92 protein-coding genes, 4 tRNA genes and 1 pseudogene are annotated in these 91,620 nt (G+C 67.1%); 73 read left to right on the top strand and 24 right to left on the bottom strand.

Features of this window, described 5'->3' with window-relative positions:
• Positions 1 to 19 precede the first annotated feature (19 nt).
• Positions 20 to 1,252, bottom strand: coding sequence for an isochorismate synthase (locus SK803_RS39785; protein WP_319971367.1), 1,233 nt, complete (start codon positions 1,250 to 1,252; stop codon positions 20 to 22).
• A 63-nt stretch (positions 1,253 to 1,315) separates the two neighbouring features.
• On the opposite strand from SK803_RS39785, the gene SK803_RS39780 reads away from it, so the two are divergent.
• From SK803_RS39780 to SK803_RS39745, 8 genes are all read left to right on the top strand, one after another.
• Positions 1,316 to 1,762 (top strand): DUF3592 domain-containing protein, encoded by a 447-nt coding sequence (locus SK803_RS39780; RefSeq protein ID WP_319971366.1) that lies wholly within the window; start codon positions 1,316 to 1,318, stop codon positions 1,760 to 1,762.
• Positions 1,763 to 1,771: 9 nt separating this feature from the next.
• Positions 1,772 to 2,713 carry a 1,2-phenylacetyl-CoA epoxidase subunit PaaA gene (gene paaA / locus SK803_RS39775; protein WP_319971365.1) on the top strand — a complete coding sequence of 314 codons (942 nt, stop codon included), beginning with the start codon at positions 1,772 to 1,774 and terminating at the stop codon, positions 2,711 to 2,713.
• Complete coding sequence (gene paaB, locus SK803_RS39770) at positions 2,710 to 2,994, top strand: 1,2-phenylacetyl-CoA epoxidase subunit PaaB (RefSeq protein WP_090065945.1); 285 nt, start codon at positions 2,710 to 2,712, stop codon at positions 2,992 to 2,994. Before paaA ends, paaB begins: the two co-directional genes overlap by 4 nt.
• Positions 2,991 to 3,875, top strand: a complete 885-nt coding sequence (gene paaC / locus SK803_RS39765; protein WP_319971364.1) for a 1,2-phenylacetyl-CoA epoxidase subunit PaaC — start codon at positions 2,991 to 2,993, stop codon at positions 3,873 to 3,875. The genes paaB and paaC overlap by 4 nt, the downstream gene beginning before the upstream one ends.
• A complete protein-coding gene (paaD, locus tag SK803_RS39760; RefSeq protein ID WP_319971363.1) occupies positions 3,872 to 4,363 on the top strand; it encodes a 1,2-phenylacetyl-CoA epoxidase subunit PaaD in 492 nt (163 codons plus the stop codon). Before paaC ends, paaD begins: the two co-directional genes overlap by 4 nt.
• Positions 4,364 to 5,404 (top strand): 1,2-phenylacetyl-CoA epoxidase subunit PaaE, encoded by a 1,041-nt coding sequence (gene paaE, locus SK803_RS39755; RefSeq protein ID WP_319971362.1) that lies wholly within the window; start codon positions 4,364 to 4,366, stop codon positions 5,402 to 5,404.
• A 38-nt stretch (positions 5,405 to 5,442) separates the two neighbouring features.
• A complete protein-coding gene (locus SK803_RS39750; RefSeq protein WP_319971361.1) occupies positions 5,443 to 6,009 on the top strand; it encodes a hypothetical protein in 567 nt (188 codons plus the stop codon).
• Between the two features lie 120 nt (positions 6,010 to 6,129).
• Positions 6,130 to 6,747: a hypothetical protein gene (locus SK803_RS39745; protein WP_319971360.1), complete on the top strand. Its 618-nt coding sequence runs from the start codon at positions 6,130 to 6,132 to the stop codon at positions 6,745 to 6,747.
• Here SK803_RS39745 and SK803_RS39740 read toward each other — a convergent pair.
• On the bottom strand, positions 6,732 to 7,565 hold the full coding sequence (locus tag SK803_RS39740) for an inositol monophosphatase family protein (RefSeq protein ID WP_319971359.1): 834 nt from the start codon (positions 7,563 to 7,565) through the stop codon (positions 6,732 to 6,734). The two genes, SK803_RS39745 and SK803_RS39740, sit on opposite strands and share 16 nt — an antisense overlap.
• A gap of 144 nt (positions 7,566 to 7,709) precedes the next feature.
• On the opposite strand from SK803_RS39740, the gene SK803_RS39735 reads away from it, so the two are divergent.
• The 3 genes from SK803_RS39735 to SK803_RS39725 are packed head-to-tail and all read left to right on the top strand — an operon-like array spanning position 7,710 to position 10,633.
• The gene (locus SK803_RS39735) at positions 7,710 to 8,783 is read left to right on the top strand and encodes a glycosyltransferase family 4 protein (protein ID WP_319971358.1); all 1,074 of its coding nucleotides are present in this window, start codon (positions 7,710 to 7,712) and stop codon (positions 8,781 to 8,783) included.
• Positions 8,780 to 9,877 (top strand): glycosyltransferase, encoded by a 1,098-nt coding sequence (locus SK803_RS39730; RefSeq protein WP_319971357.1) that lies wholly within the window; start codon positions 8,780 to 8,782, stop codon positions 9,875 to 9,877. Before SK803_RS39735 ends, SK803_RS39730 begins: the two co-directional genes overlap by 4 nt.
• A 36-nt stretch (positions 9,878 to 9,913) precedes the next feature.
• Positions 9,914 to 10,633, top strand: a complete 720-nt coding sequence (locus tag SK803_RS39725; RefSeq protein WP_319971356.1) for a demethylmenaquinone methyltransferase — start codon at positions 9,914 to 9,916, stop codon at positions 10,631 to 10,633.
• Between the two features lie 74 nt (positions 10,634 to 10,707).
• On the opposite strand, the gene SK803_RS39720 is transcribed toward SK803_RS39725, so the two are convergent.
• The gene (locus SK803_RS39720; protein WP_319971355.1) at positions 10,708 to 11,751 is read right to left on the bottom strand and encodes a hypothetical protein; all 1,044 of its coding nucleotides are present in this window, start codon (positions 11,749 to 11,751) and stop codon (positions 10,708 to 10,710) included.
• A gap of 151 nt (positions 11,752 to 11,902) precedes the next feature.
• Between SK803_RS39720 and SK803_RS39715 the strand changes: the two genes are divergently transcribed.
• The 16 genes from SK803_RS39715 (at position 11,903) to SK803_RS39640 (ending at position 30,038) form a co-directional block, all read left to right on the top strand.
• On the top strand, positions 11,903 to 13,168 hold the full coding sequence (locus SK803_RS39715) for a geranylgeranyl reductase family protein (RefSeq protein ID WP_319971354.1): 1,266 nt from the start codon (positions 11,903 to 11,905) through the stop codon (positions 13,166 to 13,168).
• Positions 13,169 to 13,434: 266 nt separating this feature from the next.
• Positions 13,435 to 13,800, top strand: a complete 366-nt coding sequence (locus SK803_RS39710; RefSeq protein ID WP_319971353.1) for an NADH-quinone oxidoreductase subunit A — start codon at positions 13,435 to 13,437, stop codon at positions 13,798 to 13,800.
• Between the two features lie 7 nt (positions 13,801 to 13,807).
• A complete protein-coding gene (locus SK803_RS39705; RefSeq protein WP_065915907.1) occupies positions 13,808 to 14,359 on the top strand; it encodes a NuoB/complex I 20 kDa subunit family protein in 552 nt (183 codons plus the stop codon).
• Positions 14,356 to 15,099, top strand: a complete 744-nt coding sequence (locus tag SK803_RS39700; protein WP_319971352.1) for an NADH-quinone oxidoreductase subunit C — start codon at positions 14,356 to 14,358, stop codon at positions 15,097 to 15,099. The genes SK803_RS39705 and SK803_RS39700 overlap by 4 nt, the downstream gene beginning before the upstream one ends.
• Positions 15,096 to 16,481, top strand: a complete 1,386-nt coding sequence (locus SK803_RS39695) for an NADH-quinone oxidoreductase subunit D (RefSeq protein ID WP_319971351.1) — start codon at positions 15,096 to 15,098, stop codon at positions 16,479 to 16,481. Before SK803_RS39700 ends, SK803_RS39695 begins: the two co-directional genes overlap by 4 nt.
• Positions 16,478 to 17,194, top strand: coding sequence for an NADH-quinone oxidoreductase subunit NuoE (gene nuoE, locus SK803_RS39690; protein ID WP_319971350.1), 717 nt, complete (start codon positions 16,478 to 16,480; stop codon positions 17,192 to 17,194). The genes SK803_RS39695 and nuoE overlap by 4 nt, the downstream gene beginning before the upstream one ends.
• 12 nt (positions 17,195 to 17,206) lie before the next feature.
• Complete coding sequence (gene nuoF / locus SK803_RS39685; RefSeq protein WP_319971349.1) at positions 17,207 to 18,487, top strand: NADH-quinone oxidoreductase subunit NuoF; 1,281 nt, start codon at positions 17,207 to 17,209, stop codon at positions 18,485 to 18,487.
• The gene (locus SK803_RS39680) at positions 18,484 to 20,949 is read left to right on the top strand and encodes an NADH-quinone oxidoreductase subunit G (RefSeq protein WP_319971348.1); all 2,466 of its coding nucleotides are present in this window, start codon (positions 18,484 to 18,486) and stop codon (positions 20,947 to 20,949) included. The genes nuoF and SK803_RS39680 overlap by 4 nt, the downstream gene beginning before the upstream one ends.
• On the top strand, positions 20,946 to 22,265 hold the full coding sequence (gene nuoH / locus SK803_RS39675; RefSeq protein ID WP_319971347.1) for an NADH-quinone oxidoreductase subunit NuoH: 1,320 nt from the start codon (positions 20,946 to 20,948) through the stop codon (positions 22,263 to 22,265). The genes SK803_RS39680 and nuoH overlap by 4 nt, the downstream gene beginning before the upstream one ends.
• A 2-nt stretch (positions 22,266 to 22,267) precedes the next feature.
• Complete coding sequence (gene nuoI / locus SK803_RS39670; RefSeq protein ID WP_093605905.1) at positions 22,268 to 22,783, top strand: NADH-quinone oxidoreductase subunit NuoI; 516 nt, start codon at positions 22,268 to 22,270, stop codon at positions 22,781 to 22,783.
• Complete coding sequence (locus SK803_RS39665; protein ID WP_406601651.1) at positions 22,780 to 23,628, top strand: NADH-quinone oxidoreductase subunit J; 849 nt, start codon at positions 22,780 to 22,782, stop codon at positions 23,626 to 23,628. The genes nuoI and SK803_RS39665 overlap by 4 nt, the downstream gene beginning before the upstream one ends.
• The gene (nuoK, locus tag SK803_RS39660) at positions 23,625 to 23,924 is read left to right on the top strand and encodes an NADH-quinone oxidoreductase subunit NuoK (RefSeq protein ID WP_109628915.1); all 300 of its coding nucleotides are present in this window, start codon (positions 23,625 to 23,627) and stop codon (positions 23,922 to 23,924) included. Before SK803_RS39665 ends, nuoK begins: the two co-directional genes overlap by 4 nt.
• Positions 23,925 to 23,934: 10 nt before the next feature.
• Positions 23,935 to 25,872 (top strand): NADH-quinone oxidoreductase subunit L, encoded by a 1,938-nt coding sequence (gene nuoL, locus SK803_RS39655; protein ID WP_406601650.1) that lies wholly within the window; start codon positions 23,935 to 23,937, stop codon positions 25,870 to 25,872.
• Entirely contained in the window at positions 25,869 to 27,437 is a 1,569-nt protein-coding gene (locus SK803_RS39650; protein ID WP_319971346.1) for an NADH-quinone oxidoreductase subunit M, read from the top strand. The genes nuoL and SK803_RS39650 overlap by 4 nt, the downstream gene beginning before the upstream one ends.
• 1 nt (position 27,438) lies before the next feature.
• Positions 27,439 to 29,016, top strand: coding sequence for an NADH-quinone oxidoreductase subunit NuoN (gene nuoN / locus SK803_RS39645; RefSeq protein WP_319971345.1), 1,578 nt, complete (start codon positions 27,439 to 27,441; stop codon positions 29,014 to 29,016).
• Between the two features lie 56 nt (positions 29,017 to 29,072).
• On the top strand, positions 29,073 to 30,038 hold the full coding sequence (locus SK803_RS39640) for a polyprenyl synthetase family protein (protein ID WP_319971369.1): 966 nt from the start codon (positions 29,073 to 29,075) through the stop codon (positions 30,036 to 30,038).
• 3 nt (positions 30,039 to 30,041) lie between these two features.
• On the opposite strand, the gene rarD is transcribed toward SK803_RS39640, so the two are convergent.
• Positions 30,042 to 30,965 carry an EamA family transporter RarD gene (gene rarD / locus SK803_RS39635; RefSeq protein WP_319971344.1) on the bottom strand — a complete coding sequence of 308 codons (924 nt, stop codon included), beginning with the start codon at positions 30,963 to 30,965 and terminating at the stop codon, positions 30,042 to 30,044.
• Positions 30,966 to 31,110: 145 nt separating this feature from the next.
• Between rarD and SK803_RS39630 the strand changes: the two genes are divergently transcribed.
• Complete coding sequence (locus tag SK803_RS39630) at positions 31,111 to 33,135, top strand: sunset domain-containing protein (RefSeq protein WP_319971343.1); 2,025 nt, start codon at positions 31,111 to 31,113, stop codon at positions 33,133 to 33,135.
• 80 nt (positions 33,136 to 33,215) lie between these two features.
• Here SK803_RS39630 and SK803_RS39625 read toward each other — a convergent pair whose 3' ends face one another.
• The 4 genes from SK803_RS39625 to SK803_RS39610 all read right to left on the bottom strand — a co-directional run bounded on the left by SK803_RS39625 (position 33,216) and on the right by SK803_RS39610 (position 37,503).
• Positions 33,216 to 34,265 (bottom strand): 2-oxoacid:ferredoxin oxidoreductase subunit beta, encoded by a 1,050-nt coding sequence (locus SK803_RS39625; RefSeq protein WP_319971342.1) that lies wholly within the window; start codon positions 34,263 to 34,265, stop codon positions 33,216 to 33,218.
• Complete coding sequence (locus SK803_RS39620; protein ID WP_319971341.1) at positions 34,262 to 36,100, bottom strand: 2-oxoacid:acceptor oxidoreductase subunit alpha; 1,839 nt, start codon at positions 36,098 to 36,100, stop codon at positions 34,262 to 34,264. Before SK803_RS39620 ends, SK803_RS39625 begins: the two co-directional genes overlap by 4 nt.
• A gap of 211 nt (positions 36,101 to 36,311) precedes the next feature.
• Complete coding sequence (locus SK803_RS39615; RefSeq protein ID WP_319971340.1) at positions 36,312 to 37,052, bottom strand: enoyl-CoA hydratase; 741 nt, start codon at positions 37,050 to 37,052, stop codon at positions 36,312 to 36,314.
• 10 nt (positions 37,053 to 37,062) lie between these two features.
• Complete coding sequence (locus SK803_RS39610) at positions 37,063 to 37,503, bottom strand: Lrp/AsnC family transcriptional regulator (RefSeq protein WP_109628898.1); 441 nt, start codon at positions 37,501 to 37,503, stop codon at positions 37,063 to 37,065.
• A gap of 147 nt (positions 37,504 to 37,650) precedes the next feature.
• Here SK803_RS39610 and ddaH point away from each other — a divergent pair, with 147 nt between their 5' ends.
• On the top strand, positions 37,651 to 38,463 hold the full coding sequence (gene ddaH / locus SK803_RS39605; RefSeq protein WP_406601652.1) for a dimethylargininase: 813 nt from the start codon (positions 37,651 to 37,653) through the stop codon (positions 38,461 to 38,463).
• Between the two features lie 372 nt (positions 38,464 to 38,835).
• Here ddaH and SK803_RS39600 read toward each other — a convergent pair whose 3' ends face one another.
• Complete coding sequence (locus tag SK803_RS39600; protein WP_319971339.1) at positions 38,836 to 39,213, bottom strand: helix-turn-helix domain-containing protein; 378 nt, start codon at positions 39,211 to 39,213, stop codon at positions 38,836 to 38,838.
• Between the two features lie 580 nt (positions 39,214 to 39,793).
• Here SK803_RS39600 and SK803_RS39595 point away from each other — a divergent pair.
• Positions 39,794 to 40,171 (top strand): hypothetical protein, encoded by a 378-nt coding sequence (locus tag SK803_RS39595; RefSeq protein ID WP_319971338.1) that lies wholly within the window; start codon positions 39,794 to 39,796, stop codon positions 40,169 to 40,171.
• Here SK803_RS39595 and SK803_RS39590 read toward each other — a convergent pair.
• Complete coding sequence (locus tag SK803_RS39590; RefSeq protein ID WP_319971337.1) at positions 40,168 to 40,407, bottom strand: hypothetical protein; 240 nt, start codon at positions 40,405 to 40,407, stop codon at positions 40,168 to 40,170. The genes SK803_RS39595 and SK803_RS39590 overlap by 4 nt on opposite strands.
• 934 nt (positions 40,408 to 41,341) lie before the next feature.
• On the opposite strand from SK803_RS39590, the pseudogene SK803_RS39585 reads away from it, so the two are divergent.
• Positions 41,342 to 41,692, top strand: a pseudogene (locus tag SK803_RS39585) (transglycosylase SLT domain-containing protein); the annotation flags it as partial.
• 147 nt (positions 41,693 to 41,839) lie between these two features.
• Entirely contained in the window at positions 41,840 to 41,989 is a 150-nt protein-coding gene (locus SK803_RS39580; protein WP_319971336.1) for a hypothetical protein, read from the top strand.
• 24 nt (positions 41,990 to 42,013) lie between these two features.
• Here SK803_RS39580 and SK803_RS39575 read toward each other — a convergent pair whose 3' ends face one another.
• Positions 42,014 to 43,045: a LysR family transcriptional regulator gene (locus tag SK803_RS39575; protein WP_319971335.1), complete on the bottom strand. Its 1,032-nt coding sequence runs from the start codon at positions 43,043 to 43,045 to the stop codon at positions 42,014 to 42,016.
• Positions 43,046 to 43,270: 225 nt separating this feature from the next.
• Here SK803_RS39575 and SK803_RS39570 point away from each other — a divergent pair, with 225 nt between their 5' ends.
• From SK803_RS39570 to htpX, 4 genes are read left to right on the top strand one after another with little or no spacing between them, the layout of a single operon-like run.
• A complete protein-coding gene (locus tag SK803_RS39570; protein ID WP_319971334.1) occupies positions 43,271 to 43,681 on the top strand; it encodes an NADH-quinone oxidoreductase subunit B in 411 nt (136 codons plus the stop codon).
• Positions 43,678 to 44,217, top strand: coding sequence for an NADH-quinone oxidoreductase subunit C (locus SK803_RS39565; protein WP_319971333.1), 540 nt, complete (start codon positions 43,678 to 43,680; stop codon positions 44,215 to 44,217). The genes SK803_RS39570 and SK803_RS39565 overlap by 4 nt, the downstream gene beginning before the upstream one ends.
• Positions 44,214 to 44,678, top strand: a complete 465-nt coding sequence (locus SK803_RS39560) for a 4Fe-4S binding protein (RefSeq protein WP_319971332.1) — start codon at positions 44,214 to 44,216, stop codon at positions 44,676 to 44,678. The genes SK803_RS39565 and SK803_RS39560 overlap by 4 nt, the downstream gene beginning before the upstream one ends.
• Before the next feature lie 19 nt (positions 44,679 to 44,697).
• Positions 44,698 to 45,564: a zinc metalloprotease HtpX gene (htpX, locus tag SK803_RS39555; protein ID WP_319971331.1), complete on the top strand. Its 867-nt coding sequence runs from the start codon at positions 44,698 to 44,700 to the stop codon at positions 45,562 to 45,564.
• On the opposite strand, the gene rfbA is transcribed toward htpX, so the two are convergent.
• Together rfbA and SK803_RS39545 are read right to left on the bottom strand one after the other, a co-directional pair.
• Positions 45,561 to 46,433, bottom strand: a complete 873-nt coding sequence (rfbA, locus tag SK803_RS39550; RefSeq protein ID WP_319971330.1) for a glucose-1-phosphate thymidylyltransferase RfbA — start codon at positions 46,431 to 46,433, stop codon at positions 45,561 to 45,563. The genes htpX and rfbA overlap by 4 nt on opposite strands.
• Entirely contained in the window at positions 46,430 to 46,921 is a 492-nt protein-coding gene (locus SK803_RS39545) for a YajQ family cyclic di-GMP-binding protein (RefSeq protein WP_319971329.1), read from the bottom strand. Before SK803_RS39545 ends, rfbA begins: the two co-directional genes overlap by 4 nt.
• Before the next feature lie 119 nt (positions 46,922 to 47,040).
• Between SK803_RS39545 and SK803_RS39540 the strand changes: the two genes are divergently transcribed.
• Together SK803_RS39540 and SK803_RS39535 are read left to right on the top strand one after the other, a co-directional pair.
• Positions 47,041 to 47,121: transfer RNA gene (locus SK803_RS39540), tRNA-Tyr, on the top strand.
• 293 nt (positions 47,122 to 47,414) lie between these two features.
• The gene (locus SK803_RS39535) at positions 47,415 to 47,774 is read left to right on the top strand and encodes a formylglycine-generating enzyme family protein (protein WP_319971328.1); all 360 of its coding nucleotides are present in this window, start codon (positions 47,415 to 47,417) and stop codon (positions 47,772 to 47,774) included.
• 19 nt (positions 47,775 to 47,793) lie between these two features.
• On the opposite strand, the gene SK803_RS39530 is transcribed toward SK803_RS39535, so the two are convergent.
• From SK803_RS39530 to SK803_RS39510, 5 genes are all read right to left on the bottom strand, one after another.
• Positions 47,794 to 48,009: a hypothetical protein gene (locus SK803_RS39530; protein ID WP_319971327.1), complete on the bottom strand. Its 216-nt coding sequence runs from the start codon at positions 48,007 to 48,009 to the stop codon at positions 47,794 to 47,796.
• 6 nt (positions 48,010 to 48,015) lie between these two features.
• The gene (locus SK803_RS39525) at positions 48,016 to 48,663 is read right to left on the bottom strand and encodes a hypothetical protein (RefSeq protein WP_319971326.1); all 648 of its coding nucleotides are present in this window, start codon (positions 48,661 to 48,663) and stop codon (positions 48,016 to 48,018) included.
• Positions 48,660 to 49,019 carry a hypothetical protein gene (locus tag SK803_RS39520; RefSeq protein WP_319971325.1) on the bottom strand — a complete coding sequence of 120 codons (360 nt, stop codon included), beginning with the start codon at positions 49,017 to 49,019 and terminating at the stop codon, positions 48,660 to 48,662. Before SK803_RS39520 ends, SK803_RS39525 begins: the two co-directional genes overlap by 4 nt.
• 107 nt (positions 49,020 to 49,126) lie before the next feature.
• Positions 49,127 to 50,359 carry a helix-turn-helix domain-containing protein gene (locus SK803_RS39515; protein ID WP_319971324.1) on the bottom strand — a complete coding sequence of 411 codons (1,233 nt, stop codon included), beginning with the start codon at positions 50,357 to 50,359 and terminating at the stop codon, positions 49,127 to 49,129.
• 161 nt (positions 50,360 to 50,520) lie between these two features.
• On the bottom strand, positions 50,521 to 52,092 hold the full coding sequence (locus tag SK803_RS39510) for a pentapeptide repeat-containing protein (RefSeq protein ID WP_319971323.1): 1,572 nt from the start codon (positions 52,090 to 52,092) through the stop codon (positions 50,521 to 50,523).
• A gap of 612 nt (positions 52,093 to 52,704) precedes the next feature.
• Here SK803_RS39510 and SK803_RS39505 point away from each other — a divergent pair.
• From SK803_RS39505 to SK803_RS39490, 4 genes are all read left to right on the top strand, one after another.
• Positions 52,705 to 53,169, top strand: coding sequence for a Panacea domain-containing protein (locus SK803_RS39505; protein ID WP_319971322.1), 465 nt, complete (start codon positions 52,705 to 52,707; stop codon positions 53,167 to 53,169).
• Position 53,170: 1 nt separating this feature from the next.
• Complete coding sequence (locus SK803_RS39500) at positions 53,171 to 53,662, top strand: hypothetical protein (RefSeq protein ID WP_319971321.1); 492 nt, start codon at positions 53,171 to 53,173, stop codon at positions 53,660 to 53,662.
• Between the two features lie 377 nt (positions 53,663 to 54,039).
• Positions 54,040 to 54,735 carry a toll/interleukin-1 receptor domain-containing protein gene (locus SK803_RS39495; protein WP_319971319.1) on the top strand — a complete coding sequence of 232 codons (696 nt, stop codon included), beginning with the start codon at positions 54,040 to 54,042 and terminating at the stop codon, positions 54,733 to 54,735.
• 12 nt (positions 54,736 to 54,747) lie between these two features.
• Positions 54,748 to 55,425, top strand: a complete 678-nt coding sequence (locus SK803_RS39490; protein ID WP_319971318.1) for a protein phosphatase 2C domain-containing protein — start codon at positions 54,748 to 54,750, stop codon at positions 55,423 to 55,425.
• Between the two features lie 18 nt (positions 55,426 to 55,443).
• Here the strand turns inward: SK803_RS39490 and SK803_RS39485 are convergent, their stop codons facing one another.
• Positions 55,444 to 55,797: a winged helix-turn-helix transcriptional regulator gene (locus SK803_RS39485; RefSeq protein WP_319971317.1), complete on the bottom strand. Its 354-nt coding sequence runs from the start codon at positions 55,795 to 55,797 to the stop codon at positions 55,444 to 55,446.
• Positions 55,798 to 55,880: 83 nt separating this feature from the next.
• Between SK803_RS39485 and SK803_RS39480 the strand changes: the two genes are divergently transcribed.
• From SK803_RS39480 to SK803_RS39470, 3 genes are all read left to right on the top strand, one after another.
• Positions 55,881 to 56,699, top strand: a complete 819-nt coding sequence (locus tag SK803_RS39480) for an NAD(P)-dependent oxidoreductase (RefSeq protein WP_319971316.1) — start codon at positions 55,881 to 55,883, stop codon at positions 56,697 to 56,699.
• Complete coding sequence (locus SK803_RS39475; protein ID WP_319971315.1) at positions 56,696 to 57,430, top strand: SDR family NAD(P)-dependent oxidoreductase; 735 nt, start codon at positions 56,696 to 56,698, stop codon at positions 57,428 to 57,430. Before SK803_RS39480 ends, SK803_RS39475 begins: the two co-directional genes overlap by 4 nt.
• An 83-nt stretch (positions 57,431 to 57,513) precedes the next feature.
• On the top strand, positions 57,514 to 57,939 hold the full coding sequence (locus SK803_RS39470) for a carboxymuconolactone decarboxylase family protein (protein WP_319971314.1): 426 nt from the start codon (positions 57,514 to 57,516) through the stop codon (positions 57,937 to 57,939).
• Positions 57,940 to 58,050: 111 nt separating this feature from the next.
• Here SK803_RS39470 and SK803_RS39465 read toward each other — a convergent pair whose 3' ends face one another.
• Together SK803_RS39465 and SK803_RS39460 are read right to left on the bottom strand one after the other, a co-directional pair.
• Positions 58,051 to 58,287: a hypothetical protein gene (locus SK803_RS39465; protein ID WP_319971313.1), complete on the bottom strand. Its 237-nt coding sequence runs from the start codon at positions 58,285 to 58,287 to the stop codon at positions 58,051 to 58,053.
• Between the two features lie 113 nt (positions 58,288 to 58,400).
• Positions 58,401 to 59,219, bottom strand: a complete 819-nt coding sequence (locus SK803_RS39460) for a GNAT family N-acetyltransferase (protein WP_319971312.1) — start codon at positions 59,217 to 59,219, stop codon at positions 58,401 to 58,403.
• Positions 59,220 to 59,248: 29 nt separating this feature from the next.
• Here SK803_RS39460 and SK803_RS39455 point away from each other — a divergent pair, with 29 nt between their 5' ends.
• The 12 genes from SK803_RS39455 (at position 59,249) to rplA (ending at position 67,204) form a co-directional block, all read left to right on the top strand.
• Positions 59,249 to 60,001, top strand: a complete 753-nt coding sequence (locus SK803_RS39455) for a PhzF family phenazine biosynthesis protein (RefSeq protein WP_319971311.1) — start codon at positions 59,249 to 59,251, stop codon at positions 59,999 to 60,001.
• 159 nt (positions 60,002 to 60,160) lie between these two features.
• Positions 60,161 to 62,767, top strand: a complete 2,607-nt coding sequence (locus SK803_RS39450) for an EAL domain-containing protein (RefSeq protein WP_319971310.1) — start codon at positions 60,161 to 60,163, stop codon at positions 62,765 to 62,767.
• A 74-nt stretch (positions 62,768 to 62,841) separates the two neighbouring features.
• Positions 62,842 to 62,917 (top strand) — tRNA-Thr (locus SK803_RS39445).
• Between the two features lie 44 nt (positions 62,918 to 62,961).
• Positions 62,962 to 63,034 (top strand) — tRNA-Met (locus SK803_RS39440).
• Positions 63,035 to 63,203: 169 nt separating this feature from the next.
• Complete coding sequence (gene rpmG / locus SK803_RS39435; RefSeq protein WP_015105301.1) at positions 63,204 to 63,368, top strand: 50S ribosomal protein L33; 165 nt, start codon at positions 63,204 to 63,206, stop codon at positions 63,366 to 63,368.
• Positions 63,369 to 63,439: 71 nt separating this feature from the next.
• A complete protein-coding gene (locus SK803_RS39430; protein WP_319971309.1) occupies positions 63,440 to 63,889 on the top strand; it encodes a MaoC family dehydratase N-terminal domain-containing protein in 450 nt (149 codons plus the stop codon).
• A complete protein-coding gene (locus SK803_RS39425) occupies positions 63,886 to 64,293 on the top strand; it encodes a MaoC/PaaZ C-terminal domain-containing protein (RefSeq protein ID WP_319971308.1) in 408 nt (135 codons plus the stop codon). The genes SK803_RS39430 and SK803_RS39425 overlap by 4 nt, the downstream gene beginning before the upstream one ends.
• 236 nt (positions 64,294 to 64,529) lie before the next feature.
• Positions 64,530 to 64,602: transfer RNA gene (locus SK803_RS39420), tRNA-Trp, on the top strand.
• Between the two features lie 37 nt (positions 64,603 to 64,639).
• Positions 64,640 to 65,053, top strand: a complete 414-nt coding sequence (gene secE, locus SK803_RS39415; protein WP_166044687.1) for a preprotein translocase subunit SecE — start codon at positions 64,640 to 64,642, stop codon at positions 65,051 to 65,053.
• A gap of 40 nt (positions 65,054 to 65,093) precedes the next feature.
• Complete coding sequence (nusG, locus tag SK803_RS39410) at positions 65,094 to 65,894, top strand: transcription termination/antitermination protein NusG (protein WP_319971307.1); 801 nt, start codon at positions 65,094 to 65,096, stop codon at positions 65,892 to 65,894.
• 87 nt (positions 65,895 to 65,981) lie between these two features.
• The gene (rplK, locus tag SK803_RS39405; RefSeq protein WP_065915943.1) at positions 65,982 to 66,416 is read left to right on the top strand and encodes a 50S ribosomal protein L11; all 435 of its coding nucleotides are present in this window, start codon (positions 65,982 to 65,984) and stop codon (positions 66,414 to 66,416) included.
• 77 nt (positions 66,417 to 66,493) lie between these two features.
• Positions 66,494 to 67,204 (top strand): 50S ribosomal protein L1, encoded by a 711-nt coding sequence (rplA, locus tag SK803_RS39400; RefSeq protein WP_319971306.1) that lies wholly within the window; start codon positions 66,494 to 66,496, stop codon positions 67,202 to 67,204.
• Positions 67,205 to 67,265: 61 nt separating this feature from the next.
• On the opposite strand, the gene SK803_RS39395 is transcribed toward rplA, so the two are convergent.
• A complete protein-coding gene (locus SK803_RS39395) occupies positions 67,266 to 68,246 on the bottom strand; it encodes a GlxA family transcriptional regulator (RefSeq protein ID WP_319971305.1) in 981 nt (326 codons plus the stop codon).
• Positions 68,247 to 68,330: 84 nt separating this feature from the next.
• Between SK803_RS39395 and SK803_RS39390 the strand changes: the two genes are divergently transcribed.
• Positions 68,331 to 69,212 (top strand): NAD(P)-dependent oxidoreductase, encoded by an 882-nt coding sequence (locus tag SK803_RS39390; RefSeq protein ID WP_319971304.1) that lies wholly within the window; start codon positions 68,331 to 68,333, stop codon positions 69,210 to 69,212.
• Here SK803_RS39390 and SK803_RS39385 read toward each other — a convergent pair.
• Together SK803_RS39385 and SK803_RS39380 are read right to left on the bottom strand one after the other, a co-directional pair.
• Entirely contained in the window at positions 69,189 to 69,386 is a 198-nt protein-coding gene (locus SK803_RS39385) for a class I SAM-dependent methyltransferase (protein WP_319971303.1), read from the bottom strand. The two genes, SK803_RS39390 and SK803_RS39385, sit on opposite strands and share 24 nt — an antisense overlap.
• Before the next feature lie 144 nt (positions 69,387 to 69,530).
• A complete protein-coding gene (locus SK803_RS39380) occupies positions 69,531 to 70,241 on the bottom strand; it encodes a hypothetical protein (protein ID WP_319971302.1) in 711 nt (236 codons plus the stop codon).
• Between the two features lie 240 nt (positions 70,242 to 70,481).
• Between SK803_RS39380 and rplJ the strand changes: the two genes are divergently transcribed.
• From rplJ to SK803_RS39305, 15 genes are all read left to right on the top strand, one after another.
• A complete protein-coding gene (gene rplJ, locus SK803_RS39375; protein WP_045309760.1) occupies positions 70,482 to 71,036 on the top strand; it encodes a 50S ribosomal protein L10 in 555 nt (184 codons plus the stop codon).
• A 56-nt stretch (positions 71,037 to 71,092) separates the two neighbouring features.
• Complete coding sequence (rplL, locus tag SK803_RS39370) at positions 71,093 to 71,479, top strand: 50S ribosomal protein L7/L12 (RefSeq protein WP_319971300.1); 387 nt, start codon at positions 71,093 to 71,095, stop codon at positions 71,477 to 71,479.
• A 723-nt stretch (positions 71,480 to 72,202) separates the two neighbouring features.
• Positions 72,203 to 73,270 carry an ABC transporter ATP-binding protein gene (locus SK803_RS39365; RefSeq protein WP_319971299.1) on the top strand — a complete coding sequence of 356 codons (1,068 nt, stop codon included), beginning with the start codon at positions 72,203 to 72,205 and terminating at the stop codon, positions 73,268 to 73,270.
• Complete coding sequence (locus tag SK803_RS39360; protein ID WP_093606337.1) at positions 73,267 to 74,052, top strand: MlaE family ABC transporter permease; 786 nt, start codon at positions 73,267 to 73,269, stop codon at positions 74,050 to 74,052. Before SK803_RS39365 ends, SK803_RS39360 begins: the two co-directional genes overlap by 4 nt.
• Entirely contained in the window at positions 74,052 to 74,861 is an 810-nt protein-coding gene (locus SK803_RS39355) for an MlaE family ABC transporter permease (protein ID WP_086666435.1), read from the top strand. The genes SK803_RS39360 and SK803_RS39355 overlap by 1 nt, the downstream gene beginning before the upstream one ends.
• A complete protein-coding gene (locus tag SK803_RS39350; RefSeq protein ID WP_319971298.1) occupies positions 74,858 to 76,174 on the top strand; it encodes an MCE family protein in 1,317 nt (438 codons plus the stop codon). The genes SK803_RS39355 and SK803_RS39350 overlap by 4 nt, the downstream gene beginning before the upstream one ends.
• Entirely contained in the window at positions 76,171 to 77,202 is a 1,032-nt protein-coding gene (locus SK803_RS39345) for an MCE family protein (RefSeq protein WP_319971297.1), read from the top strand. Before SK803_RS39350 ends, SK803_RS39345 begins: the two co-directional genes overlap by 4 nt.
• Entirely contained in the window at positions 77,199 to 78,200 is a 1,002-nt protein-coding gene (locus SK803_RS39340; RefSeq protein ID WP_319971296.1) for an MCE family protein, read from the top strand. Before SK803_RS39345 ends, SK803_RS39340 begins: the two co-directional genes overlap by 4 nt.
• Positions 78,197 to 79,363 carry an MCE family protein gene (locus SK803_RS39335; RefSeq protein WP_319971295.1) on the top strand — a complete coding sequence of 389 codons (1,167 nt, stop codon included), beginning with the start codon at positions 78,197 to 78,199 and terminating at the stop codon, positions 79,361 to 79,363. The genes SK803_RS39340 and SK803_RS39335 overlap by 4 nt, the downstream gene beginning before the upstream one ends.
• On the top strand, positions 79,360 to 80,499 hold the full coding sequence (locus SK803_RS39330) for an MCE family protein (protein WP_319971294.1): 1,140 nt from the start codon (positions 79,360 to 79,362) through the stop codon (positions 80,497 to 80,499). Before SK803_RS39335 ends, SK803_RS39330 begins: the two co-directional genes overlap by 4 nt.
• Positions 80,496 to 81,725 (top strand): MlaD family protein, encoded by a 1,230-nt coding sequence (locus SK803_RS39325; RefSeq protein WP_319971293.1) that lies wholly within the window; start codon positions 80,496 to 80,498, stop codon positions 81,723 to 81,725. The genes SK803_RS39330 and SK803_RS39325 overlap by 4 nt, the downstream gene beginning before the upstream one ends.
• Positions 81,725 to 82,225, top strand: a complete 501-nt coding sequence (locus SK803_RS39320) for a hypothetical protein (RefSeq protein ID WP_319971292.1) — start codon at positions 81,725 to 81,727, stop codon at positions 82,223 to 82,225. Before SK803_RS39325 ends, SK803_RS39320 begins: the two co-directional genes overlap by 1 nt.
• A 30-nt stretch (positions 82,226 to 82,255) precedes the next feature.
• Positions 82,256 to 83,122: a hypothetical protein gene (locus SK803_RS39315; RefSeq protein ID WP_319971291.1), complete on the top strand. Its 867-nt coding sequence runs from the start codon at positions 82,256 to 82,258 to the stop codon at positions 83,120 to 83,122.
• Between the two features lie 758 nt (positions 83,123 to 83,880).
• On the top strand, positions 83,881 to 87,366 hold the full coding sequence (gene rpoB / locus SK803_RS39310) for a DNA-directed RNA polymerase subunit beta (RefSeq protein ID WP_319971290.1): 3,486 nt from the start codon (positions 83,881 to 83,883) through the stop codon (positions 87,364 to 87,366).
• A gap of 96 nt (positions 87,367 to 87,462) precedes the next feature.
• Positions 87,463 to 91,359: a DNA-directed RNA polymerase subunit beta' gene (locus SK803_RS39305; RefSeq protein ID WP_319971289.1), complete on the top strand. Its 3,897-nt coding sequence runs from the start codon at positions 87,463 to 87,465 to the stop codon at positions 91,357 to 91,359.
• Positions 91,360 to 91,620 lie beyond the last annotated feature (261 nt).

Below are 91,620 nucleotides of genomic sequence, written 5' to 3'. Positions count from 1 at the left end.
AAGGCCTAACAAAGCACTACTAAAGGCCTTCGAGGGCCTCACGCATCGGCCGCATCTTGGCGTGCGCCTCCTGCACCTCGATGTCCGGATCCGAGTCCGCCACGAGCCCACAGCCGGCGAACAACCGTGCGGTGGACCCGGAGATCTGCGCACAGCGCAAAGCGATGCCGAGTTCACCGTCGCCGTTGCCGTCGATCCACCCGACCGGCCCGGCATACCGCCCGCGGTCCATGCCCTCGAGCTGCGAGATCAACGTCGTGGCGTCCAGCCGGGGCGTGCCACCCACCGCCGCGGTCGGGTGCACGGCCTCGCCGAGGTGCAGCAACGACGTGGACGAAGACAGTTCCCCGATCACGTCGCTGGACAGGTGCGACACGTTCGGCAGTCGCAGCACCGAAGGCCCCTCCACCGACATCGTGGTGCAGTACGGCCGGAGCGTCTCCGCGAGAGAGGTGATCGCGTAGTCGTGCTCTTCGAGGTTCTTCTCCGACGACATCAACGCCGCCGCGAGCTCCTCGTCTGACACACCGTCGTGCGGCCACGTCGTGCCGGCCAGCACCCGCGAGTCCACGACCGAACCGGTCCGGCGCAGCAGCAGCTCAGGCGTGGCACCGACCAGTCCGTCGACGGCGTAGGCCCAGCACTCCGGATACCGCCGTGCGAGACCTTGAAGCACAAACCGCTGGTCAAGCCGTCGATCGGTCACAGCCACCAGGTCGTGGGCCAGCACGACCTTGTCCAGTTCGCCCGCGCGCATCCGGGCGACGGCCGAGCGCACGGCCTCGCGGTACTGCGTGACCGGAAGCTGCCCGTTCGCGTACCGGACCGTTGAGGGGCGCGACAGTGGCGCGACGTTGGGGGCCGGGTCCGAGGCGCCGATCGTGGTGATCCACTGCTCGCCGTTGCGGCGGCCGACCACGACTTCGGGGACGATCAGCACCGAGTCGCCCGGCTCGTCGGCGAAGGCCATCGAGACGAACGCGACGGGGCCGCTGCCCGGCACGCCCAGTTCGTCGTCGACGTCGAGGTGCGAGACGAACTCGCGCCACCACTTGTCGGCCTGCGCGAACCTGTCCGGGCCGCTGACCTCCAGCCTTGCCGCTTCGCCCCACCCCACGAGACCTGAACCGTCGCGCACCCAGGCGAGCGCGTGCTCCGGGTCTGGCAGCAGTCCGAGCAGGTCACCGGCGGTGTCCCGCTTCGACCGAACGCGAATTCGCTGCCGTGTGCGCGATGTCGGTGCAGAGGTCACGTCTCGACTGTATGGACCTCAACCTGAAAGCGCGGCACCCGCCCGGCTCTAGACTTCTCAGTTGTGGTGGAGGACGCAGTGACCAAGCCGCCGCTCGGTGTTCGCGTCCGCCGTGCGGTCAGTAGAACGTTGCTCGTGGTCGGCGGGTTGGTCACGCTCGTGTGCGTGCTGCTGCCGATCGCCTGCTGGCGGGACGACATGGCCATCGAACGCAATGTGGGGCAGGCGGTCGCGCAGGTCGACTCCGTGGCCTTCAACAGGACGGTTGTGCGCTACGCCACACCGGACGGGCGCGTGATCATCCCGTCCCAGGGCGTGCTGTACCCGGCCGGGTTGAAGGTCGGGGACAACGTGCGGGTCGAGTACGACCAGACGAACCCGGAACTGACGCGCGTCGCGGGCCGGAGCGCGGTGCTCAGCCTGCTTCCCGTCGGGACCTTCCTGCTGGCCGTCTGGATCGTCATCGCAGCGGTTGTGACAGTTCTACGCAGATTCGGGACTCGGGTGTAACATCGGTGCATGGCGGATGACCTGGAGCAGCGTTTTGAGCGCACGGTGCAGGCCGAATCGCGCATCGAGCCGCGCGACTGGATGCCCGACGGCTACCGCAAGACCCTGATCAGGCAGATCGCCCAGCACGCGCACTCCGAGATCATCGGGATGCAGCCGGAGGGCAACTGGATCTCGCGCGCGCCCTCGCTGCGGCGCAAGGCGATCCTGCTGGCGAAGGTGCAGGACGAGGCAGGCCACGGCCTGTACCTGTACTCGGCGACCGAGACGCTCGGCGCCGACCGCGAGGACCTGACGACCAAGCTCATCGAGGGCCGCCAGAAGTACTCCTCGATCTTCAACTACCCGACGCTGACGTTCGCCGATGTCGGCGTGATCGGCTGGCTTGTCGACGGCGCCGCGATCTGCAACCAGGTGCCGTTGTGCCGCACGTCCTACGGGCCGTACGCGCGCGCCATGATTCGCATCTGCAAGGAAGAGTCGTTCCACCAGCGTCAGGGCTACGAGCTGCTCATGACGATGATGCGCGGCACCCAGCAGCAGCGCGACATGGTGCAGGACTCGGTGAACCGGTGGTGGTGGCCGGCGCTGATGATGTTCGGCCCGCCGGACGCGGAGTCCACGAACACCGAGCAGTCGATGGCGTGGCGGATCAAGCGCGACACCAACGACGAGCTGCGGCAGAAGTTCGTGAACATGAGCATGCCGCAGGCCGAGGCGCTCGGCGTGACGTTCCCGGACCCCGAGCTCAAGTGGAACGAAGAACGCGGCCAGTACGACTTCGGCTCGCCGGACTGGGACGAGTTCTGGCAGGTCGTCAAGGGTGGTGGCGTCTGCAACGAGCAGCGCATCGCCCACCGCCGCAAGGCGCACGAGGACGGCGCCTGGGTCCGTGAGGCCGCCGCCGCACATGCCGCGAAGCACGCCGTTGCGAAGGAAGGTGCCGCGTGAGCACGTCTTGGCCGTTGTGGGAAGTGTTCGTGCGGGGCAAGCGCGGCCTGAACCACGTGCACGTCGGTTCGCTGCACGCGCCGGACGCGGAGATGGCGCTGCGCAACGCCCGTGACGTCTACACGCGCCGCAACGAGGGCGTCTCGATCTGGGTCGTGCCCGCCACGGAGATCACGGCCTCCTCGCCCGACGAGAAGGACCCGTTCTTCGCGCCGGCGGGGGACAAGGTCTACCGGCACCCGACGTTCTACGCGATTCCCGAGGACGTGCCGCACCTATGAGCTTCGACAACGCATACGAGTCCTTGCTGGGCCACGAGGACGCGCACTGGGCGTTCGGGACGGGCTTCTCAGAGGCCCTGTCCGGCGTGAACCGCGAGTTCCCGGCCGGTGTGGACCGCGACGCTCTTGCCGCCTACTGCCTGATGCTCGGCGACGACGCGTTGATCTTCTCGCAGCGTTTGTCCGAGTGGTGCTCGCGCGCTCCGGAGCTCGAAGAGGACATCGCTCTCGCCAACATCGCGCTGGACCTGCTGGGCCAGGCCCGCATGCTGCTGACGCGCGCCGGCGAGGTGCTGGACCGCGACGAGGACGCCCTGGCCTACCTGCGCGACGAACGCGAGTTCCGCAACGTGCACCTGGCCGAGATCGACTGCGGACCGGGCCCCGGCGGCGACTTCGCAACGACCATCGCGCGCCTGCTGGTGTTCTCGTCGTGGCGCCTGGCCCTGTTCTCCCGCCTGCGCGGCTCGGCGGACCCGGTGCTCGCCGCCATCGCCGAGAAGGGCCTCAAAGAGCTGGCCTATCACCGCGACCACGCCGCCCAGTGGACCGTCCGGCTCGGCGACGGCACCGACGAGTCGCACCGCCGCATGCAGGCCGGCCTGGACCGCGTGTGGCCGTTCGTGGACGAGCTGTTCGCGACACACGCCGTGGAAGTTGCTCTCGCCGGCGTCGCGGTCGACCCGGCCTCGCTGCGGTCCGAAGTGGACGGTGTGCTGGAGGCGGTTCTGTCCGCCGCTGGTCTCACCCGCCCGGCGGACACGCGCGCGGCGCGGGTGGCGGGCATGGCCGGTCGCGACGGCGTGCACACCGAGGCCATGGGCTACCTGCTCGCCGAGATGCAGCACCTGCACCGCTCGCTGCCAGGAGCGGTCTGGTGACCACCGCACTCGAGATCGCCTCGGCCGTGCGGGACCCGGAACTCCCGGTCCTCACGCTCGCGGACCTCGGCGTGCTGCGCGAAGTGTCCGAAGAGGACGGTCGCGTCGTCGTCACCATCACCCCGACCTACTCGGGCTGCCCCGCGATCGACGAGATGGGCGCTGACCTGCGCCGTTCGTTGATCTCCGCGGGCTACGAGCAGGTCGAGGTGCGCCTGTCCCTGTCGCCGGCCTGGACGACGGACTGGATCAGCTCCGAAGGCCGCTCGAAGCTGGCGGCCGCGGGCATCGCGCCGCCGTCCCGTGTTGGTCCTGCTGCTGTCGGCCCGGTGCCGCTGAACCTCGTGCCGCCGTCCCGGCAGGTCGCGTGCCCGCAGTGCGGCTCGCTGAACACCTCGGAGATTTCTCGGTTCGGCTCGACCGCGTGCAAGGCCCTGCGCCGCTGCCACGCCTGCGCCGAACCGTTCGAGCACGTCAAGGAGATCTGAGTGGCCCGCCGCGCTGCCTTCCACAAGCTGACGGTCGCCCACGTCGACCGCCTCTGCGACGACGCCGTGGCCGTCACCTTCGACGTGCCGGCGGACCTGTCCGAGGACTTCGCCTTCGCCGCGGGCCAGTACCTGACCCTGCGCCAGGGCGACGAACGCCGCTCGTACTCGATCTGCGCACCCCACGGCGCCGCACCCCGAATCGGCGTGCGCCGCGTCGACGGCGGCCAGTTCTCCACGTGGCTGGTGGATCGCGTCGCTCCCGGTGACGTGCTCGAAGTCCTCCCACCGCTCGGCAAGTTCTCCCCGACCGGTGTCGGCACGCACCACGGCTTCGTGGTCGCCGGCTCCGGCATCACCCCGGCCCTGTCGATCGCCGCGACCGTGCTGGCCACCGGCGCCCGCGTGACCCTGCTGTACGGCAACCGCAGCACCAACACGGTGATGTTCGCCGACGAACTGGCCGACCTGAAGGACCGCTACCCGGCCACGTTCCAGCTGATCCACGTCCTGTCCCGCGAACCCCGCGACGTGGAACTGTTCACCGGCCGCCTGAACGCCGAGAAGCTGACCGCGCTGTTCGGCAGCGTCGTCCCGTTCGAGGCCATCGACGAATGGTGGCTGTGCGGCCCCTACGAGATGGTCCAGGACGCCACCGCCGTGCTGCGCGACCGCGGCGTCCCTGCGGATCGCGTGCACCACGAGCTCTTCTACGTCGACGAGCCGCCGCCCCCGCCACGCCGGGCCGAGGCCGTGATCGACGCCGCCGCGTCCGTGACCGTGGTGCTGGACGGCAAGTCGACGACCCTGCCGTTGCCCGCCGACGAGCCGATCTTGGACGCTGCCCAGCGCGTTCGCGCGGATCTGCCGTTCGCCTGCAAGGGCGGGGTGTGCGGCACGTGCCGGGCGCTGGTCACCGAGGGGTCCGTCGAGATGCGGCGCAACTACGCGCTGGACGAGTCCGAGGTGGCGGCGGGGTTCGTGCTGACCTGTCAGGCGTTGCCGACCAGCGAATGCGTGACGGTCGACTTCGACGCCTGAACGGAGTAGCTCGTTACTCCTTTGAGACCATATGGTCCATGTGGCACGGTTTTCTGGATGAGTCGCGACGAGGTACGACCTACCTGGTCGTCGCGGTTGTTGTTCGTCCGCGTGAGCTGGACAAGATTCGCTCTGCCCTGCGTCGGTTGGTGAAGCCCGGCCAGCGTCGGGTGCATTTCAAGAAGGAGGGCGATTCACGGCGGCGGGAGGTTGTCTCCCGGCTGCGTGAACTGGAGCTGCGGGCTGCGGTCTGGACGGTTCGCGACTCGGACGACGTCCACGCCCGGCAGCTTTGCTTGTCCGCTGCGGCGGCCTGGCTCCAGGAACGCGGTGTCACGCGGCTGGCAATCGAGAGTTGTGCGCACCAAGATGTGCGCGATCGGCAAACCCTGGCATTGGCGCTGGAGAAGGTCGACGAGCCGTTCACCTACGAGCACCTGCGTCCAGCCGAAGACCCAGTCCTGTGGGCGAGCGATGCACTCGCGTGGTGTTTCGGCGCGGGAGGCGACTGGCGGCAACGCGTCCAGCCGATGCTTGATGCGGTGGTGCGGCTCGACCAGTGCCCAGAAAGCGCGAAACCCGGCAACCGACCGTCCGGACGGTGAACCGGGTCCACTTCCGGCTCCTACTGGAACCGGCAACAAGAACTATAGCAGAGATGATTCGCAGCTGATTGATTCCCGATGGACCGCAAACGCGCGGTGAACATGGCACGATCACGAGCCATGGGGGTTGTCGTCCGTTCAGCGCTCTGGGGTGCCGCAGCCGGCACCCTGCTCATGGGCGCCCTCACGGTTCTCGTCGAGGTGAGCGTTCCCAGCGAGCGTCCCTCCTCGCTCTTCGTGACGATCATCGCGATGATGGTCATCTCGCTGACCTTCGGCGGCATCCCCGGCCTCGCGATCGGCACGGGCATCGGCTTCGTCCGCCGGTCGATCCAGCGCCCCAGCCAGCCCAGGCCCGCATATCTGCCGACGCCGCAGCAGCCTTACGACATGTGGTCCGAGATGGTCGAACGTTGTGCGGAGTCCACGAGACGAGTCGCGGCGGCTGTTCAGACGGTGCCCAAGTCTGCGGCCAACGACTGGTTGCAGAGGATCAGCGAGCAGCTGACGAAGGAGCTCGACGACGTCCGCGGCATCGCGCAGCTGGGCAGGGCGCTCGGTGCGGTCGACCGGCAGCATCCGGTGTACCAGCGGCTGCTCAAGGCCGCGCACGACTTCCACCAGTTCGAGAACGAGGTCGGCCGGGTCGCGTTGCAGATGTTCGACCACCCGGAGTTGGACGAGGCGCGCACGCACCTCGAGGTGCTGGAGAAGCAGCTTCCTCAGTTGTCGACCTGAAGCGCGGACTGCCACCAGCCCAGGACCTCGTCGGCTGCGTCTGGCGCGGCCACCAGTAGGCCGTCCACGGGCAGTTGAGCGCCCTCGCCGCGTCTGTCGAGCACGACCGCACCGGACTCCACTGCCAGTGACACGGCACCGGCTACGTCCCACTCGTGATAGCCGTGCAGCACTGCGGCGGCGACGTGGCCCAACGCCACTTGTGCCACGGCTAGGCATTTCGAGCCCAGAACGCGCACGCCGGTGCCTGCTATCGCGGCCGTGGAGATGAATTCACCCATTCCGGGCCACGGGCCCGTTCGGGTCATCTCGGTGCACACCACCAGGGAATCGCCCTGACGCTCGGTCAGGCGGACCGGTGTGCCGTTGGCGCGCATGCCGCGGCCGCGGGCGGCGGCGTAGATCTGGGAGCGGTACGGGTCGGCCACCACGCCGACCACGGGGCCCCAGCGGTCCACAAGGGCAAGGCTGTAGGCGCACCAGGGCATGCCCGCGGTGTAGTTCGCGGTGCCGTCGACCGGGTCCACCACCCAGCGGAACTCGGAGTCGCCGGGGACGTCGGCGTCAGAATTCTCACAGAACACGGGAATCGCGGGGAACTCGGCGGTGAGCACGCGGCGGGTGTGGCGTTCCAGGGTGCGGTCGGTGTCGGTGACCCAGTCGAACGGCGACTCGTCGGAGTCGGGACGTACGCCGCGGCCGGCGGTGGCCATGATGACGTCGGAGGCGTCGTTCGCCAGGCGGCCAGCCACTTCCAGCGCGATGGACACCAGTCCGGGATCGACTGGGTGCGCGGGGCGAGACGACAAGACGGTCATGCTGGCCTAGTTTCACCGCGTCGGGTGACCGGCAACCTAATCGAAGATGACGAATCGACGATCACCTGGCCACGACGTGAGGTGTTCTGACCGCGTCAAATTTCGCGTCACGCGGACTTCACACCAGCACTACAAGGTGTCCTTGTGCGCGTAGCGATCGTGACCGAGAGCTTCCTGCCCCAGGTGAACGGGGTCTCCAACTCCGTGCTCCGTGTCCTGGAGCACCTGCGCCGCAACGGCCACCAGGCGATCGTCGTCGCCCCCGGCGCCGGAGCGGACGAACACCACGGCACGCCCGTCGTCAGAGTTTCCGCGGTCGACGTGCCCATGGTGACGAGTCTGCCCATCGGGGTGCCGAGCCCGAGAGTGCTGCACGAGCTGGCTGACTTCCAGCCGGACGTCGTGCACCTCGCGTCGCCGTTCGTGCTGGGTGCGTACGGTCTCAGGGCCGCGCGCAAGCTCGACGTGCCGACCGTCGCGGTCTACCAGACCGACGTCGCGGGGTTCGCCGGCAACTACGGTCTCGGGCTCACCAAGCGCGCCGCGTGGCGGTGGACCAAGCGCCTGCACACGCTGGCCGATCGCACGCTGGCGCCGTCCAGTTCCGCGGTCGAGGCGTTGGAGGTGCACGGTGTGCCGCGCGTGCACCGGTGGGGCCGCGGCGTCGACATCGACCTCTTCCACCCGCGCCCCAAGCACAACGACGAGCTCACCGTGGGCTACGTCGGACGCCTCGCGCCGGAGAAGCAGGTGCACCGGCTGCGCGAACTCCACGACCTGCCGGGCGTGAAGTTGCGGATCGTCGGCGACGGCCCGGACCGCGAGCAACTGGAACGCGACCTGCCCAACGCGGAGTTCCTCGGCTTCCGCACCGGCCAGGCGCTCGCCGAGGCCTACGCCTCGCTCGACGTCTTCATCCACACCGGACCGCACGAGACGTTCTGCCAGGCCGTGCAGGAGGCGCTCGCGTCCGGCCTGCCGGTGCTCGCGCCGAACGCCGGCGGCCCGCGTGACCTGGTCCACCACGGCCGGACCGGGTACCTCTTCGAGGACGACATCGCGCAGTACGCGGAACTCCTGCGCGACCCGCTGCGGCGCAAGCGGTTCGGTCTCGCCGCCCGCAAGTCGGTGCTCTCCCGCACCTGGCCTGCGATCTGTGACGAGCTGATGGGTCACTACGCTGCGGTGATCGGACTAACTCACCAGGCGGCCGCTTGAGGATCGTTCAGCTAGCCAACTTCTACGGACCCAAGTCGGGCGGACTCCGCACGGCACTGCACCACCTGGGCACCGGCTACGTGCAGTCGGGTCACGAGGTGGTGCTGGTGGTGCCGGGCGACCGGCGCGCGGACGAGGTGCTGCCCGGCGGGGTCCGCCGCATCACGCTGCCGGCCGTCAAGATCCCGTACACCGGCGGCTACCGCGTGGTGGATCCGTGGCGCGTCAAGTCCCTGATGGAGCACCTGAAGCCGGACCGGCTGGAGGTCTCCGACCGGCTGACGTTGCGCGGCATGGGCGCGTGGGCGAGCGAGCGCGGCATTCCGAACATCGTGATCTCCCACGAACGCCTGGATCGCCTGCTGCAGTTCGTGCTGCCGGAGAGCCCTGCCGTGCGCGGCGCCGACTGGGCCAACCGCCGCATGGCCGCCTCCTACGACACCGTCGTCTGCACGACCGCTTTCGCGCGCGAGGAGTTCGACCGCATCGGCGCCGCGAACGTCACCCAGGTACCGCTGGGCGTCGACCTCACCACCTTCACCCCGCTTCGGCACTCGGTGGACCTGCGACGGGATCTCTTGCAGGGCAAGGAGAACCTTCTGATCCACTGTGGACGGCTCTCGCCGGAGAAGGCCGTCGAACGCTCCGTCGACACCCTCGCCGAACTGCACGAGCAGGGTCACTCCGCCCGCCTGGTGATCGCCGGCGACGGCCCTCGCCGCGCTTCACTGGAGAAGCGCGCGGCGGGCCTGCCGGTGACGTTCCTCGGCTTCGTGAAGTCGCGTTTGGACGTTGCCTCACTGCTGGCGAGTGCCGACCTCTCGCTGGCACCCGGCCCGCACGAGACGTTCGGCCTGGCCGCCCTGGAAGCACTGGCGAGCGGCACCCCGGTCGTCGTCAGCCAGAGCAGCGCGCTGAAGGAGATCGTCCAACCGTCGTGCGGCGCCGCCGTCGACGACCACGCGGTCGCCTTCGCTGCGGCCGCTCAGCGGCTCCTGGCCTCCGGCTCGCGGGAGGCCGCCAGAGCCCGCGCCGAGGAGTACCCGTGGCACGCGGCGGTGGACGGCATGCTCACGGCTCTGAAGGTGCCCTGAAGATGATCTCAGGCGCCCTGACTTAGTCTCTAGAACATGTCGCGAGCCGGCTTGGACAAGAACCCGCGCGAGGTCGCCGAGATGTTCGACGGCGTGGCCAAGGGCTACGACCGCACGAACTCGGTCATGACGCTGGGCTTCGACCGCCGCTGGCGGGAGTGGAGCCGCCGGGTGCTCGACGCCCGCCCCGGCGAGAAGGTCCTCGACCTGGCCGCCGGCACCGCGGTGTCCACCGTCGAATACGCCGCGTCCGGCGCCTGGTGCGTGGCCGCGGACTTCTCCGTGGGCATGCTCGCGTCCGGCGCCCACCGCCGCGTCCCCAAGGTGGCGGCAGACGCCCTGCGCCTGCCCTTCAAGGACAACTCGTTCGACGCCGTCACGGTGTCCTTCGGCATCCGCAACTTCAACGACACCGTCGTGGCGTTGCAGGAGATGGCCCGCGTCACCAAGCCGGGCGGCCGCATGGTGATCTGCGAGGTCTCCACCCCGGTGTGGAAGCCGTTCCGCTTCGTCTACATGCGCTACCTGCTCAAACTGCTGCCGCTCATCGCGAAGTTCGTGTCGAGCAACCCCGTGGCCTACTCCTACCTGGCCGAGTCCATGGCGACCTGGCCGAACCAGCGCGCTCTGGGCGAACTGATCGAGAAGGCGGGCTGGGAGGACGTCGCGTGGTTCAACCTGACCGGCGGCATGGTGGCCCTGCACCGCGCGACGAAGCCCAAGGCGGACGAGGCCGCGGCCGAGCCGGCGCCCTGACCCGCCTCCGCTTACCTTGCTGCACGCAGGGCCCTCTCGTGCGCTCCTGCGGTACGGAAGCTCCCCGCGTGCACCTAAATCGGGCGCCACAGCGTTGCCGACACGCGCGGCTTGGGCCGTTCGGCCGCAGCGCGGTACGCGCCTCTCAACTCGTCGATGACGCCTCCTGGATCCTTCTTCAGCCGCGACGGGACCGTGTGGACCGTCATCACTCCATTGGCCAGAAGAGCGGAATGCTGAGCCATGGTCCGTGCGTAGTCCTCCGGAGCCAGATGGAACTCCAGCGAGTCGATCTGCCACGCGAGCCCAACCTCATTCCACCAGCCGTCGACGACGGCAAGTTGCACTCCCGACGCTGAGCGGATCAGCACGTTCCATTGGGGTCGTGGCAGCGAAGACCGGTGGACCAAAGAGCGAGACCAGGCCTCGGCCGCCGAACGAACACCGTCGCCGACCTCTTCCAACACCCGCCTAGGCAGTGAAGTGCCGCCAAGCCGCTGGTACTTCAGTTCGTCGGCGAGCGACTCAAGCGAGCAGAGCTGCCGCTGGACTGCGTCCGCGATGAACGCTCGGATCACGTCAATGCGGCCCTCCTTCCGGGCTGCGTCGATGAGCGAACGGGCGAGCGTCACGACAGGCAGTCCGTCGATCAGGGTTCCGTTCCATGGCCGGTTGGTACGTTCGACGAGCATCGGACCTTGGCTGGTGACACGGCGGCCATGCGGGACCAGGACATGGATGCGTTGATCAGCCGGTAGCCTGCGGACCCCGTATCTGCGGGCGGCCTCGATACCTGTGATGAAAGTCAGCGGGCCGGCCCGGAGCAGCGCGCCACGTACGAGTTGCTGCCTGCTCGGCATCCCGCCGGTGAGCAGGTAGACACCGAGGAACAACCGTGTCCAGCCACCTCCGGGACGGCACTTCCTGGCGAGCGTGTTGCTGCTGAACCCAAGCCCGAGCAGGTGCCTGCGGGAGGCCACCGCGTCCTCGAAGGCGTCAGCGAGCAGGCCGTAGTCGATCGATCGGGTCTTTGTCACTCGGCCAATCATCGGCACATCGACGTCAAGTTCAACCAGCCCTTGATCGACATGTGGACAACTCGCCATCTTGAAGCGCACGCGGGGAGCTTTCGTACCTTTGGGGAGCACGCGAGGACCCCGCGTGCGAGAAGGCAAGGGTGGGTGCGGTGGGCAGGTGGGGTCTCAGGATGGGGCGGTTAGAGTCGCGAGCAGAGCTGTGAGCTGTGACGGGTACACGTAGGGAGTCTGGATGAGCAGGCGCGGGATCAACGAGGACGCCGACGTCATCGTGGTGGGGGCGGGACCGGCGGGCTCTACCGCGGCGACCTACCTGGCCAGGGCGGGCCTCGACGTTCTCCTCCTGGAGAAGAGCACCTTCCCCAGGGAGAAGGTCTGCGGCGACGGCCTGACCCCCCGAGGCGTCAAGCAACTCATCGACCTCGGCATCGACACCCGCGAAGAGAACGGCTGGCTCCACAACAAGGGCCTCCGCGTGGTGGGCGGCGGCGTCACGATGGAGCTGGACTGGCCTGATCTGGCCACGTTCCCCAACTACGGCCTCGTGCGCCCGCGGATGGACTTCGACGAGATGCTCGCGAACGCGGCGAAGGCGGCCGGCGCGCGCATGCACGAGAACACCACGGTCACCAAGGCCATCATCGAGAACGGCCGGGTCGTCGGCGTCGAGGCCAAGCAGGGGCCGGAGAAGAACCCGGTCACCTACCGCGCGCCGATCGTCGTCGGGTGTGACGGTGTGTCAGCGCGGCTGGCGCTGTCCGTCGGGTTGCAGAAGGACGACGCGAAGCCCATGGGTGTCGCGGTTCGCCGGTACTACGCGAGCCCGCGCACCAAGGACGACTACCTCGAGTCGCACCTCGAGCTGTGGGCGCCGGACGGGAAGCTGCTGCCCGGTTACGGCTGGATCTTCGGCATGGGCGACGGCAGCGTGAACGTCGGCCTCGGCATTCTCAGCACGTCCAAGGCTTACGGCACCACGGACTACCGGCAGCTGCTGCGCTCCTGGCTGGACGGCACGCCGGAGGAGTGGGGCTTCCGCGAGGAGAACGCGACGAGCCGCATCGGTGGCGCCGCGCTGCCCATGGGCCTCAACCGCAAGCCGCACTACCGCGCGGGCCTCGTCCTGGTGGGCGACGCCGGCGGCATGGTCAACCCCTTCAACGGCGAGGGCATCGGCTACGCCATGGAGTCGGCCAGGATCGCGTCCGAAAGTGTCGTCCAGGCCCTCGCACGGACGGGCGTCAACCGTGAACGGGCGCTGCACGGCTACCCGGTCCGGATCGAAGAGGCCCTCGGCAGCTACTACCGGCTCGGGAACGTCTTCTCGAAGCTCATCGGTAATCCGGCGATCATGCGGACCGCAACGAAGTACGGAATGCCGCGCAAACGCCTGATGAAACTGGTGCTCAAGCTACTTGCGGGCCTCTACGACCCGAAGGACGGCGACTCAATGGACCGCCTCATCGTGGCCGCCACGAAGCTCGCTCCCAGCGCGTAAATTACTCCGAATAGGTGACGGCACCGGCTCAATACGAGCCGGTGCCGTTTCGCATGTGTCGGGCAAGTTAAAGCCCCAGGTCAGACCCTGTGATCTAGGTCATTTACAGGCGTTCTACACTGGCCATCGACCTTGTGAATCACTTCACAACGGTCTGAACAAGCTTGTGAACTGTTTCACAAGCGTTTGTTAGGTTCGCCTAACAAACGAGTCGAAGAACAACACCCTTAGGGTGCGCCTCGACCGCGAGGAAAGGACGACGGAGCGTGCTTGACCCTTACCTCCCCCTCGTATTGATGTTCGCGCTCGCCGGGGCGTTCGCCCTGTTCTCGGTGACCGCAGCGCCCTACATCGGACCCCGCCGCTACAACAAGGCGAAGCTCGACGCCTACGAGTGCGGCATCGAGCCGAGCCCGCAGCCGGTCGTGGGTGGTGGGCGCATGCCCGTCGCCTACTACCTGACGGCGATGCTCTTCATCTTGTTCGACATCGAAATGGTCTTCCTCTACCCGTTCGCCGTGACCGCCGACAAGCTCGGCCTGTTCGGGCTGGTGGAGATCGTTCTGTTCATCGCCACGGTCGGCTTCGCGTACGTCTACGTGTGGCGTCGCGGCGGCCTCGACTGGAACTGAGGAAGTCATGGGTCTCGAGGAGAAGCTCCCGAACGGCATCCTGCTGGTCAGCGTCGAGAAGCTGGTCAACTGGACCCGCAAGTCCTCGCTGTGGCCTGCCACCTTCGGCCTGGCCTGCTGCGCCATCGAGATGATGACGACGGGTGGACCGCGGTACGACCTGGCCCGCTTCGGCATGGAGGTCTTCAGGGCCTCACCGCGCCAGGCGGACCTGATGATCGTCGCGGGCCGCGTCACCAACAAGATGGCGCCGGTGCTGCGGCAGATCTACGACCAGATGCCCGAGCCGCGCTGGGTGCTGGCCATGGGCGTGTGCGCCAGCAGTGGCGGCATGTTCAACAACTACGCGGTGGTGCAGGGCGTCGACCACGTCGTGCCCGTCGACATGTACCTGCCGGGCTGCCCGCCGCGGCCGGAGATGTTGATGGACGCGATCCTCAAGATCCACGCCAAGATCATGGACGAGCCGCTCAACGCCGTGCGCGCCAAGGCACTCGCCGACTCGGGCTACCGCACCGATCTCATCCCGTCCTCCGAGCGTTTTGCGAGGAAGAAGTGACCGAGCCAGGGGGAGAGCACTCCAGCGCCGACCGCGCTGTCGAGGGCCTCGAGAAGACCAACGGGGCTGAGGCCAAAGCGCCGCTGTTCGCCGGCCATGAGCGCAAGGGCCTCTTCGGCGTCACCGGCTCCGGTGACACGTCGGGCTTCGGCGGTCTGCGCCTGCCGGCTCACGTCGCCGCGCCCGCCGAGCGCCCGTTCGGGGGCTGGTTCGACGAGGTCGCAGACGAGCTGTTCGCCGCGATCAGCGACAAGGGCCTGCCCGCCGACACGGTGCAGCAGGTGACGGTCGACCGCGGCGAGATCACCTTCTACCTCCTGCCGGAGACGTTGCTGGAGGTCGCGCGGATCCTGCGCGACACCCCGTCGCTGCGCTTCGAGCTCTGCAGCTCGGTGTCCGGTGTGGACTACGGCGCCGACGTGCCGCAGCGCCTGCACTCGGTCACGCACCTGACGTCGATGACGTACCGCCGCCGCATCCGGCTGGAGGTCGCGGTCGACGTCGAGAACCCGCACGTGCCGAGCCTCGTCGAGGTCTACCCGACGGCGGACTGGCAGGAGCGCGAGACCTGGGACATGTTCGGGATCATCTACGACGGTCACCCCGGACTGACCCGCATCCTCATGCCGGACGACTGGGACGGACACCCCCAGCGCAAGGACTACCCGCTGGGCGGCATCCCGGTGGAGTACAAGGGCGCGGAGATTCCTCCGCCGGACCAGAGGCGGTCCTACTCATGACCGAGCGGCTTTCCGACGTCACCACGGGCACCGACACGAGTGGTCCTGGGCGCGACAGCGTCGAGACCACCGAGACCCCGGAGATCGCCGACTCCAGGAAGACCACCGAGGGCACCGTCTACACGGTGACCGGCGGCGACTGGGACGAGGTGCTCGCGGACGCGGTCCACGACGAGCGCATCGTCATGAACCTCGGCCCGCAGCACCCGTCGACGCACGGCGTGCTCCGCCTGGTGCTGGAGCTCGAGGGTGAGACGGTCACCCACGCCCGCAGCGTCATCGGCTACCTGCACACGGGTATCGAGAAGAACGTCGAGTACCGCAACTGGGTCCAGGGCGTCACGTTCGTGACGCGCACCGACTACCTGGCGCCGCTGCACCACGAGGCCGCGTACTGCATGGCGGTCGAGAAGCTGCTCGGCGTCACGGTCCCGGACAAGGCGCAGGCCATCCGCGTGCTGCTGATGGAGATCAACCGCATCAGCTCGCACCTGGTCGCGCTGGCCACCGGCGGCATGGAGCTCGGCGCCCTCACCGGCATGACCTCCGGCTTCCGCGAGCGCGAAGAGGCTCTGCACCTGCTGGAGCACCTCACCGGCCTGCGGATGAACCACGCGTTCATCCGTCCCGGCGGCCTCGCGCAGGACCTGCCGGACGACGCGGTCGAGAAGATCACCGCGTTCGTCAAGATCATGGAAAAGCGGCTGCCGGACTACGACAAGCTGCTCACCGGTCAGCCGATCTGGCGCAACCGCATGGCGGGCGTGGGTTACCTGCCCGTCGACGCGTGCCTCGCGCTCGGCATCACCGGTCCGATCCTGCGCTCCGCCGGCCTCGCCTGGGACCTGCGCAAGATCGAGCCGTACTGCGGCTACGAGAACTACTCGTTCGACGTCCCGACCTCGAACGCGGCGGACTGCTTCGCGCGGTACCTGCTGCGGCTCGAGGAGATGCACCAGTCGCTGAAGATCATCAAGCAGGTCGTGAAGAGCCTGCCGACCGGTCCGGTGATGGTCGAGGACGCCAAGATCGCGTGGCCCGCGCAGCTCACGATCGGCAGCGACGGCATGGGCAACTCGCTCGAGCACGTCCGCAAGATCATGGGTCAGTCCATGGAGTCCCTCATCCACCACTTCAAGCTGGTGACCGAGGGCTTCAAGGTGCCGGCCGGCCAGGTCTACGTGCCGGTCGAGTCGCCGCGTGGCGAGCTGGGCTACCACGTCGTCTCCGACGGCGGCACCCGCCCGATGCGCGTGCACCTGCGCGAACCCAGTTTCGTGAACCTCCAGTCGATGCCCGCGATGTGCGAGGGCGGCATGGTCGCCGACGTCATCGCGTCCGTCGCCTCGATCGACCCGGTGATGGGTGGTTGCGACCGATGACTCAGGCTCCAGAACAGACCTTTGACCAGTCCACCGCGGACCGCGCGCAGGCGATCATCGCCCGCTACCCGCAGGCCCGCAGTGCGCTGCTGCCGATGCTGCACCTGGTGCAGTCGGTCGAGGGCTACGTCTCACAGGAGGGCATCCGGTTCTGCGCCGGGCAGCTCGACCTGAGCGAGGCCGAGGTCAGCGCGGTCGCGACGTTCTACACCATGTACAAGCGCCGTCCGTGCGGTGAGCACCTGGTCAGCGTGTGCACGAACACGCTGTGCGCGGCGCTCGGCGGCGACGACATCTACGCGACCCTCAAGAGCCACCTCGGGGTGGGTCACGAGGAGACCGCGGGCGAGCCGGGCACGCCGGGCTCGATCACCCTGGAGCACGCCGAGTGCCTCGCCGCGTGCGACCTCGGCCCGGTGCTCCAGGTGAACTACGAGTTCTACGACAACCAGACGCCGGACAAGGCGCTGGGACTCGTGAAGGCGTTGCAGTCAGGGGAAAAGCCCGCCCCGACGCGCGGCGCCCCGCTCACCGATTTCAAGCAGGCGGAACTGCAGCTCGCCGGCTTCTTCGAGGGTCGCGACGCGGACCTCGACGGACCGTCGGCGGCACCGGAAACGCTTCGAGGCGCCCAGATCGCGAAGGACCGCGGCTGGGACGCACCGAAGATGCCGGCCAACGCCGAGTTCCCCGCCCTGCCGGAAAAGAAGTAGGGGGAACACCACATGGTCAACCCGCTGACTCCCGTTCTCACCACGCGCTGGACCGAGCCCAGGTCCTGGACCATCGACACCTACGAGCGCACCGGTGGCTACACCGCGCTGCCCAAGGCGTTGAAGGCCCACCCGGACCAGCTCATCCAGCAGTGCAAGGACTCCGGGCTGCGCGGCCGCGGCGGCGCGGGCTTCCCCACCGGCATGAAGTGGGGCTTCATCCCGCAGGGTGACGGCAAGCCGCACTACCTCGTCATCAACGCCGACGAGGGCGAGCCCGGCACCTGCAAGGACATCCCGCTGATGATGGCGGACCCGCACTCGCTGATCGAGGGCGTGATCATCACGTCGTACGCGATCCGCGCGAACTTCGCGGCGATCTACGTCCGCGGCGAGGTCCTGCACTGCATCCGCCGCCTCAACGCGGCCGTGCGCGAGGCGTACGCCAAGGGCTACCTGGGCAAGGACATCCTGGGCACGGGCTTCGACCTGGACCTGGTGATCCACGCCGGCGCCGGCGCGTACATCTGCGGCGAGGAGACCGCGCTGCTCGACTCGCTGGAGGGCCGTCGTGGCCAGCCGCGACTCAAGCCGCCGTTCCCCGCGACCTCGGGCCTCTACGCGTCGCCCACTGTGGTGAACAACGTCGAGACCATCGCGTCGGTTCCCTTCATCGTCAACGGTGGCGCCGACTGGTTCCGCGAGATGGGCCGCGACCGCTCACCCGGTCCGAAGATCTACTCGCTGTCCGGTCACGTCACGAACCCCGGCCAGTACGAGGCCCCGATGGGCACCACGCTCCGGCAGCTGCTGGACATGGCCGGTGGCATGAAGGACGGCATCCCGCTGAAGTTCTGGACGCCGGGTGGCTCGTCCACCCCGCTGTTCACCGCGGAGCACCTCGACGTGCCGCTGGACTTCGAGGGTGCGGCCGAGGCCGGTTCGATGCTCGGCACGACGGCGCTGCAGATCTTCAACGAGACCGTGTCCGTGCCGTGGGCCGTCATGAAGTGGACGGAGTTCTACAAGCACGAGTCGTGCGGCAAGTGCACGCCGTGCCGCGAGGGCACGTACTGGCTGGTGCAGATCCTGCAGCGGATGGTGCGCGGCGAGGGCAACGCGAGCGACATCGACACGTTGCTCGACGTCTGCGACAACATCCTCGGCCGCTCGTTCTGCGCGCTCGGTGACGGTGCCGTCAGCCCGATCACCAGTGGCATCAAGTACTTCAAGGACGAGTTCCTCGCCCTGTGCGAGAAGAACTCCAAGGTCCTGGCTGGAGCGAACGCATGACCATCGCCCCTGACAAGCCCACCACGGCCGAGGTCGTCGTGCCCGAGGGTCACGTCAAGCTCATCATCGACGGCGTCGAGGTCATCGCGCCCAAGGGTGAGCTGCTGATCCGCACGGCCGAGCGCCTCGGCACGGTCATCCCGCGCTTCTGCGACCACCCGCTGCTGGAGCCCGCGGGCGCCTGCCGCCAGTGCCTCGTCGAGGTCGAGATGGGCGGCCGGCCGATGCCGAAGCCGCAGGCCTCCTGCACGATGACGGTCGCGGACGGCATGGTCGTGAAGACCCAGCTGACCTCGCCGGTCGCGGACAAGGCCCAGCAGGGTGTGATGGAGCTGCTGCTCATCAACCACCCGCTGGACTGCCCGATCTGCGACAAGGGCGGTGAGTGCCCGCTGCAGAACCAGGCGATCGCCCACGGCCGCAGCGACTCCCGCTTCCACGAGCACAAGCGGACGTTCCCGAAGCCGATCAACATCTCCACGCAGGTGTTGCTCGACCGCGAACGCTGCGTGCTCTGCCAGCGCTGCACCCGGTTCTCCGCGCAGATCGCCGGCGACCCGTTCATCGAACTGCTCGAGCGCGGCTCGCAGCAGCAGATCGGTGTGGCGCAGGACAAGCCGTTCCAGTCGTACTTCTCCGGCAACACCATCCAGATCTGCCCGGTCGGCGCTCTCACCAGTGCCGCCTACCGGTTCCGCGCCCGCCCGTTCGACCTGGTGTCGGCGCCCGGCGTGTGCGAGCACTGCTCCTCCGGCTGCGCCGAGCGCACCGACTACCGGCGGGGCAAGGTGCAGCGCAAGCTCGCCGGCGACGACCCGCAGGTCAACGAGGAGTGGATCTGCGACAAGGGCCGGTTCGCCTTCCGCTACGCCACGACCGGCGACCGCATCAAGCGGCCGCTGGTCCGCGACGCCGAGTCCGGTGAGCTGCGCGAGTCGTCCTGGACCGAGGCGCTGCAGGTCGCGGCGGCCGGTCTGGCGGCGGCACGGGACGCGAACGGCGTCGGCGTGCTGACCGGTGGCCGGCTGACCGTCGAGGACGCCTACGCGTACTCGAAGTTCGCCCGGATCGCGTTGCGCACCAACGACATCGACTTCCGCGCCCGGCCGCACTCCGCCGAGGAGCTGGAGTTCCTGTCCGGCACGACGGTGTTCACCAACCCGGACAACGGGGTCACCTTCCAGGGCATCGAGAAGGCGCCGGCCGCGTTGCTGGTCGCGTTCGAGCCGGAGGAAGAGGCGCCGATCGTCTTCCTGCGCCTGCGCAAGTCCGCTCGCAAGGGCACCACGAAGGTCTTCCACCTCGGCCAGTTCACGACCCCGGCCGTCGAGAAGACCTACGGCACGCTGCTCGCCTGCGTGCCCGGTGCCGAGGCGAACGCCATCAACGCGTTGGCTGAGCACGCTTCCGACGTGGTCGAGCTGCTGGGCAAGCCCGGCGCGGTGATCCTGGTCGGCGAGCGCGCCGCCGAGATCCCCGGTGCGTTCACCGCGGTCGCGAGGCTGGCGGAGCGCACCGGCGCCAAGGTCGCGTGGATTCCGCGCCGTGCCGGTGAGCGCGGTGCGCTCGCGGTCGGTGCCACGCCGAACCTGCTGCCCGGCGGGCGCCACGTCGCGAACGCGGCCGCGCGCACCGAGGTCGAGCGCACCTGGGGCGTCGAGGAGGGCACGATCCCCGCGACGCCGGGCCGTGACACCACCGCGATTCTCGAGGCCGCCGCGAACGGCGAACTGTCCGGCCTGGTGGTCGGCGGTGTCGACCCGTTCGACCTGCCGGATCCCGCGCTCGCCGAGAAGGCGTTGGCGGGAGCCGGTTTCATCGTGAGCCTGGAGCTGCGGCCGAGCGCGGTCACCGCGCACGCCGACGTCGTGCTCCCGATCGCCCCTGCGGTCGAGAAGTCCGGCAGCTACCTCAACTGGGAGGGCCGCCGCCGCGAGTTCGGCGCGACGCTCGAAGGCACCGGTTCCCTGGCTGACTGCCGCGTGCTCGACACCCTCGCGGTGGAGATGGACGCGGACCTGTTCACGCAGACGCCGGCCGCCTCCGCCGCCGACCTGGCTCGCCTGGGCGAGGGCGCCCCGAGCGGTTCCTCGCTCAACGTCGCCGCACCGCTGCAGAGCCCGGCCGGTTCCGGCAAGGCGGTCCTCGCGACGTGGCACCGGCTGATCGGCAACGGCTCGCTGCAGGTGGACGAGCCGCACCTGGCCGGCACCGCACGCCCGGTCGTCGCCAAGGTCGCGGAGGCCACGGCGCAGCAGTTCGGCCTGACCTCCGGCGGCCACGTCACGGTCTCCACCGACCGCGGCGCGATCACGCTCCCGGTCGAGACCGACGACCTGCCAGAGGGCGTCATCTGGCTGCCGACCAACTCGGGTGACGTCACCGTGCGCCGCACGCTCGGTGCGGGCCACGGCTCGATCGTCTCCGTCAGCGGAGATTCTTCCTTTGGGGTGAAGTCATGATCCAGCACGTCCTCGCGGAGAACGGCGACACCGCCAAGCTGCTCGCGGACGACCCGGTCTGGCTCATCCTGATCAAGGTCGTCGCGATCTTCGCGTTCCTCGTGGTCATGACTCTGTTCATGATCAACTGGGAGCGCAAGGTCGTCGCGCGGATGCAGCACCGCCCTGGCCCCAACCGCGTGGGCCCCAACGGCTGGCTGCAGTCGCTGGCGGACGGTCTGAAGCTCGCGTTCAAGGAGGACATCCGCCCGGTCCTCGCGGACAAGTGGGTGTTCTTCCTCGCCCCGGTGATCTCCTGCATCCCCGCGTTCCTCGCGTTCTCGGTGATCCCGCTCGCGGGTGAGGTCAACCTGTTCGGCCAGCAGACCGCGCTGCAGCTCGTCGACCTCCCGGTCGGCGTGCTGGTGGTGCTGGCCTGCTCCTCGATCGGCGTCTACGGCATCGTGCTGTCCGGCTGGGCCTCCGGCTCGCCGTACCCGCTGCTCGGCGCGCTGCGGTCGGCCGCGCAGGTGATCTCCTACGAGATCGCGATGGGCCTGTCGATCGTCGCGGTGATCATGTTCACCGGCTCGATGTCGACCGGTGACATCGTGGGAGCCCAGGCGAGCACCGTGCTCGGGTTCGCGCCCGGCTGGTTCGGCCTCCTGCTGTTCCCCAGCTTCGCGATCTACGTGGTGTCCATGGTCGGTGAGACCAACCGCGCGCCGTTCGACCTCCCCGAGGCCGAGTCCGAGCTCGTCGGTGGTTTCCACACGGAGTACAGCTCGCTGAAGTTCGCGCTGTTCTTCCTCGCCGAGTACGTCAACATGGTCACGGTCTCGGCGCTCGCGACCACGCTCTTCCTCGGCGGCTACCACGCCCCGTGGAGCGGCGAGTTCATGAACACCGGCTGGTGGGGCCTGCTCTGGTTCATCATCAAGACGCTGGGCTTCCTGTTCATCTTCATCTGGCTGCGCGGCACCCTGCCCCGCATGCGCTACGACCAGTTCATGCGCCTGGGCTGGAAGGTGCTGGTCCCGACCAGCCTCGTCTGGATCATGGCCGTCGCGGTCATCCGCACCGGTGCGATCCAGCAGCTCTCCACGGCGCAGCGGCTCATCGCGCTCGGCGTGATCGTCGGCCTCGTGCTGCTGGTCTCGTTCCTGCTGCCGGACAAGAAGGTCCAGGACACCAAGGGCGTTCCGCTCGCGGGTTCCGGCTTCCCGGTGCCGCCGCTCGATCTGGTCGTTCCCAAGGCCGCGCCGAAACGCAAGGTCAAGGTCGCCACTCTCCCCAAGGAGACGGCAGCCGTCACCACCGGTAAGGAGGCTGAGTAGGGATGTTCGAGTCCCTGAAAGGCTTCGGCGTCACCTTCGGCACCATGTTCAAGAAGGTGGTGACGGAGGAGTACCCCGAGGTCAAGAAGGTGACCGCGCCGCGGTTCCACGGCCGTCACCAGCTGAACCGGCATCCGGACGGCCTGGAGAAGTGCGTCGGCTGCGAGCTGTGCGCGTGGGCCTGCCCTGCGGACGCGATCTTCGTCGAAGGTGGCGACAACACCGAGGAAGCACGCTTCTCGCCCGGTGAGCGCTTCGGTGCCGACTACCAGATCAACTACCTGCGCTGCATCGGCTGCGGCCTGTGCATCGAGGCGTGCCCGACCCGTTCGCTCACGATGACGAACGAGTACGAGCTCGCCGACGACAACCGCCAGGACCTGATCTTCACCAAGGAGGACCTGCTCGCCCCGCTGCTGCCCGGCATGGAGCAGCCGCCGCACCCGATGCGGCTCGGCGACAACGAGCAGGACTACTACGTGAACGGGCCGCGGCTGGCGAAGGAGGCTCAGCAGTGAGCGTCCTGACGTTCCTGGCCCAGCAGCCGGAACCGGTGCAGCGCGCGGTCGACACCGTGACCACCGGCGAGGCGATCTCGTTCTGGATCCTCGGTCCGCTGGCCCTGGCCGGCGCGCTCGGCATGCTCTTCGCGCGCAACGCGGTGCACTCCGCGCTGTGGCTCGTGGTGACGATGCTCAGCCTCGGTGTGCTGTACATGATCCAGCAGGCGCCGTTCCTCGGCTTCGTGCAGATCATCGTCTACACCGGCGCGATCATGATGCTCTTCCTGTTCGTGCTGATGATGGTCGGCCGCGACAGTTCGGACTCCGTGGTCGAAGTGATCCGCGGCCAACGACTCGCGGCCGCGTTGCTCGGCATCGGGTTCGCCGTCCTGATGGTGGGCTCCATCGCCCGTGCGCTCACCTCGGTGCAGCCGGTGGGTCTCGCCGAGGCGAACACCACGAACGGCGGGAACGTCGGCAACATCGGCCAGAAGCTCTTCACGGACTACCTGTTCGCGTTCGAGCTCACGTCGGCGCTGCTGATCACCGCCGCTCTCGGCGCGATGATCCTGGCCTTCGTCGGCAGGGACGGGAAGCCGTCCAAGAAGACGCAGAAGGAACTCGTCGAGGAGCGCTTCCAGTCGGGCAAGCGGGTCGGGTCCATCCCCGGTCCGGGTGTCTTCGCCACCGCGAACTCCGTGGCCACCCCCGCGCTGCTGCCCGACGGCAGCGTCTCGGAGGAGTCGCTGTTCGAGGTCATCGAGGCGACCGACAAGGCCACGCTCTCGGACGACGTCGCCGACGTGGCCGGCACCGGGCACGAGGCAGACGCGCACGCGCTCAAGGGAAGTGAGTCGTGACTCCCACCTACTACCTGCTGCTGTCGGCACTGCTGTTCAGCATCGGCGCCGTCGGCGTCCTGGTGCGCCGCAACGCCATCGTGGTCTTCATGTGCGTCGAGCTCATGCTCAACGCGGTCAACCTGACCCTGGTGACGTTCGCGCGGATCAACGGCTCGCTCGACGGTCAGGTGATGGCGTTCTTCGTGATGGTCGTCGCCGCGGCCGAGGTCGTCGTCGGCCTCGCGATCATCATGTCCATCTTCCGGACGCGTCGCTCGGCCTCGGTCGACGACTCGAACCTGCTGAAGTACTGAGGGGTCACCGGTGACGGAACCTGTTGCCGCCAGCGGGATCGCGAGTCTCGCCTGGTTGTTGCTCGCGCTGCCCGCGTTCGGTGCGGCGGTGTTGTTGGTCGGTGGCAAGCGCACGGACAAGTGGGGTCACCTGCTCGGCTGTGCCACGCTCCTCGGCTCGTTCGGCTACGCGATCGCGCTGTTCTTCTCCACCCTCGGCATCTCGAACGCCGAGGAGCGGGTGCAGAACGTGCACCTGTTCAACTGGATCGACGTCAACGCGCTGACCGTCGAGTTCGGACTGCGGATCGACCCGCTGTCGCTCACGTTCGTGCTGCTGATCACCGGTGTGGGTTCGCTGATCCACATCTACTCGATCGGCTACATGGCGCACGAGGAAGGCAGGCGGAAGTTCTTCGCCTACCTGAACCTCTTCGTGTCCGCGATGCTCCTGCTGGTGCTGGGCAACGGTTTCGTGACCCTGTACTTCGGCTGGGAGGGCGTCGGTCTCGCCTCGTACCTGCTGATCGGCTGGTACCAGCACAAGCCGGAAGCGGCATCGGCGGCCAAGAAGGCCTTCCTGATGAACCGCGTCGGTGACCTGGGCCTCGCCATCGCGATCTTCCTGATGTTCAACAAGCTCGGGACCACGCAGTACACCGAGGTCTTCAGCCGCGTCGGCGAGTTCTCGTCCGCCGAGGTCCTCGCGATCACGTTGCTGCTGCTGCTCGGCGCCTGCGGCAAGTCGGGTCAGTTCCCGCTGCAGGCCTGGCTGCCCGACGCCATGGCCGGTCCGACCCCGGTGTCCGCACTGATCCACGCGGCAACGATGGTCACCGCGGGCGTGTACCTGATCGCCCGCTCGAACCCGCTCTACAACCTGAGCGAGGACGGCCGCCTGGTCGTGATGATCATCGGTGCCGTCACGCTGCTGATCGGTTGCATCATCGGCTGCGCGTACGACGACTTCAAGAAAGTCCTGGCGTACTCGACCGTTTCGCAGATCGGTTACATGATCCTCGCGGTGGGCCTCGGCCCGATCGGTTACGCGCTGGGCATCATGCACCTGCTGACGCACGGCTTCTTCAAGGCCGGGCTCTTCCTCGGTGCCGGTTCGGTCATGCACGGCATGAACGACGAGGGCAACATCCGCCGGATGGGCGGGCTCTACAAGTTCCTGCCGATCACCTTCGTCACCTGGACGCTCGGCTACCTCGCGCTGATCGGCATTCCGCCGTTCGCGGGTTACTTCTCGAAGGACGCCATCATCGCGGCGGCGTTCACCGGGGAGGGCTGGCGCCCGTACGTCTTCGGCGGCGTCGCACTGCTCGGTGCCGCGCTGACCGCGTTCTACATGACGCGCCTGCTGATCCTCGTCTTCCTGGGCCAGCCCCGCTGGAAGGAACTGAAGGCGGAGAACGGCGAGGACTACCACCCGCACGAGTCCCCGCTGTCGATGACCATCCCGATGATCATCCTCGCGGTCGGCTCGGTCGGCGGTGGCTGGTTCCTCTCGTCCGGTGGACGTCTGGCCGGCTGGCTGGAGCCCTCGCTGGGCGAGCTGAAGGAAGAGCACGGCGTGATCTCGCACGGCATGGTCGGGATCCTGACCGTCGTGCTCGCGGTGCTGGGCGCCGGTCTCGCGTTCCTGCTCTTCGGCCGCCGCAAGCAGCCGGTCGAGCGGCCGGCGCGGGTGGCGTGGCCGGTGCGCGCGGCTCGTGCGGACCTCTACGGCAACGCACTGAACGAGGCCCTCTTCGCGCGGCCGGGCACCTGGCTCACCCGCGCGCTGGTGTTCCTCGACCTGAAGGGCGTCGACGGTCTGGTCAACGGCACGGCGGCGCTGCTCGGCGGTAGTTCCGGCCGGTTGCGCAGGCTGCAGACCGGGTTCGTCCGCTCCTACGCACTGTCCATGCTGCTGGGCTCGATCTTCGTGCTCGGAGCGCTCCTGGTGGTGAGGTTCTCGTGACCTGGGTTCTGATCGCACTCCTGGTCGTGCCGCTGGTCGGCGCGCTGGTGGTGGCGTTCCTGCGCAAGGACGACACGAAGGCCAAGCTCGTCGCACTGGCGTTCTCGCTCGTCGAGCTGGTCCTCGCCGTGCTGCTGTGGGCCGCCTACGACCCGGACGGCGACCGCATCCAGCTCGCCGCGGGCGTGGACTGGATCCCGGCGTTCGGCGTGCGGCTGTCGTTCGGCATCGACGGCATCGCACTGGTGATGATCGCGGTGATCGCACTGCTGATCCCGCTGGTGATCGGGGCCGGCTGGACGGAGAAGCTGCCCGCCGGCCGTTCGCAGGGCGGGTACCTCTCGCTGATCCTGATCCAGGAGGCCGTGACGGTCGCGGTGTTCGCCGCCACCGACGTCTTCCTGTTCTACGTGCTCTTCGAAGTCATGCTGATCCCGATGTACTTCCTGATCGGCGGCTACGGCGGCGCGCGCAGGCAGTACGCGGCGGTCAAGTTCTTCCTGTACTCGTTCCTCGGCGGCCTGATCATGCTGGCCTCCGCGATCGGCGCCTACGCGATGGCGTCGGACGAGCTGGGCAAGGGCACGTTCGACTGGGCGACGCTGGTGAAGGTGGTCAGCGACGCCGACTCGACGACGCAGACCTGGCTGTTCCTCGGCTTCTTCCTGGCGTTCGCGATCAAGGCGCCGCTCGTGCCGTTCCACACCTGGCTGCCCGACGCGGCCGCCGAGGCGCCCATCGGCGTCACGGTGATCGTCGTCGGCATCCTGGACAAGGTCGGCACCTTCGGCATGCTGCGCTACCTGCTGCCGATGTTCCCGACGGCGTCGAAGAACCTGGCGCCGCTGGTGCTGGTGCTCGCGGTGGCCGGTGTCCTTTACGGATCGCTGCTCGCCACGGGCCAGCGGGACATGAAGCGGTTCCTGGCCTACGTCTCGATCGCCCACTTCGGCTTCATCGCGCTCGGCATCTTCGCGTTCACGTCGCAGGCGGGCGTGGGCTCGGTGTCGTACATGCTCAACCACTCGATCTCGACCGGCATGCTGATCCTGGTGATCGGCATGGTGATCGCGCGCGGTGGCTCGTCGCTGATCTCCGACTACGGCGGCATGTCGAAGGTGGCGCCGCTGCTCGCGGGCATGCTGCTGCTGTCGGGTCTGACCACGCTGTCGCTGCCGGGCACGAACTCGTTCGTCTCCGAGTTCCTGGTGCTGATCGGCTCGTTCCCGACGCAGCCGGTCTACACGATCATCGCGACGGTCGGCATGGTGCTCGCGGCGCTCTACGTGCTGTGGCTCTACCAGCGGATCATGACCGGCCCGCTGCGCGGCGACGCGCTCGTGGGTGCGGCAGCCGGTCCGGGTGCCGTTGGCGACCCGGAGAAGAAGACTGCCATCGGCGACCTCAGCAAGCGCGAGATCGCGGTGCTCGCACCGCTCGTTGTCATCGTGCTGGCCCTCGGGTTCTACCCGCAGCCGGTGCTCGACGTCATCACCCCGACTGTCGGGGCGACGCTGACCGAGGTCGGCGTCACCGACCCGGTCTCCGTGCAGGAAGGCAAGTGACGTGAACCTTCTCGTCGCTCAGGCGCAGACGATCGAGGCGCCGGAGATCGATTACGGTGCCCTCGCGCCGATGCTGATCGTGCTCGGCGCGGCGTGCATCAGCGTGCTGCTGGAAGCGTTGCTGCCCAAGCATCAGCGGTGGGCCGTGCAGCTCGTGCTGACGCTCGTCACGCTGGTGGGTGCCACCGGCGCGTTGATCCTCTACGCGACCTCGGAGCGTCCTGAGCAGGGCGTGGCGACGCTGGCGGGTGCGATCGCGGTCGACTCGCCGTCGCTGTTCCTGTGGGCCACGTTGCTCGTGCTGGGGTTCGGATCGGTCCTGCTGATCGCGGACCGGTCGGTGGAGCCGGGTGGCGCGTTCGTGGCTCAGGCCGCGATCCGTCCCGGCACCGTCCAGGACCGCGCGCAGGCGACGAAGACCGGCATGCAGACCGAGGTCTTCCCGCTCACGCTGTTCGCGCTCGGCGGCATGATGACGTTCGTCGCGTCGAACGACCTGCTGACGATGTTCATCGCGCTGGAAGTCCTGTCGCTGCCGCTGTACCTGCTGTGCGGCCTGGCTCGCCGCCGTCGCCTGCTCTCGCAGGAAGCGGCTGTGAAGTACTTCCTGCTCGGTGCGTTCGCCTCCGCGTTCTTCCTGTACGGCGTGGCTCTGCTGTACGGCTACGCGGGTTCGGTGAAGCTCTCGGCCATCGCGACCGCCGCGGCCGGCACGGACCGCTCGGACACGCTGCTGTTCGCGGGCTTCGGCCTGCTGGTGGTGGGCCTGCTGTTCAAGGCAGCCGTCGGCCCGTTCCACGCCTGGACCCCGGACGTGTACCAGGGTGCTCCGACGCCGGTGACGGCGTTCATGGCCGCGTGCACCAAGGTCGCCGCGTTCGGCGGCATCCTGCGCGTGCTCACGGTCGCGTTCGAGAACACGCAGTGGGAGTGGCGTGGCGTGCTCTACGGCGTCGCCGTCGTCTCGATGGTGATCGGCGCGATCCTGGGTCTCACCCAGACCGACGTGAAGCGCATGATCGCGTACTCCTCGGTGGCGCACGCGGGCTTCCTGCTGATCGGCACGATCGCGCTGACCCCCGAGGGCACCAACCCCGGCGTGAGCGCGACCATGTTCTACCTGCTGGCGTACGGCTTCACCACGATCGCCGCGTTCGGCATCGTGTCGCTGGTCCGCAACTCGGACGGCGAGGCGACGCACCTGTCGCAGTGGGCGGGTCTCGCGAAGCGGTCGCCGATCGTGGCGGGCACCTTCACGTTCCTGTTGCTGGCACTGGCCGGAATTCCGCTGACGTCCGGCTTCATCGGCAAGTTCGTCGTGTTCAGCGCGGCGATCGACGCCGGCCTGACCCCGCTCGTGGTGATCGCCCTGGTGGCCTCGGCCGTCGCGGCGTTCTTCTACCTGCGGGTGATCGTGCTGATGTACTTCAGCGACCCGGCACCGGACGGCCCGACCGTCACCGTGCCCGGTGCGTTCACCACGATCGCCATCACGTTGGGTGCCGTCGTGACCTTGGTGCTCGGTTTGTGGCCCACGTTCGTGCTCGATTGGGCGGGTACCGGCACCTTCCTCAGCTAGGTGTACGTAGGCTGGCTGCTGTGACCAGTAGCGAGCATGAGGGACCGGGGTTCGCGTTGGTGGACCCCGTGCTCACTCAGGTAGTCCAGGACGGCCTGGCCGAGGTGGAGCGCAACCTGCACGACGTCGTGCAGAGCGAGTTCTACCCGGTCACGGAAACCTCGCTTCACCTCGTGGAGGCGGGCGGAAAGCGGATCCGCCCGCTCTTCACACTGCTCGCATCGCAGTTCGGCGCTGATTGGGACCGGGACAAGGTCATCAAGGCGGCCACTGTGGTCGAGCTCACCCACCTCGCCACGCTCTACCACGACGACGTCATGGACGAGGCGACCATGCGGCGGGGCGCGGTGTCCGCGAACGCCAAGTGGGACAACAGCATCGCGATCCTGACGGGCGACTTCCTGTTCGCCCACGCGTCGCGGCTGACCGCGGACCTGGGGACCGACGCGGCACGGATCATCGCGGAGACCTTCTCGGTCCTGGTGACCGGTCAGATGCGCGAGACCGTCGGCCCGCAGCCGGGCGAGGACCCGATCTCCCACTACCTCACGGTGATCGAGGAGAAGACCGGCGTCCTGATCGCGACGGCGGCGAGGTTCGGCGGGATGTTCTCCGACGCCACCGACGAGCAGATCGACGCACTGCGCCGGTACGCCGACGTGATCGGTGCCGCGTTCCAGATCTCCGACGACGTCATCGACATCGCGTCCCCGTCGGTCGAGTCCGGCAAGACGCCGGGCACCGACCTGCGCGAGGGCGTGAAGACGTTGCCGATGCTCTACGCGCTGCAGGACCCGTCCGAGACGCGGCTCGCCGAACTGCTGGCGGGGCCGATCACCGAGGACGAGCTCGTGGACGAGGCGCTTTCGTTGCTGCGCAAGTCCTCCGGCATGGACAAGGCGCGCGAGACGCTCGACGAGTACGCGGACCGCGCCCGCACGGAGTTGGGCAAGCTGCCGCCGTGTGCCGCGCGTGACGCACTCGACGAGCTCGCGACCTACGTGGTGGCGCGTTCCCGATAGCGGCTAGCTGACCGGCGCGAGCACCTGCTTGCGCCGGTTCCGCAGCGCGTCGAACGTGAAGATCGCCAGCGCCAGCCAGACGAGGGCGAACCCGATCCACCTGCTGGGCGGCATGGGTTCGTGCACCACGAACACGCCCCAGGCGAACTGCAGGATCGGCGCGAGGTACTGCAGCATGCCCATGGTGATCAGCGGAATCCGTTGCGCACCAGCACCGAACAGCACCAGCGGGACCGCCGTGACGATGCCGGTGCTGAGGATCATCAACGTGTGGCCGGCGCCCTCGGTGGTGAAGGTGTTCGCGCTGCCGAGCACGATCAGGTAGACCAGTGCGAGCGGGGCGATCACCGCGCTCTCCGCGGTGAGGCTGGAGATGGCGTCCAGCGGCACCTTCTTCTTCAACAGGCCATAGACGCCGAACGAGCACGCCAGGATCAGCGAGATCACCGGCAAACGGCCGTAGTCGACGGTGAGCACGATCACAGCGAGGACGACGACGGCGATCGCGGCGGTCTGAGCGAGACGCAATCGTTCTTTGAGGAAGATCATGCCGAGTCCCACGCTCACCAACGGCGTGATGAAGTAGCCCAGCGCCGCTTCGACGACGTGGTGGCTGTTCACGGCGTAGATGTAGGTGCCCCAGTTCACCGTGATCAACACGGCGGCGGCGGTAACGATGAGCCAGCCTTTTCCGGATAATTCCAGAAGAGGACGCCATCTCCGGAGGAACGCGACGGCGATGGCGAGCGTGACGAACGACCAGACGATCCGGTGTGCGAGCACCTCGATCGGCTGGGCGGGCACGAGGAGTGGCCAGTAGGCGGGGAACAGGCCCCAAAGGACGTAGGCGAGTGCGCCGTACGTGACGCCTCGCCCGTGGGTGTGAACTTCTGGCGAACTAGTGGAAGAGGTCGTCAGAGGCGGCACAAAATCCCACTCTACGCTGGCGTTTCCACGGCTTGTTTGCGCTGAACGGCGTAGTGACGGAGCATCAACAAAGGCACTGTAGTTTGGCCGTGCTCACCCTTCCGAGTGAGTGGGGTCGGAGTGTGGTCGTAGAAGGGGCTTACCCGTGAATGTCTTCGGGCAGGTCTGGCTGTGGAGTCTGCTGTCGTTCGTCGCGGGAGCCTTGCTCACGTGGCTGGTGATGGTTCGGCCCGCACGCCAGCGAGTGGCCGAGCTCGAAGATCAACTTCTCGATGCGCGCCGGTCGGCACCCCCGATCGCGACGCAGCTTCGCGACGACGACTTCGAGGTCGACGAGTGGGACGACGCGCCGCCGCGGTCGCTGAGCGACGAGATGCTGGCGCCGCCCGCGCCGGCTCCGACGCCTGCACCCGCGCCCGCGCCGTACGTGGAGCCGCCCGCCTACTTCGGTGAGCCCGTGCCGACGCCGTCGCTGGCGCCGCTGCCGGTCATCGAGCAGCCGGCGCCCGAGCCCGAACCTGAGCCCGTCGCCGCTCCCGCCGAGGCCGAGTACGACGAAGAGCCGGCCGCCCAGGTCCGCCAGTACATGGAGCCCGACGAGTCCCAGCGCCGCTTCGAGGAGCAGCTGGCCGAGCAGAGGGCGCTGGCGGACGCCGAGGACGACCGCCCGCGTTCCCTGTTCGAGCGCCTCGCTCCGGGTGACGTTCCCCCGGAGTCTCCGGCCGAGCAGACCACGGTGCTGCCGCTGTCCGGTCTCGAGGCCGCCGACTTCGACGACGAGCCGGAGCTCCCCGCCGAGCAGACGTCGTACGTGCCCACCGTCGTGGAGCCGACCGCCGAGGTCGCCCCGCCCACCCCGGAACCGACCGCGGGCCCGGAGATCGACGAGCAGGCCGACGACTTCATCTACCAGCCGCGCGAGGTCTGGGCGAACGAGGAACAGGAAGCGTTCCTCGACGAGGCCGGCGAGCAGGAGGACGAGCCCGCCGGCACCCGGTCCGAGCAGACGACGTTCATCGCGGTCGAGGAGAGCAGCTGGCCCGCCGGCGACCTCACCGGTGAGTTCCCCGGCATGCGCGACGAGCTCTCCGGCCACCTGGACGGATTCGTCGAACCGGAGACGCCAGCCGAGCAGACCGGCCTGATCGAGCCGATCGACCTGGACGCGCCGCACGTGCGCAACGGCGTCTTCGAGACGACGCTGGCCGAGGAGCAGGCGTTCACCGAGCCTGAGCCCGAGCAGGAAGCCGCGCACGCCTACCGCGAGCCGGTCGAGGCCGAGCCGGTCGAGCACCAGGAGGCCGAGCCGGTCTTCGAGGAGTTCGTCGAGCCCGAGGTCGGCTACGCCGAGGAGTTCACCAACGGCGGTGCGCCCGCGCCGTTCATGGACGCCGGTGCCCCCGCGCCCGCGCCGTTCTCGGCGTTCGGTGCGCCCGCCGAGGTCGAGGAGATCCCGGAGCGCCGCCCGAACGGCGTCGGTGCCGCCTTCTCCCAGGCCGTGGAAGCACCCGCGGAGGTCGCTCCCGCACCGGTCGCGGACCACCCGCGTTCCCTGTTCGAACCGCTGCTGGACGCCGACGAGCCGCTGCCCGCACTCGGTCAGACCCGCACACTGCCGGAGCCGACCAACGACCAGCCGTTCGTGCCGACGTTCGTGCCGAGCGACGAGCCGCTGCTCGCCGCCCCGCCGGAGCCCGAGCCAGAACCGGAAACCGACCTGCCGCAGCGGATCACCGAAGCCGGTCTGCCGGTCCGCGAGGCCCGCCGCACCACTCAGCAACGGCAGCAGACCTTCTCGGCGTTCGCGGCCTTTGATTCGCCCAAGCAGGAAGCCCCGCCCGCACCCGCACCTGCCGCGGCATTGCCGTCACGTCCGCGTCCGGTCGGCTTCTCGCCGTCCACGGGCGGCCGTCCCAACGGCACGCCCGCCGGTCCGTCGTCGCGGTTCCAGCAGCCGGAAGGCTTCAATCCGCGCTCCCCGTTCGGTCCCGGCTCGGTGCTGCCCAAGTCGGACGGCCTCGCGCCGGCCGCGGACTTCTCGGTGAAGGCGACCTTGACCGGTCGTCGCTACTACACCGAGGGCTCGGCGAACTTCGGCGAGACGCGGGCCGACGTGTGGTTCCGCACCGAGTCCGACGCGGAGAAGGCAGGATTCCGACCGGCGCCCTGACCGGCGTTCGCAAGCGCTGAGCCCGCATGCGAAAGGCCCGCCAGCAGTGCGCCGGCGGGCCTTTCGGATGTTCTGGGTACCTAGCCGACCACGGTCCACGTGTCCTTGCCGTGCAGCAGCTTGCCGAGGTCCGCGGGCTTGGCGGCCTTGGCCTCGGCGACCTGCGCCCGCACGCCGTCGTCGTACGTCACGCGGTCCGCACGCCGGAACACACCGGTGACGGTGTGCGTGAGGTCCTGCGTCGAGAGCCGCGAGAGCGCGAACGACAGGTTCAGGTCCGACGCGTCGTGGATGACGACGTCGCTCGCGTCCACGTCCGCGGACTTGGCGACCGCGAGCCCGAAGCCCTCGCGCACCACGCAGTACTCGCCCTCACGACCGAACCGGATCGGCTCGCCGTCGACGACGTTGATGATCCGCCGCTGTGCCTCGTCCGCGTCCTTCAGCACGTCGAACGCGCCGTCGTTGAAGATCGGGCAGTTCTGGTAGATCTCGACGAGCGCCGACCCGCGGTGTTCGGCGGCCTGGCGCAGCACCGAGGTGAGGCCCGCCTTGTCCGAGTCCATCGCCCGGCCCACGAAGGAGGCTTCCGCGCCCAGTGCCAGCGACACCGGGTTGAACGGGTGGTCCACCGAGCCGAGCGGGGTCGACTTGGTGACCTTGCCTTCCTCGGAGGTCGGCGAGTACTGGCCCTTGGTCAGGCCGTAGATCCGGTTGTTGAACAGCAGGATCTTGAGGTTCACGTTGCGCCGCAACGTGTGGATCAGGTGGTTGCCACCGATGGACAGCGCGTCGCCGTCACCGGTCACCACCCACACGCTCAGGTCCGGCCGCGCCACGGCGAGACCCGACGCGATGGCCGGCGCACGCCCGTGGATGGAGTGCATGCCGTAGGTGTTCATGTAGTACGGGAACCGGGACGAGCACCCGATGCCCGAGACGAACACGATGTTCTCGCGCTTGAGACCCAGTGACGGCAGGAACGACTGCATGGTGTTGAGCACGATGTAGTCACCACAGCCGGGGCACCAGCGAACTTCCTGGTCGGACTTGTAGTCCCTGGCCGTCTGCTTCTCGTCGGTGGTGGGAACCCCGGTCAGGCCGGGGAGCCCGATGTCGATGGCGGTCACGCCGACACCCCCTTGATCACGTCAGCGAGCACGTCCTGCAGCTCTTCCGCCTTGAACGGCAGGCCCTGCACCTTGGTGTACGACATGGCGTCCACCAGATACTTGCCCCTCAACAGCAACGCCAGCTGCCCCAGGTTCATTTCCGGCACGATGACCTTTTCGTACGACTTCAGCACGTCACCCAGGTTCTTGGGGAACGGGTTGAGGTGCCGCAGGTGCACGTGCGCGACCGGCAGGCCCAGCTTGCGGACTCGCCGTGCCGCCGCGCCGATCGGGCCGTACGACGAACCCCAGCCCACGACGAGGACCTTCGCCTCGCCGCTCGGGTCGTCGACCACGACGTCCGGCACCTCGATGCCGTCGATCTTGGCCTGGCGCAGGCGCACCATCCGGTCGTGGTTCTCCGGGTCGTACGAGATGTTGCCGGTGACGTCCTGCTTTTCCAGACCGCCGATGCGGTGCTGGAGACCAGGAGTGCCGGGCACCGCCCACGGACGGGCCAGCGTCTCCGGGTCACGGGAGTACGGCTGGAAGTTCTCCGGGTCCGTCGCGAACTCGACCGTCAGGTCGGGCAGCGTGTCGACTTCCGGGATCAGCCACGGTTCGGAGCCGTTCGCGATCGCGCCGTCGGACAGGAACAGCACCGGCGTGCGGTACTTCAGCGCGATCCTGGTGGCGTCGACCACGGCGTCGAAGCAGTCCGAGGGGGACTGCGGCGCCACGATCGGCACCGGCGACTCGCCGTTGCGGCCGAACATCGCCTGCAGCAGGTCCGCCTGCTCGGTCTTCGTCGGCAGACCGGTGGACGGGCCACCGCGCTGCACGTCGATCACCAGCAGCGGCAGCTCGGTCATCACCGCGAGGCCGATGGTCTCGGACTTCAGGGCGATGCCGGGACCGGACGTCGACGTGACGCCGATCGCGCCGCCGTAGGACGCGCCGAGGGCGATGCCGATGCCCGCGATCTCGTCCTCGGCCTGCACGGTCGTGATGTCGAAGTTCTTGTGCTTGCTCAGTTCGTGCAGGATGTCCGACGCCGGCGTGATCGGGTACGTGCCGAGCACGACGGGCAGCTTCGAGAGCTGGGCCGCCGCGACGATGCCGTACGCCGTCGCCGTGTTGCCGGTGATCTGGCGGTACGTGCCGACGTTCAGCTTCGCGGGCGCCACCTCGTACGTGACCGCGAAGGCTTCCGTGGTCTCGCCGTAGTAGTAGCCGGCGCGGAACGCCAGGACGTTGGCCTCGGCGATGTCCGGTTTCTTCGCGAACTTCTCGCGCAGGAACCGTTCCGTGCCTTCGGTGGGCCGGTGGTACATCCACGACAGAAGGCCGAGCGCGAACATGTTCTTCGCGCGTTCCGCGTCCTTCTTGCCGAGCCCGGTCTCCTCCAGCGCGCCGATGGTCATGGTCGCCATGGCGACCTTGTGCACCTGGAACCTCTCGAGCGAGTCGTCCTCGAGCGGGTTCGAGTCGTACCCGACCTTCGTCAGGTTCCGCTTGGTGAACTCGTCGGTGTTGACGATGAGGATGCCGCCGTCCGGCAGGTCGACGACGTTCGCCTTGAGCGCGGCGGGGTTCATCGCGACGAGAACGTCGGGACGGTCGCCGGGCGTCAGGATGTCGTAGTCGGCGAAGTGCAGCTGGAACGACGACACACCGGGCAGCGTGCCCTGTGGTGCGCGGATCTCGGCGGGAAAGTTGGGCTGCGTGGCGAGGTCGTTGCCGAACGCCGCCGCTTCCGACGTGAACCGGTCTCCGGTGAGCTGCATGCCGTCACCGGAGTCGCCGGCGAAGCGGATCACAACGCGATCCAGCTTGCGAGTCTCAGTGCTCATTCCTACGCCGATACCTCTCTCCAAGGGTGGCCGTGCCCCACCACGAGGGTAGTCGCCGGGACCGCCTGCGAGACGGGCCGTGTACCACCAGGCGAGACGAACTGTCCCATCTGCCGCACCGGGTCCTTAACTAGACGGTAAGCACAGCACTACCAGCGGATACCCGAATGCGGCAGACGTCACCCTCGATACCTGTTACCAAAGGTAACACTTAACGTCCGCTGATCCGAGCCTTCATCGCGGCAAGCCTGGCAGCGAATTCTGGAGTGTCGATCGAAGCCACCTGTGGCCGCAGCTCGGTTTCCACCGCTTCCGCGTGGTCGTCGAGAACATCGGTCACCCGCATCGTGGCCTTGATGGTCCGCACGAGTTCGCCTGGAGCTTCGGCGGAGTGCTTTGCCAGCTCTTTCGCCACTGCGAGTGGGTCTTCGGCCTTCGCGTAGGCCAGCCCTTTCGCCACGGCCTCGTCGGCGTCGAGGATCTGCCCGAACAAGGTCATCGCCGTGGCGGTCTGCATGTTGGTGATCCGCTGCAACATCCACGTCATGCCACCGCCGGGGTGGATGCCGAGCTGCAGGAACCGCGCGTCGAACCGCGCCTTGGGCCCCGCGATCCGGACGTCCGCCGCCAGCGCGAGGTTGAGCCCGGCGCCGACGGCCGCGCCGTTGACCGCGGCGATCGTCGGGATGGTGGCGTTGGCCACGGCGAGGAAGCCCCGGTAGATCTGCTTGAGGCCCTCGTCCTTGGAGTTGCCGAGCTGCGTGAGGTCCGCGCCGGCGCAGAACGCGGGCGGCGCACCCGTGATGATCAGCGCGTTGGCTGTCCGCTCTGCTTCCTCGACCTTGTCCGCGAGCTGTCGGGACAGGTCGATCGTCAGGGCGTTGCGCCGGTCCGGATCGCTGATCGTGATCACGGCGACGGAATCGTTGTGCTCCAGCAGAACCTCAGCCATGCCCCGGACTCTAGGGCGCGAGCGGCCGGTCCAGGAGCCGGGACAGCACGACCGTCGACACGGTGCGATCGATGATCTCCACGGCCCGCAACCGCTCCAGCGCCGTCTCCAGGTGGTGGATGTCGGCAGCCCTGAGATGCACGATCGCGTCAGCCGCCCCGGACACCGTGTAGGCAGCACTGACCTCGGCCATCGGCTCCAGCCGGTGCTGGATGTCGTGCGGCGCGACGTTGCCCTTGCAGTGCACCTCGACGAACGCCTCGGTGCCCCACCCGAGCGCCTCCGGGTCCACCACCGCCGTGAACCCCCGCAACACCCCGTTGTCCAGCAGTTTGTCCACCCGCCGCTTCACCGCGGGGGCGCTCAGCCCCACCTCTTTCCCGATCTCCGCGTAGCTGGACCGTGCGTTGGCCATGAGGCACGAAATGATTCGCTGGTCGATGCTGTCCACACGCAACATTCTGCCCTAGTTAACGCAATGTCGCGGCGTTGTTCGATGGTCCAGCGGCCCTTTACATTTCGATCCATGACGGTATCCATCTCCGGGCCCGGCGAGCCGATCACGCTCGACATCGCCACGCCCCTCGCGCCGACGCGCATGCCGACGACCCGTCGGTACCTCATGTGCCCGCCGACGTACTTCACGGTGGAGTACGCCATCAACCCGTGGATGGATCCGACCCGGCCCACCAGCACCTCGCTGGCTGTGGAGCAGTGGACGGCCCTGAAGGAGACCTACGAGCGCCTGGGCCACGAGGTCAACGTCATCGACCCGGTGGCCGGCCTGCCCGACATGGTCTTCTCGGCCAACAGCGGCACCGTGATCGACGGCCGGGTCCTGGGCTCCCGCTTCCGCGCCCCCCAACGCTCAGCAGAAGCCGACTACTTCCGCCGCTGGTTCCTGGCCTCCGGCTACAAGTCCGTGGTGATGCCCACCGCCGTGAACGAGGCCGAGGGCGACTTCACCTGGACCGGTTCCCTGCTGCTGGCCGGCACGGGCTTCCGCACCGACCCCGGCGCACACTCCGAGGCGCAGGAAGTCCTCGGCGTGCCCGTGGTGTCGCTGCAACTCGTCGACCCGCGCTTCTACCACCTCGACGTGGCGCTGTTCATGCTCGACGACCAGTCCCCGTCGCCTCTGGTCGCCTACTACCCCGAGGCGTTCTCGCCGGGCTCGCAGGCCGTGCTGAAGCGCCTGTTCCCGGACGCCGTGATCGCCAACGACGACGACGCGGTGTGCCTCGGCCTCAACGCCGTGTCCGACGGCAAGCACGTGGTCATGCCGGTCGAGGCCACGCACCTGGCCGAGCAGGTGGCGCGACGCGGGTTCGAGCCCGTGTTCGTGGACATCTCGGAACTGCGCAAGTCGGGCGGCGGCCCGAAGTGCTGCACCAACGAGCTGCGCGGCTGACCTCGCCCACGCAGTCTGCGATCTGCGCTGGCTGGAGGCCCGAACCGGGCCTTCACCAGCGCGGATCTGTTTCCGCCACTCGATCTGGTCGCTACCGCTGGGCGGTCGCCACGACGGCGGTCGACGAGATATGCGCCAGCGCGGGACTGGTCAGGACGAAGAGCGTTTCGAGGCCGCTCAGGTGCCGGTTCATCTGCGCCATCGGCAACTCGCGCTCCAGGGCGGCTATCGATCGGCGGCGGCCGGTGACAGACGAGTTCGCGGGTTTGATCTGCGCCAGGTGAAAACCGAACCAGGGGTTCGCCAGCGCAGATCAGTCGCGTGAAAACGTTCCGCTGAACTCTCGCGCCGACGTCCCGAACCTCGAACGAGTCACACGCTTTGCAGCGGTGGATACGGCTCGTCGGGCGTTGACGGGGGCGTGAGCTTGGCGTTCAGCTCCTGAGCTTCCTGAAGCTGGTCTTCCAGGGTGACGATGCGGCACGCCGCATCCAGTCCCGTGCCCTGGTCGACCAACGCACGCACACGGGCGGCCAGACGCAGCTGGTGGCGGCTGTACCGCCGGTGGCCGCCGGCCGAGCGCTGCGGCTCGATGAGTTTCGCCTCGTCCAGGCTGCGCAGGAAGTTCGCCGAGGTGTCGAGCAGTTCCGCGGCCCGGCCCATCGAGTAGGCGGGGTAGTGCTCGTCGTCGAACTTCTCGGCTGTGGTCTGCGGTTCGTTGTTCGCAGATTCGTTGGTGTCTGGGGTCATCGCGCCTCCGCATCACGAGGGGCCCCGGTGCAGTAGCACCGGGGCCCCAGGGTTGTTGGGTTTCACTTCCACCTAGCCGACCGTGAGATCGGCATCCTCTGTCCACATGCCCAGAAGCGGGCGCTGCGGGGATCGCGTGTGCGTAACCGAAGACCACCTTCCAATCTGATGGAACCGCGGTACCCGTCCGGCGGAGTTCAGCCGAAGGCGGGCGATCCGATGGTGTGCAACCCGTCCCTTCTCCTCTGAGTACTGACTTTCCTTCTCTCACGTGACTGCCGGCACCGGACCTCGTGCACATGCCGGACTCACCTCACCGACAGCCCTTGGTCACCTGCCGGAACCCCTTCCACTGATCGGCTCCGGCACATCTGACCGTCTCGCACTTACCTCACGGGTAGTTCGTCATCTCCCGTGTCATGTTCTCTCTTGTTCGACGAGGAGAAGACTACACACGCCCGCCGGACAATGTCTACCCCCGCCACCATAGATTTGCTCGGTCGGGTGACACAGCTGCGCTGACCTGGTCGGATCCGATCAGCGGCGGCATGCGCCGGGCCCGCGCAGTAGCGTCGGACGGGTGCCCAACATCCTTGCGATCGGTTTCGACCCGTACACCATCCCCGGCTTCGACCCGGCTCCCGTGGCCGCCGGCATCGAGCAAGGCAGCAAGGCGTTCGCCGAGCTGGGTATGACCCAGGACCTGGTTCTCATCGACTTCGCCGAGCTGGACGGCCGCGCCCAGGCCAAGATCGTCGAGCGGCTGAAGCAGAAGCAGTACGACGCCGTGCTGGTCGGCGGTGGCATCCGCAAGGGCACAGGGCTGCTCGAGCTCTTCCAGACCGTGGTCAATCTCGTGCACTGGCACCAGCCGGACGCCGCGATCGCGTTCAACGACAGCCCCGCCGACAGCCCGGACTGGGCGCTCAAGGCGCTGGAGCAGCGGCGCCGTCGTTAGAACACCGTCCGCCAGGCCCACCAGGCGAGCAGGCCGACGGCGAACAGCAGCCCCAGCACGGCCCACCACAGCAGCACCTCGCCCATTTCGGTGCCCCACCACTTGAGTCCTCGCCAGAAACGCCGCGGAACCGCGGTCAGCCAGGCGAAGAAGCGCTTCTGCCACCAGGGCCGCGCTGCCTCGAGCCGTGCCTCGCGCACGGCTCGGCGCGCTGCCTCACGATCGTGGTCCCCCATGAGATTCATAGTGCCGTGAACCGCTGAAGCGCCCTCTCCGTACCCCTCTTCAGAACGGCAGAAAACGCTGTCCAGCGATCAAGTCCGCGCAGGTCAGCCCCACACACCCCAACAGCACTACGAAGCGTGACCGCATCACTCGATCGCGTGGTCGTGGAACTAACCCATAACGAGAGCCGGGCTCGCGCCGAACTAACAGACAGCTCCGTCAGTTCGTCAGGAGGCAACGATGAACTTAAACAGGATGCAAATGGCTCGCTGACTGTCTGTCAGCAACGGATAGCCCGACTCATCGGAAACGTGACGAGAGTCACCCAACGGGCGCTCAAGCTTGCCTGCGCTCGTGACGCGAGGTTACGTTCTCGCCCGCCGATAACGGTTTGGTCACCGGCAGGACACAGGAACCACAGCACCAAGGGTCCAAAGTCCCCCAGGAATCCCCCGCCCGGGTTTGCCGGAGACCAAGCTCCCCGACGCAGGAGGCTCCCCCTTGGCCCGGCACAGCAAGGCCGCCGGCCGAACCGTGTACACGGTCGTGCCCACAGCTGAAGTGAAACCCGGCGCACATCGCGTCGAGGACGACAAGGTTCCGCTCGCCCACCGCGTGAGCGCCATCGTCGTCGCAGCAGGTGTCGCCGCCGGCACCGCCGCCATCGCCAACGCCGCGACCAGCGGGTCTTCGACGGACCTGGCCGCAGGTGCGGCCGAGCTGGGTGCCATTCCCGACCAGCAGGTGAAGTCGATCCAGACCATCCACGACGTCAACCCCGGTGGTGAGGTCGGCCGTCTGCTGCAGTTCCAGCAGATGTACGCCATGCAGACCTTCGAGCAGGCGACGAAGGTCGCCGCGGACGCACACGCTCAGCGCGAGGCGGCCGCCAAGGCCGAGGCCGAGCGTCAGATCGAGATGCGCAAGCCGGCCAAGCAGCGCGAGGTCGAGGGCTGGATCAAGGAAGCCATCAAGGTCCTGCAGGCCAACGGCACGAACATCGACAACGGCAGCGTCGATGAGATCTACACGATCATCATGAAGGAGTCGAACGGCAACCCCAACGCCGTCAACAACTGGGACTCCAACGCGATGCGCGGCACGCCGTCCAAGGGCCTGATGCAGTGCATCGACCCGACGTTCCGTGCCTACAAGCTGGCCGGCTACGACAACATCCTCGCGCCGGTCGACAACATCATCGCGGGCGTTCGCTACACGTACGCGCGCTACGGCGGCTTCCACAACCACCCGGGGTTGGTCTCCATGAACCTGGGCGGCGGGTACCGGGGGTACTAAAGGGGCCAAACACACCGTGTCGGGGTGCGTGAAACGTATCGACGAGCGATGCTGTCAATCAGGTTCACCCACAAGCATGGCGGCCCTAGCGGGCACACGCCCGGTAGTGCTCCCATCGAAGCGATCCCCGAACGCAGGGAGTGGCCGATGAACGAGCAACAGGCACGCGACGACGAGCTGGCGAAGGTCCGCTCGGAGGCGACGAACTGGCTGGCCAAGATGGCCAAAGCCCAGCAGCGTCCCAAAGTCGAACAGCGGAGGCCTGAGCACGACGCCATGACACCCGCGAAGAAGTAGCAGGAAACAGCACAAGCGCCTCGGCTACGGCCGGGGCGCTTCTGCTTTGAAGGCCGACCACAGCAGGTTCAGCGGGTGATCCGCCGGATGCTTCGACAGCTCGTCCGTTCGGGCGAAAACGCCCACAAGCCGCTCCATTGAGTCATCTGCGAGCTCGACGACCCGGAGGCCGCCTCCCTCCCGGAGCTCGTTGTTCGACGCCACCACGCCCAAACCAGACGTCACGATCATGGCTCCCTGGACGAGGTTCGAGCGCAGCAACGAGATGCCGTACTGGATCTCGTCGATCTCGGCCGCGATGTCGAGCCCCTGGCGGTAGTCCGGCCCGAACCAGCCCCGCAGGAACTCGGCGATCAGCCCCGCCGCCGGCACGACCAACGGGACCGACCTCAGCTGAGGTACCCGCACGCGCTCGCCGACAACCGTCTCCGGCAGGTTCGTCAGCAACGCCAGCCCGCCGCGCCGCCACTCGATCACGTCGAACTCGGGACGCTCCCAGTCCGCGCCGGCCCGCGTCACGACGCTGCCGCACACGATGTCGACCTCCTGCGTCTCGAGCTTCGTCCAGATGTCCTTGGTGCGGATGTGCACGACCTTGAGGTCCACGTCGCGCTCGCGGAACTCGTCCGCGACGTGGTGCCACGCCTTCGCGAGCGTGTCGAGCATGTATCGCGTGGTGCCGACGGTGACGGTCGTGCCGAGCTTGCGGCGGCACTCGTGAATTCCGTCGAGCCACTCCGCGAGGGTGTCCCGCGCCAATTCGACCAGCGACTCACCAGTCGGCGTGAACAGCACGTCTCTTCCGCGTCCTTGCTTCACCACAAGCTGTTCGCCGCACAGTTGCTGGAAGTTCCTGTTCAACGTGTCCAGCTGCTTCTGCACGCTCGACTGCTCGCGTCCCAACGCCCGTGCCGCTCGCAGCGCCGACCGGGTCTCGTGCACCGTCAGCAACGTCCTGAGCTGGTCCATCGTGGTGTCCAGCAAGGCAGGAGGCATGTTCAGCAGGCGGTGCAGGGTGGTGCTGGTGGGGAGCACCAACTGGGACGAGCCGGACATCGAGACCCTCTCTGATGTTCTACCGATCAGTTGAACTGAACTTGACCGCATTTCGCAGGGAAATTATCTGCAGATCCTGTTGGTAAATCTCTGGACTCTTATCGGGCGGTGTACAAAGCTATCTGCGGCGACCACGCGTGGGAGCCGATTCCGGGGGGAATCATTGGGGGGTGGGGGTCTGCCAGGCGCAAGCCGGCAGGCCCCCAAGTATTACCCTCGCCAGTTGTGACGGCTTCCGCTCGCCTGGAATGGGGCACCACCTACCAGGTCACCGTGCTCGAACTCGGACTCGCCTGCTGCGGAGTCGAAGTGATGGCAGCTCTCGACCGCCTTCCCGACCTCGGCGTCACGCCGGTCGACGGCGCGGGTGAGGCACACGTTCTCGTCGTCTCCGGCACCGTCACCGACGTCATGTTGCCTGCTGTGATCCGCAGTTACGAGGCCATGCCCGAACCCCGCTACGTGATCTCCGTGGGCGCCTGCAGCAACACCGGCGGCCCGTACTGGGATTCCTACAGCGTCACCAAGGGGATCGACCAGGCCCTGCCGGTCCACGTCGCCGTTCCCGGCTGCCCGCCGCGGCCGGAAGCCCTGCTCGAAGGCCTCAAGGCGCTGCACAGGCTGGTGAACGCATGACCGCCCCGAAAACGACGCCCAAGACCGCCTTCGGTCAGACCGTCCACCACGTCGAACTCGCCGACTGGCTCGCCACGGCGACGTCCTACCACCACGACGGCTGCGTGATGTTCGACTGGCTCGGCGTCGAGGACGCGGGCAGGCCGGGGTCCGCTGGCCAACGCCACGCCGTGTTCCTGCACGTCATCAACCCGCAGACGCGCGAAGGCGTGATGCTGCGGACCGAGATCGCCGAGACCGACGCGCTGCCGAGCATCGCCCACCTCTGGAAGGGCGCACACTGGCACGAGCGCGAGGCCGCGGAGATGTTCGGGATCACCGTGGACAGCGAACCGGAACACCTGCTGCTGCCGGAGAGCTTCCAAGGCCACCCGCTGCGCAAGGACTTCGTGCTGGCCGCACGCGTCGTGCGTCCATGGCCAGGGGCGCTGGAGCCGGGCGAGGACAACACGAGCGCCCCGAGCCGCCGCCGCACCGCACCACCCGGAGTGCCGGACCCGTCCTGGGGTCCGCGCCGTGAAGAGGAGCAGTCGTGACCGGGCCAGAAAACAGCCTTCCGCCGCGCACGAGGGGTGTCATCGCGCTGTTGGAGGCCAACTGCACGGTCTGCATGATCTGCGCGCGCGAGTGTCCTGACTGGTGCATCCACATCACGAGCCACACCGAGGTGGAGCAGCAGCCCGGCTCGGCGAGGCCGCGCAGCCGCAACGTGCTCGACCGGTTCGCGATCGACTACGGCCAATGTCTGTACTGCGGCATCTGCGTCGAGGTCTGCCCGTTCGACGCCCTGCACTGGGCACCGGACTTCGGCTATCCGGGAACGGGCTCGATCGAGGGCGACGGCGCCGTCGCGGAGCTGGTCCACGAACGGGACGTGCTGGCCACGTGGGTGGAGAAGGTGCCGCCGCCGCCACCGCTCGACCCGGCAGCAGAGGCCGCGCCGGAAACGGCCAGCGGAACTGGCAGGCGGCCCGGTTCGTTGAGAGGTAGGACGTAAAAGACCCGGAGGCAAAACCGTGCACAAGCACATCAACGGGTTGAAGACGGCCGTGCTGCTCGGCGGGATGAGCGCGCTGATCGTGGTGATCAGCGGCCTGTTCGGACGGACGGCACTGGTCATCGGCCTGCTGCTGGCCTTGGGCGTGAACGCCTACGCGTACTTCAACTCCGACAAGCTCGCGCTGCGGGCGATGCGGGCCCAGCAGGTGTCGCAGGTGGAGCAGCCCGTGCTCTTCGCGATCGTGCGGGAGCTGTCGTTCAAGGCACGCCAGCCCATGCCGAGGCTGTACCTGAGCCCGACCGTCGCACCGAACGCCTTCGCGACGGGCCGCAACCCGCGCAACGCGGCCGTGTGCTGCACCACGGGCATCCTGGACCTGCTCGACGAACGCGAACTGCGCGCCGTGCTCGGCCACGAACTCGCGCACGTCTACAACCGCGACATCCTGATCAGCTGCGTGGCCGGTGCGCTGGCCGGCGTGATCACGATGCTCGCGAACCTGGCCCTGTTCGCCGGGATCTTCGGCGGCGGCGATGACGACGACGGCCCCGGCCCGGTAGGCCTGCTGCTGATCGCCTTGCTCGGCCCGATCGCCGCGACCGTGGTGCGCCTGGCCGTGAGCCGCTCGCGCGAGTTCCAGGCCGACGCGTCCGGCGCCGAGCTCACCGGCGACCCGCTGGCACTGGCGAGCGCCTTGCACAAGATCGACCTGGGGACGCGGGCGGCGCCGCTCGCACCGGAGCCGGAGGTGGTGTCGCAGAGCCACCTGATGATCGCGAACCCGTTCCGCTCGGGGGAGCAGTTCGCGAAGTGGTTCTCGACCCACCCGCCGATCGCCGACCGCATCCGCAGGCTGGAAGAGATGGCACGCCGGGCCAGCTAGCGCCCGACCTTCGCCACCGCCATGAGGTACTCGCCGTAGCCGGACTTGCCGAGCTTCTCGCCGAGCGCGTAGCACTCCTCGGCCGAGATGAAGCCCATCCGCAGCGCGATCTCCTCAGGACACGCGATGCGCACACCGGTCCGGTGCTCCAGCACCTGCACGAACTGCCCGGCTTCGAGCAGCGAGTCGTGCGTGCCGGTGTCGAGCCACGCGAACCCGCGGCTCAGGTCCACCAGCTGCGCCCGCCCCTCGCGCAGGTAGTGCAGGTTGACGTCGGTGATCTCCAGCTCGCCCCGCGGCGACGGCTTGAGGTTGCGCGAGATGTCCACCACGCCGTTGTCGTAGAAGTAGAGCCCGGTGATAGCCCGGTTCGACTTCGGCTGCGCGGGCTTCTCCTCGATGGACAGCAACTTGCCCGTCGCGTCGACCTCGCCCACGCCGTACCGCTCAGGGTCCTTCACCTGGTACCCGAACAGCACGCAGCCGTCCAAAGAGGACACCTGCTGCTGCAGCGTGGTGGAGAAACCCTGGCCGTAGAAGATGTTGTCGCCCAGCACCAGCGCCACGTCGTCACCACCGACGAAGTTCGCACCGATGATGAACGCCTCCGCGAGCCCGTTCGGCGCGGCCTGCTCGGCGTACGAGAAGCTCATGCCCCACTGCGACCCGTCACCCAGCAGCCGGCGGAACTGCGGCAGGTCCGTGGGCGTCGAGATGATCAGCACCTCGCGAATGCCGGCCAGCATGAGCACCGACAGCGGGTAGTAGATCATCGGCTTGTCGTACACCGGCAGCAGCTGCTTGGAGACGGCCTGCGTGATCGGGTGCAGGCGCGTGCCACTGCCACCGGCGAGGACGATGCCCTTCACCGGTAGTTGGTGAACTGGAGGGCGATGCCGAAGTCAGAGCCCTTGAGCAGGGCGATGACGTCCTGCAGGTGATCCTTCTTCTTCCCGGACACCCGCAACTGGTCACCCTGGATCTGCGCCTGCACGCCCTTGGGCGCCTCGTCACGGATCTTCTTGGCGATCTCCTTGGCCTTCTCCGAAGTGATGCCCTGCACGAGGTTTCCCGTGACCTTGAACACCTTTCCGGACACCGCGGGCTCGCCGATCTCGAACGCCTTCATCGAGATGTTGCGCTTGACCAGCTTCTCCTGGAAGACGTCGATCGCCGCCTTGCACCGCTCCTCGGTCTCGGAGGAGAAAGCGATCGCCTCCTCACCGGCCCAGGCCACGGTGGTGTTGGTCCCGCGGAAGTCGAAGCGCGTGCTCAGCTCCTTGGCCGCCTGGTTGAGCGCGTTGTCGACCTCCTGCCGGTCCACCTTGCTCACCACGTCGAACGACGGGTCCGCCACGACTTCACTCCTCAACGATCTCGGGGTCACAGCCAGCGTCGATGCTACTGGGGTACCCCGATTTGGGGACTCCCGAAGGGGTTATGTATTGTTCTGCCCGCACCGTTACGACGGTGTGGGGCGGGTTGCCCGAGCGGCCAATGGGAGCGGACTGTAAATCCGTCGCGAAAGCTACAGAGGTTCGAATCCTCTACCCGCCACATCAGCACGAATGGGCCTGTGACCAGCGAGAACTGGTCACAGGCCCATCGTCGTGTTGTACGGCTGTGTACGACTCGATCCGGCCTTTAACTGGTGTCTGTGCCGAATACGTGCCGAAGTTCGGCACGTCCCTAGCTCCGCGCCCCACGATGTTGAGTCGGCAAGCCGGACGGCGTCAGCGACGCTCCACAACTGCCGACGGATGAACTGTCCGATGCCGTGATGACTGGTGATGGCGTGGGCTCAAACGACTTGGGCAGAACGCCGGAGCAGCCGTGATTAACATGTGAACATGAGTCGATGCACTGCCCCGGTGCAGGGACATCGGTCCTCCGCCGCAGCGGCAAGGTGCCCAGCATGTGGCGGCAACGTGCGCGAGAACGGCGTCGGTCAGACCACCGTCCGCGACTGCTACCAGAGTGGCGTGAGCCCGTACGGCGTGTACGACATGTGCGGGAACGTCTGGGAGTGGTGCTCGTCCGAGACGAAGCCCGGTCGTCACGAACTCAAGGGCGGCGCATGGACAAGCCCGTTCAACCGGGCCACCCCGTCTTCCTTCAACGACGCGAACGCGACCATGAAGGACGACGACACGGGCTTCAGGTGCGTGGTCGCTGCGGACACGATGGATGAACTGCTCCGCCGTCGCTGACAATTCGTATGCACAACCCCTACAGCTCAGCGGCGGTCTCGGCGATGAGTTCCAGCGATTCGTCGGCGTCGACCGCCACTGAGGGGCTGCACCGCGTTCTCGTGGTCAACTTGGCGCTGCTGAAGCCCACGCGCTGACCGGCCTCGGTGAGGCTTAGTTCGCGCTTGTTGCGCCACCCAGCCAACTGCCGCCCGATGGCGCGTTCGAGCGTCGTGGCCCGGAAATCTCTCGGCATGACGCTCTATCTCGTTTCTGTCGTGTCGCGCAGCTCGTCAAACGGGACGAAGCTGCAACCACTCAGTTCACGTATCAACGCCACGGCGACCATCCAGCGAGTTTGCGGGTCCCCGTAGGCAACATGGGCGGCCTTGATGGGAACGGGCGCGAACGCGCCTGCCCGATAGAGCGTTCCCCGCACTCCTGCGACCGCGAACGATCGAACCCGGATCGCGACGGCGCCGCGCTGAAGTGCCGGGCACCGTCGCAACGAGATCGCGACACACCGAGCGCAGATCGGCGGCTCCACCGAAGCCATGCCTTCAGGCCAGCGTGGCCAATCCTCGCGATGGTCCCGCAACAACCACAGGACACCATCCGGCGTTCGGTCGGCCGGCCCGGCGCACACCTGACACAGAAGCTCGCTCATCGCCCGCCGTTGCCGCGTCGGGTGAACTCTGCCGAACTCCGGCTTGCCCTTCTTGGGGCGTTCCGCGACTTTCTGCCACAGGACGCCCTGGCCGTCCCGGTCACCTGGAAGTTCGTGGGTGTAGCCGACGCCGAGACCGTCAGGGAGCATGACCAGGCTGCACCTCAGGTCCTGCTCGGCGTTGGTCGCGGTGACGTAAGGCGCAACGATGCGGTCGGCACGGGCCAGGTCTGTCGCGGTCACGGCGTCCACAGCTTCGGTGCCGTCCCGATGACCAGCGTCGGTGCAAGCCGCGAACCAGGCGTGGGGAGAGCCAGCAGATCGAGGACGACTTCGGAGAGAGTGCCGCTTCGCTCCCACACGATCTCGGCAGGCTCGTCGGGTAGTACGCGGATGCGTAGGCCTAGCGAGTCGGTCTCGTCGCGGATGCGGATGCAGTCGCGCCATCCTTCCGGCCAGATCCGCGCAGCGTCGAGTTCAGCGTTAGGGTCGCCGGGATCGTCGATCGGCAGGAACTTCCAGCCCGCCTCACGGATGAGGACCACGTGTTGGAGGCTGGGAAAGAGCTTCACTGCCTCGGCGTCGGTGAGTGGGCTCATGACCCACCCACCGCAACGTCATCCGCACTGTTGATCTGCCGCATGGCTGGAACGTAAGACGGTGGAGTCCTGCCAAGGGGTACAAGCTGTACCCCCACCTGATCAGGTCAAGCCGCGATGCCCACCCGCTCGCAGAGATCCAGAACGTCCTGCCGCAGCCCGGTTGGTGGGCTCTTGCGCAGGTTGATCAACATCTCGCGCGCGAATCCGTTGTACTTGATCGTCTCGGGCGCCGTGCGTTCCGAGTGGTGGAGCAGCGCCCACGTCGCGTGCTTCTCGCCGCGCTGGTCGTGGGCTCGTGCCACCTCGATCAAGTGTCGCGCGCGACGCGGCACAGAGGCGATGGCCTCCGGATCGAACTGGTCTGCTGCACGCAATGCCTCAGCAGGACGCCGCAGCTCAACGCCGAGCGTGGTGGCGTGCGCGAACATCACGGGACGGCTGAACGACGACTGTGTGTGCCGGTAGCCAACCGGGAGCTCCTGGGCGACGCGGTCCGCGAGTTCCCAGGCCTCCCAAGCTTCTCCATGTCGGCCTCGGCGCGCGTGCACGTAGGCGACCTCAACGTGCAGCGCACCCCACATGCCTCGCCAGTCGTCCCCGCTGTCGAGGTAGGGCTCGATCCCGCGGGCACCGAACGCCGCGACGTCCAGCGCCTCATCCCAACGGCCGACGTCGCGCAACGCCTGGACCTTCGCCCACGAGCCTCCAGCGATTGCGAGCGGATCGTCAGCTTCCAGCGCCTCGTTCATCGCCCGGTCGGCAACGAGCCACACCAGCTCCGCAGCGGGCTGGTACGCGCAGTAGAAGTCGGCGAGCCGGTACACGCCGGCGAGCACCCGACGTGCGTCACGACGCTCGTCACCGCGGATCACACGCACCGCGCGCTGAGCGTCCCGGATGAGGTCGGGGAGGAGCAGGCCGAGTTGGGTGCGGTGATCGGGGCTTGCGTGCCGAACCTGCCACGCCTGCTCAAGGCGCACCGCGAGATGTGCCACGTTCGGCGGACGGCCGTCGCTGGTCAGGTGGTACTCAGTCAACGCAGCCTGAACCGCGGTGAGTGCCACGTGCCTTTCTCCCGCGAACACCGAGACCGGGACGGCGAGGCCATTGCCGGTGAGGTCGGCGAGATCCTGCACTCCAAGGGCGTGCGCGATGCGAAGCAGCATCGGCAGGCGTGGCGCTTGCAGTCGGCCGTTCTCGACTGACTTCACCCAGTCCGGGCCCCTACCCACCAGGCCGCCAAGAACGCGGCGCGACATCCCGATGCGTTCGCGCGCCCACTTGATGCGCTGCCCGATCGTGGTGTGCGCAGGGTCGGGAAAACCCGAGGTCACCATAGGTCCACCTCATCGCCGGTTGTGTCCCCGCCGATGCCTCCGGCAGTCAAACCGGGGGCGGGACCCTGCGGGGAGGTCGAGTACACCATAGCGGTGAGATATGTCCTCAAGAAGAGAAAACGGTTCATGGCTAGTCGCGTTGTTTGTCACCGTTTGTAGTCCTACATGGGTTCGCTGTTTAGGAGGTAATGCCAGGACCCTTCTCGGCCTTCAATGGGTGCATGATCAGGAGAGGGCTGCCAGTCAGCAGGCCATGACGAACAATTGATCGATGGCTCAATCGGAGAGTGTAAGAAAGTTGCTCCATTAAACCGCGCGCTCTTAGTGAACGTTGCTTCGTCGAACCTTACTCCCTGCGTAAATTGCAGTCGCTCGGATGTAGCTGCGTCTGCGATATTTGCTTCGTCGGGCAAGATGTTTTCAACAAACGTTGCGTCGCCGAAGATAGAGCCGAGTGCTGCACCGAGTTCAGCGGCCGCAGTCGAGCGTAGTTCACCGAACGGAGCACCTTCGCTGAATCTTGCATTGTGAAACTCGGCGTCGCCGTGGAACTTCGCTCTGTTGAACCAGGCGTGCATAGCGAACGTTGCGTTGTTAAATCCGACACCGGTGGCGAAAGCTGCGTCTTCGAATCGGGCGCCCTCGGTAAAAAGTGCATTCTCGAAGGTGGCGTATTCGGTAAACGTCGCATAGTTGAACCATGTTTGTTTGCCAAATGAAGTCTGAGGGAATAGGGCGTAGTCGGAGAACGAGGCTCGTTCGAAGAATGATCCTTCGGTGAATGTGGCTCTACCAAAACAGGCCATCTTGGCAAACGCAACATCGTCGAACCGGGCTATCCAGGTGAACTTCGAATTGTCGAACCGTGCCGTTTCCGCAAACTTCGCATTTTCGAATCGGGCGCCTGCGGCAAATGTAGCATCAACGAACGAGGCTCGTCCTGTAATGCTCGCGTTGGTGAACCGGGTATCTCCAATAAATACAGCATCTCGGAATATCGCGTTGTGTGGCCTTCCTCTATTCATATCCCAGTCGATCAGGACAGCGGCAGTAAGATCGAGATCGGCGTCGGACCAAAAGGTCGTTGATGGATGGTCCGCATCGTCGCCGGGATCCAAGTGGGTGGTGAGGATGCGTTGAGCAGTTAGTCGGACTTCCCGTTCCTGGACTCGTCCGCGGTACTCATCGCGGATTTCTGCGAGTGCGTTGGCGTCTGGTTGGTCGCCGGGAAGATCGAACGGAGCGCGTAGGTAGGCGCAAAGTACGTTGACTACAGTCTGGCGCAGGGCGCGATTGTCGGGGTGGTCTTGTGCGAGGCGCTCTAGGGCGTACAGGCCTCCGTGACGTACCGGGGCCTTATCTGATCCGAGTTGTTCCACCGACTTCGCGTACAGGTCTGTGATCCGGCGAGCTTCCGCGTCGCGTTCCGTGGTAGCAGCGACGCGTTCGACGTGTTGGCGGGTGTGCTCGGCAGTCTCGCGCTGCAGCTCGTATGCGAGGGCGACGTCGGCTTGGTCACGTTCCTTTTGTACCAGTCCGATTTCGGTAGCGTGTTGGCGTCGCCAGGCCAAGTACAGCGCGAAGATCCCACCGCCGCCAATGCCAATGCTCAGCCCGGTGCGTAGCGCGTCGAATCGCGCAGTCACCAAAGCTGCCCCCGATAGACCTGCAGTGCCGGCCCACCACAGCACCACCACAAGAACAATTGTGACTACGGCGATGAAAGCTGCCACGGTTGCGATGACCCTGCGCGGCATGGGCTCAAGCGGTATGCGCGACGTGGCCGACGTTGGAAGCGGTACGGGTGGGCGGGAGGAGGACTGCTCTCCCGGCGCAGGATGGGGGAGTGGCACTGGGGTGGGGCGATCCTCAGGCATGTCCAGATAGTCGTTGATCGACGTAGATATGTTTCCGATGGGGCCGCCGCTCCCAAAAAGTGCCCCACCGGCAAGTGGGCTTGCTGAAATAGCTGCATAGTTGCAGTTCGGGTGGGCCCGGCGTCGTCGTCTGGCATGTTCCTTATTGGATCACTCGATCTGGTGCTCTTGCTCTGTCTTGGAGCAAGTCTGCGAGTCGTAGCTGGGGGTCTAGCGGCCCGGCTCCTCGACTGATCTTGGTCTAGACCCTGGAGATGGTGCACCCAAGCGGAGCAATGATAAGCGCAGCTCAGAGGGTATAGTCGAACATGTGTTTGCATCGCGTGGTTGATCTGATCAAGTGACGTTAGCGTCACGACGGGCGAGGTGCGTAACACAGAAGGATGGATCTGAGATGCTGGGGATAGCGACCCGTGAACTGTGGATCGCCTGTGGATAACTGCCGAAGCCGGAGGGGAGTTGGCAGCTATGGCGAGCGCGCTGGATGTGGCCGCCTACATCCTTGCCCGTAAGGGTCCGATGACGGCCATGAAGCTTCAGAAGTTGGTGTACTACAGCCAGGCGTGGCACCTCGTGTGGGATGAAGAACCGCTGTTCCACGAGCAGATCGAGGCGTGGGCGAATGGCCCTGTGGTGCGCGAGCTTTACCGCGAACATCGCCTGCGTTGGCGTCTAGAAGCCAGTGAGCGTCTTGGGGGCGACCCTGAAGTCCTTCAGCAGCAAGAGAAGGACACTGTCGACATCGTCCTGGACTCGTATGGCGACAAGCCCGCCAACTGGCTGAGCGAGCTTACTCACCGCGAGGCTCCCTGGAAGCTGGCTCGCGAGCGCGCCGGCCTCGCCGAGGGGCAGCGCGGGAGCGCGCCGATTCTGCAGAGCGACATGTTCGAGTACTACGACGGTCTCACCAGTGGCGAGGCTGAGGAGGTCTGACTTGGGCAGGGACAAGGGGCGTCCCAAGGTCAAGAACAGACCCGACGCGGTTCGCAACCCTCGGGCAGCTGAGGTTGGCAACATCCCCGTCGGCAAGAGGCCTCGCCGTGAGTTCACTCCCCAGGATCCCAACGACAAGCTGGTTATCCTGTTCAGCCGGGTTGATGTCCAGGGACCCTGGTGTCTTACGAAGATCACCACTGAAGACCATCTAACACTCTTGAATCGCATCCGCAGCATCGAGAGCATGACAGTCCATCAAGTCTTCAGTGGTGACGGCAGGACCGGCAAGGACTACGACATCGAGTCGCTTCCGACTAAGGCCGCCCAGGAGCGGTTGGTTGAACTGGAGCTGGATGACCGGGACCGGATCAGTCGGCTGCAGATCGGCGGAAAGCAGCGCTTATACGGGTTCCGGGAAGATTCGCGCTTCTATGCGGTGTGGTGGGATCCGGAGCATGAGGTCTACCCGAGCCCCAAGAAGCACACTTAGTAGCCTGTGTCGAACGTGTGCCGAAGTGGCACGTCAAGAGGCAATCGTGGCAGGTAGAGGAGCTTCACAGCGGAGGTCTGTAAATCCGTCGCGAAAGCTACAGAGGTTCGAATCCTCTACCCGCCACATCAGCACGAATGGGCCTGTGACCAGCGAGAACTGGTCACAGGCCCATTGTTGTGTTGTCCGGTTGTGTACGGCTCGAACTGGACCTATACGGCGGTTCGCGCCGAGGGCACGCCAAAGTTTGAGCGAGCCTGGAGAGGCCTGCACAAGGCGGCGCGCCAGCTCCTCACCGCCGTCAATGCACTTCGCGTGGACCCTCATGAGCGCCGCGAGGCTGTGGCCCTGCCCACTTGGCCACGCGGGTGCGAGCCATGGCGACACGCGGCCGTAGGTCGAGCTGGCCAGTCGGCCGCCACGCGCCCACTGGCAGCACGAGGTCGTGCCGGCATGCGGAACTGGATCGGGTTCGCCACACAGCGGTAGTCGGCCATTTCGGGCTTGAATCGTCGCGTCGCGCCTCACTGCTGCCGAGGCAGACCTGGAAGTGGATGATCAGGGAGAAGATTGAGAAATGCGGCAGATTTGTCTGCATCGTGACGCCGGAGATGCTCCCGTCTCAGTGGTGTCTGTGGGAGTTGTCCGTGGCGACTCGAATGGGCAAGCCGGTCGTTCCGGTGCTCGTTCGTGCCGGAGGGCAGGAGCACTCGGTGTTGCGGGCCATCCAGTTCGCCGACTTCACCGGTGGTCCCACGGAGGCGGCGATGTCGTCGCTGCTCAAGGGCATGCTGGTGGCTGCTCCTGCCGTTCCTGATCCGGGACTGCCGATGGAAGCTCCGGAGAGCGAGCTGCTTCAGCCGTACTATCGCCGCCACTTCAGTGACGCCATAATCAGGCAGCAGTTCGACTCTCGAAAAGAGGAGCGCTTCTCGGCTCGTGTTCGGATTTGGCGTGTGGAAATCAGGCTCGCGGATGTGCAGCGCGTCGAAACGTTCACGGGCGGTGTTCTTTCGCCGGGATTGACCGGAAGAGACAGATATGTGGAGTTGATCGAGCAATATCGCCCGTGACAGGATCGGCGCGTGCGCACGCAGATGGCTACCGAGGCAGGCCGGACGACGGCGCCCAGCGAGGATCGCGCGTTGGTCGGGCCCAACCTGCTCGCCGTGCTGGACGGTGTGACCGCGAAGCCGGAGAACGGGTGTGAGCACGGTGTCGGCTGGTTCGCCGACCAGCTCTCCGCCGAAATCCTCCGGGTTGCGCACCTCGATCCCGCTGCGGCGCTGGCAGAGGCCGTCAAGCAGACCGCGGAGCTGCACGGCGGCGGCTGCGATCTCGATCATCCGGACAGCCCTAGCGCGGCCGTTGGGCTGGTTCAGATCAAGGGCGACGTGCTGCGCTACCTGGTGCTCGGCGATGCCACCGTTGTGGTCGACACCAAGCGTGAGTTGCTCGTCGTGAGCGACACGCAGACCAACCGCACGGCCGGCGCTGACCCCGCTGACGTCGAGCAGGCGCTCACGGGTGAGGTGCCGTTGCAGGACGTGCGGCGCGTTGCGATCCTCTCCGACGGTGCCGCGCGGGCGGTGGACCTGTTCAACCTCTTCGATTGGCCCAAGGCGTTGGAACTGATGGCCGCGAACGGGCCGGACGACCTGATCCGCAAAATGCGTCAGGTCGAGAAGGAAGACGCCAAGGCTGTTGATTGGCCGCGCAAGAAGGTTTCCGACGACGCGACTGTCGTTTATCTCGACCGGTGACGGCCGAGCGCCTGCTGCTCAGTGCCTGGGTGCTGGTTCGACGCCGCGGCGGCGCGCGATCGCCTTCATGTTGTTCTCGCCCCAGTCGCCCAACGGCAGCAGCGCCTCGTTCAGGCGAACTCCCAGCGGTGTCAACGAGTACTCGACGCGTGGCGGCACCTCGTGGAACACCTCGCGGTGCACGATCTCGTCCGACTCCATCTCGCGCAGCACCTGGATGAGCATCTTCTCGCTGATGCCTGACACGGACCGGCGCAGCTCGCCGGTGCGCACCGGGCCGTGGTGCAGTGCCCAGAGGATCAGTGCTTTCCAGCGTCCGCCGATCACGTCGATCGCCGCGTCGAGGCCGCATGCGTACTGTCGTGGCTTCATCCAGGATCCTTACTAAAAGGTGGGTACCTGACAAAATAGTAGGTACTTGTCGTAACGACAGTGCCAGAACCAGCATTGCCGGCATGGGGATCAAGAAAACCGTGAGCGTGCTCGGCCTCGGCCGGATGGGCAGCGCGCTCGCCAACGCCCTCGTGAACGAGGGCTACGAAGTGACCGTGTGGAACCGGACGCCCAAGACGTTGCAGGGCGCCAGAAGTGTTGCCACGGCGGAAGAAGCGTTCAAGAGCGACGTCGTCGTCACCTGCCTGTCCACGTATGAAGTTCAGCAGCCGTTGCTCACCAACGAGATCAAGATTCTGGTCAACCTGACGTCCGGTACGCCGGAACAGGCCCGTGCCACCGCGCGGTGGGCGAAGGAGAACGGCGTCGAGTACGTCGACGGCGTGATCATGGCCGTGCCTCAGCAGGTCGGCACCCCGAAGGCGCGGATCCTGTTCAGCGGCAACGAGAACCACCACGTGCTCGACGTGTTCGGCGAGCCCGTCCACGTGGGTGCGGACGCGGGACTGGCCGCGCTCTACGACCTGGCCCTGCTCGGCATCATGTGGGCGGCCTTCGGCGGCTACCTGCAGGCGGTCGCGTTGATGGGCACCGAGGGCATCGCGCCGGAGCGGTTCACGCCGATGGTCGCCGACTGGCTGAACGAGCTCGGCGCCATGTTGCCCGAGATGGGCGAGGTGACCCAGCACAGGAACTACGAGACCGACGTGTCCGCTTTGGACATCAACGTGTCGGGACTGCGCCTGCTCACCGAGGCCAACCGGGAACAAGGCCTCGACACCACGATTCCGCAGGCCCTGCACGACCTGTTCGAACGAGCCCAGCGCGACGGCCACGGCGCGCACAGCATCGCGAGTGTCATCGAGGTGATCCGGAAGTGAAGTACCTGGGGAAGAAGGTCGTCGTCACGGGCGGCACCCACGGCATGGGCCGCGCGGTGGTCGACAAGCTGATCGAGGGCGGTGCCGAAGTGCTGCTCACCGGTCGCACCACGGACAAGGCGGAGGGCATCAAGGCGCACGCCATCGCCTCGGACGCGGCGAACCTCGAGGACATCGCCAAGCTCAGGCAGGAGGTCGAGGAGCGGCTGGGCGGCATCGACCTGCTCTTCATCAACGTCGGCTACGCGACGCTGTACGGATTCGCGGACGTCACGCCCGACGACTACGACCGCACGTTCGACGTGAACACCAAAGGTGCGTTCTTCACCGTGCAGCAGCTTGCGCCGCTTATCAGGGAAGGCGGGTCGATCGTCTTCACCACGTCGATCGCGCAGACCGGTGGGGCGAAGGGGCTGAGTGCCTACTCCGGGGCCAAGGCGGCGGTGCGGTCGTTCGGCCGGTCGTTCGCGGCGGAGCTGGCACCGCGGAACATCCGGGTCAACGTGGTCAGCCCCGGCTTCATCGACACGCCGTCGATGGGCGTCAGCGGTGTGCCGCAGGACGTCCTCGAGGCTTTCAAACAGGAAGGCGACGAGATCACGCCGCTCAAACGGCACGGCGACGCGAACGAGGTGGCCGACGCCGTGCTCTTCCTGGCGTTCGAGGCCACCTTCACCACGGGCGCGGACCTGCCGGTCGACGGAGGGCTCGGCCAGGGGATCCACGCGTAGAAAAAATCTTCGAACGACCTGTCACACCCGCGTCGCCTGCCGGGTCGACCAAGCAGAAGACGACGAAGACAGGGAGAACGAAGATGAGGATCGCCAACCCGATCATGTCCGTGCCCGGCGCGATGCAGGCGCTGCTGGACCTGTCCGCGGCCGCCGGGAAGACGGGGCTGGACGAGGACTACGTCGAGTTGATCTGCCTGCGGGTCAGCATCATGAACGGCTGCGGCAGGTGCATCGAGTACCACTCCGACCTGCTGCGCAAGGCGAACGTGGCGGAGGAGAAGGTCAGCGCTGTCGCCGACTGGAGGGACGCCCCGCACTACACGGAGGCGGAGAAGGCGGGGTTCGCGCTCGCCGAGGAGATGACGCACGTGCACGTGAGCGACGACGTGTGGAACGAGGTGGCGAAGCACTACAGCGAGGAGCAGCTCGCGGGCCTCGTGATCGCCATCGGCGCGATCAACCTGTGGAACCGGATGAACGTCGCCACGGAGCAGCAGGTGGCCTGAAGAAGGTTGAAGCCGGCGCGCAAGAGCTTCCTCTCTCTTGCGTGCCGGCCTCAGCGCGGAGCATACCCCATATCGAACAGATGTTCGATGATTGGGCGATCAACGCGCCGGTCAGCTGGCGGCGAGCGCCGCTCGTCCGTCGTCGGTCAGTTCCGCGCAGACCCGCAGACCGAAGCTCGTCGGCCGCATGGGGCGCAGCAAGCCCGCGTGCACGAGGTCGTGCGTCGCCATTTGGTCGCAACAGGGCAGTCCGTCGACGTACAGTTCGGGCTCTCTGCCGCCGGTGACCTCGGCACGTCCCGCGGCGACAGCCCGCAGCATCGCTCTGGCTCTTCCGCTGAGTTCCATCTCGACCCCCCAGGTGTGGTGTCCGAATCCGCTACCCCTTTGTCGATATAGAGGCCGGATTCGTTCCACAAGTACGGGTTCGTTCGGGTTCTTCGCTTGTGTGAACGGGTAGATCATGTCCCACTAGGCCGTTCGGGTAGCGAAGACACGCCGGTCGAAGAGCGCAACGCGGGGCGGCGAGCCCAGGCCGTCCAGCGCGGCCGGTAGCCGTTCGAGTACCAGAACGGCGTCGAGCGCGGGTTCGGCAGAGCGTGGTGGAGCAGCGTCGACGCCACGCCGGCGTCGTCCAGAACGGCGTGTGCGTGCGCCGCGAGAGCACTGCCCGCTCCGCTGCCCCGCACGTCCGGCCGGACACCGAGATGCCCGAGATACGCGAACGGGTGTGCCGTGGCGAACCGCTCCATCCATCCCGCGTCCTGCGGCATGTCGACGTAGATCATGCCGACGGGCGTGTCGTCCAGGACGGCGAGCCACATCGCCTCGTGGTCGCGGCCGAGCACCTCGGCCAGCGCGGTCCGCAGGTGTTCCGCCGTGTTCGGGCGTTCGGTGACCAGGCCGAACGCGGCGTCGTACCGGACGGTGTGCATGTTCAGTTCGACGGCGACGTCCAGGTCGGCGGAAGTCGCGGGACGGATGCGCGCGCTGGACGGCCGCGCCGCGGGGGAGCGTCCGGCGAGACGTTCGGCGATCACCGTGAGCGGCGCGAAGCCGTGGTGGATCAACGGCAGGGCGGCGGCTGTCTCGTGGCTCGGCACGGTCACGATCGCCACGGTCTCCGGGTCGTCCAGGCCGGTGAGGCGGGTTTCCCATTCGTCGAGCAACGCCGGCAGGTCGCAGCCGGGGTGCCAGGTCAGGCTGTGCGTGCGCCGAGCGCCCCAGGTGAGGAGGAGGGAGTCCGGATCTGTCTCGCGGTAAGCGAAAATCTCGGTCACGCCCCATCTGAGCATGGCAGGGTCGGGCCGTGGAGATCTACGTGGTGGATTCGTTCACCGACAAGCCTTTCGCGGGCAACCCCGCCGGCGTCGTGCTCCTGACCGAACCGCGTGACGACGCCTGGATGCAGCAGGTCGCCGCCGAGATGAAGCACGCCGAAACGGCCTTCGTCACCCCGGACAACCACCTGCGCTGGTTCACGCCCGAGGTCGAGGTCGACCTGTGCGGGCACGCCACCCTCGCCACCTCGCACGTCCTGGGTGGTGAGCAGAAGTTCACCACGCGTAGTGGAGTCCTCACATGCGTATATGACGATGGGTGGACCCGGATGGACTTCCCGGCGGACCCTCCAGAGTTGACTGACCCGCCAATCGGACTAGCAGCGGCGCTTCCACATGCGACGATCAAGTCCGTCTCGCGCGGGCGCTTCGACTACCTGATCGAGTTGGAAAGCGCCGCGGAAGTCCGTTCCTTGCGACCTGATGTCCAAGGACTGACACAGATCCCGTCACGTGGAGTAATCGTGACGGCGGTCGGCGACGGCGACGCGGACATCGTGAGTCGATGTTTCTATCCGTCCGTCGGCATCCCGGAGGACCCCGTCACCGGTTCGGCCCACTGCACGCTGGCGTCCTATTGGGTGGCGCGGCTCCAGCGCGCTGACCTGCTGGCGGAGCAGGCGTCACCCCGTGGAGGGTTCGTGCGGACCACCCTCGTCCAAGATCGCGTACTGCTCTCGGGGCAGGCCGTGACGGTGCTCCGGGGGCACCTGAGCGTGTAACCACGTCTGGGTGAATCGAAGTCACCAGGCGTGCTCGACCTGCCATTTCGTCCCCCGAGCGGGGTACATTGGTGCCCCTGGAGGGGTCCTGATCGCCAAGTGCGGGACCCCTCAGTCACGCCTAGAGGTCCCCCCACCCCAGGCCGACGAGGAGGCTGGATGTCCGACCGAGCGTCGGCCCCCGTGTCGGACTCGGCCGCCTGGTCGGCCAAGTCGACCAACCGCGCGTTCAGCGCGTTCGCCGTCACCCTCCTGGTGGCAGGCGTCGTTTGCGCGGGCATGGTCGCGGCCTGGCTGCCGGAGAAGGAGACCACCTCTCTCTTCTGGATCGGCCCCCTGCTCGTCGTCGGCTTCCTGCTGGCGGAGCAGCTCGCGATCAACGTCGACGTCCGCAGCGGCGTCGCGTGGACGATCTCCTTCACCGAGATCCCGCTGGTGCTGGGGTTGCTGGTAGCCCCGTTCGAGGTCGTGCTCGCCGCGCACGTGGTCGCGGGCGTGGGCACGTTGCTCGGCCGCCGGATCCTGGACCGCGCCGTGTACAACGCGGGCCTCATGTTCATGGAGATCTCCGTGGCGTTCGCGGCCGCCGAGGCCGTGAACCGGATGATCGGCGCGGGCGGACCGTTCTGGGCAGGTGCCTTCGTCGGCACGATCACCGTGCCACTGCTCGCGAGCGTGCTGGGCCTCTGCGCGTTGCGCCTCATGGGCAAGTCGATGCGCGTCGGCAACAGCGTCCGTCTCGTGCTGCAGACGCTGGTCGTCGCACTGCTGAACACCTCGGCCGGCCTCGTCGGCTACCAGATCGTCGCCACCACGCCGTGGGGCGCCGCCCTGATCATCCTGGTGCTCGCGGGCATCGTGGCCACCTACCTCGCCTACTCCGGGCTGCTGCGCGAACAGCGCGACCTGGAGGCGTTGAGCGAGGTCAGCCTTCGTGTCGCGAGGTCGGGACAGCACGGCACCGGACCGCGCCAGCCCGACGACGACCTCACCACGGGCGTGGAAGAGGACGAGTGGCAGCTCATCGCGGAACGCATCCGCGAGCAGCTCAACGCGAACAGGGTCGTGCTGCGCCTGCGCACCGACCCGCAGGAAGCCATGATCACCCTCGTCGCCGGCGAACCGCTGCCCGACGAGATGACCGCGACAGACCCGCGAGCCGTGCGCGAGGACCCCGTTCTCCAGCTGCCCGGCACGCACGTCCGTTATTACCGCGTGGCCGATGCGACCGAAGACGTCACGGAAGCCTTGTTGCGCCGCGATGCACAAGAAGCGCTGGTAGTTCCGTTGCGCGGCGCGACCCAGCTGCTCGGTGCGGTCGAGGCGCACGACCGGTTGTCCCGGTGGCGCGGTTTCGGCAAGGCGGACATCCAGCTGCTCAGGACCCTGGCCTCGCACCTCGCGACGGCCGTCGACAACCGGCGTCTGCTGGCCCGCCTGCGCCACGACGCCTACCACGACCCGCTGACCGGCCTGCTGAACCGGCCCGGCCTCCGCGAGGCCTGCGCCGAGCCGTTGCGCGAATCCCAGAAGGGAGTGGTGCTGCGCATCGACCTCGACATCCTGTCGACCGTGTCCGATGCGTTGGGCCAGGCCTGGGGCAACCGCATGGTCGTCGCGGCCGGTCGCCGGCTGCGTGACGCGCTCGGGGCTGACGTGCCGCTGGCGCGCCTGGAAGGTGGCGCGTTCGCCGCGTACCTCGACGACTCGCGTGCGGGCGACGCCCACGAGATCGCGGAACGGCTGCGCGCCGGGCTTTCCGTGCCCTATCCCGTCGACCGGCTCACGGTCGAGGCTTCCGCGGTCGTCGGATACGCGTCCAAAGCGGACTCCGAGACCGAGGACCCGGACCCGGACGTGTTGCTGCAGCGGGCAGACGTCGCCGTGCGCGCCACGTCGGAAGGCACGCCGGTGAAGGCCTACGCGCCTTCCATGGGCCACCTGTTCCTGCGCCGCTTCCAGCTCGTCACGCAGTTCCGCCAGGCCGTCGAGACCGGGCAGATCTCCGTGCACTACCAGCCGAAGGTGGCGCTGCCGTCACGTCAGGTGGTGGGCGCGGAAGCGTTGGTGCGCTGGACACATCCGGAGTTCGGCCGCGTCGACCCCGACGAGTTCGTGCCCGCCGTCGAGGCCACCGGTCTCGTGGACGTGCTGACGGACTTCGTGATGGACCGCGCTCTCGAACGCGTGCGCCGCTGGCTCGACCGCGGGCTGCGGATGTCCATCGCGGTCAACCTGTCCGTGCGGACGCTGGGCGACGAGGACTTCCCGAACCGCGTGTCGGCGGCTCTCGAACGCCACGGCGTGCCGTCCGGGCTGCTGACCTTCGAGCTCACCGAATCGGGCGTCATGGCCGATCCCGAGCGCGCTCTGCCGGTGCTGCGGCGCCTGCACGCGATCGGCGTCGTGCTGGCGGTCGACGACTTCGGCACCGGCTACTCGTCACTCGCGTACCTGCGACAGCTGCCGGTGGACGAGGTGAAGATCGACAAGTCGTTCGTGCTCGGGATGGGCACGGACCTCGGCGACATGGCCGTGGTCCGGTCGATCGTGGAGCTCGGGCACTCGCTCGGTCTCGTGGTCGTGGCGGAGGGCGTTGAGGACGACGCCGCGCGCGACCAGTTGGTCGGCATGGGCTGCGATGTGGCCCAGGGCTACCTGATCTCCCGGCCGCTCTCCGAAGATCGCTTCGAGGCCTGGCTGCGCGCCCGAACGGTGCAGGTCAGGGGTGCTCGTGATGAGACGGTGCTCACGCTGGTGCACTAGAGGCACCCCCGGATTTCGTTCTTGGTGGACGGGTGTTGTAGAGTTCTCCTCGCTCGGCAAGAACGAAAGAGCAAGCCCCTTTAGCTCAGTCGGCAGAGCGTCTCCATGGTAAGGAGAAGGTCTACGGTTCGATTCCGTAAAGGGGCTCCACTACTGGCCGCAGTGCTGAGCGCTGCGGCTTGTAGTTGTGTTAAAGCGGTGTAGCTCAGTTGGTAGAGCAAGCGGCTCATAATCGCTGTGTCGCCGGTTCAAGTCCGGCCACCGCTACGCGAGTGGGCGTGGTCTGTCGGCGGAAAGCGCCGACCGTCCTCGCTCCGCATGATTTTGGGGGCCAAGCCCCCACACCCCTGGGCAGCAACCTCGTTGCCCACCCCCGCCAGCCGGTAAGCCCGGACTGGGTTCTCGGGGCCCGTGTGCTCTCAGGAAGGCAAGGACCGTGGCTGCAACCGACGTACGCCCGAAGATCACCCTCGCGTGCGAGGAGTGCAAGCACCGGAACTACATCACCAGGAAGAACCGGCGCAACGACCCGGACCGCCTGGAGATCAAGAAGTTCTGCCCGAACTGCAAGACGCACCGCGCGCACAAGGAAACCCGCTGAGCGCGTAGCGAAGTCTTCGACGAGGCCCGTCCCACACGTGGGGCGGGCCTCGTCGCATATAGGCTCCTTCGGTGCCTCTCGACCCCGCTTTCACCGGACGTAGTTATCCGCCGTCGACGCCGTACGACGTGAGCCGCGAGAAGATCCGCGAGTTCGCCGACGCGATCGGCGCGACCAGCCCGGCCTACCGCGACGCTGAGGCGGCGAAGGCGTTGGGGCACAGGGACGTCATCGCACCGCCGACGTTCGCGATCGTGGTGTCGATGAAGACGAACGAGACGGTCATGTTCGACCCGGAGCTGAAGCTCGACTACAGCCGCGTCGTGCACGGCGACCAGAACTTCACGCACCACCGGCCCATCACCGCGGGCGACCAGCTCCTCTGCACCGCCCACATCGACGCCATCACGTCCCGCATGGGCAACGACATGGTGACCGTGCGGACCGAGATCACCACTGTCGACGGCGAGCCCGTCGCCACCGCCAAGTCGATGCTCGTCGTGAGGGGAGAGGACGCATGACCGTCGAAGTCGGAACGGAACTGCCGGCGCTGTCCGTGCGCCTCAAGCGCGACGACCTGGTGCGCTACGCGGGCGCCTCGCTGGACTTCAACCCCATCCACTGGAACGAGAAGACCGCGAAGGACGTCGGCCTCCCGGACGTGATCGCGCACGGCATGCTGACCATGGCCGTGGCCTCGCGGATCGTCGCGGAGTGGATCGGCGACCCCGGCGCGATCGTCGAGTACGGCTGCCGGTTCGGCCGGCCGGTCGTGGTGCCCAACGACGACGAGGGTGCGCTGGTCGAGGTGACCGCGAAGGTCACCAAGGACTTCGAGGACGGAACTGTGAAGGTCAACATCAACGCGGCTTTTGACGGCAAGTCGGTGTTGACGGGCGCCTTCGCCCGCGTGCGCGTCGGTTGATCATGTGATCAAGGACACCACCGGACGGCCCGGTCCGGTGGTGTTTGCCGTGCTCACGGGAGATTCGGGGCCCCGCGGTGCTTCGGTTGCACGACCCTGATTCGTCTTCTCGGTTCGCGTGTGGGTAGGCTGTGCGACAGGCCGCTCGGCAAGTGCTTGAGCGGTCTGGTTGGAATGGACGGGGCAGGCTCCCGTACACTTCCTGCTTGGCCAGGGGATCTCAGGAGAGATCTCAAAGGGGTGTAGCTCAACTGGCAGAGCAGCGGTCTCCAAAACCGCAGGTTGCAGGTTCAAGTCCTGTCGCCCCTGCTGTCGAAGCGCGTCATGGGTGGAGTGGAGGCACGGCATGAGCGAGGGCCGCGAGCAGGACCAGCCGGAGGAGCGCGAAGGCGCTGTCCGGCCGTCCACTGCTGCGGCGCGACGTGAACGTCGTGCCTCCTCCCGCCCGGCCGCCCGCAAGGACGGCAGCAGCGCTGAGTCGAAGAAGAGCGTCGTCAAGTCCGACGAGTCGGACGAGGACGCGAAGAAGGGTCGCCCGACCAAGACCCGTGAAGGACAGGAGAAGCGTCCCTCGCTGATCGGGCGGGGCTTCCGCTACATCCGCGAGGTCGTCGGCGAACTCCGCAAGGTGATCTGGCCGACGCGCAAGCAGCTCGTCACGTACACCGGCGTCGTCCTGGTGTTCGTGGTGTTCATGGTTGCGCTGGTGTGGGCTCTCGACCTCGGCTTCGGCGCGGCTGTTTTCGAGTTGTTCGGCTGAGCCGGACAGCTGCCGCTGCAATCAGGAAGCGAGATCCACAGTGACCTCCGATAACGGCGTCGACGCCCAGGAGCTGACCGACCTCACCGACGACGAGGTGTCCGAGGACACCGCTGTCGACGAGACGGTCGAGTCGGAGGACACGGACACCGCCGAGACCGACGCGACCGCCTCCTCCGAGGACGGCGACGTCGACGTGCTGGCGATCGACGAGACGCCGATCGACGAAGAGATCGCGGACCCCGCCGAAGAGCTGCGTCAGGCCCTGCGCCACGCGCCCGGCGACTGGTACGTCGTGCACTCGTACGCCGGTTACGAGAACAAGGTCAAGGCGAACCTCGAGACTCGTATCCACACGCTCGACATGGAGGACTACATCTTCCAGGTCGAGGTGCCGACCGAAGAGGTCACCGAGATCAAGAACGGCCAGCGCAAGCTGGTGCAGCGCAAGGTGCTGCCCGGCTACATCCTGGTCCGCATGGAGCTCACCGACGCGTCCTGGAGCGCCGTCCGCAACACGCCGGGCGTCACCGGGTTCGTCGGAGCCACCTCGAAGCCCTCGCCCCTCACGATCGACGAGGTGCTGAAGTTCCTGCTCCCCCAGGGTGAGCAGAAGCCGGCCGAGGGCAAGAAGGCCGCCTCCACCAGTGCACCGAAGCCGACCATCGAGGTCGACTTCGAGGTCGGCGAGTCGGTCACCGTCATGGACGGCCCGTTCGCCACGCTGCCCGCCACGATCAGCGAGGTCAACGCGGACGGCCAGAAGCTGAAGGTCCTGGTGTCGATCTTCGGCCGGGAGACGCCGGTCGAGCTGTCGTTCAGCCAGGTCTCAAAGATCTGAGCGATCTCTCCTCTCGGAGAGGTCGATCGGCCACGCTGCGGCTGGCAGGGCCGCGCGCGGACACCGCAATAACAGGAAGTACGGACAATGCCACCCAAGAAGAAGAAGCTGTCAGCGATCATCAAGCTGCAGATCAAGGCTGGTGCCGCCAACCCGGCGCCGCCCGTTGGTCCCGCGCTGGGTCAGCACGGCGTCAACATCATGGAGTTCTGCAAGGCCTACAACGCCGCGACCGAGTCGCAGCGCGGTCAGGTCGTGCCGGTTGAGATCTCCGTGTACGAAGACCGTTCGTTCGACTTCAAGCTCAAGACCCCGCCCGCCGCGAGGCTCATCCTCGCCGCTGCCGGTGTCGACAAGGGCTCGGGCGAGCCGCACCGCGTCAAGGTCGCCAAGGTGACCATGGAGCAGGTGCGCCAGATCGCCCAGACCAAGATGGTCGACCTGAACGCGAACGACATCGACCAGGCCGCGAAGATCATCGCCGGCACCGCCCGTTCCATGGGCATCACGGTCGAAGGCTGATCACACCCTCTTTTAGCAAGCGTGGGAGAGCCGAGCGCGGCTCATTCACCACGAACTGATCCACGAAGGACAGAGTTATGAAGCGCAGCAAGGCCTACAAGGCCGCCGCCGAGCTGGTGGACCGTGAGCGGCTGTACTCGCCGCTGGAGGCCGCCAAGCTCGCCAAGGAAACGTCCAAGGTGAAGCTGGACGCCACCGTCGAGGTCGCGATCTGCCTCGGCGTCGACCCTCGCAAGGCCGACCAGATGGTCCGCGGCACCGTGAACCTGCCGCACGGTACGGGCAAGACCGCCCGCGTGATCGTCTTCGCAACCGGTGACAAGGCCGCTGAGGCCGAGGCCGCCGGTGCGGACGCCGTTGGCTCCGAGGACCTGATCGAGCGCATCCAGGGTGGCTGGCTCGACTTCGACGCCGCGATCGCGACCCCCGACCAGATGGCGAAGGTCGGTCGCATCGCTCGCATCCTGGGCCCGCGTGGCCTGATGCCGAACCCGAAGACCGGCACGGTGACCCCCGAGGTCGCGAAGGCCGTGAACGAGATCAAGGGCGGAAAGATCAACTTCCGCGTTGACAAGCAGGCCAACCTGCACTTCGTCATCGGCAAGGTCTCGTTCGAGTCCGAGAAGCTGGTCGAGAACTACGCGGCCGCTCTGGACGAGATCCTCCGTGCGAAGCCGTCCGCGGCCAAGGGCCGGTACGTCAAGAAGGTCACCGTCTCCACGACGATGGGCCCTGGCATCCCGGTTGACCCGAACCGCACCCGCAACATGCTGGTGGACGAGGCCTGAGCCTCCCCGGTTCCAGCTAGCTGAGAAAGGCCCCCGGCGGTTGCCGGGGGCCTTTCCGCGTTCAGCGCTGGTGGCGCGGGAACCCTTGCCGGTAGTCGGTGGGAGACGCCCCGACCTGCTTCAGGAAGTGGTGCCGGAGGTTGTTGGCCGTGCCGATGCCGCTCAACCCCGCGATCTTCTCCACGGACAGGTCGGTGGACTCCAGCAACGCCTGGGCCCTGGCGATGCGTTCGTTGAGCAGCCATTGCAGCGGTGTCGTGCCGGTGGTGGCGTGGAGCCGGCGGTAGAAGGTTCGCGGGCTCATGGCGGCGCGGCGGGCCAGGTCCTCGATCGTCAGCGGCTCGTCGAGGCGGGCGCGGGCCCAGTCGAGCACCGGCTCCAGGCCCTGTTCGTCGCTGACGGGGACGGAGAGGTCGACGTACTGGCTGCGGTTGCCGGGGCGGTGTCCTGGCACGACCATCCGGCGGGCCAGTTGGTTGGCGACGTGGGCGCCCAGGTCGCGGCGCACCAGGTGCAGGCAGAGATCCAGTCCGGCGGTCATGCCCGCGCTGGTCAGGACGTCGCCCTCGTCGACGTAGAGCACGGAGTCGTCTACCTGGATCTTCGGGTAGCGCTCGGCCAGCAGGGCGGTGTGCATCCAGTGCGCGGTGGCTCGTCGTCCGTCGAGCAGGCCGGCTTCGGCGAGTGCGTAGGCCCCGACGCACGCTGACACGATTCGTGCGCCGTTGTCGTGCGCCTTGCGCAGCGCCGAGACCAGTTCGGGCGGGACGGGTGCGTTCTCCTCGATGACCTCCTCCGGCACCCACGACACCATGACGGTGTCCGCGTTCACCACGTCGTCGAGGCTGCGGGTGCTGTGCAGGGTGAAGCCTGGATCGGTGTCCCGCGTGCGGGTTCCGGTGCCGCACAACCACATCTCGTACCAGGGGTCGGCGAGGTCGGGTTGTGGCGTGCCGAAGACGGCGGCGGGGATGCCCAGCTCGTAGAGGTCCATGACGCCGAAGTCGCTGGGAACGATCAGGGCGACGGATCCAGCGCTCATGAACTCCAGCCTATGGCAGGAATTTGGTGAAAGGGGTCATTCCGGTCACTGGTTGAGTTGATCACGCGCGGTGAAGCTGGACGCATGACATCTGAAGCGATCACCGTGCTGGGTCTCGGCAACCTCGGACGTGCGCTGGCGCAGACCTTTCTGCGGGGCGGCCACTCCACCACGGTCTGGAACCGTTCTGCCGCAAAGGCTTCCGAACTCTTGGCGAACGGGGCGAGCTCGGCCGGCACCGCGGCCGAAGCGGTGGCGGCCAGTGAGCTCGTGGTTGTTGCCGTCCTGGATCACCAAGCGGCACAACAGGTTCTGCGCGGTGTGGACGTGCGCGGGCGGGCGCTGGTGAACCTCACCTCCGGCACTCCTGACGAGGCGCGCGAACTCGCCGAATGGGCTGCGGAGAACGGGGCGGAGTACCTGCACGGCGCGGTCTACGCGGTGCCGCAGACGTTCGGCACCGCCGAGTCGTCGATCATCTACAGCGGCTCGGCGGCCGTGCACGAACGTTGGCAGAAGCAGTTGGCGTTGCTGGGAAAGGTCACGTTCCTGGGTGTGGATGCTGGCCGTGCCTCCGGGTACGACGTGGCGATCCTCTCCGGGATGTACGGCCTGATCGGCGGCTTCCTGCACGCGGCGGCGCTGGCGCGAGCCGGTGGCATCAAGGCCACCGAGCTCACGCCGATGATGTTGTCCTGGCTGACGGACCTGCAGCCCGCGCTGGTCACGTTCGCCGAGGAGATCGACAGCGAGAAGTACGGCACCGAGGAGTCGAGCCTGGCCATGAACCAGTCAGGGCTGGCCACGCTCATCCGGGCCACCGAGGCGCAGGGCGTTCCCTTCGCCGCGCTCGACTCGCTCAAGGCGTTGGTCGACCAGCAGGTCGCCGAGGGGCACGGCGCTCTGAGCCTCGCTCGTGCCGTCGAGTCGTTCAGCGTTGTCTCACCACGGTTTGCGCGCAGCTAGCAGGAACATCAGCGGTGCCGCCAGGAAGTCGCCGGCCTGGAGTTCGGTCAGCCAGCGTCCGCCGTCCGCGCGGTTCATCTCCAGATCGCCGTCGACGGTGAGCCCGTCCCAGTCCGGTTCGCCGATCCGCAGCAGGCCGCCCGGCTCGAGCACCCGCAGGAGTCCGGACAGCACTGCGGCCGGCGAGGTGGATCTCGATCTGCGGGTGGTCGCGAAATCGCTCGCTCGCCGCGTCGACCATCTGCGGCCGCGGCCACGTTGTCCATGTACGCGGCCTTGTCGGGGCTGGGCCCCCAGTGCGTTTGCCATGCACCCAAATCAACCACAGGTGCTGGGGGACCAGTCGGTGATCACCCAGCCGTTCTTGATCTTCTCCACCACGAACGTGCCCAGGCGCGGGCCGCCTTCGACGGTCAGGGCGCAGGAGTCGATGGTGACCGTGGTGCTGGTCGGCGTCTTGAGCATGTCCGGCGGGAACATGACCTGCTGGTACTTGTCGACGCTGGTCACCCTGGTCTTCAGGGTCTTGACCGCCTCGGCGCAATCGCTTGCGCCGTAACCGTTCGCGAACTTCTGACGGGTGTCGTCGCGCAGGAAGAGCGTGCAGGCACGGGTCGTGTCGGCGAACGAGACGTGCTTGTAGAACATGCCGACGGTGCCCTGCAGGCCGGCGGGGGCGGAGAGGCCCTGGGCCGGGCCGGTCACGCCGCCGCTGTCCTGGGCGATGTCGCCGGGGTCGTCGACGCCGAAGAAGTGGTTGTAGGCCCAGATGATGGAGCCGATGACGAGCACGAAGAAGAGCGAGCGCCAGAAGATCCGGCTGCCCAGCACGACGAGCCACCAGCGCTTGCCCTGCTGCTTCGGAGCCTGGGGCGCCTGGCCCGTGGCCTCCTGGTAGCGCTGGTATTCCTGGAAGCGCTGGAACTCCTGGAACTGCCGGAGCTGCTCCGGGTCCACCTGAGGAGCAGGAGGCTGCGGCTGGGGCTGCGGCTGGCGGGGCGCGAGATCCTTGCCGGGCTCGTCTGTCACAGGTCACATCATGCCGATTTGGTTCGGCGGACACGACTCGCGTACTCTCAGTCCCGGTTCTACCGAAGACCGCAGGTGTTCTCCGCAAGGAGAGCGAAGGCCCCGTTGCAACACGGGCGGCCCGCGCAGGGAGGACGAGGTCAGTCTTGCGACGCCCCGTGCTGCTTGTGCGCGAGGGCGTTTTTGTTGTTTCGGAGCCTTCTCATCGGCGGTCTAACCCAGCCCAGAGAGGAGGCGATCATGGCGAAGCCCACGAAGGTTACGGCGGTCGCTGAGCTCGCGGATCAGTTCCGCACCAGCTCGGCAGCGGTTGTCACTGAGTACCGTGGCCTCTCCATGGCGCAGCTCACCACGCTGCGTCGCGCTCTCGGCGCGGGCACCAAGTACACCGTCGCGAAGAACACGCTGGTCAAGCTGGCCGCTGCGGACGCCGGTGTGGAGGGCCTCGAGGCCCTTCTTTCCGGTCCGACCGCCATCGCGTTCGTCGAGGGCGAGCCCGTCGACGCCGCCAAGGCGATCCGCGACTTCGCGAAGGACAACAAGGCCCTGATCATCAAGGGCGGCTACATGGATGGCCGCCCGCTCTCGGTCGACGAGGTCACCGCTATCGCGGACCTCGAAACCCGTGAGGTGCTGCTCGCGAAGCTCGCGGGCGCGATGAAGGGCAACCTGGCCAAGGCCGCGGGTCTGTTCAACGCCCCGGCTTCCCAGGTCGCTCGCCTGGCTGCTGCCCTGCAGGAGAAGAAGGCCGCTGCGGCTCCCGCCGCCGAGGCCGACGCTCCCGCCGAAAGCTGATCACCCGCAGACACACCCGACGCTTTCGCGCGGGAAATTAGAAAGGACCGCCGATCATGGCGAAGCTCAGCACCGACGAGCTGCTCGACGCGTTCAAGGAGATGACCCTCCTCGAGCTGTCCGAGTTCGTGAAGCAGTTCGAGACGACCTTCGAGGTCACCGCCGCGGCGCCCGTCGCCGTTGCCGCTGTCGGTGGCCCGGCCGCCGCCGCCGAAGAGGCCGAGGAGCAGACGGACTTCAACGTCGTCCTCGAGTCCGCCGGCGACAAGAAGATCCAGGTCATCAAGGTCGTCCGCGAGGTCGTCTCGGGCCTGGGCCTGAAGGAGGCCAAGGAGCTGGTCGAGTCCGCTCCGAAGGCGATCCTCGAGGGCGTGGCGAAGGACGTCGCCGACGCCGCCAAGGAGAAGCTCGAGGCTGCCGGCGCCAAGATCACCGTCAAGTGATCTGGGCCCCCTCGGGGGCTCGCGCTATGCCTTGCAGTGCCTGAACGGGCGTGCACCTTTCAACGGGGGTGCACGCCCGTCTTGCGTGTCCGGGGCAACGCGGCGGGCAGGCGGCTCGCGGGGTTTGAGCGCCTGGTGGACCGTCGCCTCACGCCTCACGCCTCGCGTCTCGCGTCTCGCGTCTCGCGTCTCGCGTCTCGCGTCTCGCGTCTCGCGTCTCGCGTCTCGCGTCTCGCGTCTCGCGTCTCGCGTCTCGCGTCTCGCGCCTCGCGCCTCGCGCCTCGCGCCTCGCGCCTCGCGCCTCGCGCCTCGCGCCTCGCGCCACGCGTCTCGCGTCTCGCGTCTCGCGCCTCATGTCTCGCGCCGCGCGCCTCCGCCTCGGCGGTGCTCCTGTCTCTTCGTCTCCACGTCCCGCCCCACGTGCCGTCACTGCTGGCCCGGCAACGCTGGCAGCCGCAGGCCATGGCCCGCCCTTCACCCAGCCCGGGGCGCGTCCGTTCCGCGCGCCACAGACGGTGTGTTCGGAGTCACACGAGTCTCGAATTTCCCGGTTGCGGGGCAGTGGTCTAGGCGGTCGTGACCGTTTTGCGAGGTCACGCTGCGTGGCGTTATCGGAACGCAACCGCCGTTAGGCCAACTGGTGAGTAACCTGCCGCGAACGAACTCGTTGCCCAGGTGTGACGCCGATCGCCGCGGCGTCCTCGGGCGTGTGCGGAGGTGCGGATGGGCGTCGAGGTGGTCGTCGAGGGTCTGACCAAGTCCTTCGGCAAGCAGACCATCTGGCAGGACGTCACGCTCACGCTCCCGCCCGGTGAGGTCAGCGTGATGCTCGGTCCTTCCGGTACGGGCAAGAGCGTGTTCCTGAAGTCGCTGGTGGGTCTGCTCAAGCCGGAGCACGGCAAGATCATCATCAACGGCACGGATCTGGTGCGGTGTTCTGAGCACCGGTTGTACGAGATCCGGAAGATGTTCGGCGTGCTGTTCCAGGACGGTGCGTTGTTCGGGTCGATGAACCTGTACGACAACATCGCGTTCCCGTTGCGGGAGCACACTCGCAAGACCGAGGCCGAGGTCCGGCGCATCGTCCTCGAGAAGATGGAGATGGTCGGTCTCGTCGGCGCGGAGAAGAAGCTCCCCGGTGAGATCTCCGGCGGTATGCGCAAGCGCGCCGGGCTGGCGCGGGCGCTGGTGCTCGACCCCGAGATCATTTTGTGCGACGAGCCGGACTCCGGGCTCGACCCGGTCCGCACGGCGTATCTGAGTCAGTTGCTGATCGACCTCAACGCGCAGATCGACGCGACGATCCTCATCGTCACGCACAACATCAACATCGCGCGGACCGTGCCGGACAACCTGGGGATGTTGTTCCGGCGTGAGCTCGTCATGTTCGGGCCGCGTGAGGTGCTGCTGACCAGCGACGAGCCGGTTGTCGAGCAGTTCCTCAACGGCAGGCGCCTGGGGCCCATCGGCATGTCCGAGGAGAAGGACACGGCCACGATGGCGGCCGAGCAGGCGCATGCGGACGCCGGGCACTCGGACGGCTCCACGTCGGAGGACGTCCGGGGGATCATCCCGCAGATCGAGCCGACGCCGGGCCTGCCGTTCCGGGACGCTGTCCGGCGCCGCAAGGACCGGGTCATGTCGATCATCCATCAGCTGCCGTACCAGGCTCAGCAGGGGATCATCGAGAGCCTCACGGCTGAGGAGCAGGTGCGGTACGGCGTGCATGCCGGGGCACCTGCGGCAGCGCCGTCGCCCAGCCCGTGGCCTCGGCAGGGCGGTGTCCTGTGACCACGCAGACCTCGTTCCCCGGCGCCGGCGCGCTGCGGGAGACCGGAAAGCTGTGCCAGCTCGGCATCGACGTCGTGCGCACGACGTTCCGCCGGCCGTTCCAGCTCAGGGAGTTCATCCAGCAGAGCTGGTTCATCGTCAGCGTCACGGTGCTGCCGACGGCGCTGGTCAGCATCCCGTTCGGCGCGGTCATCGCACTGCAGCTGGGAAGTCTCACTCGGCAGATCGGCGCGCAGTCGTTCACCGGCGCGGCCAGCGTGCTCGCGATCATCCAGCAGGCCAGTCCGATCGTGACGGCGTTGCTGATCGCGGGTGCGGGCGGCTCGGCCATCTGTGCGGATCTTGGATCTCGCAAGATCCGCGAAGAGATCGACGCCATGGAAGTACTCGGCGTCAGTCCTATCCATCGACTTGTGGTGCCGCGGGTGCTGGCCGCGATGCTGGTGTCCGTGCTGCTCAACGGCATGGTCAGCGTCGTCGGCGTGCTCGGTGGCTACTTCTTCAACGTGATCATGCAGGACGGCACGCCCGGCGCGTACCTGGCCAGCTTCAGCGCGCTGGCGCAGCTGCCCGACCTGTGGATCAGCGAGCTCAAGGCGCTGATCTTCGGGTTCATCGCGGGCATCGTGGCCGCGTACCGGGGCCTCAACCCGGCGGGTGGGCCGAAGGGCGTGGGTGACGCGGTGAACCAGGCCGTGGTCATCACGTTCCTGCTGCTGTTCTTCGTCAACTTCGTCCTCACCACGATCTACCTGCAGGTCGTGCCCGCGAAGGGGAGCTGATGGCGAACAAGGCGCTGTCCACTCTGGACGGATTCGGCGACCAGCTGGCGTTCTACATCAAGGCGCTGGCCTGGACGCCCCGCGCGCTCAAGCGGTACTCGAAGGAGACCATGCGGCTGCTGGCCGAGGTCAGCTTCGGTTCCGGCGCGCTCGCGGTCATCGGCGGCACCATCGGCGTGATGGTCGGCCTGTCCGTCTTCACCGGCACGGTCGTCGGCCTTCAGGGCTTCACCGCGCTCAACCAGATCGGCACGTCCGCGTTCGCCGGGTTCGTGTCCGCCTACTTCAACACGCGTGAGATCGCGCCACTGGTCGCCGGTCTCGCGCTGAGTGCGACGGTCGGATCCGGGTTCACGGCCCAGCTCGGCGCCATGCGGATCTCCGAGGAGATCGACGCGCTGGAGGTCATGGGCATCCCCAGCCTGCCGTTCCTGGTCACCACGCGGATCATCGCGGGTTTCGTCGCGATCATCCCGCTGTACGTGATCGGCCTGCTGACCAGCTACCTGGCCGCCAGAACGATCACCGTCGAGTTCTACGGGCAGTCGGCGGGCACGTACGACCACTACTTCAACCTGTTCCTACCCCCGATCGACGTGCTGTGGTCGTTCGGCAAGGTGCTGGTCTTCGCGGTCGTGATCATCATGACCCACTGCTACTACGGCTACCGCGCTTCCGGCGGTCCGGCCGGCGTGGGCGTGGCAGTGGGACGCGCGGTGCGGACCGCGATCGTCACGACGGCGCTGCTGGACTTCTTCCTCAGCCTCGCGATCTGGGGTGCTACGACGACGGTGAGGATCGCGGGATGAAGAAACGCGTGCTGGGCATCGCCTTTCTTCTCGCGATCGCCATGTTCCTGTCGCTCACGGTGGCGTTGTACAAGGACGCCTTCGGTGAGTACGTGAAGGTCACGCTCAAGACCGACCACATCGGCAACCAGCTGCAGACGGCCAGCGACGTCAAGGTGCGCGGCCTGATCGTCGGCTCGGTGAAGGCCGTCCGCACCAGCGGGGACGGCGCCGAGCTGGAGCTCGCGCTGTTGCCGGACAAGGTGAACGAGATCCCCGGCAACGTCAGCGCGCGCCTGCTGCCCAAGACGTTGTTCGGCGAGCGGTACGTGAACCTCGTGCTGCCGCAGCAGAAGAACGCGGCCATCAAGGAGGGCGCGGTCATCGAGCAGGACCGCACCAGCAGCGCGATCGAGCTGGAACGCGTGCTCGACAACCTGATGCCGGTGTTGCAGGCGATCCAGCCGGAGAAGCTCGCCACCACGCTGACCGCGTTGTCGCAGGCGCTCGACGGCCGCGGCAAGCCGCTCGGTGAAACGCTGGTGTCGCTCGACTCCTACCTCGGCGAGCTCAACCCGCAGCTGCCCGCGTTGAAGGAGAACATCTCCAAGCTCGCGGACGTCTCGAACGTCTACGCCGACGCCGCGCCGGACCTGTTGCAGGCTCTGAACGACATGACCACGACGACCAAGACCGTCGTCGAGCAGCGTGACAACCTGCTCGCGCTGTACGGGTCGCTGACCACGACCTCGCAGGACGTCACCAGCTTCGTCACGGTCAACAAGAACAACATCATCGCGCTCGCCGACACCGGCCGCCCGACGCTCGAGCTGCTGGCCAAGTACGCGCCCGAGTACCCGTGCCTGCTCAAGGGGCTCGCGGAGTTCGAGCCGATCATCAGCAAGGCGTTCGGCGAGGGCACGAACGAGCCCGGCCTGCACATCACGCTGGAGATCACGCAGAACCGCGGCAAGTACAAGCCGAACCTCGACGAGCCCGAGTACAAGGACAAGCGCGGGCCTCGCTGCTACGACATCGTGCCGCGGCCGAACCCGTTCCCGCAGTACCCGCCGGAGGGTCCGGTGCAGGACGGCTCCAGCTCGCCGCCGCCCGCCCGCGTCGCGAACGACGGGATCCTGCCGCCAGCCAACGCCGGCAACGTGACGGTGCCGCAGTCCGCGGACGTGCTCAGGCTCGCCAACTCGCCGGAGGAGGCCAGGTTGATCGCGGCGCTGTTCGGACCGCGCATCGGCGTCGACCCGCGGGACATGCCCGGCTGGTCGAGCCTGCTGCTCGGACCGCTCGTGCGCGGAACGGAGGTGACGGTCAAGTGAAAGGCGTGCTCGCCCCGCTGCTCAAGCTGATCACCTTCGCGGTGGTCACGATCCTCGCCACCACACTGCTCGCGGTCACCATCGCCAACGTGAACCTGGCCAGTGCCACGGACTACAAGGCGCGGTTCACCGACGCCACCGCGTTGAACGAGGGCGACGACATCCGCATCGCCGGTGTCCGCGTCGGCCAGGTCGACGAGATCAAGGTCGTGGACCGCAAGACCGCCGAGGTGGCGTTCTCGATCGACGGCGACCGCAAGCTGCCGGCAGCGGTCACGGCGACGATCAAGTACCGCAACCTGGTGGGACAGCGGTACATCGCGTTGGAGGCCGGTATCGGTGACACCAAGGCGGTGCTGCCTGAGGGCGGCACGATCCCGTTGGAGCGGACCAAGCCCGCGCTCGACCTCACCGTGCTGTTCAACGGCTTCAAGCCGCTCTTCCAGGCGTTGTCGCCGGAGGACGTGAACAAGCTGTCGTTCGAGATCATCCAGGTGCTGCAGGGAGAAGGCAGCACGATCGACAGCCTGCTCCAGCACACGGCGTCGCTGACCAGCACTCTGGCCGGCAAGGACAAGGTCATCGGCGAGGTCGTCGACAACCTCAACACCGCGCTGGAGACCGTCAACTCGCGCGACGAGGACTTCAACAACCTCGTGGTCACGCTGCAGTCGCTGGTCTCCGGGCTCGCGCAGGACCGCCAGCCGATCGGTGACGCGATCACCGCGCTCGGCGACCTGACCAACGCCACCTCCGGCCTGCTGGAGCAGGGCCGCGAGCCGTTGAAGAACGACATCGCGCAGCTCGGCCTGGTCTCGAAGAGCCTGGCGGACAACGAGGTGCTCGTCGACCGCATGTTGCAGCGCCTGCCCAACAAGCTGGAGACGATCACGCGGACCGCGACCTACGGCTCGTGGTTCAACTTCTTCCTGTGCGAGGGCACCGGCCAGATCGCTGTGCCGCCGGTCATCCCCGACCCGATTCCGATCACGGCGTTGCCGGTGACACAGCAGAGGTGCCGCCGATGAAGACGAGCAACCCGATCAGGACCGGAGCGATCAGCCTGACACTGATCGTCCTGCTGTTGCTGGCCGCGTTCTACTCCGACGACCTGCCGATCGTCGGCGGTGGCACGAGCTACGCCGCGGACTTCAGCGAGGCCGCGGGTCTGGTGCCGGGCAACGAGGTCCGCGTCGCCGGCGTGAAGGTCGGCAAGGTGACCAAGGTCAGGCTCAACGGCGACCGGGTGCGGGTGACGTTCAAGGTCAAGGACGCCTGGGTGGGCGACCGGACGACCGCGATGATCCGCATCAAGACGTTGCTGGGCCAGAAGTTCGTGGCGCTCGACCCGCAGGGCAGCGCACCGTTGTCGCCGGGTGATCCGATCCCGAAGGAACGCACGCTCGCGCCGTACGACGTGAACGAGGCCTTCAACGGGCTCGCGACCACCGTCGGCCAGATCGACACCAAGCAGCTCGCGGACAGCTTCACGGTCCTGTCCGACACCTTCAAGAACTCGCCGGAGCACGTGCGCGGCGCGCTGGACGGTCTGTCCGCGCTCTCGAAGACGATCTCCTCGCGGGACGAGCAGCTGGCCAAGCTGCTGGACAACACCCGGCAGCTGACCAAGACGCTGGCCGACCGCAACGCGGAGTTCGAGAAGCTGCTCTCGGACGGCAACCTGCTGCTGGGCGAGCTGCGCAAGCGCCGCGAGTCGATCAGCGCGTTGCTGACCGGCACCCGCGACCTCGCGCGTGAGCTCAGCGGTCTGGTGGCGGACAACCAGAACCAGCTCAAGCCCGCACTGGAGCAGCTCGGCAGGGTCACCACGATCCTGCAGCGCAACCAGGACAACCTCGACCGCAGCCTCGCGCTGATGGCGCCGTTCTACCGGGTGTTCGCGAACACCCTGGGCAACGGCCGTTGGTTCGACACCTACATCTGCGGTCTGTTGCCGCCCTCGGTGAACCTCGGCGTCGTCGGGTTCAACGAGGAAGGCTGCCTGCCTCCGGGGGTGCAGCGATGACTACAGCTGCTCACAGCAAAGTCGGCCGGTTCATCGCGATCGCGTGCGTGCTGGCGCTGGTCATCACGGCCGGGCTCTGGTGGGTCTTCACCAGCATGAACGGGCGCAAGGTCACCGCGCACTTCGCCGCGGCCGTCGGTGTCTACCCCGGCGGTGACGTGCGGGTGCTGGGCGTGAAGGTCGGCACCATCGACGAGGTCACGCCGGAGGGCAAGACGGTCAAGGTCGTCTTCACCGTCGACCGCGACGTGCGGGTCCCGGAGAGCGCGCAGGCCGTCGTGGTCGCGCCGAGCGTGGTCAGCGACCGGTACGTGCAGCTCGCGCCCGCTTACACCGGCGGGCCGATGCTGGGCGACAACGCCGTGATCCCGCGCGAGCGCACCGCGACGCCCGTCGAGCTGGACGATCTCTACTCGTCGTTGGACAAGCTCACGACCGCGTTGGGGCCCAACGGCGCGAACGCCGACGGTGCTTTGGCCGACCTGCTGAACTCGGCCGCGAAGAACCTGGAAGGCAACGGCCAGGCGCTCAACGACATGTTGAAGAACCTCGGCCAGGCCACGCGCACGCTGTCGGGGTCCAAAGAGGACCTCTTCGCGACCGTCGACAACCTGCAGAAGTTCACCGCGATGCTGGCCGCGAACGACAGCCAGGTGCGCGACTTCAACAAGCAGCTCGCGGACGTGTCGAAGATGCTCGCCGACGAACGCGGCGATCTCGGTGCCGCGTTGAACGAGCTGGCGACCGCGTTGCAGCAGGTGCAGGGCTTCATCAAGGACAACCGCGCGGTGCTCAAGTCCAACGTGGACAAGCTGGCGTCGATCACGCAGGTGCTGGTGAACCAGCGGGCCGCGCTGGCGGAGACGCTCGACGTGGCCCCGCTGGCGCTGGGCAACCTGCAGAACTCCTACAACGCGGCGTCCGGCACGCTCGACACCCGCGCGAACATCAACGAGCTGAACCAGCCGCCGATCGTGCTGATCTGCAAGCTGGTCCAGCAGGCCACGCCGAACAACGTGCCGCCGGTGCTCGCGCAGACGTGCAAGCAGCTGGAGCCGTTGCTGACCGGTGCGATTCCGCTGAAGTCACCCGCCGAGGTGCTCAGCGACCTGAACGCGGGCAAGCTGCCGTTGCCCCTGCCGCTCGCGGGGGTGCCCCAGTGAAGAAGCTGGTCGTAGGACTGACGGCGTTGTTGCTGGTCTCGGGCTGCGGGTCCGGCGGGTTCGACGGCGTCTACAACCTGCCGCTGCCGGGCGGTGCCGACGTCGGTGACCACCCGTACCGGGTCAAGGCGCAGTTCGAGGACGTGCTGGACCTGGTGCCGCAGGCGGGAGTGAAGGTCAACGACGTGCCGGTCGGCCGGGTCGAGAAGATCGACCTCGGCTCCGACGGCTGGACCGCCGAGGTCACCATGCTGGTCAACGGCGACGTGCAGCTGCCGGCGAACGCGTTCGCGAAGCTGCGCCAGTCCGCGTTGCTGGGCGAGAAGTTCGTCGAGCTGGGAAAGCCCAAGGACGCGACCGGCAAGCTCGCGGACAACGCGGTGATCCCGTTGAACAAGACCAACCGCAACCCCGAGGTCGAAGAGGTCTTCGGCGCGTTGTCGATGCTGCTCAACGGCGGTGGTGTCGCACAGCTGCAGAACATCACCAAGGAGCTCAACGCCGCGTTGGAGGGCAACGAGACGGAGATCCGCTCGTTGCTGGGCAACCTCAACACGTTCGTCGGGGAGCTGGACAAGCACAAGGCGGAGATCGTCCGCGCGCTCGACTCGATCAACCGGCTCGCCGGGACACTGGCTCAGCAGCGCGAGAAGATCGCGGTGGCGCTGACGGACCTGGAGCCGGGCCTGAAGGTGCTCGCGGAGCAGCGCACGCAGCTGGTGACGTTGTTGAAGTCGCTGGACAACCTTTCCGACGTCGCGACGGACACGGTGAACAAGAGCCGTGACGACATCGTGGCGGACCTGAAGGCGTTGCAGCCGACGCTGACCAAGCTCGCCGAGTCGGGGCAGAACCTGCCGAAGTCGCTGGAGCTGCTGCTGACCTACCCGTTCCCGGACGAGGCGGTCGACGGCATCAAGGGCGACTACACCAACGCGTTCATCGATCTTGACCTGAACCTCGGCACGGTCCTCGACAACCTCGGGCGGTCGCGGCAGTCGCCGATCGACTCGCTGATCCCGAGCCAGGGGACGCCGTTGCCGATGCCGAACATCCCGCTGCCGAACCTCGGGCAGGGCACCGGGTCCGGGCTGGGCGACCTGCTCGGCGGGCTGCTGGGAGGTGGTCGCAAGTGATCACGCGGGGGACCAAGCTCAAGATCGGCGCGTTCGTGCTGGTCGCGCTGCTGGGCATTTCGTACGTCAGCGCGACGTACGTGGGCCTGTTCAAGTCGTCGTCGACGGTCGTGACGATGCAGCTCGCCGATTCGGGCGGCATCTTCACCAACGCCGAGGTCACGTACCGCGGTGTCACGATCGGCCGGGTCGGGCAGCTGCGGCTGACCTCCGACGGTGTCGAGGTGGACCTGGAGCTGGACGCCGACGCTCCGCGGGTGCCCGCCGCGACCGAGGCCGTGGTGGCCAACCGGTCGGCCGTCGGTGAGCAGTACGTGGATCTGCGGCCGAAGAGCGACGGGGCGCCGTACCTGGAGGCCGGGTCGGTCATTCCGCGGTCGGCGACCAAGACGCCGCCGCCGGTCGACGGGCTGCTGTCGAACCTGGACGCGTTCGCGTCGTCGGTGCCCACGGACTCGCTGCGGATCGTCGTCGACGAGCTGCACAACGCGTTCAGCGGCACCGGTGGCGACCTGCAGGTGTTGATCGACAACACCGCGGCGTTCACCGCAGCCGCTCAGGAGCACCTGCCGCAGACGACGCAGCTGCTGAAGGACGGCCGGATCGTGCTGGCCACGCAGGCTTCGCAGGGCGGCGCCATCCGGTCGTTCAGCGGTGACCTGCGGTTGCTCGCGGAACAGCTGAAGGCGTCCGACGGCGATCTGCGGCGGTTGATCGTCGCGGTGCCGCCGGCGTCCGAGCAGGTGTCGGCGTTGCTGAAGGAGAGCGGGCCGAACCTCGGGGTGGTCTTCGCGAACCTGCTGACGACCTCGAACATCCTCGTGACCAGGCGCGATGGTTTGGAACAGATCGCGGTGACGTACCCCATCGCCGTCGGTGGCGGCTTCAGCGTGGCGCCGGGTGACGGTTCCGCGCACTTCGGGCTCGCGCTGAACGTGTTCGACCCGATGCCGTGCACCGCCGGATACGAGGGCACGACCGTGCGTCCAGGTAGCGACACCTCTGCTGCGCCGCTGAACACGCAGGCTTACTGCGCTCTCGCGCGCGGATCGGCGACGTCGGTGCGAGGCTCTCAGAATGCGCCGTACGGTGGAACGCCGACGACGCCGGTCGGCAACGCGACGACGCAGCCGGGCCAGGAGCCGACCGGCCAGCAGGCGGCCCCGGAGCTGCCGCTGCTGACGTCGCTGGGCCAGCTGCTGGGTTTGCCGGAGGGGAAGAAGTAGTGCGGATCTTCACGGTGGTCGCCGCGGTGCTGGCGGTCCTGATGTTCGGTTACGCCGCGTACTTCGGCGTGGCCTGGTACTCGGCGTCCAACTCGTCGGAGTCGTCGTTCGCCGCCGAGCGCGACGACGCCCTGCGCTCCGGCCAGGTCGGCATCACGAACTTCCTGACGCTCGACTACAAGAAGGTCGACGAGGACCTGCAGCGCTGGCTCAACTCGTCCACCGGCGACCTGCGCGCCGAGATCGACAAGGACAAGGACTCGCGCAAGAAGCAGCTGGTCGACGCCAAGTCCGTGACGTCCTCGAAGGTCCTGGACTCCGCGATCACCGAGTTGGACGACCGCGCGGGCACCGCGTCGATGATCGCCGTCGTCGAGAGCACGGTGACCCCCGACAACGGCCAGAAGGTCACCAAGATCAACCGGTACCTGACCAAGCTCACCCGCACCGAGGACGGCTGGAAGCTGAGCCAGCTGGGCCCGCTGCGGGCGGGCGTCTGATTCGGCCAGAAGTTGATTGGACGAGAGCTCGTGCCCCCATCCCGCCGCCGCCCCATCCCGACCCCGCCGGCCGGAGGCCGCCCCAAGGTCGCCGGTCTGCACCGGCGCGCCTCCGAGCCCGCGGACGTGGCTGCCGAGGACGCGGCTGTCGACGAGGTGGCCCCTGACGACCTGGTCGCCGGCGAGGCCGTGGTCGACGAGCCCGCTGCCGAGAGCGAGCTGAAGGCGCCGGAAGCGGTCGAGTGGACGCCGCCGGCGGTGAAGCCGGCCGTGAAGAAGCAGAAGGCCGCGACGGCCGAACCCACGAAGGCGTCGCTCAAGAAGCCCGAGTTGGAAGAAACCGATGCACCCGCGACGTCCGGCTCGAAGCAGGCGTGGCTGCTGCCGGCGGCGTTGCTGCTGATCGCGGCCCTGCTGGCGGGCCTGGGCACGTTCTTCCTGGTCAAGTCCCGCTCGGTGTCCTACGACGCCGCCCTGGTCGACTCCGCGACCACCTCGGCGGTGAACGGCCAGATCCGCGAGGCCGTGGAGAAGTCGTTCTCCTACAACTTCGCCGACGTCGAAGCCACCGAGAAGGCCGCCCGCGAACTGCTCACCGGCAAGGCCCTCTGCCAGTACAACGCCGTGTTCGGCCCGGTGAAGGAAGTCGCGCCGCAGCAGAAGCTCGTCGTGACCGTCCGTGTGGTCTCGTCAGCCGTGTCGTCCTTGAAGGACGGCCACGCCACCGTCCTGGTCTTCGCCGACCAGGTCACCACCCGCACCACCGACAACCAGTCGGGCGGCGGCACCGCCATGCTCCGCGTGAGCGCGGTCGACGACGGCGGCCGCTGGAAGATCGACAACATGGAGATGTTCGGCGCGACGGCCGAGCAGAACCGCCAACTCCAGGGCTGCTGACCCGCACGCGGGGCCCTCGCGCTCGCTCCTGGGGTACGAAAGCTCCCCGCGTGAGGCAGGCCGGCCTGCCCCGCCCCGGCAGCTCCGCCGCCTCCGCACGCGCCCGGCCCTCGTGGCCTCGCCCCGCAGGCCTGCCTCCACCCCCGGACCCTCGCGGCCGACCCGGTCTCGCCCCTCGGGCGCCCACCCGACCCGCGCGATCCCAACCCGGCCCGGCCTCGCGCCACCCCCAGCCCCGCCCTCGCACGCCCATCCCGGCCTGGTCGTTTGGCCCGGGCCGGTTTGGGGCACCCCACCTCCGTGCCCTAAGATCAACTTCGCCGTGAGGTCCCCGAAGTGCCTGGAATGCACCGCCGGGACGCCCTCCGCCAGCCCCGACACGCGTGATCTCAGTCACACGGATTCTCGTGGCGCTCTGTAAGTCCGCTTGAAGCCGCCAACTTCCCACCAAAACGGCCGCACGCGTGTTTATGCAGGTCAAATGGGTGAAAGACGGTGAAGGGCGCTCCATCCAGAGGGTGGATCGGCCGCCGACATCTTGACTGCACGCTCATGCAGGGTCACTCTGTCGGTGAGCAAGAGGAGGGTCCTTCCAGGTGCCTCTCGACAGTCGCCGTGCGCGTGGCTAGACTGCCCCTTTGCGCTGCCCATTTTCCGCTTGCCCTTCGCCGAGAGCGTGGATTAGTCGAGCAGCGCCGCACCCTTGACAGCCGTGCTAGTTCGCTCTAGCCAGCTATTTGTCCCTGGAAGGACGCATCTTGGCGATCTCTCGCGCGACCAAGGCCACTGCTGCGACCAACTCCACGTCGGGGATCCCTGGAGCGCCGAAGCGGGTCTCGTTCGCGAAGATTAATGAGCCGCTTTCGACGCCCAACCTGCTTGACCTGCAGATCCAGTCCTTTGAGTGGTTGACCGGCGACGAGGCGTGGTTCCAGCGCCGCATCGACGCCGGAGACGAGAACCCGACGGGTGGCCTCGAAGAGGTCCTCAACGAGATCTCGCCGATCGAGGACTTCTCCGGCTCCATGTCACTGTCCTTCTCCGACCCACGCTACGACGAGGTCAAGGCCTCGACGGAAGAGTGCAAGGACAAGGACATGACGTACGCGGCACCGTTGTTCGTCACGGCCGAGTTCACCAACCACACCACTGGCGAGATCAAGAGCCAGACGGTGTTCATGGGTGACTTCCCGATGATGACGAGCAAGGGCACGTTCATCATCAACGGCACCGAGCGCGTGGTGGTCTCTCAGCTCGTGCGTTCGCCCGGTGTTTACTACGACACCGCGGTCGACAAGACGACGGACAAGGACGTCTTCAGCGTCAAGATCATCCCTTCGCGGGGTGCTTGGCTCGAGTTCGACGTCGACAAGCGCGACACCGTCGGTGTCCGCATCGACCGCAAGCGTCGCCAGCCGGTGACGGTGCTGTTGAAGGCTCTGGGCTGGAGCACGGAGCAGATTCGCGAGCGGTTCGCGTTCAGCGAGACGTTGCTGACCACGCTCGAGAAGGACCACACCGCGGGTACCGACGAGGCGTTGCTCGACATCTACCGCAAGCTGCGTCCGGGCGAGCCGCCCACGAAGGAGTCGGCGCAGGCCCTGTTGGAGAACCTGTTCTTCAAGGACAAGCGCTACGACCTGGCGAAGGTTGGCCGTTACAAGGTCAACAAGAAGCTGGGCCTGGACACCGACATCAACACCGGTGTCCTCACCGAGGACGACATCGTCACGACGATCGAGTACCTCGTTCGCCTGCACGCGGGTGAGACGATGATGGACGCCGCCGCCGGTGGCGACGTGCCCGTCGAGGTCGACGACATCGACCACTTCGGCAACCGTCGTCTGCGCACGGTCGGCGAGCTGATCCAGAACCAGATCCGCGTCGGTCTGTCCCGCATGGAGCGCGTCGTCCGCGAGCGCATGACCACGCAGGACGTCGAGGCCATCACGCCGCAGACCCTGATCAACATCCGTCCCGTCGTGGCGGCGATCAAGGAGTTCTTCGGCACCTCGCAGCTGTCGCAGTTCATGGACCAGACCAACCCGCTCGCGGGTCTGACCCACAAGCGCCGCCTGTCGGCACTGGGTCCCGGTGGTCTGTCCCGTGAGCGCGCCGGCATGGAGGTCCGCGACGTCCACCCGTCGCACTACGGCCGCATGTGCCCGATCGAGACGCCGGAAGGCCCGAACATCGGCCTGATCGGTTCGCTCTCGAGCTACGCGCGGGTCAACCCGTTCGGCTTCATCGAGACGCCGTACCGCAAGGTCGTCGACGGCCGGGTCACCGACCAGATCGACTACCTCACCGCGGACGAGGAAGACCGCTACGTCAAGGCGCAGGCGAACTCGCCGACCGACGACGAGGGCAACTTCACCGACGACCGCGTCCTGGTCCGCAAGAAGGGCGGCGAGGTCGAGTTCATCGACCCGACCGACGTCGACTACATGGACGTCTCGCCGCGCCAGATGGTGTCGGCCGCGACCGCCATGATCCCGTTCCTCGAGCACGACGACGCGAACCGCGCCCTGATGGGTGCGAACATGCAGCGTCAGGCCGTGCCGCTGCTGCGTTCCGAGTCGCCGCTGGTCGGCACCGGCATGGAGCTGCGTGCCGCCGTCGACGCCGGTGACGTCGTCGTCGCGAAGAAGACCGGTGTGGTCGAGGAGGTCTCCGCCGACTACATCACCGTCATGGCCGACGACGGTGCGCGCAACACCTACGCGCTGCACAAGTTCCGTCGCTCGAACCAGGGCACCTGCATCAACCAGAAGCCCATCGTGAACGAGGGCGACCGGATCGAGGCGGGTCAGGTCCTGGCGGACGGTCCCTGCACCGAGAACGCCGAAATGGCGCTCGGCAAGAACCTGCTCGTGGCGATCATGCCGTGGGAAGGCCACAACTACGAGGACGCGATCATCCTGTCGCAGCGCCTCGTGCAGGACGACGTTCTCACCTCGATCCACATCGAGGAGCACGAGATCGACGCCCGCGACACGAAGCTCGGCGCCGAGGAGATCACCCGGGACATCCCGAACGTCTCCGAAGAGGTCCTGGCCGACCTGGACGAGCGCGGCATCATCCGCATCGGTGCCGAGGTCCAGCCGGGCGACATCCTCGTCGGCAAGGTCACGCCCAAGGGCGAGACCGAGCTGACGCCGGAGGAGCGGCTGCTCCGCGCGATCTTCGGTGAGAAGGCGCGCGAGGTCCGCGACACGTCGCTCAAGGTGCCGCACGGTGAGTACGGCAAGGTCATCGGCATCCGCGTCTTCTCGCGTGAGGACGACGACGAGCTGCCTCCGGGCGTGAACGAGCTCGTCCGCGTCTACGTGGCCCAGAAGCGCAAGATCCAGGACGGTGACAAGCTCGCCGGCCGCCACGGCAACAAGGGCGTCATCGGCAAGATCCTCCCCGCGGAGGACATGCCGTTCCTCGAGGACGGCACGCCGGTCGACATCATCCTGAACACCCACGGTGTGCCGCGTCGTATGAACATCGGCCAGGTGCTGGAGACCCACCTCGGGTGGATCGCCAAGCAGGGCTGGAGCATCAACGGCGACCCGGACTGGGCGAAGAACCTGTCCGAGGAGCTGTACGACGTCGAGCCCGGCACCAAGACCGCCACCCCGGTGTTCGACGGTGCGAAGGAAGAAGAGATCACGGGCCTGCTGGGCTCCACCATCCCGAACCGCGACGGTGAGCGGATGGTCAAGGAGAACGGCAAGGCGCAGCTCTTCGACGGTCGCTCCGGTGAGCCGTACCCGTTCCCGGTGTCGGTCGGCTACATGTACATCCTGAAGCTGCTGCACCTGGTCGACGACAAGATCCACGCGCGTTCGACCGGCCCGTACTCGATGATCACGCAGCAGCCGCTGGGTGGTAAGGCGCAGTTCGGTGGTCAGCGTTTCGGTGAGATGGAGTGCTGGGCGATGCAGGCGTACGGCGCCGCATACACCCTGCAGGAACTTCTCACCATCAAGTCCGACGACGTGCTCGGCCGCGTGAAGGTCTACGAGGCCATCGTCAAGGGCGAGAACATCCCGGAACCCGGTATCCCGGAGTCCTTCAAGGTGCTGCTCAAGGAGCTGCAGTCGCTCTGCCTCAACGTCGAGGTCCTGTCTTCGGACGGTGCCGCGATCGAGATGCGCGACGGCGACGACGAGGACCTGGAGCGCGCGGCCGCGAACCTCGGCATCAACCTGTCGAGGTCCGAGTCGCCCTCCGTGGACGACGTCGTCAACTAGTCACCTCGCTGGTCGGCGAGGGATGCCTCCCGCGTCCCTCGCCGACCCTCCGACCAGCTCCTTTGCCACCGATCTAAAAAGGGGAAGAGAGTAGACGTGCTCGACGTCAACTTCTTCGATGAGCTCCGTATCGGTCTCGCGACCGCGGACGACATCCGCCAGTGGTCTTTCGGCGAGGTCAAGAAGCCCGAGACCATCAACTACCGCACGCTCAAGCCTGAGAAGGACGGCTTGTTCTGCGAGAAGATCTTCGGTCCCACCCGGGACTGGGAGTGCTACTGCGGCAAGTACAAGCGCGTGCGCTTCAAGGGCATCATCTGTGAGCGCTGCGGCGTCGAGGTGACGCGTGCGAAGGTGCGTCGTGAGCGCATGGGCCACATCGAACTCGCCGCTCCGGTCACGCACATCTGGTACTTCAAGGGCGTCCCCAGCCGGTTGGGCTACCTGCTCGACCTGGCCCCCAAGGACCTCGAGAAGATCATCTACTTCGCCGCCTACGTCATCGTGGGCGTGAACGCGGAGCTGCGCCACAACGACCTGCCGACGCTCGAGAGCGAGATGCAGGTCGAGCGCAAGCGCGTCGAGAACCGCCGCGACGCCGACGTGGAGGCCCGCGCCCAGAAGCTCGAGGCCGACCTGGCCGAGCTCGAGGCCGAGGGCGCCAAGTCCGACGTGCGCCGCAAGGTCAAGGAGGGTGGCGAACGTGAGATGCGCCAGCTCCGCGACCGCGCCCAGCGCGAGCTGGACCGCCTCGACGAGATCTGGTCCACGTTCACCAAGCTCGAGCGCGCTCAGCTGATCGCGGACGAGCTGCTCTACCGCGAGCTGTACGACCGCTACGGCGACTACTTCACCGGTGCCATGGGCGCGGAGGCCATCCAGAAGCTCCTGGGTGACTACGACGTCGACGCCGAGGCCGACATCCTGCGCGAGACCATCCGCAGCGGTAAGGGCCAGAAGAAGCTGCGTGCGCTCAAGCGCCTCAAGGTCGTTGCCGCCTTCCAGGCGACCCGCAACAACCCGCAGGGCATGGTCCTGGACTGCGTCCCGGTCATCCCGCCGGACCTGCGCCCGATGGTGCAGCTCGACGGTGGCCGCTTCGCCACGTCCGACCTGAACGACCTGTACCGCCGCGTCATCAACCGCAACAACCGGTTGAAGCGACTGATCGACCTCGGCGCGCCCGAGATCATCGTCAACAACGAGAAGCGGATGCTGCAGGAGGCCGTCGACGCGCTGTTCGACAACGGCCGCCGCGGCCGCCCGGTCACCGGTCCCGGTAACCGCCCGCTGAAGTCGCTGTCCGACCTGCTGAAGGGCAAGCAGGGCCGGTTCCGCCAGAACCTGCTCGGCAAGCGCGTCGACTACTCCGGCCGTTCGGTCATCGTGGTCGGCCCGCAGCTCAAGCTGCACCAGTGCGGTCTGCCCAAGCAGATGGCCCTGGAGCTGTTCAAGCCGTTCGTGATGAAGCGGCTCGTGGACCTCAACCACGCGCAGAACATCAAGTCCGCCAAGCGGATGGTCGAGCGTGCGCGCCCGGCCGTGTGGGACGTGCTGGAAGAGGTCATCACCGAGCACCCGGTGCTGCTCAACCGCGCACCTACGCTGCACCGCCTCGGCATCCAGGCCTTCGAGCCCCAGCTGGTCGAGGGCAAGGCCATCCAGCTGCACCCGCTGGTCTGTGAAGCGTTCAACGCCGACTTCGACGGTGACCAGATGGCAGTCCACCTGCCGCTGTCCGCCGAGGCGCAGGCCGAGGCCCGCGTCCTGATGCTGTCGTCGAACAACATCCTGTCCCCGGCGTCCGGCAAGCCGCTGGCCATGCCGCGTCTGGACATGGTGACGGGTCTGTACCACCTGACCCGGCACAAGGTCGGCGACATCGGCGAGGGTCACTTCTACTCGTCGCCCGCCGAGGCGCTGATGGCGTTCGACCGCAAGGTCCTTGGCCTGCAGTCGATGGTGAAGATCCGCGTCTCCGACAAGAACCCGCCCAAGGGCCAGGAGCCCGAGGGCTGGGAGCCCGGTCAGCCGTGGCTCGCGGAGACCACGCTGGGTCGCGTGCTGTTCAACGAGATCCTGCCGCAGGACTACGCCTTCATCAACGAGGTCATGCCCAAGAAGCGGCAGGCCGTGATCATCAACGACCTCGCCGAGCGGTACCCGATGGTCACCGTCGCCCGGACGCTGGACAAGCTGAAGGACGCCGGTTTCCACTGGGCCACCCGTTCCGGTGTGACCGTCGCGATCTCGGACGTCCTCGTGCCCGCGGCGAAGCAGGACATCCTCGAGGAGCACGAGCGCCTCGCGGACGCCGTCGAGAAGCGCTACCAGCGCGGTCAGCTCTCCCACGAGGAGCGCAACTCCGAGCTGGTCAAGGTGTGGACCAAGGCCACCGAGCAGGTCCACGAGATCATGGAAGACAACTTCCCCGAGGACAACTCGATCCGCGTCATCGTGCAGTCCGGTGCTGCCGGCAACATGACGCAGGTCCGTTCACTCGCGGGTATGCGTGGTCTCGTCACCAACCCGAAGGGTGAGTACATCCCGCGCCCGATCAAGAACTCGTTCCGCGAGGGCTTGTCGGTGCTGGAGTACTTCATCGCGACGCACGGTGCCCGCAAGGGTCTGGCCGACACCGCGCTGCGCACCGCCGACTCGGGTTACCTGACCCGTCGTCTGGTGGACGTCTCGCAGGACGTCATCATCCGCGAGGTCGACTGCGGCACCACCCGTGGTGTGCAGATGACCGTCGGCGAGCAGCTGGGCGACAAGGTCGGCCTGCACGAGTTCTCGCAGACCTCGGTCTACGCCCGCACGTGCGCTGACGACATCCTGGACGCCTCCGGCAACCTGGTGCTGGGCCGCGGCGACGACCTCGGTGACCCGGCGCTCGAGCGCCTCGTCGAGGCCGGCATCATCCGCGTGAAGGTCCGCTCCGTGCTGACCTGCGAGTCCGCGGTCGGTGTGTGTGCGTCCTGCTACGGCCGTTCGATGGCGACCGGCCAGCTGGTCGACGTCGGCGAGGCCGTCGGCATCGTCGCCGCCCAGTCGATCGGTGAGCCCGGCACGCAGCTGACGATGCGTACGTTCCACCAGGGCGGTGTGGCCGGTGACGACATCACGACCGGTCTGCCCCGTGTCCAGGAGCTCTTCGAGGCCCGCGTCCCGAAGGGCAAGGCGCCGATCGCCGACGTGGACGGTCGCGTCCGCATCGAGGACGGCGACCGCTTCTGGAAGATCACGCTGATCCCGGACGACGGCTCCGAGGAGATCGTGTTCGAGAAGCTGTCCAAGCGTCAGCGTCTCGCCAACACGGCCACCGGCCCGCTGCAGGACGGCGACCACGTCGCCGTCGGCCAGCAGCTGCTGGAAGGTACTCCGGACCCGCACGAGGTCCTGCGCGTCATGGGCCCGCGCGAGGCCCAGCTGCACCTGGTGCAGGAAGTGCAGAAGGTGTACCGCGCCCAGGGTGTGGCAATCCACGACAAGCACATCGAGGTCATCGTCCGGCAGATGCTCCGCCGGGTCACGATCATCGACTCCGGTGCGACCGAGTTCCTGCCCGGTTCGTTGGTGGAGCGGGCGGACTTCGAGTCCGGTAACCGTGCGGTTGTCGCCGAGGGTGGCGAGCCGGCCGCTGGTCGTCCGGTGCTGATGGGTATCACGAAGGCGTCTTTGGCTACCGACTCTTGGTTGTCTGCCGCCTCGTTCCAGGAGACCACTCGGGTTTTGACCGACGCTGCCATCAACGGGCGTTCGGACAAGCTGATCGGTCTCAAGGAGAACGTGATCATCGGTAAGTTGATCCCGGCTGGTACGGGGATCAACCGCTACCGCAACATCCAGGTTCAGCCGACTGAGGAGGCGCGGGCTGCGGCTTACGCGATTCCTTCTTACGACGACGGGTACTACACGCCTGACGTCTTCGGGACTGGGACTGGTGCTGCGGTGCCGTTGGACGACTACGACTTCGGTCGGGATTACCGCTAGTCGTTTGTGGTGTGGAACGGCCCCTGGAGCCTTTGGCTCTGGGGGCCGTTTTGCGTGCGGTGGTCCGGTTGGGGTGCGTTGGTTCCTGTTTAGGGATTTCGGGGCTCCGCCCCGGACCCCGCCAATCTGATCGAGGACCTTGTCCACGCCACCGGCGGGTTGATGGCACGCCTGTTGCTTTGGGCGGCGTTGCGTTGCGTGGGTGGTGCGGTTCGGGTGGGTGGTCCCGTCACAAGCCGGGCCAGAGCGCGCCACATCTGA

It is taken from the genome of Lentzea miocenica, from assembly GCF_033949945.1.
In the GTDB taxonomy this organism is placed as follows: domain Bacteria; phylum Actinomycetota; class Actinomycetes; order Mycobacteriales; family Pseudonocardiaceae; genus Lentzea; species Lentzea miocenica.
The sequence above is the reverse complement of the archived record's forward strand: the minus strand, read 5'-3'. Positions and strand labels throughout refer to the sequence as shown.

Coding starts and splice junctions, on each gene's coding strand:
- SK803_RS39590 (WP_319971337.1), bottom strand. CDS start 40,407: ATGGGGGACCACGATCGTGAGGCAGCGCGCCGAGCCGTGCGCGAGGCA.
- SK803_RS39565 (WP_319971333.1), top strand. CDS start 43,678: ATGACCGCCCCGAAAACGACGCCCAAGACCGCCTTCGGTCAGACCGTC.
- SK803_RS39485 (WP_319971317.1), bottom strand. CDS start 55,797: ATGAAGCCACGACAGTACGCATGCGGCCTCGACGCGGCGATCGACGTG.
- SK803_RS39505 (WP_319971322.1), top strand. CDS start 52,705: ATGGCGAGCGCGCTGGATGTGGCCGCCTACATCCTTGCCCGTAAGGGT.
- SK803_RS39425 (WP_319971308.1), top strand. CDS start 63,886: ATGACCGTCGAAGTCGGAACGGAACTGCCGGCGCTGTCCGTGCGCCTC.
- nuoH (WP_319971347.1), top strand. CDS start 20,946: ATGATCCAGCACGTCCTCGCGGAGAACGGCGACACCGCCAAGCTGCTC.
- rplK (WP_065915943.1), top strand. CDS start 65,982: ATGCCACCCAAGAAGAAGAAGCTGTCAGCGATCATCAAGCTGCAGATC.
- nuoF (WP_319971349.1), top strand. CDS start 17,207: ATGGTCAACCCGCTGACTCCCGTTCTCACCACGCGCTGGACCGAGCCC.
- SK803_RS39355 (WP_086666435.1), top strand. CDS start 74,052: ATGGCGAACAAGGCGCTGTCCACTCTGGACGGATTCGGCGACCAGCTG.
- nuoI (WP_093605905.1), top strand. CDS start 22,268: ATGTTCGAGTCCCTGAAAGGCTTCGGCGTCACCTTCGGCACCATGTTC.
- SK803_RS39745 (WP_319971360.1), top strand. CDS start 6,130: ATGGGGGTTGTCGTCCGTTCAGCGCTCTGGGGTGCCGCAGCCGGCACC.
- nuoE (WP_319971350.1), top strand. CDS start 16,478: ATGACTCAGGCTCCAGAACAGACCTTTGACCAGTCCACCGCGGACCGC.
- SK803_RS39520 (WP_319971325.1), bottom strand. CDS start 49,019: ATGAGCCCACTCACCGACGCCGAGGCAGTGAAGCTCTTTCCCAGCCTC.
- SK803_RS39395 (WP_319971305.1), bottom strand. CDS start 68,246: ATGAGCGCTGGATCCGTCGCCCTGATCGTTCCCAGCGACTTCGGCGTC.
- SK803_RS39705 (WP_065915907.1), top strand. CDS start 13,808: ATGGGTCTCGAGGAGAAGCTCCCGAACGGCATCCTGCTGGTCAGCGTC.
- paaC (WP_319971364.1), top strand. CDS start 2,991: ATGAGCTTCGACAACGCATACGAGTCCTTGCTGGGCCACGAGGACGCG.
- SK803_RS39365 (WP_319971299.1), top strand. CDS start 72,203: ATGGGCGTCGAGGTGGTCGTCGAGGGTCTGACCAAGTCCTTCGGCAAG.
- SK803_RS39450 (WP_319971310.1), top strand. CDS start 60,161: ATGTCCGACCGAGCGTCGGCCCCCGTGTCGGACTCGGCCGCCTGGTCG.
- SK803_RS39495 (WP_319971319.1), top strand. CDS start 54,040: ATGGCGACACGCGGCCGTAGGTCGAGCTGGCCAGTCGGCCGCCACGCG.
- ddaH (WP_406601652.1), top strand. CDS start 37,651: ATGCCGACGACCCGTCGGTACCTCATGTGCCCGCCGACGTACTTCACG.
- SK803_RS39335 (WP_319971295.1), top strand. CDS start 78,197: ATGACTACAGCTGCTCACAGCAAAGTCGGCCGGTTCATCGCGATCGCG.
- SK803_RS39750 (WP_319971361.1), top strand. CDS start 5,443: ATGTGGCACGGTTTTCTGGATGAGTCGCGACGAGGTACGACCTACCTG.
- SK803_RS39465 (WP_319971313.1), bottom strand. CDS start 58,287: ATGGAACTCAGCGGAAGAGCCAGAGCGATGCTGCGGGCTGTCGCCGCG.
- SK803_RS39620 (WP_319971341.1), bottom strand. CDS start 36,100: ATGAGCACTGAGACTCGCAAGCTGGATCGCGTTGTGATCCGCTTCGCC.
- SK803_RS39715 (WP_319971354.1), top strand. CDS start 11,903: ATGAGCAGGCGCGGGATCAACGAGGACGCCGACGTCATCGTGGTGGGG.
- SK803_RS39470 (WP_319971314.1), top strand. CDS start 57,514: ATGAGGATCGCCAACCCGATCATGTCCGTGCCCGGCGCGATGCAGGCG.
- SK803_RS39340 (WP_319971296.1), top strand. CDS start 77,199: ATGAAGACGAGCAACCCGATCAGGACCGGAGCGATCAGCCTGACACTG.
- SK803_RS39680 (WP_319971348.1), top strand. CDS start 18,484: ATGACCATCGCCCCTGACAAGCCCACCACGGCCGAGGTCGTCGTGCCC.
- SK803_RS39575 (WP_319971335.1), bottom strand. CDS start 43,045: ATGTCCGGCTCGTCCCAGTTGGTGCTCCCCACCAGCACCACCCTGCAC.
- rplJ (WP_045309760.1), top strand. CDS start 70,482: ATGGCGAAGCCCACGAAGGTTACGGCGGTCGCTGAGCTCGCGGATCAG.
- secE (WP_166044687.1), top strand. CDS start 64,640: ATGAGCGAGGGCCGCGAGCAGGACCAGCCGGAGGAGCGCGAAGGCGCT.
- SK803_RS39515 (WP_319971324.1), bottom strand. CDS start 50,359: ATGGTGACCTCGGGTTTTCCCGACCCTGCGCACACCACGATCGGGCAG.
- SK803_RS39535 (WP_319971328.1), top strand. CDS start 47,415: ATGAGTCGATGCACTGCCCCGGTGCAGGGACATCGGTCCTCCGCCGCA.
- SK803_RS39530 (WP_319971327.1), bottom strand. CDS start 48,009: ATGCCGAGAGATTTCCGGGCCACGACGCTCGAACGCGCCATCGGGCGG.
- SK803_RS39615 (WP_319971340.1), bottom strand. CDS start 37,052: ATGGCTGAGGTTCTGCTGGAGCACAACGATTCCGTCGCCGTGATCACG.
- rplL (WP_319971300.1), top strand. CDS start 71,093: ATGGCGAAGCTCAGCACCGACGAGCTGCTCGACGCGTTCAAGGAGATG.
- SK803_RS39350 (WP_319971298.1), top strand. CDS start 74,858: ATGAAGAAACGCGTGCTGGGCATCGCCTTTCTTCTCGCGATCGCCATG.
- paaA (WP_319971365.1), top strand. CDS start 1,772: ATGGCGGATGACCTGGAGCAGCGTTTTGAGCGCACGGTGCAGGCCGAA.
- rplA (WP_319971306.1), top strand. CDS start 66,494: ATGAAGCGCAGCAAGGCCTACAAGGCCGCCGCCGAGCTGGTGGACCGT.
- SK803_RS39600 (WP_319971339.1), bottom strand. CDS start 39,213: ATGACCCCAGACACCAACGAATCTGCGAACAACGAACCGCAGACCACA.
- SK803_RS39580 (WP_319971336.1), top strand. CDS start 41,840: ATGAACGAGCAACAGGCACGCGACGACGAGCTGGCGAAGGTCCGCTCG.
- SK803_RS39695 (WP_319971351.1), top strand. CDS start 15,096: ATGACCGAGCGGCTTTCCGACGTCACCACGGGCACCGACACGAGTGGT.
- SK803_RS39480 (WP_319971316.1), top strand. CDS start 55,881: ATGGGGATCAAGAAAACCGTGAGCGTGCTCGGCCTCGGCCGGATGGGC.
- SK803_RS39390 (WP_319971304.1), top strand. CDS start 68,331: ATGACATCTGAAGCGATCACCGTGCTGGGTCTCGGCAACCTCGGACGT.
- SK803_RS39725 (WP_319971356.1), top strand. CDS start 9,914: ATGTCGCGAGCCGGCTTGGACAAGAACCCGCGCGAGGTCGCCGAGATG.
- SK803_RS39740 (WP_319971359.1), bottom strand. CDS start 7,565: ATGACCGTCTTGTCGTCTCGCCCCGCGCACCCAGTCGATCCCGGACTG.